The following is a 115343-nucleotide window of genomic DNA, read 5'->3' as shown; positions in this document are numbered from 1 at the left end:
TATAGTGTCGCTAAAATATCTTTTAAAGTTTGACGAGGATTTTCAGATTTGGTAATTGGGCGGCCAATCACCAAGTGTGTTGCGCCATCTAACATTGCCTGTTTTGGCGTTACGATACGCTTTTGATCATCTGCACTTGAACCCTCAGGGCGAATACCCGGCGTCACCAATGCAAACTCTGAACCTAAAGCCTCGCGCAGCATTTTTGCTTCTTGCGCAGAACACACCACCCCATCCAAACCGCTGTCTTTAGTCAGTTTTGCCAAGCGCTTAACTTGTTCAAATGGCTCAATATCCAGACCAATGTCGGCTAAATCTTCACGGCCCATCGAAGTTAACACCGTTACTGCAATCAGCTGAGTGTTATAGTTGCCCGCCTTTAAACGCTCAACACAGGTTTCCATCATTTTACGGCCGCCTGAAGCATGGACATTCACCATCCACACCCCCATATCCGCAGCAGCACATACCGCTTGCGCAGTCGTATTGGGAATATCATGGAATTTTAGATCTAAAAAAACTTCAAAGCCTTCACCATGTAAAGCTTTAACAATAGAAGAGCCTTCATGGGTAAACAGCTCTTTACCAACTTTTACTCGGCATAATGCAGGGTCTAACTGCTCTGCCATTTTTAACGCGTCAAATTGGCTTTTAGCATCTAATGCAACAATGATACTCAAGAGACTACCCTTTTAAACAGACAAAAAAGAAAGCACATTATAGAGGCTAACCATGTTCACTCAAAGTCCCAATTGCCAAGATCATGCAAATGTGAAAACTTTTATTTAAGCCACAGATTTTATGCCATAAAAAAACACCCTGAATTTTCATCCAGGGTGCTTAAAATTTCAAAAATACTGCAACCATTTTCTTTAAGCTGTTTCAGCTTCAAGAAAAATCAAATTTATAAAGGAGTTGATTTTTGCTCATCCGGCTGAATATCCAAGACTGTCTTCTCATGTCTTGCATATGCCGCAGCTTCCGCAGCAGCCGCTTGCGCAGCTTGAATTTGCTCTTTACGCAAGCGGTCAATATCTTTACGCAAACGCTTAATTTCCCAATTGTTCTGGAATACTCGAAAGATCTGAACACCTATCAGCAAACCCAGCACAATACCCAAGGCCAAAGTCAGCAGAAGCAAAAGCCCTAGACGCATTGCCGGAACCTGAGTGAACAGCAAATCTACAGACAATTCAGTCCCGTTCTGGAGCACTAAAAATAGCGAATACCCAAATAGAACAATCAGTAAGATAACTAAGACGTAACGCATAAACACTCCTGAAAGAATCTAAAATTATACAGCAGACTCATTTACCGCATCACGGAGTGCTTTACCTGGCTTGAAGTGCGGTACTGCTTTCGCTGCAACTTCAACTGATTTGCCAGTTTTCGGGTTACGCCCTACACGCGGTTCACGGTGATGCAAGGCAAAACTGCCAAAGCCGCGAATTTCAATACGGTTATCTGTCGATAAAGCTTCGATCATTTGATCAATCATAATCTTAACAGCTTCTTCAACCAGCGGTTCAGCTAAGTGCGGGTTTTTAAGAGAAATACGCTCTATTAAATCTGACTTATTAAGTGCTTCAGTAGTCATCTGCGACCTCTTTAATTATCAAGCGACTCGGAATCTATTTCCTGATAATAACCTGTTTAAATACAAAACGGTAGCGTAATAATGACTTACTACGCTACCGTTTACAGTAATTGTGTAAAAAGTATTAATTAACTTACATTAACAATACGATTCAAGCACTTACTTAGTGGTTCATTTGAGCTTTGATCAAATCACCAATAGTCTTAGGACCATTGTCTTGAGAAGCAGACGCTTGACGCAAGTTAGCTACAGCTTCTTTCTCTTCAGCTTCGTCTTTCGCTTTGATAGACAAGTTGATAGAGCGTGATTTGCGGTCTACGTTGATGATTTTCGCTTCAACTTCTTGACCAACTTCTAAGAATTTAGTTGCATCTTCAACGCGGTCGCGGTTGATTTCAGATGCTTTCAAAGAAGCTTCAACTTCGTCAGCCAACTTAACAGTAGCGCCTTTAGCGTCAACTGCAGTTACAGTACCTTTAACAAGCGCACCGCGTTCGTTAGCAGCCAAGAAGTCATTGAACGGATCGTTGTTCAATTGTTTGATGCCAAGGCTGATACGGTTGCCTTCAGCGTCTACAGACAGGATAACCGCTTCAACAGTGTCACCTTTCTTGTAACGGCGGATAGCTTCTTCGCCTTGTTCGTTCCAAGAAATATCAGACAAGTGAACTAGGCCATCAATACCGCCTGGCAAACCAATGAAGATACCGAAGTCAGTGATAGACTTGATCGTACCAGAAACTTTTTCGCCTTTGTCGTGGTCTTTAGCAAACTCTTCCCATGGGTTAGCACGAGTTTGTTTGATACCAAGAGAAATACGGCGGCGTTCTTCATCAACTTCAAGAACCATAACATCAACTTCGTCACCAATCTGAACTACTTTAGACGGGTGGATGTTTTTGTTAGTGTGGTCCATTTCAGACACGTGTACTAAACCTTCAACGCCTTCAGCGATTTCTGCGAAACAGCCGTAGTCAGTTAAGTTTGTTACGCGCGCTTTAACGATAGAACCTTTAGGGTAACGGTTCATGATCGCTAACCATGGATCTTCGCCAAGCTGTTTAAGGCCTAGTGAAACACGGTTACGCTCTTTGTCAAATTTAAGTACTTTAACAGTAACTTCTTGACCCACTTCAACAACTTCTGAAGGGTGCTTGATGCGTTTCCAAGCCATGTCAGTGATGTGAAGAAGACCGTCAATACCGCCAAGGTCAACGAATGCGCCGTAGTCAGTAAGATTTTTGATAGTACCAGTAACTGTTTGACCTTCTTCAAGCTGAGCAAGAAGAGCTTCACGGTCAGCTGAAGATTCAGCTTCCATAACAGCGCGGCGAGATACAACAACGTTATTACGTTTAGCATCAAGCTTGATTACTTTAAATTCTAACTCTTTGCCTTCTAAGTGAGTAGTATCACGAATAGGGCGAGTATCAACTAAAGAACCTGGAAGGAACGCACGTACTGGACCGATGTCAACAGTGAAGCCGCCTTTAACTTTACCAGAGATAACACCAGTAACGATTTCGCCGTCTTCAAAGATTTTTTCAAGTTTAGTCCAAGTTTCAGCGCGTTTCGCTTTTTCACGAGACAGAACTGTTTGACCCATACCGTTGTCAAGAGCTTCAACAACAACGTCTACAGTGTCGCCAACTTGAACTTCAAGTTCACGTTGTTCATTTAAGAATTCAGCGCGGTCAACAATACCTTCTGATTTAAGGCCAGTGTCAACTGTTACCCAGTCAGAGTCGATGCTTACTACAACGCCTTGGATGACAGCACCCTTTTCAACGTTGAGGTTTAATTCGCTTTCTTCAAAGAGGGCTGCAAAAGATTCGGTCATGATATACCTGATAAAGTCAGCGGTCTTGGATCAGACAAGGCCGGTTTAATAAAGCGTCTACATAGTCCATATAGAACTGATCAAGCTATGCTTCTGCTGTAAAATTCTTTAATTCGCTAATTGTTTGTCGATATATGCTGTCATCAGACTGAATACCTCATCAATGCTCAATGCTGAGCTGTCAATGATATAAGCGTCTTCTGCCGGCTTGAGCGGAGCAATGGTACGCTCCATATCTCGTTTATCCCGAGCTTCAATATTAGCTAAAATGTCGTTTATTTTAGCATCTAGCCCCATACCCTGCAACTGCTTTACACGGCGCGCTGCCCGTGACTGCGCAGAAGCGGTCAGATAAATCTTGGCTTGAGCATTCGGAAAGATGAATGTAGCCATGTCTCGGCCGTCTGCAACTAAGCCGGGAGCTTGAGCAAAAGCATGCTGACGCGCCAGCAATGCCGTTCTAAGTGCAGGAATTGCAGCCACTTTTGACGCAAACTCGCCAACACGCTCTGTACGGATGGTCTGTGTAACATCTTGGCCATCCAGAAAAACTTGAACGCCCGATTCAGTTGTAATAAATTTTATGTCTAAATTTGCTGCAATTTCGGCGCATTTTGTCAATTCTGAGTCTAGCTTTTCCTGTAAACCCTGATTAAGCAATGATAAACCCAGCAAACGGTACAGCGCGCCCGAATCCAATAGATGGTATTGATAATGCGCTGCCAATTTGGCTGCTAATGTGCCTTTGCCGGAACCGCTCGGCCCATCAATTGTAATAATATTTACTGTCATTGCCTTTTCCGCCATTACTTACACAGTTTTTGCGAGTTTTGAAAAACCCAGTTTAATCGCAGATTTCAGCTGCGCAAGCACTAATTTGCTGACAAAAGGCGCGCGCGCCTGAAATTCGATGGTATAAGTCACTAATGTCTTATTTTCATCCACTGGCTGAAATTCAATAATTCCCAAATGATGTTTCACCAGCGGATTTTTAATAATCTTATATTCAATGCGCTGATTCGGAACCAACACAGTAATTTCTTCCTGAATCGGTTTTACCGGCCCCAAGCCTAAGCGGCGCACTGAGCCTACTCCGTCTGGACGCTGAAGATCTGCGGAATCTTTTACCCGCACCACTTGAACGGGTGCAAAAGCAACATTATAAGTTGCGTGTTTAGACAGTAATTCGAAAACCTTTTCTACTGGTGCATTGAATTCTTTTTTGACTTGCATCGCGTTCATAAAAATAACCCTTTGTTCTTTGACAATTCATATTGTCATTTTATTTTACCTGAATTTATTCAGACTGATCTGTATTTTTCATTCTTTCCAGTAATTTCATCTGTTTTTTTTGCTCACGCCTCATTTTAAAAAAAGCGCTGAGCTGCGCAGAACACTGCTCCTGCAGACAGCCCTGTTCAAATTCAAACACGTGATTATAGTAGCCGCTTTGCAGCAGCTGGCGCACACTGACCAGCGAACCTGCTTTTGGCTCTACCGCGCCAAACACCACACGCTTAATCCGCGCATGCACCAAAGCGCCGACACACATTGTGCACGGTTCTAATGTGACATACAGTGTTGCATCATCCGGCAGGCGGTAGTTTTGAAGGGATTGGCAAGCCTGACGAATGGCTTGAATTTCAGCATGCGCCGTCGGGTCATTTAAACTGATGGGCGCATTAAAACCTGCGCCAATGATTTGATGATTGCTGACAATAATTGCGCCTACAGGAATTTCCCCGATTAACGCAGCAGATGCAGCCTGCTCGCAAGCCTGCTGCATCCAGTATTCATCACTAAATTGTGTTTCTGCACTCATGTATGTATCAGTCAATAATACCGTATTGCTTTAACAGCACATTCCAGCTTTCAATGTTGGTGACTGGGGGATTGTCCGCCAAAATACCTTTCAGTGATAAATCTGCGCCCATTTTCCATTCAGGAGAAAGGTCTTTATCCACCAAACGCGCGCGCACCCCTTCCACAAAATCAGGATGACGGATTTTCCAATCTGAAATTTGGGTTTCAAGTTCAAACACTTCGTTCCATGAATGAACCTTCTTACCCCACTGCCAAAGCAGCCAAGTCAGAGCCGCAGTTGCTGGAGAACCTTTTTGCAAATTTTCGCTGGCTTGACGCAGCCAGTCGCTGCGCGCATCGCTCAAGCCGATGATCGATTCATAGTCATGCTCGAAATGCACACCGCGGCAAACACTCTGAATAACATCTAATGAGTTTTGCAGTGGGCCAGGGCCTACTGGACGGTGCATGCTGTTTAAAGTGTCATCAATAGCACGAAAATCACCTGCTGGATAATGCTCCCAGTCAATATTGATCACTTTTTCTAAAACAGTGTCGCGCTGCGCATCACAAATATGCGTTGCCCAGCCAATGCCGTAAGCGCCAGCAGCCGTCATGATTGAACCGGTTAGCCCTGTGAATAATCCAATTGCGCCGCGGTCTGCCAAGAAACGGGTTGCTCCCACATCTGGATACAGGCCAATGTTAATTTCCGGCATGGCAAGGCGTGAGTATGGCGTCACCAAACGGAATGGCGCCGCCATAAACAGGCCCAATCCACCGCCCATCACATAGCCTTCACCCCAGACTAAGACTGGTTTTGCGTAGTTATGCAACAAAAGATCTAAAGCATATTCCTGTTCAAAGAATTTATTGGCTGTTTCAACTTCATCATTAATCACCAGCTGACGAAGTTTTCGCACATCGCCGCCTGCGCAGAATGCTTTAGGTGTAGTTGAATCCAGCCAAATTGCCTTGACAGCATCATCTGCGTGTAGATCTTGAAATACTTCCAAAAGTGCAGAAGCAATAGACTCATCCAGAGCATGTAAAGATTTAGGACGGTTCAGGCGAACAATGCGCCAGCCGTTTTGTGCTTCTTCTACAATCAAATCCGGATGATAGTGTTTAGAAATGGGAGAATATGTCATGCGTCCAGCTGCCAATCTATAGGCTCAATGCCATGTTGTTTAAGATAATTATTTGATTTTGAAAACACCTTGCAGCCAAAAAAACCGCCTCGGTTGGCAGCCAAAGGTGATGGATGCGCCGCTTTCAGCACCAAGTGCTTACTAGAGTCAATCCGCTGCCCTTTGCGCTGCGCATACGCGCCCCAAAGGATAAAAACAATATGTTCTCGCTGCTCATTCAGCACATCAATAACATAGTCCGTAAAATCTTCCCAACCGCGTTTTTGATGTGACGTCGGCTGACCGGCTTCAACGGTCAAAACAGCATTTAGCAGCAAAACGCCTTGTTCTGCCCAATGCGTTAAGTTGCCGTGCTTAGGAATTTCAATGCCTAAATCATTATGCAGTTCATGAAAAATATTACGTAAAGATGGAGGCAATGCAACCCCCTTCTGCACCGAAAAGCTTAAGCCATGCGCTTGATTTGGGCCATGATAAGGGTCTTGGCCTAAAATCACCACCTTCACATGCGGCATAGGCGTAGTATTCAGCGCATTGAATATCAATGAGCTTGGCGGATAAATTACTTTATCCGCATTTTTTTCCTGAACAAGAAAGTCTTTTAATTCATCCATTTTCGGGCTAAGCAAAAATTCACTTAAACCGTATTTCCAACTCGCCTCAAGCTGCACCTTTTCCAGTTGAGCCTGCTGCTGTTCAGATAAAGACATACTTGCTACCTAATTCCTTTTCTAGCTTAATCATGCAATGCTGCATTAAAGTTTAACTTGCAAATCCACGCTTGGATTTTGAAATTTAATGCCGCGGATTAATTTATCAAACATTTCAGGATCTGCCCACTCCGCTTTCACCTGCTCTGAAAATTCAATCTGGTCTAAATTTAAAAGGCCCATTTGCTTATTAGTAATATCTTCTGCAAAACTTTGCGCATAGCCCGTATCAGTTTCATGCACAATCACAGAATAGACTTCAACATCACCTTCGCCATTTTGGGTTTCGGTCGATGCCAGCACTTGCTGCGCCAAATAAAAGAAAATTCTTGAAAACTGTTCTGCCGATGGAGACACAGGCAAAGACACCCAGCGCGCACTGAAGTTTTTGCACGCCTCAATATAGCCTGCATTGTCTTGCTGCCAAAAACAGATTGCATGATCAAAACTGTCGTAAAGGTCTTTAATGACGCCTTTCAGCAGTCCAAAATCGTAAACCATTTGACCATGATCTAATTTCGAAGCTTTAAGCAATAGCTCAACTTTATAGCTGTGCCCGTGAATTGAACGCTTGCAGCGGTCTGAAGTGCAGTTACGCACAATATGAGCATTTTCAAACTTAAATAACTTACGAATTAACATATGCCGTAATTCAATTAAAACTTGTGAATTTATCGGGATTATAAAGCAAAACTAAAACCTTGAGCATTAATTTTACAGTTCAATGCAATTGGTAAAATGCATGAGGCTTTTGAGGCCTATTTTAGAATGGCGCCATGCTCCGGTAAGCCACATAAACTTCCTTATCTTTTCTCACCAATTCTGAACTGAATTGACGTTTCCGGCCGCTGAGTTCAATTTCGATTTTAGCTGTGAAGTAATTAGACTGCACACCCAGCAAGTCACCGACAATCGCCTTATTTTCTGCCGATACTGATGAAAAAGGCTCGGCTTGCCACAGCTCAGCTGTGTTATTAAATTTTTCCAAGGCTGCATTTTTCTTATCCAAGAGCTGCTGAACAGCATGCGCATCCAGCTTCTCATCCATGCTCGCCAATAAAAATGCAGGCGCAGTATTGATGTTCACCTTGGTTTCATTGCTTGGCAAGGCGCTAATGTAGGCGGCTATTAATTTATATTTGCCATCCTCAAAGCCGCGGATTTGCTTGAGTTCTTCTATACGATGGAATTTCGCATTTGGCGGCATTGGTGCATTTTGTAACCCTCGATAATAGCCTGACTCCGCCCCCATTGAGCCCGTCTGCTCATCGTCTGCATCTTGCCAATCAATCACCGCTTCACTGAGCTGCGCAGGCAATCCCGCTTTTACCAATATTTTTTCAAACCATTTTTTGGCATTTTCATTCACACTGCCATCCGCTTTGAGCAAACTGTTCAGATTGAATTTACCGGATTGATCTTCCAGCACGCCGGAAACATAGCCATCATCCACAGGAAAAGCAGGCATCGGCTTGGCCCAATTCTCCTGCAGAGAATCGACATCGCCAGCATTTTCAGCATCATCTTTCAGCATTTCTGCAAAAAAAACTTCTGCACTTTTCGCATACAGCAGCGATTGATTTTGCCGCATTAAATAAGCCGTCGCTTCTGCTGTATTGCTTTGATGCTTTGCAATGCCGGCCGCCAAAATTGTCGCCAAGGCCACCATGACTAAAATAGTTAACAAGGCAATGCCGCTTTGCTGATGCGGACTGGATGCCTTTCTGCAGCCGAGCTTCATTGCGCAGACACTCCTTGAGTATCGCCTGCATGACTTGAATCGCCAGCGCTGCCACTATTGCCACTCTCCTGCCCCACACTGCTTTTCTGAAGGAAATCCGTATTCAGCAGGCTAAATAGCCACTCATATTCCACATTATTCACCTTGAGCTTAATTTTTAAGCCCCGCGGAAAATGCTGCTGTGCGCTGGCTTGCGACAAATTTGCCAATGGATCAGGCCAATTATTAAGTTCATTCGGGTTCAGCACGGTTATTTCAAACTGCTCTGCATCTGCCAAAAGCACACTGGAATCTGGCTGATCATGCCCTGTCTGATTTAAATTGCTGTACTTGAGCCGATAGAGTTTTTTTTCTTCTGCGCGGTATGCATATTCAATGCGTTCATCAGGTGCAATACCTTGATTCAAAGGATCAGTCACCCCAGTTTTACTAAAACTCAAACGGCCATTTTGCAGTACCAGCGCTGGCTGAATATTGCCATTAATATTGGCCGTTAGCGGCACAGCCTGTACGGTATCCCGCAAAATCTGCTGATAAGCTTCCTGCAGCTGCGACAGCTGCACCTCATGCATTGTATTGCGCTCTTTGACTTTGGCAATATAGTCAAAAACTTTCCAGCCCAATGCAGACAGCACCGCAAAAATCGCAACCGCCACCAGCAGCTCAACCAATGTAAAACCTGAAGATAGGGTTTGATTTATTTTATTTTTCGGCTGCATCAAGCTTTGGCCTTCTGATTAAAGAACACCAAAGTGGTAATACCTGACTCAACTTTGTTCGTTTCTGCATTCATTAAACTGATTTGCACATCAATGCGCTGCACATTAGGGCTAACGGTCGCCTGTGCAGATTTATCAATTTGCCACTTTTCTCCCTGCTGTGTGACTTGCTTGGAAGATGTTCCAGTCATCCAGTCGCGGTTTATTTCCATATTTGCAATTTCATTGAGTACAACAAACTGCGCCTTTGTTCTTAAAACAGCATTTGCAGTGGCTTGCGTGTATTGCATTGCGACATTGGTTAAAGCCATAGCCGCAGTTGCAAAAATTGCCAGCGCGACCATCACTTCCAGCAGTGTAAAGCCTGTACAGCTTCTCGCACTGCGCTGCTGTACCGCGGCACAGGTCAAAGAATCTTGCTTTGCACATTCAGCTTTCATTTATTTTTCCCAGATGGTCAATCTCAATTTCATTGCCCACAGGACGCTCTTCAAAATAAAACTGAATGCGTACAGGTTTAACCTCTCCATTGCCCAGCCAAATCAGCTTGGGTGCATTCTGATTCAAGAGTTCACTGTTACTGGCATTTTCATAACGGCGTTCTAAAGGCTGAATACTGAAAGTGACATGCTCAGGCAATACCCGCATAGAAAAATCTTTGTAATTTTGCCAATTATTATTCTGATTCAATAAGCTTTCTGTGTTCTGTTTGGGCAGATATTCCATTACATCATATTGAAAATCGGCTACATCTGTTGCCGCTTGCGCATTCAGCGCCAAAATTCGGGACTGATCATTGGATTCACGCAGAATTTTCTGCACGTCCATAAGAAACACTTCACGCGCCTGCATGGCCTTGCGCTGATCTGTACCGCCAATATTCATCATGACCAATGACACCATGATGCCCATAATTACAATAACCACCATCAATTCGACTAAAGTGAAGCCCTGCATTGATGATAGCTGAGTATTCATAGCATGCCTTTAAGCAAATTGAGCTGCGGCGCTGATCTGCTTTGGCAATGCCAAGGCTTGATCGATATAAGCCACTCTTAGGGTATCCCGTGACCCCAGATAGCGCTGATAAAAACTGGAGTTTAAAATAGCCGCAGCGCCATGCGTCAGCGACCAGATCGAAGCCAAATAGTCACGCACCGACATTGAACTGTGAATAGATTCCAAATAGCTTTCTGTCATGCGGATAATCAAACGCAGCCGATGCTTTCGCACTTGATACAGCTCGCTGAACAGCATCTGTATGCCCACACCCGTTGTCGCAAGGCGTTCTTCAATTTGGTGAAACAGCACTGTACGCTCCGGATGATGCAAATGATGCAGCATGAAGAAAGCCAAGTGCTCAGGAAACTGCTTGTCGGTATCTTTAATCATTTCCAGCAGCATGCGTTCATTGCGGATGATCAGCAGCATATACAGCTCATCTTTGCTTTGAAAATGCTTATAGAGAGTTCCTTTAGCCAGATCCAGCTCTGCAGCCAGTGCATCCAGCGTCATTCCAGATTCACCATTTTCTAAAAGAAGCTGCTCTGCAACTTGAAAAATCAACGCTTCTCGTGCTCGAAACTGAGCCTGACGATCCATCTTCACCCTATACTCTCTTCTGCGCTTATATCAATTCAAATGATTCACTTTAAATTGAGAAGGTTTTCAAAGTTTTGCTTTGTGATTAAAGCCATCTCTTCTAGTGACTTATCATATACATCACTTAAGGCTTTGGCTACATAGGGAACATATTTTGGTTCATTAGACTTTCCTCTATAAGGCATGGGCGCCAAATAAGGGCTGTCCGTTTCAATCAGCACACGGTCCAGCGGCACCTGCTTGGCAACATCACGCAAGTCTTGCGCATTTTTAAAGGACACAATGCCTGAAAAAGAAATGTAATAGCCGCAATCCAGCACGGCTTTTGCGGTTTCCCAATCTTCCGTAAAGCAGTGCAAAATGCCGTGGGTCGATTTTTCCGCGCGGATAATATCTACCGTATCCTGCTTCGCTGCGCGGGTATGCACAACGACAGGCTTTTTGACAGTCTGCGAGGCATGAATATGGCGGGCAAAACATTCTTTCTGCTCTTGAATAAAATCCGTGCTGTGAAAATAATCCAGCCCCGTTTCACCCAAAGCCCAAACTTTTTCAGGCTGCGCCAGCTCCACCAAATAATCAGTCGTTGCCCGCGCCATAGTGGCAGGATCTTCACAAGGGTGCACCCCGACAGAATATCCCACATCTGCATGGCGGGCAGCGATCGCCGCCAGCTGGATATGATCATCCAAATCCACTGAGATACTCATAAACCGGGAGACACCCGCTTCGCGAGCCTGCTCCAGCGCCAGATCCAAATCGCCGCCATAAGGCGTTAGATCAAGCAATGTTAAATGACAATGAGTATCTGTAAACACAATAAGTACCTATGCTGAGTAAGGTGTAACTCTACATAGTGTAACTTCTGCGGCCTTCAGTTTTAAGCCCTGCCAGCATGCGTTCTGCTTCAGATTTGAAATAAATGCCTTTTTCGCCGGCAAGCTGAATGCCAAAGCCTTGAGGCTTAATGCCATTTTGCTTTTGAGAGATCCAAATGACTTTGCCTGTCAAAGGAACTTTTTGAGATTGTTCAGGCAGAGTCGTCAGTACAAAGACTTCATCCCCCATTTTTACCGCCTGCTTAGAAGGAACAAAAAGGCCGCCGCCGGCCACATAAGGCATATAGCTGGCAAATAATGTTTCCACATCTGGAATGTTCGCTTGAATGATTCCGCCCATGCGTGGCTGCATTGTCGTTCCCCTTATTTTTAAAGATTCATCAATTTAATGCACAGCTGATCCAGAACTAAGTTAGTTTGTACGTTTTGTTCGATAAACTTTTTGGATTGCTGCAGCTCGGCATAAATGCCAAATAATGATTCTAAATCATACTGATCTGGCAGATCATTAAAATTCAAATCAATATTTTTTATTGCCTGATTTAGCTTGACACAAATCAAATCAGACAACAAGTATTCAAACATTTGACTGAAATCACTAAAGTTCAGCGCTTTATTCCACTTGGTCGCAATCGCCACCGGCATATTTTTCTGCCGCACCAGCTTAAGCCAGTCATTCACAAAATCCTGCCGCAAATTGAGCCATTCACTTTGCGCCAATTCTACCGCCTGCAGCGGCATTTGATTCGACAGGTTCATCAGCAGCTGATGCATTTGCAAATCACTGTCCGGCAAATTTTCATGCAAATAAGCTTCTGCATGGCCGGCGCTGATCCGGTCTAAAGCAAAGTGCTGCAGGCGGCTGCGGATGGTTGCAGGCAATTTCAAATAATGATCCGCCAGCAGAATAATGACAGTGCGGTCACCCGGCTCTTCCAGCGTCTTCAGCAGCGCATTGGCGGAAGCGGTATTTAATGCTTCTGCAGGCTCAATCACCACCACACGCCAGCCATCTACCGTCTGCTGCACAAAAGGCAGCAAATCGCGGATTTTCTCAATTTTTATTTTAGCATTCTGCTTTTTGTTGTCTTCATCTGTCGTAATATGCACATAATTCGGATGCGTATCTGATTTCAGCCACAGACAGCTGCCGCAGACGCCGCAAGGCTGATTTTTTTCATGACGGTTTAAACACAGCACCCAGGCCAAAAAATAATGCGCAAACGCATGCTTGCCGCAGCCTTTTTTGCCATAAAACAGCAAGCCATGACCCAATTTAGGGAAACGGCCGGTCAGTGTATCCCAGACCGTTTGCTGCCAAGGGTAGACTTGCGCTTTAATTTCATTTGCCATGGATGGAAGCCGCCCTTTATTCGAAGTTAGAAACATCCATTTGATTCAACCGGTCTAAATCAGCCTGCGTATCTACGCCCGGCGGCAAATTCGCTTCAGCCACAGCAATGGCAATTTGATGGCCATTTTCTAAAACACGCAGCTGTTCCAGACTCTCCAATTTTTCCAGCAGCCCCATATCCCAAGTGACATATTCCTGCAGAAGCTTCACGCGGTAGGCATATAAACCGAGATGGCGGTACGCGTGATTATGCAGCTTACGCTCCGTTAACTTTGCGCCATCGCGGTCATAAGGAATGGTTGCGCGGCTAAAATACAACGCTTGATTGTGCTTGGACATCACCACTTTGACGATGCTGTCACGCAAAAACTCATCTAAGCTATGTATGGGCTCAGATAAAGTCGACATCGATGAAGCCGGCTGATCTTCAAGCAATTGGGCAACCTGCTTCACCAATAATGAAGGCAGCAAAGGCTCATCACCCTGTACATTGACAATAATGTCGTCAGCATCCCAGCCTTTAATTCGGGCAACTTCGCTTAAGCGGTCTGTGCCTGATGGATGGTCAGCCGATGTCAAGACAACATCGATGCCTTCTGCACGGCAAACCTCAGCAATACGCTCATCATCTGTCGCTACACAAAGATCATCAAAACCCTGCACTTTCTTCGCCTGATCGACGACACGCAAAATCATCGGGCGTCCATGAATTTCCAGCAAAGGCTTACCTGGCAAGCGGGAACTGGAAAAACGCGCTGGAATAACAATATGTTTCATCAATTTAAGCCTTCATCAAATTGGATGCCCAACTGTTTCAGCTGCTGATGCAATGTTTCATAACATGCTGATGACAGCACTGCATCAACAGGAACAACCCAAATTTCACGCTGAAAGTCTGGATTCTGCTTGAGCAGCGGTAAAATTTTTACCGCATCTTTTTCTGTGGTAATAATCGGATTGCTGTCTTCAAACAGCAAGTCTTCAATTTCGTATTCAAAATGATCTGGAAATTCATGACATTGAAAATGCTGAATCCCCATTTTTTCTAATGTATTGTAAAACCGCTGCGGAAAGCCGATGCCCGCAACGGCATAAAAATCTGAGTTTACATCAAAGTCTTTGACCATGCCTTCATTCAGCAAATACGGCGCCGACGCAGTCAAATGCATATTTAATGGCATCTTCGGCTGCGCGGCATGCTCAATCACCGTACTGCCTTGCAGGCGGGTTTTCGGTTCACGCAAATAACCTTCAGGCAGTATTTTTTCATTGCCCAAGCCCCGGTTATTGTCCAGCACGATCCACTCCAGCTGACGCTCAAGCGCCCAATGCTGCAAGCCGTCATCGCAGATGATTAAATCCAAAGCATGCTTAGACAGCAGGAGCTCTATGCTTTTTTGCCGATTTGGCCCAACAGCCATAGGCACGCCTGTAGATTGAACAATCAGCACAGGCTCATCGCCTGCCGTGTCTGCATCCGAATCCAAGCCAACGTAAGCTGGAAACGGGCCTTTGCCGCCGTAGCCCCGGCTGATCACTCCCACACGCACATTGCGGTTTTGCAGATATCTGACCAGATGAATCAGCAGCGGCGTTTTACCGCTGCCGCCCACGGTGATATTGCCTATTACCATGACCGGCACAGGGGCGGTATAGCTTTGCTTTAAACCGGCCTTATAAAGGCTTTTATTCAAGATAAACCCGCCGCGGTACAGCCATGATAACGGACGAAGCACAATTAACCACTTAGCCTGATTATTCCAAGCATTTTGAATTAATTGCGCCGCAGACATTTACTGTTCCTCAAAATTGCGCTGATGCAGCTGATAATAGGCGCCGCGATTTTCCATCAGCTCTGCATGCGAGCCTTGCTCTACGATTCTGCCTTTATCCATCACCACAATGCGGTCTGCATTTTCAATCGTTGACAAGCGGTGCGCAATCACAACCGTAGTGCGATTTCGCATTGCCGCATCAAAAGCCTGCTGAATATAGTATTCAGATTCATTATCCAGCGCACTGGTGGCTTCATCCAAAATTAAAATTGGCGCATCTTTTAAAATTGCCCGCGCAATAGCGATACGCTGGCGCTGGCCGCCCGACAAATTCAACCCTTGCGCACCCAGCGGCGTATCATACCCCTGAGGAAGATTCATAATAAATTCATGCGCATAAGCAGATTTTGCCGCCGCAACAATCTGTTCATCAGTGGCATTTTCCAGCTGACCGTAAGCGATATTTTCGCGGACTGTCCGGTTGAACAGCACAACCTGCTGGTTCACCATCGAAATTTGCTGACGCAGATTATTGATTTCAATATCATAAATATCAATATTGTCCAGTGTCAGCTGGCCGCTGCTGATGTCCTGATAGCGCAGCAGCAAATTCACCAAAGAAGTTTTGCCTGCGCCGGAGCGTCCAACCAAGGCCACGGTTTCGCCCGCATTCACGATCAAATTAAAATCATGCAATGCGTGATAGCCATCTGCATAAACCAGATTGACAGCCTTAAATTCAATATTGCCTTTCAGCACAGGCGTCAATGTCCCTGAATTTTTCTCTTCAGGCATATCCAGCAGCTCAAACACGGAATGCGCTGCGGCCATGCCGCGCTGAATCTTTTCATTCACATCGGTCAAGGCCTTAATCGGCTTGCTCAGCATGCCTGCAGCCGTAATATATGCCACAAACTGCCCTGCCGAAGTATCCTGCATAATTTCAGGACGCAGCGCGATGTACATGACAATTGCCAATGGAATGGACATAATCAGCTGCACAATCGGGCTATTCAGCTGCTGCACCACCACCATTTTCATGCCGCGGCGTAAATTTTCCATTGAACTGTCATAGAAGCGCTTTTGCTCATAATCCTGTCCCGAAAAACCCTTAACGACGACATTGCCATTGACAGTTTCCTGCACCACATGGTTGACATCCCCCATGGTGTCCTGCACTTGGCTCGACAGCTTGCGCATGCGCTTAGACGCTTTGCGAATCAGCAAACCAATCAAAGGCGCAAAAATTAGAATAATTAAAGTTAAGCGCCAATTGCTGTAAATCAGATAACCCACCAAACCGCAGGTAATTAAACCCTGCTGAACAATGGTCCGCAGCGATTCGGTTGAAGCTGCCGTCAGCTGCTCGACGTTGTACATTATCTTCGCGGTAATGTGGCCGCTGGAATTATCAAGATAATATTGAGAAGGCAGGCGCATCAGCTTAGCAAAGACTTCTTGACGGATATTAAAAATCAAATTCCGTGAAATCACCGCTGTATAATAACCGCCAATGAATGTTCCCAGCCCGCGGAAGAACATTAAGAGAATAACCAATATAGGAAATAACGATGTAAAACCCTGATCACGGTGCTGAATCGCGTTAATAATCTTTTCAAGCAGCTTAGCGACGGATACTTCTGTTGCCGCATTGATTGCAAAACCAATTACAACAAATATCGCCAAGCCCCAAAAAGGTTTTAAATAACCCAGCAGGCGCAGATAAACTTTTACATCGTGCTTCACTAATAACCTCGAGTCGGTACTTTCGTACTGATATTTACATTCACAAAGCCCAGCTGGCCTGCTACATCCATAACGCGGATCACATCCTGATGGGTTGCTTTCGCATCAGCCGCAATAATAAACATTAAATCACGGCGATCATTGGAAATCTGTTTAATTGCCGTATTTAAATCGGATGCCTCTTTACTGGAAAGCGACTGGCCATTTACAGAATAATGCCCAGAAGAATCGACAACAACCTCTATTTTCTGATCAAACTGCTTTGGCGGCACACCTTGTGCATCCGGCAGTGTCAGGTTCATTCGGCTCATTTGGCTAAAAGTGGTCGAAAGAAGCAAAAACACCAAGATAAACAATAAGCAGTCGATCATTGGCGTTAAGTTAATATGTATATCTTCAACCTGCCTGCGCTTAAATTTCATTCGACCGCCTCAGCTTGCTTTTTGCAAATCTTGTAATGCTTCATCAGTCTTGTTTTGGTAATACAGCGCAGCATGAAACAGTGTCGCCTGCTGTTCCAATTCTGCAACATACTCTTGCACCAAACGCTGAAAATAGCGGTGAGCAAACAGGGCTGGAATCGCAATAAACATCCCTGCAGCTGTTGTAATCAGCGCTTTAGAAATACCCGGCATCATCAATACCGGATCGCTGTTCGTCCCGACATCAATCATTAAAAATGATTCGATAATGCCCATAACCGTACCCAGCAAGCCCAGCAGCGGCGCGGCTGCACTTAGCGTACCTAAGAAATTGATATTCTTTTCCAAATAGCCAATCTCTTGCGATGCTGTGACTTCCATTTGCGCACGGGCAAACTGCTCAGGCTGATTTTTACTGCGGTAACCGGCGGCGAAAACACGCCCCAAAGTACTGCGCTGCAAGGTTTGATCTTGCTTCAGCTTTTCTACAACCTGCTCTGCTGTTTGATTTTGATTCATCAGCAAAGCGGCTGGCAGCACCATCGATTTTTTCAAGCGGATAAAACGCTCAATTGAAATCGCGATGGTAAAGATTGAACATAAAACCAGCGGCAGCATAAGCCATCCGCCAGCCTTGACTAATTCCCACATTTGATTTTCCCCAATAAATCGAAATTTAAAATTAATCAGCTAAGCAAATATTTAAAATACCATCCAGCTCTTCCAAAGAATGGTAATTAATCACCAATTTGCCTTTGCCTTGCTTGTTATGGTCTATTTTGACATCTGCACCGAAACGGTCAGACAGGCGCTGTGACAATTGCTGAATATCTGCAGATGCTGCTTGTTTTTCTTTAGTTTGCTTGGGCGCATTCAAATCACGCACCAGCTGTTCTGTTTGACGCACTGACAGGCTTTTTTCGATGACATGCTCAGCAACTTTCAGCTGATCTTTCGCCTTGAGCGTCAAAATTGCCCGGGCATGCCCCATATCCAGCAAACTCTGCTGCATAAAATCTTTAACTGGCTCAGCCAAGGATAATAAGCGCAATAAGTTGCTGATGGTGGTGCGCGCTTTTCCAACGGTATCGGCAATTTCCTGATGGCTCAAGCCAAATTCTTCATGAAAACGCTGCAGCGCCATCGCCTGATCTATTGGATTCAGATCTTGACGCTGAATATTTTCAATCAACGCCAATGCAATGGCGACCTGATCGCTCAAATCGCGGACTATGGCTGGAACTTCGGTTAAGCCCGCCAATTGCGCAGCGCGCCAGCGGCGTTCACCGGCAATGATTTCATAGGGATGCTTTTCATCATCGATTGGGCGGATGACAATGGGCTGCATCACGCCATGCTTTTCAATCGATGCCGCCAATTCCTGTAAATCTTGCTCATGAATAAAGCGGCGCGGCTGATATTCACCGCGCTGCAGTAAATGCACATCAATTTGCTTCAGCTGACCATGATCTAAAGCTTGCGCTTCCAATTGTAATTTTTCTTTTTGGATGGAACCAAGTAAGGCATCCAAACCACGGCCTTTTGCTAATCCGCGTTTTTTTGTGGTCATGCGTTACTTCCTTTCTTTCCTTTGCTTTTTTTTAACATCTCAGCCGCTAAATTTAGATAGGCAACTGCACCCTTTGAACTTTTTTCAAAATAAATCACTGGCAAGCCATGCGCAGGCGCCTCCGCCAGCCGCACATTGCGCGGAATGACGGCGTCGTACAATTTTTTGCCAAAGTATTGTTCAAGCTCTGAAGACACATCGCGCGTTAACGCATTGCGCGCATCAAACATCGTTCTCAGCACGCCCATAATCTGCAAATCTGGATTCAGCGCTTGCTGAATGCGGTCAATGGTTTGGGTTAAATCCGCCAAGCCTTCCAGCGCATAATACTCACATTGCATTGGAATCAGCACACTGTCTACAGCAGCCAAGGCATTGACTGTAATCAAGCTTAAGCTCGGCGCGCAGTCCACAATAATATAATCAAACTTATCTTCAATCTGCTGCAGCGCTTCACGCAGAATGAACTCGCGGCCTTCCTGCTCTGCAATCGCCAATTCAACGCCCGCCAGTTCGCGGTTGGCGCCTAAAACTTTATAGCCAACTTCCGCACGGGTAATGGCTGTTTCAATCGGCATCTCGCCCAATAGTACATCTGTGACGGAGTACAGCAGCTCATTCTTCTGAATGCCTGAACCCATCGTGGCATTGCCTTGTGAATCCATATCCACAAGCAACACGCGTTTTTTCAGCACAGCTAAAGATGCAGCCAAATTTACTGCGGTTGTAGTTTTACCGACACCACCTTTCTGGTTCGCAATCGCAATAATTTGTGCCATGGTAAACCCCAATCCTTAGAAATAATTAAATACGTTTCAACAAAAGCAAATGACGCTGTTCATCTAAGCGCGGAACGCTCAGCTCGATAATATCGCAGCTGAATTGATCTTTAAATGCATCGACTTCTTCACTTGGAATCAGCCCTTTCATTGATGCAATAATGCTCTGATCATGCATGAATGGAATGGATGCGTTGATAAAGTCCGTCAAAGAGGCGAAAGCGCGGCTGGTAATGACATCAAACTTGCCCAGCTCATTAATGCTGTCTTCATTTTCGACACGCGTTTGCACAGCAACAACATTTTCTAATTTTAAGTCAGCAATAAACTGCTTCAAAAACCGGATCTTTTTGCCGTTCGAATCCAGCAAAACACATTGGCGTTCCGGCTGGCATAGCGCAATGATCATGCCTGGCATGCCGCCGCCTGTGCCAATATCTAAAAGACGGCCTGGCGGCAAGTCTTTTAAAATACTCAAGCTGTCCAAAAGGTGCTTCACCAGCATTTCTTTCGGATCACGGATTGCTGTCAAATTATAGGCTTTATTCCACAGCACCAAAGCATCTTGATACTTGAGCAATAAATTTAAAACATCATCACTGAGTTCTAAACCTAACGCTTGACTGCCTTGCTTAAGTTCTTTAAAAAACGTGTGCATACAATAACGTCTCGAAAAAGTTAGATGGAAGTATACCGATTTATCCTGCCTGTCACAGCAGGATGTGTTTAGCGAATATGCACTTAAGCGTACATCCCTTCACGAATCTGGAGATCCAGCGCACTTAATCGCTCAGGAGTGCCAACATCCACCCAGGCAGCCTGCATTTTTTCCGCTGAAATTTTCCCATCCAGCATGCCTTGCTTTAAAAGCGGCGCCAATGGACGCTTGCCCTGTTCCAGCCCGTCAAACATTTTTGGATGTATCACTGCAACGCCGCTGTAAGTTAAAGGCTCGCCTGCATGCGCTTGATCAAAGGTATAAGCGCGCCCCGAAGCTAAAATGAAATCGCCTTTTTCATGCTGCGGCGGATTCTTAACAAAAACCAAGTGCGCTAGATCCTGCTCCAGCCGCACATCCAGCAGCGAGGCGAAATCAAACGTTGTCCATACATCGCCATTGACCAAAATAAAAGGCTCAGTTCCCAGCAGCGGCAATGCATTAATAATGCCGCCAGCCGTTTCCAAGCCTTCCGCTTCACGCGTCCAGCGGATATTCACGCCAAACTGAGAGCCATCGCCTAATGCGCCAATTAGCACATCCGCCAGCCAAGCCGAATTAATCACAATTTCAGTCACGCCAATGTCTTTCAGCTTTTCGATATGCCAGACAATCAGCGGCTTTCCGCCCACTTCCAATAAAGGCTTCGGTTTATACAATGTTAGCGGACGCATGCGATTGCCCAATCCCGCCGCTAAAATCATCGCTTTCATTATGCTGCAACCTCATAAGCGCCATATTTGGCTTCAAATTTTGGCAATACTTTAGCTTGGATAAACTGCATAAACGGTTGTAATTCTGCATACGGCTTGCTTTCTTCCAGCAGATACCACATCACGCGCGGCAAATCTTTCAAATAGCCCGACTTGCCGTCACGCTCAAACAGACGCACAAAAATGCCTAAAATTTTAATATGGCGCTGAATCGCCATAAAGTCTGCATCTTTTTTGAATTGCTTAAAATCACGGCCTTCTTTGGCAGATGCAGGCAACAAATTATAGAAGGTCTGGAACCAGCTGTAGACGCGTTCAGGATTCCACTGCACATAAGCATCTCGGGTAATGGAAATCAGGTCATAAGTATCTGCGCCAATCACGGCATCCTGAAAATCGATGACACCCTGCTCTTTTTCATCTGCCAGCGCCATTAAATTGCGGCTGTGGAAGTCACGGTGCACAATCACTTGCGGCTGCGCCAATGCAGCATTCGCAAGAATGGCAAAAGTACGCTTAATTAAAGCGCTTTCCTCATCCGATGGCTTGATCTGTAACGATGGCAGCATCCAGTCGGTCAGCAGCGCCATTTCAGACATCAGCTTTTCATAGGAATATTCAGGAAAATGATTTAGCCCATCAATTGACTGCAATTGAATCAACTGCGCAAAACTTTGCGCATAATAGCCGTCTACAGTTTCATCAGTTAACAGCGCAGAGAGCAAAACATCGCCAAAATCTTCCAGCAAAAGAAAGCCTTGCTCTAAATCTTTGGCCACGATATGCGGCACGCGCACGCCATGGGCATCAAAAAATTCGTCAATCGTCACAAAAGGCACACAATCTTCTTTTTCTGGTGGTGCATCCATGAGCATAAATGTTTTATTATTCAATTTGATTCGTGCATAACGACGGAAGCTTGCATCGCCTGCTAAAAAATGAGTTTCAAATTGATCTGAACCAAGTACAGACGCAATCCATGATTGTATCGATTGTTCACGTTGTGTATTCATTTGCAATAAATTCTAATACAGGCTGAGTTTTTAAAGTGCTAAGTGTAGCTACTTATCAACTTTTTCTCTATGATGCGACAATAATTAATTGCGATAAAGCATTCTTGGTTAATGAGACAAATGAAGCATCAGTTTAAATTTAATCCTTTAGCGACTGCGATCTTAACCCTTCTTTGCGGCAGCTCAGTATCAAGCTATGCGGCATCGCCAGCGTCTGCGGAAAATGACGCAGAGCAATTAAAACAAACGATTTCGGAAGCTTATCCAGGTCAAAGCTTTTTTGAACAATATTATGTAGACAAATCCTCACCCGAAGCGCAGCAGCGTGCAGGACATCAGCTCAGTTCAGCGTATTGCCAAGGCGCATGGGTCACGCCCATTGCACCGGATGTTAAAGCCGTGCCTTCAGATCAGGCGACGTCCACCGTCACTGCCGATTATGGCCACTTCGACCCCAACGGCGACTCTATTCTTGAAGGCAATGTCATTATTGATCAAGAAGGCCGTCAAATCCGCGCTGACCAAATTAAAATTGATAAGACCCAAACTTATGCCAATGCATCAGGCCATGTTCAAATGGCGCAAGCCGGCCTGCTCTCACAAAGCGACTCGATTAATTACAATCTAAAAACACAGCAAGGCGATTTAAGCAACAGCCTGTACATTGCTGAACAAACCCATGCACATGGCAGCGCAGAAAAAATTTCACGCACATCCGCACAGACGGTCGAGCTGAAAAATGCCACTTACAGCACCTGCCCCCCGGATGAAAAGCCGACTTGGAAAATTCAAGCCAACACCATTAAGCTTAATCAGGAAACCGGCCGCGGTGAAACCACGGGAACAAAACTGTATGTAAAAGATGTTCCTGTGATGGCTGTGCCGTATTTCAACTTCCCTATTGATGACCGCCGGACTACAGGCATTTTAACGCCAAGCTTCGGCTTCACCAATGACGGCGGTATCGAACTTGGCGTACCGGTGTATCTGAATCTTGCGCCGAATTATGATGCCACCCTTACACCGCGCTATATCAGTGCCCGCGGCCCAATGCTGGAAGGCGAATTCCGCTACTTAACGGAAAACTACGGTGAAGGCATGATCTGGGGCGGCTACCTGCCTTCAGATAAAAAATATGACGACCAAGACCGTAAAGATTTGCACATTTTGCATAAATGGGATCTTAACCAGCAGTTCAGCACCAACGTAGATTTCAACTACGCATCGGATAAAGATTATTTTACCGACTTAAACAATAACCCGAATTCAAAAACCGACTTGAACCTGCGCCGTGCGTGGGAACTCAATTATAAAAATGGCATCCCCGGCCTTAAAGCGCAGCTGAAAGTTGAAAATTTTCAAACGCTGGATAATACGGTCAAAGACGAAGACCGCCCTTATGCCCGTTTGCCGCAATTCCTGCTGAACTATAAGCACGGCAGCCCTTTAGGCCTGCAGTACGAGTTTAATCACGATACTGCTTATTTTAAGAAAGACATTTCCGACTTCAACAGCACAAGCGCTGAACCTAGCGGCACGCGCATCTACAATGATTTCGCAGTGCGCTACAATTACCTGACGCCATGGTCTTTTGTCATTCCTGAAGTCTCTGTCCGCAGTATCAACACCTTCTATGATCAGGACACCATTAATGCGCAGAACATCAACTCTTCAAATGAGCGCAAATCCACGATTGTGCCGCAGTTCACGCTGGATACCGGCCTGACATTTGAAAAAGATGGAAAATTCCTGCAGACCTTAACCCCCCGGCTGTTCTACGCCTATGCGCCTTATAAAAATCAGGACAGCAGCCCAAACTTTGACACAACCACAGCGTCCATCAACTATGACCAGCTGTTCAGCCCGAACCGTTTCTACGGCCATGACCGCTTAGAAGACAACAACTTTGCATCTCTAGGCCTCAGCTACAGCCTATTTGACAGCATTGGACTGGAACGCCTGAAAGCCAGCGTGGGGCAAAGCTTCTACTTTGAAGACCGCCGCGTAACACTCAATAATACGTCCGATGAATTTGACCGCGAGCGCCGCACAGGCCCTGTGGTTAACGTATCCAGCCAGCTGTCAGAACGCTTCAGAGTCAGTGCAAATGGCGCATGGATGTCCAACGGCGATAATGCGCAGCGTGATGTACAGCTGTACTACACAGGCGATAAGGGCAACCTCTACAATATCGGCTATTTTAACCGCCGGTACTTGCCAAACCGCCAAGACAGCTACGATCAAGCGGTTGCATCCTTCATTCAGCCCGTACACAACAATTGGCGGCTGGTGGGTCATGCACAGTACGACCTGGACAACAATGTCGCCCGTGAATACCTGCTTGGCGTCAACTATGAATCGTGCTGCTGGGGCGTATCAGTCTATGGACGCTCTTATTATAATGATTTGGACAATGTCAACGATGACAGCGTAAAGCCAAAACGCGCGATCATGGCAGAATTTACTCTGAAGGGCTTAGGCGGTTTCAACAATAAACTTGCATCTTTATTGGAAACCCGAGTATTAGGCTTTAATAATATCAATCAAAATTGGACAGAACGTTAATGAACACACTACAGTTAAAACGCGTTTTTAAAGCGACAGCACTTGCTCTTTGCCTTTCTGCATCATTGCCAGCCTTTACTGCTCAACCTAAAGATGAAGTTATTGCTGTTGTGGACAATAGCGTAATTCTGCGCAGTGATTTAGAACAGAGCATTGCCGAACTTAAACACCAGCTTGAAGCGCAAAAGAAAACTGTACCGCCAGAACAGTATTTGCAGCAGCAAGCGCTAGAACAGCTCATTATCCGCCAGGCGCAGCTCGAACAAGTCAAGCGCTACAACATTAAGCCCGATGAAAAAAGCTTAAATGAGGCGGTATTAAAAGTTGCAAAAGACTCGGGCTCACCAAGCCTGGAAGCTTTCCAGCAAAAACTGGATAAAATTGCGCCCAATACTTATGCATCATTACGCAGCCAGATTGCCGAAGATTTAGCCATCAAACGCCTGCGCCAGCAAATCGTAACATCACGCATTCAAATCAGTGATGCAGATGTCAAAAACTTCTTAAATTCACCGCAAGGCCAAGCAGCGATTGGCAATCAAGCGCATGTTCTGCACGTCCGCATTTCAGGTAATGAAGCCGCCGCTCAGAAAGTGGCAAAAGAGGTAAAAGCTGAGCTTGCGAACAGCAATGATGTCGCGGCAATCGGCAAAAAATTTTCTACTGGCACTATCAAAGTTGAAGGTGCAGACATGGGATTCCGCAGCTTATCTGACATTCCTGCCGAGCTGGCTGCCCGTGTAAGCCCGCTGCAGGATGGTCAAACGACTGAGCTGATTCCTGTGCGTGACGGCATTCATATCTTAAAACTGGTAGAGCGTAAAGGCGGTGACCAGAAAGCCATCGTTCCGCAATATCAAACGCGCCATATCCTGATTCAGCCCTCTGAAGTTGTTAGCCCTGAAAATGCGAAGCAAATGATTGACAGCCTGTACAGCCGCCTGCAAAAAGGTGAAGATTTTGCTGTATTGGCATCGACATATTCAAATGATCCCGGCTCTGCCCGTGATGGCGGCAGCTTGGGCTGGGTTACACCGGGCATGATGGTTCCAGAGTTTGATGATAAAATGAAAAATACACCGAAAGGTCAAATCAGTGAACCGTTCCAATCACAGTTTGGCTGGCACATTCTTCAAGTGACCGATACCCGCCAGCAGGATATGACCAAAGAATATCAAGAGCGCATGGCGCGGCAACTGCTGGGTGAACGTCAATTTGATGCGGAATTGGACAGCTGGCTGCGGGAAATCCGCAACAATGCATTTGTAGACATTAAAGATGCCAGCCTAGACCGCAAAAAGAATAAGCCTTAAGGTGATTGATAAAAAACCAGCTGATCAGCTGGTTTTTTATCATCTTCTGAAAAGCAAAAAAAAAGCCTCTTTATAAAGAGGCTTTTTTAAAATTCTTAATTAACGATTATTTTCGTCATCTTGAGAATCTTCAAATTTAGTTTCGCCGTCAAAACCAGAAGTTTGGCCGCCGAAGCCGCCTTGACCGCCGAAGCCGCCTTGACCGCCGAAGCCGCCGCCTTGACCGCCGAAGCCGCCTTGACCGCCAAAGCCGCCGCCTTGACCGCCAAAGCCGCCTTGACCGCCGAAGCCGCCTTGACCGCCGAAGCCGCCTTGACCGCCGAAGCCGCCGCCTTGACCGCCGAAGCCGCCGCCTTGACCGCCGCCGAAGCCGCTGCCTTGACCTTGAGCACCGCCGAAGCCGCCTGCACCTTGTGCACCAGCAGGAGCGCCAGCAGGACGCGGATTACGCGCTGGAACAACAGTAGAAATGGCGTGTTTATAAACCATTTGACTTACAGTGTTTTTCAGTAAAACCACATATTGGTCAAAAGATTCAATGTGACCTTGTAATTTAATACCGTTCACAAGGAAAATAGAAACTGGAATACGTTCTTTACGGAGAGAATTTAAGAACGGATCTTGTAAAGTTTGACCTTTAGACATGTTATAACTCCAAAAAAAAAATTAAAAAATCAGCGCAAAACTACCTTTATTTTTCAATTAAAAATTATAAAAAAGGCAGTAGCTAAATTTTGCTTTATCCGTGGCAGTTTCGCAAGTCTTCTTGAGCCTGCTCGATAGTAAAATATGTAGTAAATTTATGCTTTTCTTGCAAAGATCTTAACCAAGTATATTGACGTTTAGCAAGTTGTCGTGTTGCAAAGAGCGCTCTATCCTCCATTTCCCGCTGTTTTTCACCAGTTTGATCACTTTTTTTCAAAAAATCGAGTGCTTGCCGATAGCCAACGGAGCGCATGGAAGGAAGATTTTCATCTAAATCGTATTTTTTCATCAAGCCTTTCACTTCATTTAAAAATCCGATTTCCCACATAATTTCTAATCGTTTTTCTATGCGCTTGTGCAATTCTAATCGATCAGGCATCAAAGCATAATTATGAAAATTGTACTTATATGGTAAATTTTTAGGCTGCTCTGCCTGCAGTTTTGTAATTGGTTCGCCTGTGAGCTTAAATACCTCTAAAGCACGAGTGATCCGCTGCTTATCACTCATCTTAAACCTTTGGCCAGCCAAAGGATCGACTTGACAAAGTTCAGCATACACAGCCTCCCAGCCTTCCCGCGCCGCTTTTTCCTCAATTTCGGCCCGTACCGCGTAATCTGTGCCAGGCAAATTGGAAGACAATCCTTCCAGCAATGCCTTGAAATACAGCATTGTTCCGCCGACTAAAATAGGGGTTTTGCCGCGCGAATGCATATCCTCAATCAGCGCACTGGCGTCATCGACAAACTGTGAAGCTGAATACACCTCCAATGGACTGATAAGATCAATCAGATGATGCGGGTAACGCGCCTGTTCCTCTTGCGTGGGCTTTGCTGTGCCAATATCCATATCTTTGAATACCAGCGCAGAATCGACGGAAATCAGTTCAAAATTGCCCTGTTCATAAAGTTGACATGCCAAAGCGGTTTTCCCGCTTGCAGTAGGCCCCATTAAATTGATGACCGGCAGTTGATTTGACATGTAACGCTACTCTCCCCGAGCAAATAATTTATCAAGCTGTGCCAATGGAAAGGCGCGCCATGTTGGGCGCCCATGATTGCATTGGCTGGCAAATTCGGTTTGCTCCATTTGGCGGAGCAAAGCATTCATTTCTGAAAGGCTTAAAATGCGGTGCGCGCGTACAGCGCCATGGCAGGCCATGCCTGCCAAAATCTGGTCGCGTTTTTGCAGCAAGCCCTGCGCCTGATCATTCGGATCTAAATCATGCAGCAATTCAGGAATCAAGGCATCAAAATCCGCCTTATGCAGAATGGCGGGCACTCCTCGCACGATCGCCTGCTCATCGCCATACTGATCTATGTCCAGCCCTAAGCGCGCCAGCTGCTCTTTTAAATCGTCAATGCGCGCAGCCTGCATGCGGCTGATCGGCACCACTTTCGGAATCAGCAATTGCTGCGAAGTCCAGAATTCCGGCTTATCCCATGCCGCTTTCATCTGCTGCAGAACAATCCGCTCATGCGCTGCATGCATATCGACAATAATCAAGCCTTCAGTGTTTTGCGCCAATATATAAATGCCATGCAGCTGAGCGATCGCGATGCCTAAGGGATGCTCATCCACTTTCGCTGCAATGTGGCTTTCTAATGACTCAGTTTGAAGGCTATCGGCCGAGGCATCGCGCAGCGGCGCCAAGTAGCTTTGCAGCGCATTATTCAGTTTTTGCGAACCGGCATACTGTGAAGAATAGCCGGATGCATAGCCAGCCGCATGAATTGAAGCGGAAGGCTGCAGATAAGACACAGATTGCGGCTGCACCGAATTAAAATCACTTAGGCCATCCGGTAGAACTGTTTCTTGAGCTGGCGCTGCGGCAGATTCTGCGGCTTTATGCAGCGGGAACTGCTCCTGATAACGCGGCTGCGGCTGAAAAGCGTCTTGTACAGGCGCTTGATCATCCTGCTTCATTGCAGATGCCAATTCAGCCGAGGCAGTCTGGAACTGTGATAAAGTCGCTTTCGCATAATGGCGTACAAATTCATGTACTTCCCGCTGATTCAAAAAGCGGATTTCATGTTTGGTCGGATGCACATTGACATCAATATTTTCTGGGTCAACTTCCAAAAACAGCAAATAGCCAGCATGCTGATGGCCGTGCAAAATCCCCTCATAAGCCATCCTGAGCGCATGCGAAATCGTTTTATCTTTAACAATCCGGCCATTCACATAAACATACTGCAAATCGGCCTGCGCGCGCGCATCTGAAGGATGTCCCAGCCAGCCGCTTAAGCGCATATTGATGCTGTCTGCATCGATCCAATAGGCATTTTGAGTGAATTGGCGGCCCAGCATCTGCTGAACACGCTGAAACCGCAGCTCACCGCTGTCAGCAACAGGCAAATTCAGCTTGATGCTGCTGTTATGCTCTAAAACAAAGCGGATATCAAAATGCGTCAGCGCCAGACGGCGGACGATTTCTTCAATATGGCCAAATTCGGTGCCGGGCTTCTTTAAAAATTTACGGCGCGCCGGGACATTAAAAAATAAATCCTGAACCCGAATCTGCGTGCCTTTGGCAGAAGCAACGGCTTGAATTTCCTGATGATCAAATGCAGTACCGTTAACTTCGACCTGATAACCCACGCCGTCTTCATCCTGACTACTGATTAAAGTCAGGCGCGATACAGCGGCGATGGATGCCAAAGCTTCACCGCGGAAACCTAAGCTGACAATGGCCTGCAGATCATCAGCTGTTTGTATTTTGCTGGTGGCATGGCGCATCACTGCCAAGGGCAAATCTTCTGAATGTATCCCCCGGCCATTATCAATGATTTCAATCAGCGTGCTGCCGCCTTGCTCAACCCGAATAATCAGCTCGGTTGCACCTGCATCAATGGCATTTTCCAGCAGCTCTTTTACCACAGAAGCTGGGCGCTCAATCACTTCACCGGCAGCAATCTGGTTGGCTAAGGCAGGATCGAGCGTTCGGATGCGGCGGGCGCTGACATCATTCATCATACAAAATGCTTCTCTAAAGCCTGCTGTAAAGACTCAGAAGATGAATTTAATGTTGCAATACGGATTAAATCGTCTTCAGATTTTTCAATATTAATCACTAAATCGGCCTGCGGTATTTCTTCACCGCCTTTGGATGGCCATTCAAATAAAAACAGCGCATCGGCAGTTTCCAGATAATCACGGATGCCCATCAATTCCAACTCATAAGGATCATTGAGGCGGTATAAATCGAAATGAAAAATATCTTTGCCTTGAATATTATACGGCTCTACCAAGGTATAGGTTGGGCTTTTTACCGCGCCCTTGTGGCCCATAGCCTGCAGCCAATAACGCGTGAGCGTGGTTTTTCCTGCACCTAAATCGCCAATTAAATAAATGACACCCGCTGTGAAATTCTTTGACAAAATTTCAGCCAGGTTTTTGGTATCTTCTTCATTATTTAAAGTCAGATTAAATGAGTGCTGCATACTGCTCACGACATGTACTTAAAGAGCAAATATGATAGCATCGCACAGCTTGAAAAGCCTATTTCTTGGCGTTAGATTGTGTATTTTTTACAATCTGGCGGCTTCAATTCATCCAGTCAAAGTGATCCAATGCCTGCTATGCACCCTGCCGACTTTACACCGCCCATGCTGCATGGCGTCAGCGCCAGTAAAGTTTTCTTAAAGCCTTCCCCGTCATCCATTCAGACAGTTTTCGCTTACATGTGCCTGCAGTTCCCGCATATTGAAGCGGCCGAATGGCAGCAGCGTTTTATGGATGGCTTGATCTATGATGCCAAAGGGCAACAGCTGCGGATAGACAGCGCATTTCAGGCTGGCAGCCACGTATTTTATTACCGTTTTCTGAAGCGCGAAATTCATGTGCCCTTCGAACATGCCATTTTATTTGAAAATGATGATTTGCTGGTGATTGATAAACCGCATTTTTTGACCATCAGTCCGACCGGGCAATATGTGCAAGAAACCCTTCTGGTCAGGCTGAAAAACCAAATGGGCAATGAGCAGCTTAGCCCAATTCACCGCCTAGACCGTGAAACTGCTGGAGTGGTCTTATTTTCCAAGCGGCCTGAAACGCGCGGCATTTACCAGCAAATGTTCGCAGACCGGCAAGTGCAAAAAACCTACCATGCGGTTGCGCCCTACGATTCGGGTCTTCAATTTCCGCAAACAGTTCGGCTGAATATGGACAAGGGGCAGCCGTTTTACACCATGCAGGTATGTGAAGGCACCCCCAACAGTGAAACAGAAATACAGCTGCTGGAGCACAATCAGCTGTGGGCCAAATACCTGCTAAAACCGCATACAGGCAAGCAGCATCAGCTGAGGGTCCATCTCAGCCATTTGGGCTTGCCAATCAAAAATGATCCGTTTTATCCAAAAATCGCACATAAAGCGGGTGATGATTTCACATCACCATTGCAGTTATTGGCCAAACATCTTGAATTTAAAGATCCTGTCACTTTCGAAGGAATGCAATTCAGCTCAAAAATGGAATTGGCCCTCTAAATTACACTGTAATATGGATGTCATTACATTTTTTTAGATTTTCTGCGTTTAGCTATTGAAATTCGATGATTTTTGATTAGAATAAATGCGAAAAGTTAAGTAATTTAAAGCTTTCTAAAATTATGAGAAAAACCGAAGTTTATCAAATCCGTCTGGACTCCCAAGAGAAAAAACAAGCTTTTGCTGTATTTAAGCAATTAGGGATTACTCCTGCCCAAGCGGTTCGCCTTTTTTTTAAACAAGTTGTACTGACAAAGTCTATTCCCTTCTCGATCGAAAATCAGAACATTAATTTAGAACAGCTGATTCGGCTGCGAAAACTGAAGCAGCAGGATGCCAAATCTGTACAGCCCGATCTGATTGATACTGAACAGGCAGATGCATCAGAAACTGACCTGCTGCTGGATGATGAACATATCGATTTGTTTGAAGAGCTGAATGCCATTTTGGGTGAAAGTGACAAAAGTTAACACTGTCGCATTTACAAACAATTTAAAAATCATCGACTTCTGAATTTTGGTTATGCTTCATGCAAAGAGATAATAAAATGCATGGAGACAACAATGATTGTAAGACGCGCATCAGAACAGGATTTGACCCAGCTAGCCGTATTATTTGATGAATACCGTCAATTTTACGGCGCATCTTCCAATCTGGATTTATCCTATAAATTTTTAAAACAGCGCTTCGACAATCAGCAAAGTGTGTTTTTCATCCATATCAAAGATGATGTATTTACCGGCTTTATCCTTCTTTACCTTGGCTTTTCTTCTGTCGCCTGTTCAACTTACTATATTTTAGATGATGTTTATGTGCGGCCGGTTTACCGCCGCCAAGGCTCCGCCAAACAGCTGATTGATACCGCGATTTTATTTGCGCGCCATGAAAATGCGCTGCGCATTACCTTAGAAACCCAAAAAAGCAATTATCAATCGCATCAGTTATATGAATCCATGGGCTTTGTGAAAGATGATGAATTTCAAACTTACCACTGCTTTTTAAAGTAAACCGGCTCCTTCCGCCTGCTATGAACAGCTCAGCTGAAAATGCAGCTGCGCTTTTCATGTTTGAATCAGTTTTCTCGGATTTTAGCCAACACAATTTGTTCTGAGGACAGATACACCCATTCGCCTTGCGGCAAATTGTCCAAATGACTCAAACTCAGCTGACCAACTTGCGCACGGTGCAGCTGTTCAACTTTATTGCCTACCGCCGCCAGCATGCGCTTAACTTGATGATAAACACCTTGATGAACGGTCATTTGCAGCTGCCTCTCAGCCAGGCTCTGCACATCTGTCGCAGCAAATACACCCGCTTCATTACGCAGTTCTACGCCCTGTTCCAGCTGCGCGATTTGCGCTGCTGTGACTGGATCTGCAGTATGCATCTGATAAACCTTTGCCACATGCTTTTTGGGATGCGTCAGCGCCTGTAAAAACTGCCCGTCATCCGTCAGCAGCAGCAGGCCTGTTGTATCCTGATCTAATCGGCCTACACACTGCAAGCCACGGTTCATCAGCACTTCATCAAACAATTCAAATACGCTGAAATGGTGTGTGGCCTGATGTGAGCATTCATAGCCTTGCGGTTTATTTAAGGCGATATAAATTTTTTCACGGTATTCAAAGCTTTCGCCATATACCGAAAATTCCAGCTGCTTCAGATCAGCTTTATATTTCAGATTATCGACCACCTCGCCATGGATTTGAACTGCGCCGCTCTTAATCAGCTGCTGGCAATATTTCCGTGAACCCAAACCTTGCGATTGCAGCATTTTTTCCAACAACATAAAAGCACATCTCAAAAAATCACAGCTCATTCTAATGTATCGTGATCAGAAACCCAATCTTGGGCCGTATTTATCTATGCTGTGAATAAGCTTGGAAACGGCTGGCGAACCCTTAATCTGCGTAATAGAAAATATATTAAGCATAATTTGGATTCATGCATAGCCTGATCACCGTACACCTGAACTTCTGGCCCGGCTCGCCAATGCATCGGCTTAAAGCGGTGAAATCCGCTATAATCCCATCAATAATGCAAAATTTAGTACGCGTGATGAACCTGTCCAGCCTGGATTTAAACCTGATTGTTCTATTGATTTTATTGGCCTGCGGGATATTCAGCCATAATTCTGCCGTATCCATTGCCGCGGGGGTGCTGATCGTGTTCCGCATCACCCCTTTAAATGAATTTTTCCCTTATCTGCAGCAGCATGGCTTAAATATTGGCATCATTATTTTAACCATTGGCGTGCTCACCCCCATTGCCAGCGGCAAAATCCCAGGTGACGCCATATTGAAATCCTTTCTCAGCTGGAAGTCGCTGCTGGCTATTGCTATTGGCTTATTGGTGGCTTGGCTGGGCGGACGCGGCGTGAAGCTGATGTCAAATCAGCCTGATATTGTGGCGGGCTTGCTGATTGGCACAGTGGCTGGCGTAGCCGTATTGCGCGGCGTACCTGTCGGCCCTTTGATTGCTGCCGGAATATTATCTCTACTGATTGGTTCAGGGCAATAATAAAGCCGTAAAGCACACCGATCACAACTTATTTTTCGACCACAAAATGAGCAGTTCCTGAAAATTTAATTGAATTGGCCATGATGGCTAAGAACGGCTTAATAACGTTGCTAAAGCCTGCCTTAGAAGCATTAGAAATACAGCGCGCTCTATCAGAATATTTTTTCGCACGCTGTATGCTGAAGCAGGATTTCTCGCAATGACGCCTGCACAATGCCTCAAGCTTATGGCAATAATGATAAATGAACCACTTTACTGTGCGCAAAGCGCCAATCTGCTTTTACAGGCGGCTAAACTTGGCGCTAAGGCTGTTCTCCCTTAGGGTTATTGCTTCTATACGCTCACCGTCAGCACGCCTTGAAAGATAAAGTAGCAGCCGACTGCAGTTAATAAACCCGCAAAACATTTTTTCAGCATTTGCGGTGATAGCGCATGTGCCGCTTTAGCGCCTAACTTTGCCGTAAAGAAACTCATGCTGCTAATCCCTAAGAACGCATAAATATGAACATAGCCAATACTGTTTGCGATCTCAACTTTCTCTTGCGCGCCAAAAAACATAAAGCCCGCTGCTCCGGCAATTGCTATGGATAAGCCGCATGCGGCTGATGTGCCAACAGCTTTTTGCATGCGCACGCCATAATGATTGAGATAAGGCACCGTTAAACTGCCGCCGCCGATGCCAAAAATGGCAGATGCAATGCCAATTCCTGTACCGGCACAGACTTGCTTCGCTGCTGAAGGCAGGACTCGAATCTGCTCGACCATTTTTTTGGCACCCATGAACATGCCATATGCCACCCAAAGGGCGAATATGCCGATAATTAGCTGCAGCTTCGCACTCGACAGCAATCCTGCAATACCCGCTCCTAAAAATGAACCCACCGCCAAACCCGGCGTTAAATTTTTGAATACCGGCCAAAGTACGGCGCCGTTTTTATTATGTGCCATCAATGAACTGATCGAGGTCACGATAATCGTTGCGAGCGAAGTGCCTAAAGCTAAATGCATCACAATTTCGGGACCATAGCCCATCTGTGTAAACACCACATACAAAAGCGGCACGATGATCAGTCCGCCGCCCACACCAAAGAGCCCAGCAGCAAATCCCGCCAATGCCCCTATTGCTAAAAAAATAATTAATTCCACGGCATACTTACTTATTAAAGAATTTGATATTGAACAAAATGCGTTTAGGCGATTTCCACTTGACCTACCGAATGGTAAGCGCGATTGAAATACACCAAACTTTCATCCTGTTGACTTTGCTGAATTGCGACCACACGGCACATAAAAACACTATGTGTGCCGACTGCTTGAATTTGCTCAATCTGACAGTCAAAACTCACCAAAGCATCCTTTAAAATAGGCGCACCTGTTTCTAATTCAGTCCAAGCGGCATGGTTAAAGCGCTCTTCAGCCGTCATTTTCGATGAAAATGCTTTGGACAGGTCTTCATGCTGTGCACCCAAAACATTCACGGTGAGAATTTTATTTTCAATAAAATGTGCATGGGAACTCGATGCTTGATTCATACAGACCAGCAAGGTCGGCGGCGTATCGGTAACACTGCACACAGCAGAGGCAGTGAATCCATAGCGGCCAGACATTCCTGCTGTCGTCACAACATTGACTGCGCTGGTGAGCAAAGACATTGCGTTTTTAAAGTCTGTTGATTGAATCATGATGCTGTTCCAAAATTAAAGCGTCGTTTTTTGTGATATCACCTGATTATGCAAGTTCATCACACAGGCATATCACCTGAATGTGTTCCGAGTAGAAAATGAGGCAACTTCAAGTTTGAAGTCAGGGTTACTGTGAAATTTAATCAAATCCAATATAACCCTGCGCATTTTAAGGATGATGCGTACTCAGCATAAAGTTAGGCGGTCAGTTCTTGACGAATAATTTCTGCGCCCGCACTCAAGGCATTCAGTTTGCCTCTCGCCACTTCGCGTGACAATGGCGCCATACCGCAGTTGGTCGAAGGATAAAGCTTATCGGCATCGACAAACTGAAGCGCTTTGCGCAATGTATTGGCCACTTCTTCCGCAGTTTCAATCTGATTAGTTGCAACGTCAATTGCACCGACCATAACTTTTTTACCGCGAATCAGTTCAATCAAATCCATAGGCACACGTGAATTTTGACATTCAAGTGAAATGATATCAATCTTGGATTGCTGCAGTTTAGGGAAGGCTTCTTCGTATTGGCGCCATTCTGAACCTAAGGTCTTTTTCCAGTCTGTATTGGCTTTGATGCCGTAGCCATAGCAGATATGCACCGCAGTTTCACATTTCAGACCTTCAAGCGCCCGCTCCAAAGTTGCAACGCCCCAGTCATTCACTTCATCAAAAAACACATTAAAGGCAGGCTCATCAAACTGGATAATGTCTACACCGGCGGCTTCTAATTCCAAGGCTTCCTGATTAAGAATTTTGGCAAATTCCCACGCCAGTTTTTCACGGCTTTTGTAATGACCGTCATACAAAGTATCAATCATGGTCATTGGGCCAGGCAAAGCCCATTTAATCGGCTGTGTAGTCTGGCTGCGTAAAAACTTGGCATCTTCAACAAAGACAGGCTTTTGACGGCTGACTGCACCCACCACACTCGGCACACTCGCATCATAACGGTTACGGATACGCACCGTTTCACGCTTTTCGAAATCAACACCATCCAAATGCTCAATGAATGTTGTTACGAAATGCTGGCGGGTTTGTTCACCGTCACTGACGATATCGATGCCCGCATGCTGCTGTTCTTGCAAAGATAAACGCAAAGCATCTTGCTTCGCTTCAAGCAATTGCTCACCTTCCAGTTTCCAAGGTGACCAAAGTTTTTCCGGTTCTGCCAACCAAGATGGTTTCGGTAAGCTGCCTGCTGTTGATGTTGGGAGTAAAATGGCCATGTCTAATCTTCTATCTCAATCTTTTGTAAAACGATATGCTTTAAAACGGTGTTCTTTAATCTATTCGGTGAATCAAGCAGCGTGTTCTTGCTTTGTATTTTCAGCAGCAAAATTTGCAGCCCATTGTTCAAGGATGTCTTTGTACGGCTTGATAAAGTTTTCTTCCGTCCATTTGCCTTGTTTTACCGCCAATTGACTGCGTTCTACACGGTCATAAACAATGCGGGTCAATGAAAAATCCTGAAAGTTCAAGCTTGGCTGATAAACCAAACCTGCAACTGAATTGGTATTGTAAATTTCAGGACGGTAAATTTTTTGGAAACTTTCCATGGTGCTGATCGCACTGATCAACTCAAAGTCGGTATAGTCCGTCAGTAAGTTGTTTGCTGAATAGAATGCCAATGGCGCTGTTGCATTTTCAGGTTTGAAATAGCGGACGCTTAGACCCATTTTTTTGAAATAGTCATCGGTACGTGAATATTCATCATTTTTATATTCCACACCAAGCACCGGGTGAATATTCGCTGTGCGGTAATAGGTTTTTGAAGTCGAAACGCTCAGGCAAATCACAGGTTGTTTTTTAAATTCTGCTTTAAAAACGTCTGAGTTGACTAAATGCTGATAGAGCTTGCCATGTAAATCACCAAAGTTTTCAGGCTTTTCATTGGTTTTAAAACCAAGCTCTGGCAATACCACACTGAAATCATAATCACGCACATAAGATGAAAAACTGTTGCCGATCATGCCTTCTATGCGTTCATTAGTTTTGTGATCAATGATGGTACTTTTCAAGGTTTCAATAAAAGGAAAGGTCTTGCCATTTCCTTCAACATCAAGCTCTGCTGAAATGATGTCAATTTCAAGTGAATAGCGGTCAGCATTTGGATTGTCACAACTCGCCAACGTGTTAAAGCGGTTGTTAATCATCGCCAAAGTTCTGCGTAAATTTTCTTGGCGATGTTCACCACGTGCCAAATTGGCAAAGTTTGTTGTAAGGCGTGTGTTGTCAGCAGGTTGATAGTTTTCATCGAAACGTACGCTTTTAATCGAACAAATAAATTCCTGACTCATTGTGATGCACCCTAAATTTTTTGAGAGAAGTTAAAATTTCTGAATGCATATATTTATAGCCGAACAACTAGATGAATAAAAATGATTTAATCTAACGTGAAGATGAATTAAATTCATCAATTGGATTTCATCGCATCAACGCGGGATGTTCATTAGGAAAGCTGGCTAGCAGATCTTTGATACATTAATTCTGATAACCCTAAAGAAAATTATTGAGAATGCTGTTCTAATTTTCATTAATATTAATTAAATACAACAGCTTATAAAAATAAAACTGAACAATGACTAAATAATTCCTCTAGAAATTTGACAGTTAAGCGCCTCAATCAAATTCTATATTTGGCTTAAAAATTCATCGCCAAGGCATTTTATTTTGCTATTGAGGCAAGAACAGCAGTTATTTTATAAAACCTGTAAAATACGCAATTAAAACCTGTAAAATACGCAATAGTGAATGAAACTCATTTTAAACTTAGAAAATCTCAAGATATTCATCCTTATCCATTTTATCTAAATGGTGAAAGCATGAGAGATCTAAGGCTAATATTTACTGATAGATGCCCATCCTAACTAAACCGTTGAGAATCCTAGCTAAAAATTTCTAAGCTGCCTACATGGCAGTGAACTTCTTGGAAACAATTGCGTTTATAATGCTTTGTATTCTAATTCGGTGGCCTCCCGAAATTATCACAGAGATTCGATGGTACTTAGCAATGCAGATTTACCCTTTTCTCATGGGTATTCTTAATGGCTGTGTTTCTATCAGTATTTTTTATATTGTATAGGTTGAAAGCTCTAAAACGAGCTTTCAACTCACAGTCGCTTACCCTTCTAAAACTTTTACAAAATCATCTTCAGTTAAAATTCTAATTCGTTCGCCTTCTTTCTGCCATTTCAATGCTTGTTCAAACTTCCGACCATAGCTCATATGCGCCCAATGTGGATTTCCTTTATTGCAAATAACAAGATAATTCACTTTCTTTGTTAAGCTATCAGTAAAATAGCCATTATTGGCTTCAATGGCTTCCTTCCACTCAGCTTTCGTATTACGCGTAGATGCTCCAGTCAAACAGAAAGTAAAGCCGTCTAAAACAAATCGGCCATGATAAAAGTCAGGATTCTGATCTTCTACACAGCTGGATACGGCCAACTTTGGGATTCCAAAATTATCATAATTCACATAACGGTTAATTGTTGAAAGTACCAAGTTAATCGTTTTGTCATCGACGGCGTTGTTTACTCTAACAGGTTTCAGTTTTGAGTAAATTTCAGTATAAATTGGGTCTTCTTCTAAATGGTCGTTGTCTTTTAACCATTGATTTAGCGCGAAGATTTCATCTTGATTTAAAGTCTGATCACAAACAATACCTGCAATAAGACCATGTAATCGTTGAATGTCACACGTGTTCTTGATGAAGTAATCTGAACACTTGAACTTGTCCATTATTTCAGAAATTTCTTTCTGCTTTTGAAGTAAAAATTCAGGGTCTTCAATTGCTTTTAGCAGTAAGTTGTATAGCGTTTCAAAATGAGGCAAATCTACAGATTGAGGATAGTGTTCTACCCATTTGATTAGTGCTTCAATTTCCTTGATATGTACACGACCATCTATAAAAAGCCCTTCGAAAAAGCCTAGAAATAGATTGCCTAATTTATTTTGATTCGCTTTTGCATTAAACACATCTAAGCTCATCCATCCCCTCATTCTTATTATTAAATATTGATTAATAGTATCTAAGCTACTTATTTTTATCTACAAAAATACAAATTATTTAACTCTCTTTAATCTAAACCCTAGTTAGTTAATGTTAATTTTTACACTATCACAATTTTTTATAAAATTTTGCTTCTACGCATTCGCGCATTTCAAAAAAGTAAAAGTATATTCTCCTATCACTTTCCATCGAACATAATTTCAATTCGATAAGTATCACTTTTTTTCTGGGCGTTAGGTAATTTCATCGTAGCTGTCTTGGCGTATTTTCACCAAAAAGTGCAACAAATTACGGGCAAAAAAAAAAGACTTACAAGTTATTGATTTTAACTGTAAGTCTTTGAAATATCTTGGTAGGTATATCCAGACTCGAACTGGAGACCTCTACGATGTCAACGTAGCGCTCTAACCAACTGAGCTATACACCTAGGATGGGTAGAATCATATTCAATTATGTTTGCTTAAACAAGAAGTTTTATAACTTCTTAAGCGCATTTGCACAAGATTTAAGCAAGCGCTTTATTTCTTTGAGCTCAACATTTCGCTGTCCATGCGGCATATACCGATATTGCTCAAATTTTTGTCGCAAGCGTTGAAAATGAACCTGCTCATCACTTGAAGCCAGCCGCGACAACCTGCTCATCCAAAGCGAAAAAGTTTCAGCATTTTGCTTTTTTAAAGCCAACGGCAGTTTAGAATTAAATTGGCCGATTGCACGCTCCAACTCAGGTTTATTCCTTTTCACCTGCCAATAAATATAAGTAAAATAAAGTAAAATCAAACATAATGTGGCAACAATTAAGCTGATCACCCCTGAATATATAGAATTTAAACCTATTTTTTGAAACCAATTCTGCTGTGATTCCGCATTATAGCCCACAACTTTACTCTGCCATTGATAGCTTGCATAATCACTCCAAATCCGAAGTTTAGTCAGCATGACATATTGCCGATATGACAACTCTGAGTGAGCGCCATTATAAATACTCTGATCTTCTTCCATATAACTTTGCATCCCGATATCTATGCGGTTTGGCGCAATAATCGCGGTCGGATCAAATCGCTGCCAGCGATCATTGATCCACACTTCTGTCCATGCGTGCGCGTCCAGCTGCCTCACCTCCCAGCTTTTGCCATCTGGCGCAGGCTGCCCGCCTTGATAGCCTGTCACTACACGGGCAGGTATTCCTGCGTAGCGCATCAGCATCACGAAACTGGATGCATAATGCTCGCAAAAACCTTTACGGGTACCAAATAAGAAATCATCTACACGGTTTTTACCCAAAAATCCAGGGTTTAAGGTATAAGCAAAGCCATTGCGCTTATACCAAGCCAGCACATGCTGAATATAGCGTTCCGGGTTATAGCCGCTTTGTGCATACAACTGCTTTGCCAATTGCTGCGCTTTCAAATCATAATTTTCGGCAATTTGCGTATTGCGCTTATTCAGCCATTGCCGCTGTATTTCATTTTCAATATGAAGATCTGCAGCGCCTATCCACATCAGCTGAATGAGGTCATTTTTAATATTTTGCCGCTGCGGCGTGATGCGCCAATCTTGTCCCAGCTGATATTGACTCTCTAACGGCAGCGATTTTTCAAGCCCCATGATCCAGTTTACACGCGGGTCTGATGCTAAATACCGGTATTCAAATCGCCCCGCTTTATCCTGATGTTTTTTTTTGCTCCCTGCTTTTTTTTGCTGGATATCTGACGGCTCAATCAGCTGCTGATTGCTATAGCTGCTGGTCCAGCGCAGCCCATCATACTCATCCAGAACCAAAGCGCGCCAATACAATTCTGAGCGGGCAGGAAGCCGGGTGAGATCAGCCACCACACGAAAAGCCAATGCGCTGGACTGTGAAAGCTGCGCAATATCTCCAGGAGACATGCTGTCACTGATCCCCGTCACCGCTCTATTCTGCGGAATTGCAATATGCCACAGCGGCGGCAGACGCGGAAAAAACATAAACAGCAAAACAAAAAATGGCAGCGCATAAGCAATAAATTTGCCGACATGGCTCAGGTCTTGTTTCAAATTCTGCAAAGAGGCTTTTTGATCAGGTTCAAACGCGCTAGTTTGCAAACGGTAAAGACCCGTAAAATTGCTCATTAAGCTCAGCAAGACCACTGCAGCCATAGCAAAAGACTGACTGAATAAAAAAGAACTGGCACTGACAAATAGAGCAAAATTAAACAGAATAACAGCATCACGCCGCGTCTTTGTTTCAAGCGCTTTTGCAAATAAAAAAGTAGTTAAAACTGAAACACCCGGCTCAATTCCAACAAAGGTCTGATAGCTGAAATAAATACTGGCCAATGCAGTCAACGTCAGCAGCAAGGTCCATATTTTTTTGATTTGCGGCTTTTTATTGATTGCCGCGTAAAACAGATAAATCCAAACGATTCCCAGCACCGCCGTTAAGGGTGCAGGGATATACAGCATTTGCGCTGATAACAGCAGCGCCAGGCTGATAAGTATCGAAATTCGAACTGAATATGCAATCATTGCTACGCCTGCGCTAAAAGAAGTTTGGCCTGCATCAGCTGTTTCTCACCGGTGCCGCTTGGCAATTGTGCATTGGGCAAAAAAATAGAATATGCGCAATGCATCTGTTCGCATTGTTCTGCCAGCCCCATCATTAAACTTAGTTTTTCTTCATGTGATGGGCTCGGCATGTGATCATAATGAATTTCGACCAGGCGCTGATCCTGATACTGTTCAAATACCTTCACATATAAGCCCTGCCCGCGCGCCGCATGCTTCCATGCAACCGCCTGCAAGGACTCGCCATCCCTATAGTCCTTAAGCTCTCGAAACTCATCTACATCTTGTTCAAAACGCGGGTGCATGTTTTTATTTTCTGCAGCGCTCACTGCAGCTTTCGGCGCAATCCAGCTCACTTGCTGCAAATATAAATACGTCCATGCGCGGACCAATCCAAATGGGTAGACTGACCAAATCCGAATCACCGGATAATGAAACTGGCCGCGCTCTGCAGGCAAAAACCTCAGCCTGAAAAGTTTTTTCAATTCATTGATCTGCAGTTGATGCAGCTGCCCTTCCACACTGATCCATAGATATCTGGCCTGCTTTTGTTCCTGACTGAAAAACAGGTCTAAATGCAGTGCTTCACCCACTTGCCCAACTTCATAGCAGTGTATTTCAATCTTTAAAGCATGCAGCTGCTTAAAAGTCAGATAAAAGCTCACGCACAATACAGCACTGATTAAAAAGCAAAATCCTAAAATTAAATTATTGGCGTAATTTACTCCGGCAATAAAAGTAATCAAAATCAATACTAAAAATAAATAACCCTGCTGATAAATAAATACCAGTACATCACTTTGCTTCAGCTGCTTTTCATAATCAATTTTAAAGCGCTTTGACAGCCAATTTTGCCATGCCGATGCCAATGCAATTCCCCCTAAATACAGGCCGCTTAAGCCACACTGACTTGCTGCATGATTTTGGCAGTTTCCGCTTCACTCAGACCAATGCGGTGAGCTGCAACTGCTTGAAATACGGCCTGCACATCATCAGGCGTAACGAAACTGCGCTGTTCGATCAAGGCATACGCCTGTGCCGCTTTCTTTAAAGCAAGCACCCCGCGGGTGGACAGCCCTTGCCTGCCTTTACGGGTTTCTTCAGCCAAGTCTAAAATATATTCCAGCACGGCATCTGATGTATAAATCTGCAGAACAACCTGCTGCAAATCCAAAATATCCTGCTCATGAAATACATGCTGCAATTGTGCAATCAGTTCATGCCTTGAACCCTGCTGCAGCAAGGTTTTTTCAGCCTGACGCGATGGGTAGCCCAGTGTCAGGCGCATTAAAAACCGGTCCAGCTGCGATTCCGGCAAGGCGTACGTGCCGCTTTGAAATAACGGGTTCTGCGTTGCAATTACCCAAAACGGCTGCGGCAAAGCATAACTTACGCCGTCTACCGTCGTGACGCCCTCTTCCATAGCTTCCAGCAAAGCGCTTTGCGTTTTGGGACTGCTGCGGTTAATTTCATCGGCCAGCAAAATTTGGGTAAAAATAGGCCCTTGCTTAAATTCAAAGGCATGCTCTTTCTGATTAAACATATTGATGCCAATGACATCACTGGCCAGCATATCGTTCGTAAATTGAATCCGCTGAAATTTTAAGCCTGCCAAATGCGCTAAGCTGCTGGCTAAGGTGGTTTTGCCTAATCCAGGCAAGTCTTCAAACAGCACATGCCCGCCTGCAAAAAGGCTGCATAAAGCCAGTTTGGTCTGCTGATTTTTATCCAAAATAATCAGATTGATCTGCTCTAAAAATTCATTAATTTTGGGATAAAACGACGCCAGTTTCTGCTGATCAATTTCATCTGCAAGCGGCGCTTCTTTTACTCTTTCTTTTTCCCAAAACAATTTTATTCCCCAATAAAAAGTTGAAATCTATGATTAACATACAGGGTTTTCAATCAGACTCAAAATTTTAAACGCGGCGCTTTATCAGCAAAACGTTAAACACCTGATGAACACCTATTGCACTCAGTCTCTTTCATCAAGTTTCCGGCCAAAAAAAGCGCCCCGAAGGGCGCATTTTCATTAAATATTGCTCAGCAAGGGCATTTTTTCATGCCGCCGCCTGCGGATGGGTAACGCGCATCCACGCAGTAGCGGTAAAAAGTTTTGGCATCCATCGCTTCTAAATCCGGATGATGCTTTTTCATGTGCTCCAAATAATTTTGATAATCTGGAACACCCACCATCAGACGGAAACTCTGCTGCAGCCGCTGCCACAAAGTGGCAATACGTGACCAGTTTTTCGGATTCAGGATTAAATCCTTTTGCGACATGATGGTCATTTTGATGATGTTGTAAATCACCGTTTTTCCACTTTTTGCAAATTTTAGATTCATCACCATCTCCTGCTTAATGCTGATTTGATGCAACAATATCTTCAGGATCGCGGTAAACCGCTTCTGACTCATGCACCGTTGGCACTGGGCTAGCCAAAGCTCTGCGGATCACGCCAATCGCCGCAATCACCATCACGACCGCAACAATCATAAAGAAGCCGCACAATACGGCGTTAATTTGATTAGAGAATGCAACCGTATGCATTTCAGCCATGGTTTTTGCCGGAGCCAAAAGTTCATTTTTAGCAATCGCTGCATTGAAACGGTCTGCCTGCGCCAAGAAACCAATTTTCGGGTTTGAATGGAAGATTTTTTGCCAGCCCGCCGTCATACAGGTAATGAATAAGAAAATAGTCGGAATAATCGTGATCCAGACATATTTTTCTTTCTTCATTTTAAACAGAATGACCGTACCTAAAATCAATGCCATGGCAGCCAGCATTTGGTTGCCGATACCAAACAGCGGCCATAAACTGTTAATGCCGCCCAGCGGATCAACAACGCCCTGATAAACGAAGAAACCCCAGCCAGCAACTGCAACTGCCGTCCCCAGCAAATTGCCAAAGAAGTTGTGAGAGTTTTTCACTGCTGGAATCACAATGCCGACCGTATCCTGCACCATGAAACGGCAAGCACGTGTACCGGCATCTACTGCCGTTAAAATGAACAATGCTTCAAATAAAATGGCAAAGTGATACCAGAACGCCATCATTGAACGGTCATTGAAAATTTCCGTAATGATATGCGCCATCCCAATGGCAAAAGTCGGCGCGCCGCCTGTACGCGACAGAATTGAGTGTTCACCCACTTCTTTGGCCAGCAAGCTAAGCGTTTCTGGAGTAACCACAAATCCTAAATTTCGCACCGCCTCTGAGGCGGATTCCACAGTTGTGCCCAATACTGCTGCCGGTGCATTAATGGCAAAATATACACCCGGCTCAAGCACAGTTGCACAGACCATCGCCATAATCGCAACAAATGACTCCATCAGCATGCCGCCGTAGCCAATCATGCGGATATCAGCCTCATTGTTGACCAGTTTAGGCGTTGTTCCTGAAGACACCAAAGCATGGAAGCCAGAAATGGCGCCGCAGGCAATGGTAATAAACAGGAATGGGAACATCGAACCGGCAAATACAGGGCCAGTGCCATCCACAAAATGCGTCACTGACGGCATTTTCAGCATTGGCATTGCAACCATAATGCCGACCGCCAAACCGGCAATCACACCAATCTTCAAGAACGTAGATAAATAATCACGCGGCGCAAGCAGCAGCCAAACCGGCAATACAGAAGCAATAAAGCCATAGCCAATCAGCCACCAGGTCAGCTCTGTACCGCTCAGTGTAAAGAATGGACCCCAGTATGGATGCTGTGAAACGTCACCGCCATAGATAATGCCAGCCATCATCAGTACAAAACCGATAATGGAAACCTCTGCAATTTTACCAGGGCGCAAATAACGCATGTAAATGCCCATGAAAATGGCAATCGGCACCGTTGCAGCAATACTGAATACACCCCAAGGACTGTTGGTTAAGGCCTTCACAACCACCAACGCCAGCACGGCAAGGATGATAATCATTACGCCCAATGCGCCCAGCATGACAATAATGCCGGCAAATGAACCCAGCTCCTGCTTGGCCATTTCGCCCAGCGAGCGTCCGTCACGGCGCGTTGAAATAAACAGTACTAAAAAGTCTTGGACAGCGCCTGCCAGCACCACACCAATTAATAGCCAGAGCGTGCCCGGCAAGTAGCCCATTTGCGCAGCGAGAATAGGGCCAACCAATGGCCCTGCGCCGGCAATCGCAGCAAAGTGATGCCCAAACAGCACACTTTTGTTGGTCGGCACATAATCTAAGCCGTCATTTAAGCGGTGTGCAGGCGTTAAACGCCGCGGATTCAGTTCAAAAACTTTTTCGGCAATAAATAAGCTGTAAAAGCGGTATGCAATGCTGTATACACAGATTGCGGCCAAGATGAGCCACACGGCATTCACATGCTCTCCGCGGCTGACTGCGAGTATCCCAAAGGAAACTGCACCTACAATTGCGACAAGAATCCAAAGCAGTTTTGACACTGGCCCGGACTTCTGTTGAATAGATTCCATTTCAATCCCTCATATCTGTTTGCATAAATCAGCTTTAATTTTTTCTTGTTCGAGGTACTGCTGTTTCTTCCCTTGCGACTCTACTCCTCATATTTTACTTTTCATCTAATACTTTGGCATAAAAAAAGGGATGATTTTCATCATCCCTTTCGATAATAGTCTATTTCTAAACCATTATGCACGTTCTAAATAATCACCGGTACGGGTATCTACACGAACGCTTTCTTCTTGCTGTACGAATAATGGAACACGCACTACAGCGCCAGTTTCCAATTTCGCCGGTTTGCCGCCGCCGCCAGAAGTATCGCCGCGAACACCTGGATCAGTTTCAACAATTTTTAATACCACGAAGTTTGGCGCGCTTACATTCAATGGAACGCCATTGAATAACATAATTGTGCAAAGTTCGTTAGAATCGTCTTTTAACCATTTAGCAGCATCACCCATTGCTGTTTTATCAGCGGTAATCTGTTCAAATGATTCTGGATCCATGAAGTTCCACATTTCACCATCATTGTACAAGTAGTTCATTTCTACTTCTTGGATGTCTGCAGCTTCTAAAGATTCGCCAGATTTAAACGTTTTTTCCAGCACTTTGCCAGAACGAAGGTTGCGCAATTTTACGCGGTTGAACGCTTGACCCTTACCAGGTTTTACGTATTCATTTTCCATGATTGAACATGGGTTTCCGTCAAGCATAACCTTAAGGCCTGACTTGAAATCATTTGTAGAATAATAGGCCATGACTGGCACACTCCAAACTTACTAGTTTAATCTATGAATGCGAAGGAATTCTGCTAATTCGTTAGCTTTGCAGCAGTTGGCTTTTAACTGTAAGCAATGCGCGTATTGTGATGTTTAGTATTCTAAATGAGCAACACGCAGCGAAGCAACGTAAAAAATACCCCTGCGCCTTCGGCTTGCAGGTAAACTATCTATGTAAAAGCGGAAATCTTGACAATGGCAAGGCCATTCACTAATTTCACGCCTCCATCGAGACAATTTAGCCTAATAACGCGTTATTAGGTGTTACGAATTGCCTGCAATCCCTAACCTAGCATTATTTAACACGTGGCATGATAAACTATTTGTATCAAGAGCAAAACTGGCAATCTCAACTCAGCGACTTAATTACTGACCCTTTAGAACTGCTGGAGACGCTAAAGCTGTCACCTGATCAATTATTGTCAGGCGCTATTCTCGCATCTGAACAGTTCAAACTGCGTGTTCCCCGCGCTTTCGCCGCAAAAATGCAGGCTGGCAATCCGCAAGATCCGCTGCTGCTTCAAGTTCTGCCACATCATTTAGAACTGGAAGATCATGCAGGCTATGTGACAGACCCGCTGGGCGAAGAGCAGGCTAACCAACAGCCTGGTGTGCTGCATAAATATCAATCGCGTTTCTTACTGACACTAACTGGCGCATGTGCAGTCCATTGCCGCTATTGTTTCAGACGCCATTTCCCCTATCAGGAAAATCTGCCAAAAAGTGAAGATTGGCTAAACATTCAGCAATACATTTTAAGCCAGCCCGACATTAATGAGGTCATTTTAAGCGGCGGTGACCCCTTAACTTTGTCAAATCGGAAATTAAAACTCTGGATTGACCGCCTAGAGACACTGCCTCAAATAAAATTTTTGAGAATTCATTCACGGGTTCCTATCGTAATCCCCAACCGTGTCGACGAAGAGCTGATTTCCATATTAAAAAACAGTAGGCTGCGCATTATTCTAGTGGTACACTCAAATCACGCATCTGAGTTAGATGATTTTACCTGCAGCAAATTATCCCAATTAGCCAAGGAACAAATCACTGTACTGAATCAGGCAGTGTTGTTGAAAGGGGTAAACGATACTGCTGATGTATTGGTCAATTTAAGCTACCGCTTATTTGATGCTGGCGTTATGCCATATTATTTACATGTTCTTGATAAAGTTAAAGGCGCTCATCATTTTGATCGTACGCCAGAGGACATCAGCCAAATTTATGCAGAAGTTTTAGCCAGACTTCCGGGTTATTTGGTACCTAAGCTAGTGCGGGAAATTGCGGGCGAAAAAAACAAAACACCGCTTTTTGGGGTTTCAACTTTTTGAGTTAAATAATAAAGATGACTAAGCATACTTCAGATATTTTTCAGAATCCGACAGAACTCAAGCTGGATAAACTGAGTTTTTGTCCGACCCATGCTAAAGGCTTGCAAGAATGGCTTACTGGCGTATCTATTTTACAGCTGGGAACTTCATCTAAATCTCTATTCAATGCGCTGCTGGAAATTTCTGAATTGAAATGCCAGGAAATGCTCCGTTTTGACCTCATTCAAATTCTGCATCCCACGCTTGAAAATATTTTAACCAGCTTAGAAAAGCATTTTGCCAATCAGGGCTTAATCACCACCGACCGCAATGATCAGATTATTGAGCTGGCCATGCTGCTGCGCAGCCATTTTGCGAAAATTTATATTGATATCGCAAAACGATGTGAACAGCAGCTGAACCAACAAAAATTTTCAATTTTCTCTTTTGGCCATAAAAAAAGCCTTCAGACTGCTCGAATGGCGTCCATCTATTACGCTATTCAACAGCTCACCATGCTGCTGTATCAACAGCAAATGCTTTATACAACCCCTATGCCAGGGCAATGGCTGGCAACACATCAACTGATTGACTGCGCGATTCAGCACAATTTCTACCAAAGCAATCTCAATCAAATTTTAGGTACACAGCACCAAATTTCAACAATTGCACAAGCCTATTCACAGCTGATTTTGCTGGATATTTTTAATACCAATCAAATCCGCCCCGCTGAAATTCAAGGCTTGTTCCTGTGCAGCGCTGACTGGGCCAAATTAATCCAAATTTTACCGAAAGAAACCACGCTTTCACGGTATGCCGTGGATACAACGAAAGATCATCCGCCTGTGTTTAATACACATCAGCCAGGCCATTATCAGCCAAATATTTATATTTCAACACAGAATTTGCTGGATCATTTAACAGAAACCCAAACAAAAACTGGACAGTATTTATCTAAAAATGAAAAGCTGTTCTTAACACCCGCGCTGCATTTCCATATTCACAACTTACTGACCAATAATACTGAACGCCGCCATGAGCGTTATGAATACTCAGCGCAAATCAATATCTGTTTTGGCCTATCTGTAGCTCACTTCTATTTATCCAAAGGCAAAAACCTGCATGAAACTTTGGATTTGGAAGCAAACTACAATATTCACAATGAATCCAGTTTTGTAAATTCCATGGACAGCAATATGCAGGCGTCTCTGTCCAATGCCAAAGCATTGGACAGAGAAGCAAAGCAGATTCACTCCGCTGAAGTCTTGGATATCAGTGTCAATGGCTACCGCATTAAATGGACAGGCGAAACCCCCGCGCAGCTTAAAACCGGTGAATTTATTCTGGTGCAGGAAAATGCGCAAAGCCAATGGCGCGGCGGTGTGATCCGCTGGATCAAACAATCTACAGATAAAAGTCTGGAGATTGGCTTAGAAGTCTTAACACAAGATATGTACCCTTGCGCTGCGCACATTCGTACAGACCGGAATACGCATAATTATCAGCCTGCACTGCTGGTGCAGACGTCTCAGCTGGATCAAGTTGCCACTACCTTAATTTTACCGGGTTCTCACCTATTTAGAGAAAAACAAACCATTCATTTGCGCCTAGGCAATGAAGAATTGAAAGTTTATTTAACGAAAGCGCAGCTGATCACGCAAAGCTTTATCCGCTTTGAATACGAATTATTAAATGATCAGCAGGAAAGTACTGTGAAAGACTTTATTAATAAACAAGTCAATGAAGTCAAGAATCATGATTTATGGGAAGCATTGAAGTGAGAAATCCATTACTGTCTAAAAAGTTAAAACGCACGGAAACACGTTTACTGATTATCGATGATAATCAGATACGTTATAACCAAATCCGTGACCTTTTGACTGCCAGTGAGCATCAAATTCAAGCCACCCTGCTGGATGACCTTCAAAATTTTGAAAAACAACTGAATTTACCATGGGACTTGGTTATTTTCGGACGCGCTTATGATTTGAAATACGATCAAGCGATGAGTTTAATCCGTTTGTCCAAACAGCCTGCTTTGCCGCTGATCCTCATTCAACCTGACGATTACAGCGAAGCCCAGTACGCCAATTATGTGCATAAGGGAATCTACGATATTCTGAGTTTAGAAAATCCGGATCACTTCTATATTGGCTTTATCCGTGCGCTTTCCTTCAGCCGCCTAGTGCAAACCCAGCAGCATTTAATGGATGAATTGGAAACAGCGCAAATCCAAGCTCAGTCATTTGTAGAAGACAGCAATAAAGCTGTTGCGGTTATCCAAGAAGGCATACATCTTGAAGCGAATGATGAATATTTGAAACTCTTTGGCTTCAAATCAAATGACGACATCATTGGTCTGCCGCTGCTGGATCTCCTTCAGCCTAAGGATCTTAATGATTTCAAAACACGCTTTAAAAAAATTAATCAAGGCCAATTTGATTTTGGCCGTTTTGAACTCCACTCCCTCAACAGCCGCAGCACTGTAAAAAACCCGCTTAAAATTGAGTTTATTCCAGCGGCTGAAGATGATGCCCTGCAAATTACAATTGATATCGGCCATGAAAGCTCAGCTCAATCCTCTGGGGATAAAGTGCCGGCCAAAGCCAATGCCTATCAGTTGCTGAACCGTACAATGACCAAACAGCCATCGGATATCAATGCATTAGTCACCTTCTCCCTGGCTTCATGTGATGAAAGCATTCTGCAGGCCGACTGGAATACGTTCTCAGCCTATTTTAAAGGGATCAATAGCTTTCTCAAAGAGCAGACTAATGCGCCGTTATTCAAACTAGACAGCGGCATCCATGCAGGTTTATTCCAAGCAGAATCCAAAGCTAAACTTGACTCAAAACTCATTGGCTTAAACTCATTAACCAAACCGCAGCTGATTACGGTAAATAATGACAGTTATCCGCTGAATCTTCGTATTGGCTATACCGTTTTAGAGGGCGACATACGGGATGAAGCGCAATTAGACCAATATATTGCCAAAGCATTTTCTACAGCCTTGCCAAAAAATCAGCCGGCGCCGGAATTAGACCTGTCTTTACCTGATCTGCAATTTTCAATTCAGGAACCTGAAATTGAGCCTAAAGCAGAAGCAGACATACCGCTCAATATTAATTTCACGAAACCGGAAGTTGAAGCGCCTGCAGTGATTCTGAATGAACCCGCAGTCATAAAAGCCTTGCGCACTTGTTTGGAACGCGGGGAAATCCATCTCAAATATCAGCAGCTGTATGACAAAGAAGACGTAAATCTTTACACATATGAAGTCACCAGCGGTTTTATCTTTGAAAATAAATGGAAAGATATCGCCACGCTGCGTGAGCTGGCTGAAGATACAGAACTATCAATTAAATTAGACCGCTGGATCCTTGTAGAGTCTTGCAAGCAGCTGCATAATTTCATCACCCAATATCCAGATGCCAAATTAATTATTAATTTGAATAAGGAAGTTTTGCTGCAAGACCGCACCTTCCCTGAATTTATCTCTAAACTCATTACAATTATCAGAAGCAAATTACAGTACCCGCTGATTTTGCAATTTTCCGAATTGGATATAGATCAAAATATTGCAGATGCACAAAAAGCCATTAAGGAATTGCGCAAAAATGGCGCTGAAATTTCACTGCGTGACTTTGGCCATTCAATGTTCAGCGAGGCTTTACTGCGCCAAGTAGACATCCATCACCTAACGCTGCATCAAAGCCTGACGCAAATGCTCAATTCAGATAAGCAATGTGAAGAGCTGAAAACAAAAATTGCGGCCTATCAGGAAATTCGGCCGTCACAGATTATGCTGCGTGAATTGAATGACATGACATTGTTTGCCAACGCATGGAATGTCGATGCCCGCTTTATTCAAGGGGATTACTTCCAGAAAAAACTCGATCATCTTATTGATGTGCAGGATCAATAATCGCAGATCTAGTCAAACTTTATTCACATTAAATAAATCAACTAAAGCAAAAGGCTGAATGATTCATCATTCAGCCTTTTCACTTACTGCCTTAAATTCAGGTATAAAAAAACGGGCAAAAGCCCGTTTTTTTTCATTTTGAGGATTAGTCGCGTTTGATAGAACGAGACATACCAGCAAAACGCTGTTTGAATTTGTCGATACGGCCGCCAGTGTCCACATTCTTTTGTTTACCAGTATAGAATGGGTGGCAAGCTGAACATACGTCAAGGTAAACAGTTTCTTTACCAAGCGCTGAACGAGTTTCGATTACGTTACCGCATGAACATGTAGCAACTAGTTTTTCGTATTTTGGGTGAATATCGGCGCGCATCGTCGATTACTCCATAAAGTTTAAGAAGGTTTTGCTGTCATCGCAATTGACCACTCTCCTATGAAAGGAGGAAGTGCCGTTAAAACAGCAGATCAACACCATAACAGACCATTCTTTTGGCCCACCGAGACGGATGCCGTCAGAGCTAAGCACAACAAGTGGACAATATTATACGAAATAAATCTGGATAAAGCGAACTATTCTTACAGTTCGCCCGAAGATTGCTTCGCCCAATAATTGGCAATGACTCCGCAAACCATCAACTGAATCTGATGGAAAATCATAATTGGCAGCACAATCATTCCCAGCGGCTGGCCAATGAATAAAATTTGCGCCATAGGCACACCGCTCGCCAAAGTTTTCTTTGAGCCGCAAAAGAAAACTGCTTTTTGATCTGCACGGTTAAAGCCCAGCCAGCGCGGAATATACAGCGCCAGCAGCATAATAATAGTTAAAAACACAGAACACGCCAGAATTAAAAGCGCCAGTGTTGTGCCGCTGACTTGCTGCCATAGCCCCGCAACTACCGCGCTGCTGAACGCTCCATACACCACCATCAAAATTGAGCCCTGATCAAAAGCTTTCACAAGTTTAGGCATAGCCTTCAGATAAGGAAAAATATAGGGACGTAAAATCTGACCCAGCACAAATGGAACCAGCAGCAGCAGCGTAATTTGAATAATAGATGCTGTGGGGTCAAAGTCATGCTTGGATTCACCTAAAATAAACAGGCTGACCAAAACTGGAGTAATAAACATCCCCACTAAGTTTGAAAAAGAGGCACTGCAGATTGCACTGGCCACATTGCCCTGTGCAACTGAAGTAAATGCGATTGATGATTGCACTGTGGATGGCAAGAAGCACATAAACAGAAAGCCCCAGTACAGCTCCTGCCCCAGCATCGGCACCAGCACTGGTCTGGCCGCCAGCCCTAAAATGGGAAATATGGCAAAGGTGAAAGCAAAGACAAGTGCATGCAGCTTCCAATGCATCAACCCTTCAACAACGGCTTCACGGGATAATTTAGCGCCATGCAGGAAAAACAGGATTGCAATCGCGGCCGTAGTAATCACCCCAAAAATATCTGCGGCATGCCCGGAAACAGGGACAAAGGTGGCCAAAATCACCATCACGAATAAAAGGATTGTAAAGCGGTCAAGCGCCAGCATTTTAAGCATGTCTACGTCCTGTATCTTTTTTAAATAAACCAGTCATCTTCAAACAAGAAAAAACCCAGTAAGATAAATTTACCATTTGGTAGGTTCTATCTTACTGGGCTGCGGCAATAAAGCTACTTTTCAGGGTCAATGTTCAATATTTAGCAAAACTATAATGGACCCAATCTGATCTACTGATCAGTTATTGCGCGCTTGCTCATCCTGCTGAATCAGTTCAATTTTGTAACCATCAGGATCTTCCACAAATGCGATGACCGTGGTTCCACCTTTCATTGGCCCAGCTTCTCGCACTACATTGCCGCCGCGCGCTTTAATTTCCTCACAGGCTTTATAGGCATCATCGACCGCAATGGCAATATGACCATAGGCATTGCCCAGCTCATAATGGTCTGTGTCCCAGTTGTGCGTTAATTCCAAAACCGTATGGCTGTCTTCATCGCCATAACCGACAAATGCCAAGGTAAACCGGCCTTCTTCATAATCACGCTTACGAAGTAAAGCCATACCGAGTACTTCAGTATAGAACTGCAACGAACGCTCTAAATTGCCTACACGTAACATGGTATGCAGCATGCGCATAATTATTCACCTTTTCCGTTCAATTGTGCGTTGTGATCACGCAATAATTTTCCTACCCAAATCACCAGCAATAAAATTGGAATGCCAATTAAAGTGGTCATCAGAAAGAATTTGGGATAACCGATATTGCTGACGATAGTACCCGAATAACCGCCTAAAATCTTAGGGGTTAAAGTCATTAAAGAACTGAAAATTGCATATTGCACCGCAGTAAATGACACACTGGTTAAGCTGGATAAGAAAGCAATAAAGGCAGCGCCGGCCAAACCGGAAGCCAAGTTATCGACAATGATGGCAAAATACAGCCAAAGCGAACTGTAAGATTTAATTACCTTGCCTTTCAGTTCAATTTGACCTTGATCAGCCGCCGCTAAATTAATGGGCTGAATATCAATATCCAGCACACCTGCCATATTAGCCGAAGTATTTACATTATAAGATCGATCTATGCTCGCTTGCACTTGCTGGCCATTTAGAAGCTGCGCCGTCACTTTTTGGGTTGCGGAAGATGCAAGATCTTTTCCTGGAATCGCGGCGCTGAAAATACCGTCTTTATCCAGTACTGCCTCAAAAGGCTTGCCGTCCAGCAGCACTTGCAGCTTTTGATTGTCTTGCAGCGTTTGCGCAAACTGTCCGCGCACAACAATGCTGTTATGGCTCTCATTGGCATTGATAACGTTATCGGCAGTCACAGGCAGCAGCAAAATTTGATTGGCATCTGCGCCATTTAAATATGGCATTGCCACCGTTACAGGCGCGGCATTGTCTTGCTGAAAGCTGGCCTTGGCCTGAATCGTTTGCGCCGTTTTTAAACTGTCGACAGGCACTTTAATTTTCCATGCACCTGTTTCGTCTGGATGAACGGTATAACTTTGCCCGCCGGCACTAATTTCAACATCATTTAAAGGCTGACCCGACTTCACCAAACCAATAAAAATCAGGTTCGTAGAACTCGCCAGCACTGCGCCTACAAACATCAGCTTCATAATATTCATGCGCTGCGCCAGCAAGCCGCCTAAGAACCCGCCCACCAGGCTGAATATCACACCGTAGACTTTAACCGCTTCTGCAATCTGCTCTTTACTAAAGTTTAAGTCTTGATAAAAAACGTTAGAAATCACACCCGCAATAATGTCCGAAATACGGTAAAAACCGATCAGCAATAAAAGCACCAATGCCAGCTTTATGCCGTAGCGTTTAAAGAAATCTGCAATAGGATTGACCCATGTTTCATAAGCCATGTGCTGGTTGACCGCACCCATTTTCACCAGGGATGCGCCGACAGCTAAAGCCACCGCGCCTGAGCCAATAAAGCGAACTGCCTCAAAACAGAACAGCAGAAATGAGTCCTGTATGCCCAGCTGTTCTTTCAGCGCATCTACAGCTGTACCTGAATAAATATAGCTCAATACAAAACTGATCACGGCGGCAAAGAACACAGCAACCAAGCGGTAATAATCCACCCGCTTATAATCTTTATGAATGCGTTCTACTTTCGGTTCGCGAATGATCAGCGTCGTAAAAATACCGACCAGCATGACCCCAGCCATGGCTAAATACGTCGTTTTCCATGCTTCATAAATGTAATTGCCTTTGGCTGTTCCTAAATAAGCCGCTAGAAATAACGCGCCTGCACCTGCAACAATCATGCCGATCCGGTAGCCCGCATTATAGGTCGATGCTAAAACCGTCTGCATTTCGGTTTCCGCCAATTCAATACGGTAAGCATCTATCACAATATCTTGTGTTGCTGCAGAAAAGCCTAATAACACGGCGCCAGCAGCCATTTGATACAAGTAGTTTTGCCCTAAAGACGGGTCTGAAAACGCCATAATGCAAATGGCGCAAATAATTAAACACTGCGCAATCAGCAGCCAAGAGCGCCTACGGCCTAAAGTTTTAGTCAAAAATGGGACCGGCAGCTCATCAATTAAAGGCGCCCAAACAAACTTAAAGGAATAGCCCAGTGCAGCCCAGCTGAAAAAAGTCACGGCGCTCTTATCAATACCGGCTTCGCCGAGCCAAAGCGATAAGCTGGAGAAAATCAGCAGAATCGGAATACCTGCAGAAAAACCCAAAAAGAGCATAATTAATGCGCGGCGGTCTAAAAATGCTGTAAATGCCGATTTCCATCCGGAAGATTGCGTTGTCATCACATTATTTTTGTCTAAATACAATTGCTGCTATTCAAACGCTTAATAGCATTTGTTTCAACTAAATTTACGCAATCATCGTTTTATTTATCGAGAAAAGCATTGCGCTTGCTTGATCTTTCGGATGAATCCAGTATACCTTTAAATTCTGCCGTCATTTATTTGTTTTGGATTTAACAGTGCCGCAAAAACTCGAAAATATTCAATCTTCACTATCCACCCAACCTTCAGAACAAAACAACAGCGAAACTCATGTTCAATCGGCGCCAATCTTGCACAGTGTGTTTGATTGCCCTGAAATTCAAACGACTTTAAGCAAAACAAAACTGAATGCCGAACAGCTGACGCATCCGACAAACTTAAAAAAAATTCCAACATCCACTAAGCGCATTAAGCCTTTAAATGATTTTCTAGGTCAGGACCGCGCCCGCGCCTCTGTTGAAGCAGGCATTGCTTTACCTTATTCAGGCTACAATATTTTTGCAGTCGGCACAGCGGGCTTAGGCAAGCGCACCATGGTCAAGCGCCTGCTGCAGCAGCATGCAAAAAATATGAAAACGCCGAATGACTGGGTGTACGTTTATAATTTTAAATTTCCGCGCCAGCCCATTGCCCTACAGCTTCCTACTGGCCAAGCACCGAAATTTCAGGCGGCTCTGCATCAAACGTGGCAAATTATTTTAAAGCAGCTGGAACGCCGATTTACGGCAGAAACCTATCATAACCGTATCGAGTTAATCCGCCAGCAGACTGGGGATGTACAGCAGCAAGCTCTGGTAGAGCTGACCAAAGAAGGTGAAGAACTGGATTTAAAGCTGATTTCACAAGATGATGAGCATTGCTTTGTTCCTGTGCATCTAAAAGACAATAAAATTCAAGAAATGTCTAAAGATGAAATCAACGCCTTAAACAACAAAGACCGTGCGGCCATCGCATCCAATATCCGCTACATGAACAAAAAGCTGGAACGGCTTGGCTTGCATTTAGGCGATCTGGAAGATGACGCCCGCGATCAGGTGCAGCTATTGAATCGCGATATCGCCAAACAGGTTGTTTTACCGCGCATTGATTTAATGCAAAACAAATATAATGATGTCGAGGGCCTGGAAAATTATCTGAAATATTATGCAGAAGACATTATTAATAACGTGGAAATTGTCTTAGAGCAGGAAGAAGATGATTTTACCCCAGGTGTATTCAGCCGTGTGCCTTCACGCTACCAAGCCAATATTGTCGTTACACACAAGCCGAATGCAGGCGCACCTGTAATCTTTGATGATTTTCCAACACATTACAACCTGCTGGGCCATGTTGAACAGTTAACGCAAAATGGCACCATCACCACAGACTTTACCTTAATCCGCCCCGGCGCGCTGCACAAAGCCAATGGCGGCTTTTTAATGCTGGAGGCTGAACAGCTGCTGGAACAGCCTTATGCATGGCAAGGCTTAAAACGCGCCCTGAAATCAGGTCAGCTGAAATTATCATCTTTAGAGCATATGCTGACTTTAACCGGCAGTATTTCCATTGAACCGGCAGCCATCCCTTTAGATATCAAAGTTGTCTTATTAGCAGAGCCTGAAATTTATTATGAGATTTTAGAGCTTGAACCTGAGCTGGGCAGTGTTTTTAAAATCCGCGCCGATTTCACCGATACGCTGCAGCGCAATGAAAATAATGAACAAGCCTATATGCAGCTGATTGCCGACTATGTGCAGGCGGATAAACTGCTGCCTTTCGACCGTTCTGCATTGGCAGCGCTTTTAACCGACTCCAGCCGTCAAGCGGAAGATCAAAGTTCGTTGTCATTACATGCCCTCACCTTAGGTGACTTGATCCGTGAAGCACATCATCATGCAGCCAAGGCGGGCGACAGCATGGTTACTGAACAGCACATCAATACGGCGCTGGATCACCGCAAATACCGCTTAGGCTATTTGCGTGAACTGTACTGGCAGGACTTATCCCGCGGTACGCAATTGATTGAAACCAAAGGCCACCGTCTTGGCCAAATCAATGCCCTTTCAGTGATTCATTATGCTGATGTCGAATTCGGCCTGCCTTCCCGCCTAACCGCCTCTGTATATCAAGGCGGCGGTGACATTTTAGATATTGAACGCAGTGTAGAACTGGGCGGCTCTTTGCATGCCAAAGGCGTACTGCTGATGTCCAGCTTCCTCAAAGCGCATTTTGGCCGCGAACAGATTTTGCATTTCTCAGCAGCGCTTGCCTTTGAGCAAAGCTATGGTCAGGTTGATGGCGACAGTGCCACCGTCGCTGAACTTTCCGCATTGATTTCTGCCATCAGCCAATTGCCCATTGACCAGTCATGGGCCATTACCGGCTCTATGAACCAGCTGGGACAAGTCCAGCCGATTGGCGGCGTGAATGCTAAAATTGAAGGCTTTTACGATGCCTGTAAGCTGCAGGGCTTAACCGGCAAACAAGGTGTGATCATTCCGCGTCAAAATATGCAGCATCTCATGCTGCGCAAAGATGTGATCGAAGCTGTAAAAAATGGTCAGTTCCATATTCATGCCATTGACACCATCGACCAAGCGTTAGAGATTTTAATGGCGCGCGCTGTCGGCAGTTTGGACAAAAAAGGCCGGTACAGCAAAAATTCTATTTTCGCGGCTGTTATGGCGCAGCTGGAATACTGGCAAGCGATTGAAGATGGCGCGGAACTAGAAGAAGCGCCAAAGAAAAAAAGCAAAAAGAAGAAAAAAGCGAAAAAAAAGGCCAAAGCTGAAAAAGAAGCGCTAGAGCTGGCTAAGGCCGCTGCGGAAGCATTGCAAGCAGAACAGTCTGCTCAAAATTGATGCCTTAAAATATCTGCCCGTAAAAAAAGCGCCTTTAAAAGGCGCTTTTTTTATATTCGGTCTGAATTAAGCTTCAGGCGCTGGGCTATACTGTTCTACCAAAGTTTTCAATTCACCTTTTTGGAACATATCAAGCATAATGTCGCTTCCGCCGATCAATTCGCCATTGATCCACAATTGCGGGAAAGTCGGCCAATTTGCAATTTGCGGCAAAGTCGCGCGGATATCCGGATTTTCCAAGATGTTTACATATGCAAATGGACGGCCAATTTGACTGAGTGCTTCTACTGCACGAGCAGAGAAACCGCACTGCGGAAATTGTGGAGTGCCTTTCATGTAAAGCAGAACTGCATGTTTAGCAATTTGGTCACGAATTAACGCTTCTGTATCGCGTGCTTGTTCAGTCATTGATATATCCTCAATAAATCTGCATCGCATTATACCCAAAACTGAGCAAAACAGTATGACTAAAGCAATAAATCCAATTTTATTTACGATCGGGCTTTAAATCTCGGGGAGTTTTTGCTTATATAGAACGTCTTGGCGCATCAAGATATATTGTGCCAACCGCATTACTTTTCAATCCACCTAACAGATAAGAGTTAGTCATGAACAACATTACCCTTGCCCCTGTGCAAACTGATCAACCATCTCATTTGATGCCTGTATTTGGCCGTCAGCCGATCAGCTTTGTCCGAGGCCGAGGTTCTTATCTTTATACAGAAGACGGCACAGAATACTTTGATGCATTAACAGGGATTGCTGTTTGCGGCTTAGGCCACGCGCATCCTGCAATTACTGAAGCGATTGCAGATCAGGCGGCAACACTCATTCATACCAGCAACATTTTTGAAGTGCCTTGGCAAACAGCGGCTGCGCAAAAATTAGCAGAAGCCGCCGGCATGGAAGAAGTATTTTTCTCAAACTCTGGTGCAGAATCCAACGAAGGCGCAATTAAAATTGCGCGCAAGTTTGGTCATATGCAAGGTGTAGCCACCCCTAAAATTATTGTTGCAGATCACTCCTTCCATGGCCGCACACTGGCAACTTTGTCTGCAACAGGCAATAAAAAAGTTCAAGAAGGTTTTGCGCCGCTTGTTGAAGGTTTCATCCGCGTGCCATTTGGCGATATTGAAGCCATTGAAGAAGCAGCAATTAACCACCCAGATATTGTGGCAATTTTAGTAGAGCCGATTCAAGGTGAAGGTGGCGTAAACACTGCTCCTCAAGGTTTCAGCTATTTAGAAGAAATCCGCCAAATCTGCAATCAGCACAACTGGCTGATGATGCTGGATGAAGTGCAAACAGGCAACGGCCGTACCGGAAAATACTTTGCATATCAGCACACCAGCATTGTTCCGGATGTTTTAACGACAGCAAAAGGCTTAGGCAATGGCTTCCCAATTGGCGCAGTCATGACCCAAGGCCGCGGTGTTGGCGTTTTAACTGCAGGCAACCATGGTTCCACCTATAGCGGCACCCCGCTGGGCTCTCGTGTCGTTTATACCGTGATTGACACCATTCAAAAAGAAAATTTGGTGGCCAATGCTGCTGAAAAAGGCGCCTATATTGTGCAGCAGCTGTCTGAAAAACTCGCCGAACAAAATGTAACGGTTCGCGGTTTTGGCCTAATGATTGGTATTGAACTGCCTAAGGCATGCGGTGAATTGGTTGACATTGCCCGTGATCAATATCACTTGATTATCAATGTTACGGCGGGTTCAGTGATCCGTTTATTGCCTGCCTTGAATATTACTCAAGAACAGGCCGATCAGCTGATTGAACGTATTGTCACAATGGTTAAAGCGTATTTAGCCTAATCTAAAAGAATAAAAAAAAGCCGCTGATGCGGCTTTTTTTATTCACACATTAAAATTTATTTAAGCAGTCATGGTTAAAACACTTTTTAAATAAACTTTCTGTTTTTAAGATGCTTCTTGGTAGATACGCCCACCCGGCAACTGGCTGAAATATTTCTTTAATGCATCTAGGCAACGCTGGATTTTAGCGGGCTGCTGCTCTTGTTTAGCAACCACGGCATAAAGTGTAAATGCCGGCAATTTCCACTCAGGCAATACTTCAATGAGAGAACCGTTCATTAAATCCTTTTGCACATCTAAAAATAGAATTCGAGCAATGCCTTGCCCTTGCATGCACATGGATTTTGCAACCAGCACATTGTTGGTTGACAGCCTTGAAGGCATTTCAATATTGACTTTTTCACCGGTCACACTATTTTCAAATACCAAAGAATGATGGTTCTTCATAATATTCAGCGCGACGAGATCATGATTAGCCAAATCTTCAGGCCTTGAAATCAAAGCTGAATGATTAATAAAACTTGGCGATGCAACCAAAATCTGCTCAACCCGGGCCAAAGGCACAGCGTGAAGATTTTGATCATAAATTTGAGAACTCATGCGCAACGCAATATCAATGCGCCCATCAATAAGATCAATATACTGATTGTCAGCCTCAAAATTCACTGAAAGGCCGCGATGCGTAGCTATCCATTGCGAAAGCGCTGGAATGATATGATTCGCGCAAAGTTCAGGCGTCGTCGCGATACGAAGTTCCCCAACCAAATCATCGCGCAATTCATTAATTCGGACTTTACCGCGTTCTGCAGCAGACAGCATTTCTTGACAGCTGTAAAAAAATGCCTGTCCAGCTTCGGTCAAGCTTAATTTGCGTGTTGAACGGTGCAGTAAAACCACTTCCATATCCAGCTCTAAAGAACGGATCTGCTGGCTGACTGCACTGGTCGTAATGCCCAGTTCCCGCGCTGCGCCACTAAAAGAATTTTTCTCTACAACGCAAGCAAAGACACCCATTGCCCGTAATTGATCTAACATAAATTCCCCTCAAATTTATGAAATGCTCATAGTTTAATAAAAGCAATTTCTTGCATTATACGAGGATATTCAGGTTTTGCATTACTTAAATTCAGTTAAGCGGAAGAACCGTCTCAGGATTCACTGGCTTGCCGTCTAAACGGACCTGAAACTCAAGCATCGTGCTGGATGCTCCAGTTGATCCCATTTCAGCAATTTTCTGCCCGGCTTGAACATTGTCGCCGCTTTTCACGATCATTTTGCTATTATGCGCATAAGCGGTGATATAGCCGTTAATATGTTTCAAAAGAATCAGATTGCCATACTCTTTTAATCCATCAGCGGCATAAACAACCTGGCCATCTGCTGCAGCATAAATTGGATCGCCTGCTTTGCCGCCAAAGCGGACGCCTTTCACATTGGATGCCAAGTTAAATTTCGCAATTACAGATCCATTTGAGGGTTTAACCCAGCGCAAAGAAGAGCTTTGCGCGCTCACGGCTGGTGCTGTCTGGTTTTGCGCAGAGACGGCTGGCGCTGCTGGCACAGTATTTTGCGGCAGTGGAACTGTTTGACGCTGAATTGGCGCTGACTGTGTCATTGCCTGTGTAGATGCCGCACGGCGCGAAGCAGAATTTTTTAAGCGAATCGACTGTCCGACATAAATTCTGTATGGAGGCGCAATATCATTCATTTCAGCTACACTGATATAGCTTAAGCCATAGCGTCCAGCGATGCCGCTCAGCGTATCCCCTGAACGCACGGTATAAAAATCCGGCGCTGCCGCATAGCGTGTTGCATTGCTGACTTGCGGCTTAGATGCACAACCACTCAATATAACGGTCGAAACAGCCGCCAAGGAAAAAACCAATGACTTGATGAAAACTGCTGGAGCTGCTTTTAAGCGATATTGTGACACCAGGGACATTATCTTCCTCTCTACACGATAAATGGAATGCTGTAATTTCGCTAAGATTAGCAAAATTTGCCAGCAAAAAAGCTGCATCATCAGCATTTTCACAAAGTTATAACACTACTTACGCATTTTTAGTCAATTGTATGTGCAAGTTATTCAAAATTTCATAATTTGTTGCATCCATTTGGATTGGCGTAATGCTGACGTAACCATTTGCAACCGCAAAGAAATCAGATTCAATATCGGTTAAGCCTTTTAGGGGTTCAGCAACAGCTTCACCGGACAGGCCTATCCAGTACACTTGGCGGCCACGCGGATCAACATGACTGGTAATGGGTTTTGACTGGCGGCGGCGGCCCTGATACGTAATTTTTGCGCCTCTTAATTCGCGGCTATCTGGAATATTAATGTTTAGAATATGGCGTGCGGGCAGTGCAGGCAAGCCCGCGGCAATAAAGTCATGCACCCACTTTGCTGCCACTGCAAAACCTTCAGGCGTTTCATATGAACGGACATTTGGCCCTGCAAGAGATACCGCAATGGCCGGCTGTTTCATTAAGCGCCCTTCAAAAGCAGCTCCAACAGTTCCTGAATACAGGACATCATCTCCTAGATTCGCGCCGCTGTTAATGCCGCTGACCACAAGATCAAATTCAAAATCAAATAAGCCGTTCATGGATAAATACACGCAGTCCGCCGGCGTGCCATTCACAGCCCAAGTATCTGTGGCAATTTGGATAGGACGCAGTGGACGGTCTAAAGTTAATGCGCTGGAAAAACCGCTGCGCTCTGCTTCCGGCGCAACAATGACAACGCGGCCTAAAGGGCGCAGCGCACTGGCTAAAGCTTGGATACCTGGCGCAAAAACACCATCATCGTTGGCAATTAAAATATTCACTTCATAAATCTCATGACTAAAAAAATGACTGATCAGAACTTTTCGTTGAAAAATATCAGGAATTATATATATTCAACGTTCAATATCCATCATAAATGTGTGATTTTAAAATGATTAAAACTATATCATTTCGCAGCTTATTAGGTTTAGGTTTTGCTGCAGTTTTTTCTCAGGCTGTCATTGCCGATGAGGGGTTAACGCAAGCTGAAGCAAACACAATCGTGAAGGAAGATGTTGCTTCTGCTCAAGTCATGGCGGAAGTCTGCCCTGCTGTGATTGGCAAAAATGCTAAATTTGATGGCAACATCAAATTGCTGGTTCAAAGCTATTTAGCTGATTATTCAGATAAATCTATGACATATGAAAGCATTCAATCCGACAGCGAATATAAAGCGGTCTTAAACGAAGCGCGCGAAACGGCCAAAGAAACTACTGCAGATGAGCAAAAATCTGTCTGCGATGACGTTTTAAATTATCAAGCTTAAATTCATCGCCAGTAAAAAGAGGATAATGTTGCACACATTGTCCTTTTTTATTTCACAATTGCCTCGTTTTTCAACAGCTTCAATACAAATAGGGACTTTCATTTATAAAAAATAGATTTAATCTAAGCCTATTGCTTCATTGTATTGAAATATTCAGGTTGTTTTTAAATGAAAAAAGTCTTGCTTAAAACCCTTTCAGCATTCTCTCTTTCTGCCTTTGCTTTTACTGCGGGCGCGGCTTTTGCCGCCGATGAAAAAATTGAAGTCACACCTACACCGCAAGTGACCAATCAAGAACTTGCTGCAATTTATGTTTTATCCGAAATTTGCCCTAAACTTGTCAATGATCAGGATAAATTTAATCAAGGCTATGCCAAACTTGCTAAAGAGTATTTGCCAAATGAGAAATCGCCTGTTGCCGCTTTAGAAAAGCTCAGCAAGCAGAAAAGTTTTGGCAAAATTTTAGATGAAGCGCAAAATGACGCCAAGAAAGCAGGCAAAGCAAAAAATACAGAAATTTGCCAAGAGCTCAGCACTTACGCAAATTAATTTCACTTGGTTACAATACTTTTAAAATAAGCCATTTTCACCCATAGAAGTCGGCCTAGCTTTGGCCTAAAATGCTAGGTTCTTCGCGCTTATAACAAGTTATTGGAACCACCCAGAATGACCCAAAAAACCGCTCTTGCCGCATTACTGCTCGTCCCTAGTTTTTCTTTCGCGGCAACTGTCTTATCTGCACCCCCAGAATTGAATAATAAATCTTATGTGCTGATGGACTATGAAACAGGGCAAATCCTTGCTTCAAAAAATGAAAATGAAAAATTGGCGCCGGCTTCAATGACGAAGATGATGACCAGTTACATCATTGAACAAAAGCTATTAAGCGGTGATTTAACCGAAAATGAAAAAGTGCGCATGAATGAATCTGCTTGGTGCCGCGGCAGCAGCACAGAGTCATGCATGTATGTGCCATTGAACGGTACAGCAACAGCGCTTGAAATGCTTCGCGGCATTATCATTCAGTCAGGCAACGATGCATCTAAAGCCATGGCGGAACACATTGCCGGTAATGAAGGCACCTTTGCCCACATGATGAATCAGGAAGCTAAGCGTATTGGCATGGTGAATACTCAATTCATCAACTCTACAGGCATGCCTGCGGAAGGACACTACTCTACTGCAAAAGACATGGCAACGCTTGCACAGCACATCATCCATGACAGCTCTAAATACTACCCAATCTACTCTGAAAAAGAATTTGCGTTTAACGGTATTAAACAAGGCAACCGTAATGCCCTGCTTTATACAGATCCAAGTGTTGACGGCTTAAAAACCGGCCATACCGATGAAGCAGGCTACTGCTTGACGACTTCTGCCAAACGCGGCCCATTGCGCTTGATTTCAGTGATCTTTGGTGCGCCAAGCATGAACGAGCGCGCATCTCAAACGCGTGAAATTTTAGCTTGGGGTTACGCAAACTTTGAAACGGTAAAAGTGCAGCCAGCGAATCAAGTATTAGCAAAAGCAAAAGTTTGGTACGGTAAAGAAAGCGATGTGCAAATTGGCTTGCCTGAAAACTTCAACGTAACCATGCCTAAAGGCGATGCGAACGCCATCAAAACTCAATTGGTTGTTCAGCCTAAATTGACTGCACCTTTAAAACAAGGTCAAGTGGTGGGTAAATACGTTGCGACATTAAACGGCAAAGTGATTGCAGAAAAACCGCTTGTAGCGCTTAAACCTGTAGAAGAAGCGGGTTTCTTTGCAAAAATGATTGATCACATCAAACAATTCTTTGCGAACTTGTTCTAAAATTTTCGAGCGCCGATTTTTTTCGGCTTAGACTAAAGCATCCCTGCCTCGGTTCGGATGCTTTTTTATTTTATACTTTCCCTATTTAAAGTTTTACGATGGACCGTCATGAAAAAGAATATCCGCCCCTATTTAAAACATCATCCTAAAATTGATTCAACTTGCTATATCGATGAAATGTCTGTGGTGATTGGTGAAGTGGCTTTGGCGGAAAATGTTTCAGTCTGGCCTTTTGCAGTGATCCGCGGTGACGTCAATCATATTCATATTGGCCGCAATTCCAATGTGCAAGATCACGCCATGCTGCATGTCAGCCATAAAAAAGCCGATAAGCCTGAAGGCTCGCCGCTGATTATTGGTGAAGATGTGACAATTGGCCATCATGTCAAACTGCACGGCTGCACCATTGGCAACCGCGTGCTTGTCGGCATCAGTACGATTATTCTGGATGATGCCATTATTGAAGATGATGTGATGATTGGCGCAGGCTCACTGGTTCCGCCGCGCAAGCGCCTAGAAAGCGGTTATTTATATGTGGGCACTCCTGTACAAAAAGTTCGTCCGCTCACAGATAAAGAAAAAGAATTTTTACCATATTCGGCACGGCATTATGTGAAGGTGGCGAATAATTATTTAGATCAAAATTAATCATTCACACTTTTCTTATTTTCATACTTTTATAAGCTCATTTAATACGTCTTGTCTATATAGAAAAATATGGACTCAAATTCCGAGTAATTTTTAATGCTGCATAAATTTAATACGTCACAATTTATAAAAATTCTTTTCACAGGAATGATTTTATCTTCAACCACTGCTTTTGCTGATGAAACTCGATGCACAAAAGATTATGGCAGCGTTATTTCTAAAGAAATGACACAAATGAGCACCGCTTTAAATAGTGGCAATTATCAATATATTGCAGACAAGTCAGATTCATCCATTATTGAGCTTGCAGGCGGCCAGGAAAACTATAATGCCATGCTCGTACTCGCAGCTGACTCCTTAAAAAAAGGCAATATCCACGTTGAAAAAGTCGATATTCAGCCGCCGCAAAATAGCTATATTTTTGGAAAAAAAGAATTTTGTGTGATTCCCAAACAACTGACTATCTTAATGAATGGCAAAGCCATGACGGGAGAGAAGTCCTTTATGCTCGCAGTGCGCCCTCTTGAATCTCAAGAGTGGAAGTATATAGATGGCACTGGCTTTAAGAAAAATCCAGATCTGCTATACACTCTATTTCCTGAAATCCCTCATGATAAACATATAATCCCTGAATAGTTTCATTTTAAATAAGCTGTATCTGTGGTCTTCTTGCAATTCACCTCATGTACAGCTTATCAATTATTCTTATTGCTCAGGCTATTTTGTATTGTAAATACTGGATTAGCCTTGAGAACTATTAAAGTTATTTAGGCATTGATTCCTAAATAACTTTAATCACCTGTTAAATCTAAAAGCGCGGCAATGCCTCACAGTGAATGAGCTTTAAACTTATCTCTATTCCTGACTCAGCTAAAGAAATGACATTTCATCCTCGTTCAACATAGCCACACACCCCAAAATTTTATACAATAGCCCATCCCTTACCATGGTGCTGGTCATGACCTCTTGGACTCCTCACGTTACTGTCGCTACAGTTGTAGAAAAAGACGGAAAATTCCTGTTTGTAGAAGAACATACAGAAGCCGTGACGCATACTGTGTTTAACCAGCCTGCTGGGCATGTCGAATGCGGCGAATCCATCATTCAGGCTGCCATTCGTGAAACCATGGAGGAAACTGGCCATGCGGTAGAAGTTGATGCCCTCCTTGGCATTTATACCTATACCCCGCCAATGTTCCCAGACCGCACTTATTTCAGATTCTGCTTTTTAGCGCATGTGCTGGAATATTTTCCAGAAGCTGAACTGGATAAAGGCATTGTCGGTCCAAAATGGATGACTTTAGACGAACTGCTGGAGTCTGCCCGCGCGCGCAGCCCATTGGTCATTAAAGCTGTGCAAGATGCCTTGTCAGGGCAAAAATATCCTTTATCGCTCGTTTATGAGCACCAAAACTCTCCCTTAATTTCAAATTTGGATGCTTAATCCTATGCAACAACGTGTCATCGTCGGTATGTCTGGTGGTGTAGATTCTTCTGTCTCTGCAGCGCTGCTTCTTCAACAAGGCTATCAGGTCGAAGGCCTGTTCATGAAAAACTGGGAAGAAGATGACGGCACGGAATACTGTACGGCGATGGAAGACCTTGCCGATGCGCAAGCGGTCTGCGACAAAATTGGCATCAAACTGCATACAGCGAATTTTGCCATGGAATACTGGGACCGCGTATTCGAGCATTTTTTAGCAGAATATGCCGCTGGCCGTACCCCCAACCCAGACATTTTATGCAACAAAGAAATTAAGTTCCGCGCTTTCTTAGACCACGCAGTCAATTTAGGCGCAGACTTTATTGCGACAGGCCATTACTGCCGCCGCGGTGAAACTGCAACCAACTCACGCGGTGAAGAATATGCGCCCTTACTGCGCGGTCTAGACCAAAATAAAGATCAGACCTATTTCCTGCATGCTGTGCATGGCCGTGAAATTAACAAAACCTTGTTCCCTGTCGGTGAAATTGAAAAGCCTCAAGTGCGGAAAATTGCTGAAGAACTGGGATTAGCCACCGCCAAGAAAAAAGATTCTACCGGCATTTGCTTTATTGGCGAACGCCGCTTTAATGACTTCTTAAAGCAGTACCTGCCTGCTCAGCCCGGAAAAATTTTGCTGGATAACGGCAAAGAGGTTGGTGAACATCACGGCTTAATGTACTATACGCTCGGTCAGCGCGGCGGCATTGGCATTGGCGGCTTAAAAGGCGCGGAAGAAGGCGCTTGGTTTGTGCTGCACAAAGACATTGAAGGCAACCGTCTGATTGTTGGCCAAGGCCATGAACATCCGCTGATGCAAAGTACTATACTTTGGAGTGAAGCGATTGACTGGGTTGCCGGTGAGCAGGAAATTCCTGAATCAGGTTTCCGCTGCACAGCTAAAACCCGCTACCGCCAATCAGATCAGGCATGCACTTTGTATAAAGACCCAGATGCCCCGAAGGGTGTCCGTGTTGAATTTGATGAACAGCAGCGTGCTGTCACACCTGGTCAAAGCGTGGTGTTCTACGCAGGTGAAGTTTGCTTAGGCGGCGGTGTGATCCATCATACCAATGCTCCTAAACCGGATTTTATTTAAAAGGATTGTTTCGGCATGACAGAGTTACCGTTTCAACAGCCTCAAACTCTGAATGTTCGCCAAAACCGTACATTGGCGTTAGCGGGCGTTTTTCAAGCGGCCCAGCTGACGCATATGACCGCATTGACCGGACAAAAGAGCATTGGCGAAAGCGGTAACTTTTATTTAGAACAAATGGTGAAAGCCAGTTTAAATATCCGGCCAAGCGGAAAATGCAGCTGTCAGACGCTGGATTTTTTTAATCAGCTGGCCGATATTTCCCTCGGTTTAAAAACCTTAGAAAGCAGTATAAATCAGCCGTTCAATACCTCTCCTACGTCCAGATTACCTAAACTCTCCAGTGCCAAGCTCCCAATGAGCTATGCCATGGCCCTGCTGCAATTAGAAAAAAAAGTCTACAGCAATCCTAAATTTGTTGAAATTATCGAACACTCCCAGCAAAAAATTCTCCGTCAGCTGTCTTTCTTTGACAATAATTATCTGCATCCCAGCGTACTCGCCAGCCTTGCGCAAACTTATGTAGATACTGCTGGACAGATTAATCCGCGCATTATGGTGCGCGGCAATGCAGAAGCATTCAAAGACTCTTCACATACTGACCGCATTCGCGCATCGCTCTTTACTGGCCTGCAGATGGCGCATTTATGGCGTCAGCTGGGCGGCAGTTCATGGGGCATGATTTTCAGCAAACGCAAGCTGCTTAAAGATATTCAAGATCTTGCCCGGCTGCAGTATCAGGTGATTTAACTTGAACCGCATCAGGCTCTTTGTTTTACGTTTAATTCCAAAGTTTAAGGAATCGCTATGAACGCTTTAACCGCACTTTCACCATTAGATGGTCGCTACGCTAGCAAATGTGATGCTTTGCGCCCTTTCCTCTCTGAGTTTGGCTTAATCCATGCTCGTGTGACTGTTGAAGTGCGCTGGTTGCAAGCGCTTGCAAACCGTCCTGAAATTACAGAAGTTCCTCCATTTTCAGCGGCAACCAATGCAGCTTTAGATGCGATTGTTGCGAACTTTTCTGAAGACAATGCAAACCGTATTAAAGAAATTGAACGTACCACCAATCACGATGTAAAAGCAGTTGAATACTTTCTGAAAGAACAAATTGCACATATCGATGAACTTAAAAATGCAGGTGAATTCATTCACTTTGCATGTACTTCTGAAGACATCAACAACCTTTCTCATGCCTTAATGCTGAAAAATGGCCGTGCGGTTCTGGTTGAATCTATGCAGCAAATCGTAGATGCCATTGCAGCCTTGGCTGAAACGCATGCAGAACAGCCAATGCTGTCCCGTACGCATGGTCAAACTGCAAGCCCAACAACTTTGGGTAAAGAAATGGCGAACGTGGCATACCGCCTTGCGCGTCAAATCAAACAATTCAACAATGTTGAATTGCTTGGCAAAATCAACGGCGCAGTCGGCAACTACAATGCGCACTACTCGGCTTACCCAGACATCAACTGGCCTGCGCATTCTCAAGCTTTTGTCGAATCTTTAGGCTTAACCTTCAACCCATACACCACGCAAATTGAACCGCACGATTACATCGCAGAAATGTTCGATGCACTTCGCCGTTTCAATACAGTATTGATCGACTTTAACCGTGACGTTTGGGGCTATATCTCTTTAGGTTTCTTCAAACAGCGTTTGAAAGAAGGCGAAGTGGGTTCTTCAACCATGCCGCATAAAGTCAACCCGATTGACTTTGAAAACTCTGAAGGCAACTTGGGTATTGCCAATGCAGTGCTTGCGCACTTAGGCGAAAAACTTCCAATTTCCCGCTGGCAACGTGACTTAACGGACTCTACTGTTCTGCGCAACATGGGCGTTGGTATGGCGCAAAGCTTGATCGCTTTTGAAGCATGCTTAAAAGGTGTGGGCAAACTTGAATTGAATGCTGCGCGTATTCTTGAAGACTTAGACCACGCTCAAGAAGTGCTTGCTGAACCAATTCAAACGGTTATGCGTCGTTATAATGTTGAAAAACCATACGAAAAATTAAAAGCATTGACTCGCGGTCAAGCAATGACGCGTGAAATGATGGTTGATTTCGTCAACGGCAATGAATTAGAAGCCGTTCCTGCTGCTGACCGTGCGCGTTTGGCTGAAATGACGCCTGCAACCTATACAGGTAATGCCGCTGAACAAGCAAAACAAGTTAAAGCTTTAATTGCAAAAATATAATTTAGCTTAAGTATAAAAAACGAGGCTTTATGCCTCGTTTTTTATACTTCATGATTCTGGTAAAGGACAATATCTAGACCAATCCGCTTGCATTTTTACCAATTCATTACCCATTAAAATATCGCTGTAGTAAATATAATAAGTCGCGTCTGGATATTGAATCTCATGTCTATACAGCATGCCGCGCAAAGACACAGGCAGCTCTTCTGGAAAATCATCCGCCAGATATAATTCCTCAAAATCATAATTAAAATAGCAATTCTGTTTTGCTTCAAATGCTTCTACAATAGCCATGTTTGCAGCCTGGAACATGATAAAAATATAAATGCAGTTTACCGAATTCATTGATGAAAAGCTTTAAATGCAGCCACAGCATGATTCACAATCATTAAAATCGGTTCAAAATATAACAATGAATTTCAAGCGATTTTAACCTGCAATTCCGCTGAGCGGGCAGTCATGCAACCTCACATCGCAATTACATTATTTCAAATCAGCAGATAAAAGATGGCATTGCTTAAATCTCATTGACCATTACACTTAAAAACAGCGAAACTTAAGCCTCGCCTTTTATGCCTTATTGATATTTAGATTGAACATAATAAATGATTGAAACACAGCTTAGCGGCAAACATTGGATTTGCCTTGCAATACTCTTACTGGCTGTCGCAATCGCCAGCATCCACCCGCTCGAATTTGATTCATATTTGCTGCATCAGGCCGGAACAGCCTTTATGCTGGCTGCGCTGCTGTATTGCCAAAAAAAGATTGGATTCACCTTTTACAGTTTTGCCCTCTATATAGCTTTCCTGCTGATACATATCTTAGGCGCGCATTATTTATATTCTTATGTGCCTTATAACGAATGGCTGATTCAATATCTCAATTTTGATTTAAATCAAGCCATGGGCTGGTCACGCAATATGTACGACCGCTTAGTGCACCTTGCATCAGGCTTATTGCTCTACCCCGTATTTTACCGGCTATTTCAAGTCTGGCTGCCGAATCTTAAGCCCTTCACTTTATTCTTGCTGGTCATTCAATTTATTATGGCCACCAGTTTAATATATGAATGGATAGAATGGATCATTGCGATTCGACTCTCGCCGGAAGAAGCTGAAAATTATAATGGTCAGCAAGGCGATATTTGGGATGCGCATAAAGACATGCTGCTGGCGACCGTTGGCGGCATGATAACCGGCGTGATGTGTTTACTGAAGCCGCCAAAAGCATAATCGGAATTGGGCTTTATTCACGCCATTTGATGACGATCGAATCCTGCATATGCGGATTCAGCTTGCGGTCATAAAATTCGAAACAGGCGCGGCCTCCTGCGCCTTTTTTCAAAAGGCCTCCATCAATTCGTAAATGCCGTAAATATTTTGCATCATCCATCAGAATTTCTATGCGCTCGAAGGGTTTCCTTTGATGACTGTTTCCTGCTGTCATATATGTTTGATAGCCTTGCACCACACCGCAAGCTTGGGAGCGGATTTCAGCTGGCGGCTCAGTATAGAAAAAATAGCCGGCCAACAGCACCAGCGCTGGACCGAACAGCATGGCATATTGCTTCAAAGCCTGTGTTTCCGCTATGCGGTAACGCAGCAAATACACCCACGGCCAAACTAAAATGCAAAAAACGCCAACAAAAACAAACAGGAGTTTAAGCATTATCGAATACATCCAGGATAATGCCAGTGACAGAACCTCATTCATCAATCCATTTTAAAATTTTAGATTCAGCCAAATCTGGATGCTCAAACTTGTCTAAATATTCAAAGCAAACATCATCACCTTTATTTTTCCGCTGCATTTTTTTATCAAAACGCAAATGCCGATTATATTGGCTGCCTTCAAATAAAATCGCAATCCGTTCAAAATGATCATGCTTTATTGAATATGTCTTATAAAACTGCACCACTCCGCACGCTTTTGAAGGCAAAATCGTTCTTTCCTCTTTTAAGCAAGCCGCGGCAATCAGGATGAAAAAGCCCGGCAATAACGCATAAAAAGGATAAGTATCACGATGATTTTTATTACTTAGCTTTGGAACAATAAAAATCAAAGTTAAAAATGGAATCATCACTAAACTTATGATCCCGATAAAAACCATAAAGCTAAACATCATTCAGCATCCGCAACATATCCCCTGTATTACATCACTCAAGGCGCTAACCACTGAGTAATATTTGAACTTTTCAAGTGTGAATATTGATTACGGTCATAAAAGCTAAAACAAACCCTGTCATTGATATTTTTTCGAGCTATATGCGTATCAAAACGCATGGCGCGTGAATACTCTGAACCATCCAATTTCAGCAGAATTTTCTCGTAAGGCTGACAGCGCGTTCCGCCTCTCCCCGCGCAGTTTTCATAATGCTGATATCCCAAGACCACTGCGCATGCTGTCGATAACGCCATGGGCTGTTCTTTTTTCATTTTCATGCCAAAGTGATACGAAATGAGCCCTGCTGCCAGCATTGACCCCATAACCACAAAAGGCAGTACAGCCCATTTCTCATCCTCTTTTTCCGCCTTAGGCAAATACACCGCTAAAGCAGCGGCAAAGCCTAAGAAACTAAAGAAAAAGAGAATTAACCCCAGAATAATCAAAAAATTAGACATTAAAAATAGGTTCAAAATATCAATCTGGCATGATGGCATTTTTCCATAAAAAAGCTCACCGAAGTGAGCTTTAACATTGTTTAGCTTCAGGATTTAAAGCTTAGGATCACGTAGCTGAACTAAATCTGCATTCACCTTACTCAATGAGTCCATCACTTTAGACATCACTACTGGAATCAATGAATCTGCGATTTGAGCCGCCTGTAAACCCAGTTTTTCACCTAATGTCGGCTTCTTCCGGGTTTCAATCACATAGACATCATGCTGCTGCAGCAAGCCTAGTAGATATTCATCCGAAGTTTGCAGCTTATCCACCAAGTTTAAATCCAGAGCATCGTTTCCATACCAATGCTCGCCTGTCGCTACTTTTTCAACATTCAATTTTGGACGGTATTTTTCCACAAAGTGCTTGAACAGCTCATGGGTTTGCTGCAGCTCTTCTTCAAATTTCGCTTTGCCTTCTTCTGTATTTTCACCAAACATAGTGACTGTACGTTTGAATTGGCCAGCCGTATACAGTTCAAAATCAATATGCTTTTCTTTCAGCAAGCGGTTAAAGTTGGGCACTTGCGCAACCACGCCAATGGAACCGACGACAGCAAAAGGTGCAGAAATAATATCGGAACCAATACAAGCCATCATATAGCCGCCGCTGGCTGCCACTTTATCGACACAAATCGTTAAATGGAAGCCTGCATCACGCAAGCGCACCAATTGTGCAGCCGCCAAGCCATAACCATGCACCATGCCGCCCGGGCTTTCCAAACGCACAACCACACGGTCGCGGCCGGCCTTTGCAGTTGCCAGAATCAGCGTAATTTCTTCACGCAATTGCTCAACGGCAGAGGCCGCTGTATCACCTTTAAAATCCAGTACATAAACTTTTTGATTGTTTTTCTTACGCGCGCGGGCTTCTTTAGCCAACTGCTGTGACAGCTGCAAAAGTTCTAATTTTGACCCTGCTGATTGAGCCATTTTTTTCCGCTGTTCATTAATCCGCGCATTCAAATGGTGAATGCGGATTTCAGCAGGAAGTTTAGTTGTATGAAATAGCATAATGATTTCTTTTCTCAAATAAAGCTTGGCTTGCTTCTTAGATTAGGTCAATGCCCGTATTTTTCAATAGCCTTTAATCACCTTATTATGGGTACTTTTGTCTTTCGCTAACAATGACTCATCTTTGCCAGCAATAATATTTACGGCCAATACGGCCCGTAATCCGCATAACAAAAAACAGAGCGCTAAGGCTCTGTTTTATAGAATGCTAAATACTTGAATTAACCAAAACGGCCAGTAATATACGCTTCAGTCAATTGATGATCCGGCTGAGTGAAGACCTTCTCTGTAGAATTGACTTCAATCAAATCCCCCAAATGGAAGTAAGCTGTACGGTCAGACACGCGCGCCGCCTGCTGCATAGAGTGCGTCACAATGGCAATTGTATATTGATTCGACAATTCTGAAATCAATTCTTCAATTTTTGCCGTGGCAATCGGGTCCAGCGCCGAACATGGCTCATCCATCAGAATCACTTCTGGACTGACGGCAATGGTGCGCGCAATGCATAAGCGCTGCTGCTGACCGCCAGAAAGACCTGTACCCGGCTGGCTTAAACGGTCTTTCACTTCGTCCCACAGACCTGCTTTACGTAAACTGTTTTCAACAATTTCTTCCATGTCATATTTATCACGCGCTAGACCGTGTAATTTCGGGCCATAGGCAACGTTGTCAAAAATAGACTTTGGAAACGGGTTGGGTTTTTGGAATACCATGCCCACTTGAGCGCGAAGCAACACCACATCCAGATTCGGATCATAAATGTCTTGATTATCCAGCATGACTTTGCCTGTAACACGGCAAGAGTCAATGGTGTCATTCATGCGGTTCAATGTCCGCAAAAAGGTCGATTTGCCGCAGCCCGATGGACCAATAAAGGCAATCACTTCATTTTCATAAACTTGTAAATCGATGCCTTTGATTGCTTCCGCTTCGCCATAGTAAACATGAACATCGGATGTGCTCAGTTTTACATTCTTGGCTTTTTCATCTTTTTTAGAATGCTGCTGCGTATCAAACTGCGATACAAATGACGTCGAAGTCTGTTTTTGAGCATCCGAAGAAGCTGTAAAGTTTTTTTGCTCTGGATTCACTGATTTATCCTGATCTAAGGAATTCGTTTTAGAGGTTGCCGTTGCAGTATTCATATCATGCTCTCACTTACCAGCGGACTTCAAATTTCTTTCGTAACCAGATGGCTAAACTGTTTAAGCCAATCATCAGCGCTAAAAGAACAATAATGGCAGCCGCGGTACGGCCCTCAAAGAAGTTGCGCAGTTCATTGCCTTGCCATAGGAAAATCTGTACCGGCAGCGCAGTTGATTGATCTAGCGGTGATGTCGGCACACTTGCGACAAAAGCGCTCATGCCGATTAACAGCAATGGCGCAGTTTCACCCAACGCCTGCGCAACACCAATAATGGCGCCTGTTAAAATACCTGGCAAAGCCAAAGGCAATACGTGATGGAATACCGTTTGCAGGCGTGATGCACCTAAGCCTAAAGCTGCTTGACGAATCGATGGCGGCACGGCTTTTAATGATGCCCGGGTAGTAATAATCACGGTCGGCAACGTCATCAAACTGAGTACCAGACCGCCCACAAGCGGAGCTGACAGCGGCAAATGCATCCAGCCAATAAAGATTGATGCGCCCAGCAAACCAAACACAATTGATGGAACAGCCGCCAAGTTGTTGATGTTTACTTCAACTACATCAGTAATCCAGTTTTTTGGCGCAAATTCTTCCAAATAGATTGCGGATGCAACACCAATCGGAATCGAGATGATGATCACAATCAGCATCATGAACAGCGAACCCATGAACGCGCCTGCCAAGCCAGAAGTTGCTGGCGAGCTGCGCGAGTCTGGATTGGTAAAAATACTGGTATTGAAGCTGTTGGTGATAATGCCTTGCGCCTTTAACTGATCGGCCAATTGACGGACTTCGGGGCTCAGCTGCTGCTGATCATCCGGTAAAGAGCGGTCAATATTGCCCGCCAGCCAAACATCCACATTGGCATCGGCCAGCAGTTTTATATCTTGCTTTTTGCCAATTAAAGCCGGGTCAGCTAAAACCATATCACGCAGGCGGTAGGCTTCTGAACTGGTGTACAGTGAAGTTAAATCATCACGCTTTGCTTCCAATGCCTTATCTTCAGCAATGAGGCCGTTGACAATCAATGCATCCCAATCCACCATGCCCATTTCTGTTTGCCAAGCAACGTAACGCTCTTGATATTGCGCTGGAGATTCACCTGCTTTTTCCACAGGCTTAGGCCCAGCGTTGATAATCGATGGATCAAAATACACAGGAACGGTCATGCTGCTTTGCCAAAAAGACGGCAAGCCTTTAATCAGAATACTGCCAAACAGCAGCGCCACAAAGAACAGCCCTGTGAGCACCGCAGAAAAACCGAAAAATTTAAAAATTTTTTCTTTGCGGTGGCGTTTTCCCAAAGTTTTTTCAATGGTTTTCTTACGTTTTTCGCGCAATTCAGCCGCAGCCCGCGGATCTAAAACCTGATCCATAGATGTTGTGTTTGAAGTACTCATTATTCGTATTGCTCACGGTATTTGCGCACGATGTACAGCGCTACAATATTTAAACCCAAGGTAATTACAAACAAGGTCAAACCAAGTGCAAATGCCACCAGCGCCTGCGGGCTGGCAAAGTCAGTATCGCCCGTTAATTGGTTCACAATGGTAATGGTAACGGTAGAAACAGCTTCCAGCGGATTCACATGCAGCAGCGGACTGTTGCCTGCTGCCAAAACCACAATCATTGTTTCACCGATAGCGCGTGAAGCAGCCAGCAAAAATGCGCCAATAATCCCCGGAAGCGCGGCCGGTACAATCACTTGACGGATTGTTTCTGATTTTGTTGCGCCAAGCCCCAATGAACCGTCACGCAATGATCTCGGCACCTGCGTAATAATGTCATCAGACAAGGACGACACAAATGGAATGATCATAATCCCCATGACAAAACCGGCAGTTAAAGCACTCGTTGCATTGATCTCTAAGCCAATATAAGCCCCCATCTGCTTGATGAATGGGCCGATAATCATTAAGGCAAATACACCGTAAACAATGGTTGGAATACCCGCTAATACTTCAATCGCCGGCTTGGCCCATGAACGGAAACCAGATGACGCATATTCAGCTAAATAGATAGCGATCATCAGGCCCACAGGCACAGCAACCAGCAGCGCAATACCGCTGACCATCAGCGTGCCCCATAACAATGGCAGCAAACCGTAACTGCCTTCAGCATTGCCCGATGTACTGAACCCTGGGTTCCATTCGGTGCCAAAGAAGAAGTCCAGCGGGCTGACAAAGCTGAAAAAGCGCATGGCTTCACTGAACATCGACATCACAATGCCGATCGTCGTTAAAATAGCAACGCCTGAACACAGCGCCAGCGCGACATTAATGACTTTCTCAACTTGGTTGCGGGCGCGGTAGCGTTTTTCTACACGGCGTTTGGCCCAAACCAAGCCAATTAAGGCTGAACAAATCACCACTGCCAATTTAGCGAAAGACGCAATATTTTCGAACTTCGCCAACTGCTGCGCTGCAGCAACTTCATAGGCTGCAGGCTGATCGCTGACACCAAAGCCCGAAGCAATCGCCTGTACCCGATCAATCAGCACGCTGACACTTGCAGGGTCCATAGTCGCCTTAATTTGTGCAGGAACGTTGTCCAATACAACATGCTTGAGAATGCTCGGCTCGACAATATTCCAAACAATCAAAATTAAAAAAGCAGGGATACCGCACCAAAGAGCAACCAAAGCGCCATAATATCCAGGGCGCGAATGCAGCATCGCAGAATTATTTCCCTTGCCTGCCATATTGCGGCTTTTGGTTAAGCCTATTTGATAGGCGATGGCAATAATAGCCAGCAGTACACCTATAAGCAGCAGATTCATGTATTCTCCACCGTTTTTTCAATTTTCATTCTTTGAAAAAACATATTCTTTGCAAAAACCAATGGCAGGTTCACCCTGCCATCTGTTCTTGTGCCATTCTTATTTAACTGCTTTGCCTGCTTTAAAGTCCGCTAGAACTTTTGCACGCTCTTTGTCAGACATTGAAATCAAGCCTGCTTTTTCCAATTTAGAGCCTTTGCCTGACACTTTCTTGCTCAGGAAAAATTCTGAGTACTGTGATAAGCCTTTGATTGATTTTAAGTGTTCGCCTTTCACATAGAAGAACAATGGGCGGGAAACTGGGTATGAACCGTTCAAAATTGTCTTCTCTGAAGGCGCTACGTTATTCACTGTCGCTACGCGCAATTTGTCGCGGTTTTGGTCATAGAAACCTAAGCCGAATACTCCGACTGCGCTTGGAGATGTCTTTAAGCGAGCCAAAGTTTCTGTGTAGTCGCCAGAAATTTCAATCACACGGCCATCTTTACGGAAAGTTGAACATGCTTTCTTCTGAGCATCTTTATCTAATTTTGCGAAAGCTTCATAAGTTTCACAGCCTGCATCAACCATTTTCTCCTGGAACACTTCACGTGTACCGTGGTTAGAAGCAGGAATCACTAAAGTGATTGGCTCATTTGGCAAAGTTTTGTCAATTTGATTCCAGCGGGTATATGGGTTAGGCACCATTTTACCGTTTGATGGAAGCTCTGCAGCTAAAGCAGCAAATACATGCTGCGGGCGCAATTTAAATGCAGCTTTATGCGAGTTTGACGCAAATACAATGCCGTCATAACCGATTTTAATTTCTAAAACTTGATTCACGCCAGCTTTTTTACATGCCGCCAATTCGGTATCTTTAATTTTACGAGATGCATTTGCGATATCAATCGTGTTGTCGCCGACACCGTTACAGAACTGTTTCAAACCGCCTGATGTACCGCCAGAACCTACAACCGGCGCTTTAAATTGCGGGAAAGTATTGCCAAATTCTTCAGCGACAATACTTGCATAAGGCAAAACTGTTGAAGAACCAGCGATTTGAATAGTGTCACGTGCTGCGTTTGCAGCTGTTGCCGCAGCAGCACCAGTTAGTGCCAATGCAATTGCGATGTTGTTAAAGCGCATTCTCATCTCTCTTATTTGATGCAGTTTAGGAGTACGCCACTTTTTATTAAGTTTTGTACTTATTTCGATAACTGCATTTTGATTTTAGAATATGACAGATAAGTTACATCTTTATGACGATTTAGTGATAATTGCCAGCGAGCCTTTGATTTAAATTAATTTCCTTAATTTTCAATATGTAATAATTTTTTTCAAGCTTCTGTATTAATGCATTTATTGATTATTAAAAGTAAATTTTCATTGCAATGTAACTTTGTACCTTATGCAAATAGCCTGCAATCGCTAAAATCAGGGCATTTTCCCTGATTCAGGTTAAATTAAAATATGCATTCAGGTGTTCTAATTTTTAAACCATTTTATTCCAATAATTGAAATTTATTAGAACAATACATTGCCCTATATTGATGTTAAGACATCATGAAAATAGCAGCATGAACAGCAAAATAAATACTTATAATCCAGACCTCCCTGTTCACATGACTTTTGAAGAGCATGACTGGCATCTGCTGGCAGAATATTGGTATCCCGTTGCCTTAGCGCGTGATATCAGTGAACAGCCTTATGGTACCATGCTTTTAGATATGCCCTTGGTAATCTATAAAGCAGGAGATGAATTGATTGTCGCGAAAGATGCCTGCCCGCACCGCGGCGTACCGCTGAGTTTAGGCAAAAATGATGGTCAAGGCGTGGTTTGTCGCTATCATGGCCTGCGCTTTGGCAAACAAGGTCATTGCAACCGTATTCCAGCCCATCCTGAACAAAAAATTTCACCTCGCTTTAATTTGCGTACTTATGCTGCCGTTGAACGCTATGGCTTAATTTGGTGCAGCTTAAGCACGGACAAAGAAGCAACACCCAATATTCCTGTTCTGCCCTTTTGGGAGGATGCTGAGTACCAGCAGCTGGTTTGCCCAGCGGTAGATTTTCAATGTTTTGCAGGCCGGCAGCTGGAAGGCTTTATCGATGTGGCCCATTTTGCCTGGGTGCATCCAGATACTTTTGGCGACCCTGAAAATGCAGAAGTGCCTGACTATAAAACTTTCGAGACCAAAACAGGATTTAATGCAGATTATTGGAGCAGTGTTGGACGCTACCCGATTGGCTTGGATCAACGAGGCAAAGACGGTTTCCAATGGCTGCGGCATTTTGAAATTCACCTGCCTTTTACCGCAACGCTGACCATTCATTTCCCAAACAATACAAAGCAAGTCATTATGAATGCCGCATCCCCTATGACGGCCCGTTCTACACGTTTGTTTGCACCCATTTGCCGCAATTATGACAAAGACTTGCCTGTAGAGGATGCTTACGACTTTAACCTGAAAATATTTGAAGAAGACCGCTTAGTCTCTGAATCGCAAAAGCCCGAATATTTGCCACTAGATTTAAGTATCGAAGCGCATTTCCCTGCGGACCGCAGCTCGAGCATGTACCGTAAATTATTACGCAAGAAAGGCTTTAGTCCGTTGTTTGCGGCATAAAAAAGAGGTCCTAAGACCTCTTTTCACTGCATTGGTTTAATGAATAAGTTCTGTACGGCCAACTGCTTGCGCTGAATTTTTATTACTGCCTTTAATGAGTAAAATACATATAAAAGCTGCAATTAAAGGCACGCCTAGGGCAAAGAAATAACCTGAAATGCCAAATTTATTTAAGATGACACCGCCAATTGCCGAACCAATAATAGCACCGAAGCGCCCCATGCCTATTGCCCAGCCTGTCGCCGTCGCTCTAATTTGGGAAGGGTATGATTGGACAACCAAATAGTTCAGCGCCAATTGCTGGCCGCCAATTCCAAAACCAGCCAAAGCAATTAAGATAAAAATATACATCCATTGCTGCGAATGGATCAGTGAGCCTAGGCCTAAAACCACGCCCAAACCAACAATCAGCATAAAGGATAGAATTTTAGCGGTATTCAATTTTGGCAGATAATAAGCCAGCGGCAATGCAAACAGAATAAATGCCGCATTCACTGTAACCGACGCATAAGGCGCTTGTTCGGGCGCCAATCCTGCCTGTTTTAAAATAGTTGGCAGCCACGATAGCAGCATAAACCATGCAATCCAATTAAAGAAGTAGACGCCCCACACTCCAGCTGTCGTTTTTGCCAGCCCATTCTGAAACAGCAAAGAAAAATGCATTTTCTCGTTACGCGCTGGACTTAAATCCGCCAAATCTTGATCAGAAATATCTGCCTTTTCCGCATTAATCCGTTCAAGAATGGCCGCAATTTTTTGCTTTGTTTCAGCACCTTTCTGCTGCGCCAAATATTCCAATGACTCTGGCAGCATAAAATACAATGCCACTAAAAAAACCAATGGCCATGCCCCGCCAATGACATAAATGCCCTGCCAGCCCCAAATGGGTAAAATCTTTGCCGCGAGCAGACCACCTATCATTGCACCTGCTGGCAATGCCAAAAGCACACAGGTCGTTACTGTACCTTTATATTTCTGAGGAGAATATTCAGCTGCCAAGGCCAACAAAACAGGCGTTGCTCCGCCCATTCCCAACCCAGCAATAACACGAAGAATCAAAATTTGGTCTACATTGCTGACAAATGCCGTGAGCAGTGTTGAAATTGAAAAAACAGCCACACAAAACAGCAGTGTTTTTCTGCGTCCCAGCTTATCGCCTAAAATGCCTAACAGCATCGCACCTACCGTCATCCCGACAATGCCAGCGGTTAAAATTGGCGCCAAAGCACCTGCTTCCAAACCAAAATGCTCAAGCAACGCAGGCGCAGTAAATGCCACTGCTTGCGTATCAAAACCGTCAAATAAAGCAATAATAAAACATAGAATAATCACCCGCCATTGAAAGCCCGAAATGCCTTTATTTAAGGTGGCTTTTATCACAGAGGCATCTTTTAAAACGTGATCCATACACTGTCTTCAATCATCCATAAACATCTTTACTGTAGAAATGCTTTTGCTGACGGTCAAAGATCAATTAAGTATAAAAATATACTTTTAACGAAATGACGCTAAGTTTAAATAGTGCTGAATCAAAAACAAAAAAAGGAGCTCAATTGAGCTCCTTCTTCTGCACAGACAATTGATTAGTCAATTGCAGGTGTATATGTACCGTCTGCGATTGAATCTTTGATACGGTCCGCTTCTGCAAGCACAAGCGCAAGCAAGTTCTTCACGTTATCTAAAGTCGCCACTGGACTTAAAGTGGTCATTTTAAGAGATTGAACCTGACCCACTTTAGTTACACCAATATTCGCTTCACCGCGTGCAAACAATTCGTCTGCTACGTTTTGGTTCAATGTATCTAACAATTCAGCTGGATAGCCTGCTGGAACCACACGGAACAATACCGAAGCGAATTGCGGATCAACCAGCATCTCTAAACCATCGGTTGCATTGATATAGTCAGCCACTTCACGCGTCAACTTCACCCCATGGTCAATCATTGAACCATAAAGCTCTTCACCCAATGCTTCAACCGTCATCCACAATTTCAACGCGTCAAAACGGCGGGTCGTTTGCAGTGACTTAGACACCAGGTTAGGAACGCCGTGCTCTTCGTCATAAGCCGAGTTTAAGTACTCAGCTTCATAGTGCATGAAACGGTAGTTTGCTTCATCTTTCAGCAAGAACGCGCCGCATGAAATCGTTTGGAAATAATGCTTATGGAAATCAAGCGTGATTGAGTCAGAAAGCTCGATACCATCCAGCATAGAACGATAGTCATTTGAAAGAATCAGCGCGCCGCCCCATGCTGCGTCGATATGCATCCATGCGCCATATTTGTTGGTGATTTCACGGATTTCTTTCAATGGATCAATCGCGCCAGCATCAGTTGTACCTGCAGTCGCAACGACACATGCCACAATCTTGCCTTCAGACTGAAGGTGAGCCATGGTTTTCTCAAGTGCGTCCACATCCATCTGCGCGTTCTCGTTCACAGGAACGGTTACGACAGATTGGAAACCCATCCCCATCATCGCCATGTTCTTTTGCACAGAGAAATGCGCATTTTCAGAACAGATGACTTTGACATTGCGCATTGCATCAGCCGGAATGCCGTCTCGCTGTACAGACCACGGATTGCCGTTTTCGTCTTTCCAGTTTTTTGAGATGCATGCATCACGCGCCAGCAGCACGCCCATCAAGTTAGACTGTGTACCGCCAGAGGTGAATACGCCCGCCTGACCTGCACCATAGCCTACTTTTTGACGAAGCCAGTCAATCAGCTGAACTTCCATCAATGAACCTGCAGGGCTTTGATCCCATGAGTCCATCGATTGGTTTGTCGCGTTAATCAGCACTTCTGCGATTTGGCTGGTCACCATCGTAGGACAATGCAAGTGCGCTAGCGAGTGCGGATGATGCACTTTTAAGCTCTTGTTGAGGAAAAGCTCAACCATACGCTCTAATGATTTGTGTACGCCCATCCCCTCTTTCGAAGGATTGAATGCGATGGCACTGCGGAGCTCTTTAATGCTGCCGCCAGTGTACATTTTGTCATTTTGCAACCATGCAGAAACGGCTTGAACCGCTTCGTCCATTGCTGACTGATAGTCAGCAATGGATTGTGCATCATTGCAGAATAACGCTTTACGGTGTTCTGCAAAATCTACCATGATTACGCGCCTCGGGTAGCAACTAGGGCTTCAGCAAGTGCTTTCTTGAAGCGAACAATCACTTCTTCACATTCAGCTTGATTGATGATCAATGGGCAAAGCAGGCGAATGACAGTACCGTTACGGCCGCCTTTTTCTAACAGCAGTTTGTTGTTGAAACATGCAGTTTGAATTGCTGCTGCCAATTGTGAATCACCAGGTAAAGATCCCATGTGATCCGCTTTTTGACGTTCGTCAACAATTTCAACACCAATCATCAAGCCGCGGCCGCGCACGTTGCCGATGCATGGGAATTCAACTGCTAACTTTTTAAATTCAGCCTGTAAGAAATCACCGCGCTCCTGCGCATTTTGCGCAAGATTTTGCTCTTTGATGGTTTTGATCGTTGCAAGACCTGTACCCATCGCCAATTGGTTACCGCGGAAAGTACCGGTGTGACCTGCTGGCTGCCAAGCATCAAACTTACGTTTAATACCTAACACAGCAAGCGGCAAGCTACCGCCAACGGCTTTAGACATGACCACTACGTCTGGCTCAATACCTGCATGTTCAAATGCAAACATTTTACCTGAACGCCCAAAGCCTGCTTGAACTTCGTCAAGAATCAACACAATGTTGTGTTTTTCAGTCACTTCACGGATTTTTTTCAACCATTTGGTTGGCGCTGTTACCACACCGCCTTCACCTTGAATAGCTTCAAGAATGACAGCTGCAGGCTTGGTTACGCCGCTTTCTACATCTTCAATGAAATTTTCAAAGAAGTATGTCAAAGCGTCCACACCCGCTTCACCGCCTAAGCCTAATGGGCAGCGGTATTCATGCGGATAAGGCATAAATTGAACGCCTGGCATCAAGCCATTTACAGCATTTTTCGCAGACAGGTTGCCTGTCATTGCTAGTGAGCCGTGCGTCATGCCGTGATAGCCGCCAGAGAAACTAATCACTGAACTGCGGCCTGTATACGTTTTCGCTAATTTAATTGCTGCTTCCGTGCCATCTGCACCAGACGGGCCACAGAACTGCAGGCAATACTCTTCCTTACCGCCTGGTAATTGTTCAAGTAATGCTTCAGTAAATGCATCTTTTAAAGGTGTCGTTAAATCTAAAGTATGTAATGGCAAACCACTCGCAAGAGTGTCTTGAATACTTTGAATTACCGCAGGATGATTATGGCCTAAAGCCAATGTGCCTGCCCCAGCTAAACAATCGAGGTACTCTGTACCTTCAACATCAGTAACCCAGCAGCCTAAAGCTTTTGCTATCGCCAGCGGAAGTTTGCGCGGATAGCTACGAACATTGGATTCCATCTGACTTTGGCGAGTCAGGTAGTATTCGTTAGTAGAATTAGGGGCAGAATTTACAGAAGAAACGCTCATATCGAATTACCATCTCTGATATGGGTTGAAAGAAATAAGTCGGGTGACTTGCGGTCCTTTGACTCGGTGCTTTATGGATCCAGTTCGACTATTCTGTTAGTCATGACTAGAGGGCGGATGATACAGATTTTTTCAATAAAATAAACAAGTTTTGCATCATAAAATAGCTAAAACTGATTGAAAAAAAGGATCAAGACCAGCCGAAGTTTGAATTATCATATTACAACGTGACAATTCAAAGAAAACCCTTTTATTTTATGCTTTTTGAAATCTTATGCGGGCTTATTTTAATTTTCAATCAATTCAAAAGCTAACCATATATTTTAAAATGGTTTTTTATTTCCCATAAAAATATAAAAGAGCCTGAAATTTTACAATCGCGCCACATATTTTCCTTTAATCCAACATAATCCGCACTTAAGATATATGCAGAGCATAAATCAGTATTTTATTTTTTAAAGACGTTCTTGCAGAAAAATAGGCCTTAAGCATGAAAAAAACGACCTTATCAGCACTGTTGCTGGCTTCCACCCTGAGTGTTCCTGCGTTCGCGCAACAGGCTGAATCCTTGAATTACAATATCGTCAACATTCAAGCGGATGCAGCCCGTCAAGTGTCCAACGATGAAATGAATGCCGTATTGTATATAGAGAAATCAAATAAGCAGCCTGCCGAACTGGCTGCTCAAATTAATCAGCTGATGTCCCAAGCAGTGAATACTGCGCGTAAATACCCAAATGTAAAAATTGAAACCGGCTCGCAAACAACCTATCCGATCTACGACAATGACAGCCGCAAGCTGAAAGAATGGCGCGGCCGTGCGGAGATCCGTTTAGAAAGTACCGATTTTAAAGCGGCCAGCCAGCTGGTCAGCGAACTGCAGCAGAATTTCCAGACTCAATCCATCAACTTTTCTGTATCTGACGCTCAACGCAAAAAGGTAGAAAGTGAATTAATGATTGAAGCTTCAAAAAATTTCCAGCAGCGGGCTCAAACACTTTCGCAGGCATGGAATAAATCTGGCTACAATTTAGTGAACTTAAATTTGAATGCCAGCAATTACGGAGGACAGCCGGTTCCGCGAATGGCGATGATGAAAGCAGCTCCAGCGGATTATGCTATGCCTGAACAGGAAATGGCAGGCGGAGAATCTAAAATTGCAGTAAATGCAAACGGCACGATTCAATTCAAATAAAGTATTAAATTCACATGATAAAAAAGACCGTACCAATGTACGGTCTTTTTTACGCGCCGCAAAAGCCTTTGCCCTGAAGAAATTTCTATTAACCTGCGTCAGACAATAGCAATAACTGATAATAATTATTATTTATATTTTTATCACAAAAGTCTATGATACGGCCCTCTCTCCAATCAGCCGTTCACCACACAATGATGTTTTTAAGCCCTCTCCTGCTGCAAAATCTAAATTTCAAAGCCTCCCAGCTTAGCCTCGCGGTCAGTCTTTGCTTAATGGGCTTATCCGCAGCCCATGCTGAAGAAGACGCTGCGGCCAGCGCCAATGTGCTGCCAACCATTACAATTGAAGCTCAGGGAAACTGGCTTGAAAATGCCAATGCCGAAAAAGTGCAGCAGCATGCAGGTGCGCGAACCATTGTTGACCGCCAGTGCTTAGAGCAAACGGCATCGACTTCTCTGAAAGATGCATTGCGCCAAGTGCCAGGTGTTCAAGTTCAAGAAAGCAATGGTACAGGCGGCAGCGATGTCTCTTTAAATATTGGTGTCCGCGGCCTCGCCTCGCGCCTGTCGCCGCGCTCTACCGTACTGATGGATGGCGTGCCTTTATCCTTTGCGCCTTACGGCCAACCGCAGCTGTCTTTAGCGCCTGTTTCTTTAGGCAATATTGAATCAGTTGATGTGGTGCGCGGTGCAGGCTCTGTACGCTTTGGACCTCAAAACGTCGGCGGCATTATTAACTTTGCGACCCGCAGTATCCCTGAGAATTTTTCGGGTTCTGCCGGCTTGACCACAGAATATGCTTCAGGAACTGATCAAACTAAGCTTAGCCCGAACCTATTTGTCGGCGGCACTTTAGAAAACGGCCTTGGTTTAGCGCTGCTGTATTCAGGCACCAAAGGCAATGGTTACCGTGAAAACAACAATAAAACGGACATAGATGATGTCATGCTGAAATCATCTTATAACTTTACAGAGCAAGATCAGATTGCCTTAAATCTGCATCATTACGAAGGTTTTGGTGAAATGCCTGAAGGCTTGACGGCCGCGGCTTTTGCAGAGAATCCCTATCAGTCGAAAAACCAGCGCAGTTATTTCAGCGGGCGCCGCTCGGATGTTTCTTTACGCTATACGCATAAAGATGATGTCAATAATTTTGAGCTGCTCAGCTATTATATTGACTCCTTCCGCACCAGCAATTTATTGACTGACCAAAAAGATAAAAACGGCAATCCATTCAAGCGTCTGGACGAAGCGCCGCGTGACTATAAAGTATTTGCCATAGAGCCACGCTACTCGCGGACTTACGGCCTGGGCAATACACAGAATGAAGTCACTGTCGGCTACCGCTATATGGATGAGCAAAGTTCAGAACTTGCCGGCCGTGCTGATTATGCGGTAAATGCCCAGCCCGGTGCATTTGCAGCGCGGACTGCCAGTGATGGCGGTACAAAAGCCCATGCGTTTTACATCGATAACCGTTTTGAATTAGGCAAATGGAATATCACACCCGGACTGCGTTTCGAATCAATTGATACCCACAATACCTTCAATGTCTATAAAAATGGCAAAGTCGACTCATCTGTCAGCCCATCCATCCAGTCCGATGAATTCCTGCCGAGCTTCTCTGTTCTGTATAAAGCAAATGATAATTGGAACATCTTTGCCAATGCAGGCGTATCTTTTGGGCCGCAGCAATACAATCAGCTGGCCACCACTAACAGCACAACTGGCGCAGCTGTTTCTACTTTAGACGGCCTCAATCCTGAAAAATCTAAAAACTATGAAATCGGCACCAAATATTTAGGCAATGGCCTCACTGCTGAGCTCACCGCATTCTATTTAGACTTTGATAAAGAACTGCAATTAGAGCGGGACAGTACTGGAAACGGCATTTGGACCAATTTAGGCGCGACCAGCCACAAAGGTGTTGAAACGGGCCTCAGTTATGATTTCGGCACCCTGTATCAAGCATTGGAAGGCTTAAAAGTCTACGGCAATTATACTTACACCAAAGCTGTTGCAGAAGCTGGCGAATTTGAAGGCAAAGATTTGCCATTTTATTCACAGCATGTCGGCAATTTAGGTGTCGGCTATCAGTATGATCAATGGTCGATTAATGCCGATATGTTTGCGCAGTCCAAACAGCATTCGCCAAATAATCCGGATAAATCATTGCCTGCAGGCTTTTATCAAACTGAAGAAACCGCTGATGGCAAATATGGCGATATTGCCGGCTATTCAACTTTTGCTGTACGCGCAGGCTATGACTTCAGCCAGCAGCTGAATGGCTTGAAAGTTGCGGCAGGCATCAAAAATGTCTTTGATAAACAATATTACACCCGCTCAACAGACGGTACTGGCGGAAAATATGTTGGCCAGCCGCGCACATTCTTCCTGCAAACCTCTTTCGATTTTTAAACGGCAATTCTTCGATGTATAAAAAGTCCCGCTTATAAGCGGGACTTTTTATTTCAGTTTTGCTGCATTAAATTACATAGCGCCATTTTTTATTTGATACAGTTTCCCTCGATTTTTCATTAGTATTCATGTTTTTGCCATGTCAATTGACCGCCTGAATTTATATTTTTTCAATATCTTGAACGCGCCTGATCAGGCCTCTTCCTTCATGATGCATTATGCGATTTTTATTGCGCACGATTTAATCTACGTCATGCTGCTGATTTTTGCCGTGCTCTGGCTGCGCGGCGATTACCAAATCAAAAAACAGATTTTAAAAGCGTTTATTTTTACCTGCATCACATTATCCATCAGTGAAATGGCATCTGCTTTCTTCAATACTCCGCGCCCCTTTGTCATGGACGTTGGCCGCACCCTGATTGAACACTCCGCTACAGGCTCCTTTCCAAGCAATCACATGGCTATTTTCAGCAGCATTGCATTTGCTTATTATTTTTCTGAGCAGCGTCAAATCGGGAAGTTTTTAATAATACTGGCCTGGCTGGTCGCATGGTCTCGCGTCTATGTCGGCGTGCATTTTCCGGTGGATATGATTGGCGCATTCCTCTTGGCCTTTGCGGTCAATGCTTCCGGACAAAGCCTGTGGAATAAATATAAAGAACAGCTGATGGCTTGGGTCATGGCGGTTTATCAAAAGCTGCTGCATCCATTGATTGAAAAAGGCTTGATTAAATAGACCATTAAAAAATCCCGCTCGAAAGCGGGATTTTTTATATACATCAGCTGAATCGAGAATGCTTAGTAAATCGCCATATGATTGCGGTGAATCATTTCCAGCGAACGCGCCTCGCCCAACACCTGATGCACTTTATCGGATGCCAAGCCTTTCACGATTTCTGCAGAACGGGAACTGAAATTGACACGGCCCACTGCTACACGTCCGCCTTGCGTATCTACGCATTCTACAACATCGCCGCGTTCAAAATGCCCTTCAACGGCGCGCACGCCAACGGGCAGCAAGCTGCGGTGGTTTTCTTTAATCGCTTTAACAGCGCCATCATCAATCACCAAACGGCCAGCAGTCTGCAAATGCGCCGCCAGCCATTGCTGGTGCGCAGTCATACGGTCATTGTCAGTAATAAACAAGGTGCCAAGCAATTCACCGCCCATTAAACGCGACAGCACATTATCACTTTCACCGCTGGCAATCAGAGTAGGACAGCCTGATTTCGCCGCTAAACGCGCAGCGCGGACTTTGGTCAGCATGCCGCCGCGGCCAAACTTTCCGCCGCCGCCAGCCATATCAAACAGGCTTTCATCCAAGGCGCGTACCGTATGGAACAGCTTTGCATTTGGATTAGAGCGCGGATCCGAATCAAACATGCCCTGCTGATCTGTCAAAATAATCAACAAATCGGCATGCACTTGACCTGCAACCATCGCAGCCAAAGTATCGTTATCGCCAAAACGGATTTCGTCGGTCGAAACTGTGTCATTTTCATTAATGACAGGAATCACCCGCCAGTCAATTAAATGCTGCAAGGCGTCGCATGAGTTCAGATAACGGCGGCGGTCAGCCAAATCATCATGGGTAAGAAGCACTTGAGCAGTACGGATGCCATGGTTTTCCAAAACACTCGACCACGTCTGAATCAAACCCATTTGACCAATGGCTGCGCACGCTTGAAGACTGGGTAGATCTGCGGGCCGATTTTCCAGCTTCATGCGGACCATGCCTTCCGCCACAGCGCCAGAAGATACAAGGATAATTTCATGCCCTGCATCATGCAGATTTGCAATCTGTTTCGCCCAATGCGAAATAGCGTCCAAATCCAAACCTTTGCCGTTTGCTGTGAGTAAAGATGATCCGATCTTAACTACAATCCGCTTACAATCATCAAGCTGCCGCTTCCCATCTACCGCTTCTATCATCTTGTCCTCAGTTACTCTTGAATAAGAGCTTAACGTACGTAGTACACTTCCGCTTCACCATCTTCACCATCGTCGTCTTCGTCATCATCTTCAGCCAATAGGCCTGCAAGACGCTGCTGACGGCGCAATTCACGATACGCTTCTTTCGCTGCGATGGTTTGTTCACGTGTTTCCGCTTCAAGCTGGTCACGGAACGCTTTCATTTGCGCTGCGTATTCAGGATCTTCAACTTCACGCTCACGCTGCAGTTCAATTTGATCCATCAAGTAATACACAACGTCTTTGGTGCCTTCCGACATTAAGCCCGAAGTTTTGAATACAGGGCCTTTCCAGTCCATTTCTGAAAGAAGGTGAGCGCACCATTCTTCACGGCTTTCTTCCGGCAATTGATCAAGTTTGTTCAAGACCAATACAATTGGCAGCTTAGACAATGTCGGAGAGAATTTTTCCAATTCAGCCAAAATTGCTTTGGCATTATACGCAGGGTCTGAACCGTCAATCGGCTGCACATCCACAATGTGCAATAAAATGCGAGTACGCGCCAAATGCTTCAAGAAACGGATACCTAAACCCGCACCTTCAGAAGCGCCTTCAATCAGCCCTGGAATATCCGCCATAACAAATGAACGGTGACGATCTGCATCTACAACCCCTAGATTAGGCACCATCGTAGTAAATGGATAGTCCGCAACTTTCGGTTTAGCCGCGGATACAGCACGGATAAATGTTGATTTGCCTGCATTTGGCATGCCCAGCAAGCCAACATCCGCCAGTACTTTCAATTCTAGGCGAATTTCACGGTATTCGCCTTTAGCGCCATGCGTACACTTACGCGGTGAACGGTTGGTCGATGACTTGAAGTGCGTATTGCCCAAGCCGCCATCACCGCCCGCGGCAACCAGCACGCGCTGCCCATCGGCAACCAAATCTCCAATAATGTCACCAGATTCCATATCAACAATGGTTGTTCCAACAGGAACAAATAATACGGTGTCTTCACCGCCACGGCCCGAACAGTTTGCGCCGCGGCCATTTTTAGCGCGTTCTGCACGGAATCTGCGGGTGTAACGGTAATCTACAAGCGTGCTTGTATCATTATCAGCCTGAACATAAACACTGCCGCCACGGCCGCCATCGCCACCATCGGGACCGCCAAACGGTACGAATTTCTCTCGGCGAAAACTGGCTACGCCATTGCCACCGTCGCCAGCCTCTACGGTAATGACTGCTTCATCAACAAAGCGCATGCTGCCAATCCTCTAAATACTTTAAAACCGCCTATTCTGCCATATTTTACAAAATTTCTCGAATAGAATTATTCATGTTGCATAGATATTTCTTCATTTTTGCCAGACATACCGCGCATGCATGAAAACTGGATACTAAAATGCATCCATTTTCAATCCAGCGGCTGCTGTTTCTAGCGCTATCAGGTGAAAGGCAGATATGATCCGTTTGCAGAAATACCTATATTTAATATTCATTTAAAGGCTGCTAAATCATGCAGATGAAGTCTTTTGCAAGTGATTTAGCAGCATGCCACATTATTCAGCGGCAGCTTTAGGCCATTCATCAATATTTTGCAAATTGTCATGGCGATGACCAGCCTTCATCCTGCAGCCGCAATCTGTTTTTGATGCTGATTCAGCGGAACTGACACTTGATTGAAAGCCGCAAAGACCCGCTCTGTTATTAAACAGCATTCATTTTTAGCGGTATTGCTAACGGCGGCATAAAGTCTTCAACACTGCGGCGAATAGGCAAATGTTCAGCACATGATTATTCTTTTAATATTCCAGCCTGATGCTTCAGCGCTTGATCCCTGCAACAATGACCGTACTCATGATTAATTTGCTTAAAATCACGCTATTAATGGCATTAATAATGGCCAGAATCCATGCCGCCAGCGGCATAGCAATTGCGTTGTCACTTACACATAGATGAATATCAAAATACGAAACCGGTGATGCCTTTTCTATAAAAATGGAATAAAAACAAAATACTGCTTATCTGTATATCCTGATCTGCGGCTTTCCATAGACAGCTTTGAAAGACTCGATATCCGCTCATGGCTGCGCTATGCCTTTCAATGGCCTATGCCGCAAATCCTAAATCAATGCCTACAGAAAATGCCTAATCCATTGACTCTTAGAAAATGCGCTGATAATCCTTTGCACCAGACTATTCTGCGCATTCAACGCATCTTTGCCTTGTTCTCCAGCAGCTGTTCAGCACAGCGCCATCATTAAATTTAAGCGCTTTTGCTGCTGATTTTATTGCTTAATATGTCCGGTATATTCTGCTCAATCCAGCTGATTAAATACATCACTTTTTCCGCAGCTTGTGAACCTGTAATCGTCAGCTGATATTCTACTTTTGGCGGAACCACCGGATATACGGTGCGCAAAATCAAGCCATCCTGCTCCAGTGTCTTTAAGGTTTGTGACAGCATCTTTTCACTGATGCCCTCTATACGCTGTTTTAATTCGCTGAAACGATGCACCCCTTCGCTCAGGCAGCGCAATACTAAAACAGCCCATTTACTGGTGATGTGCTCTAAGATTTCCCGTGAAGGACAGTTTGCGGATAAAACTTGACCTAATAATTTGCTCGAAGCATATGTGCTCACTAAATCTCTCCAATTCGTAACAAACTAACTTTTTGGTACGTACTTACATTTCGTAAGTTATCAGATTATGATTCAATCATCAAGTATATTTTATAGACACGTCATAAAGACATATCCAGAGGAAAGACGATGAAAATTGCAATTACTGGCGCAACAGGCCAACTCGGTCAATTGGTGATTCAAGCACTGTTAAAGGACGTTCCGGCTTCGCAAATTATTGCCTTAGTCCGCAGTGAAGCCAAAGCCGCTCCACTTAAACAGCAAGGCATTGAACTGCGCCACTTTGATTACGACGCGCCCGAAACGCTTGCTCCCGCTCTGCAAGGCGTAGACAAACTGCTGCTGATTTCAGCCAATGAAATTGGCCGCCGCACACCGCAGCATAAAGCTGTGATTGAAGCAGCCAAACAGGCTGGCGTACCTTATATTGCCTATACCAGCTTACTGCGTGCAGACACATCCCCACTCGGCTTAGCGCAAGAACACCGTGAAACCGAAGCGCTGATTCAAGACAGTGGCCTTGCTTATACCTTCTTACGCAACAACTGGTATAGCGATAATTATTTAGCTACTGTGCAGCAGATTGCTGAATCTGGCGTGCTGTATGGCGCATCGCAAGACGGCAAGATCAGCTCGGCTTCCCGCGAAGACTATGCAGAAGCGGCTGCCAAAGTTTTAGCCAGCGCTGGACATGAAAACAAAACCTATGAATTGGCAGGTTCAGAAAGTTTTACTAAAGCGGATTTGGCTCAATTCATCGGTCAAGCGGCGCATAAGTCCGTCACTTATCAAAACCTGTCTGCCGATGACCTGCATCAAGGCTTAACTCAAGCCGGCCTCCCTACACACTTGATCGATGTGATTGTGGATGCCGATGTGCAAACCGCCAAAGGCGCGATGTACAGCGACAGCAAAGACTTAGAACAGTTAATTGGCCGTAAGACCACCCGCATCCAAGACGCGATTAAAGCTGCGCTTTAAGCCGCCCATTTAATCTTCAGATTCAAACACCGCCAATGATTGGCGGTGTTTTTTTCATGGATGAATATTCCTCACGGGCAAAGTCATATTCATCTCCAAATTTGCAGTCGTGCTTCGCTCTGTGTTGTACATGGTGGCATTGAAGCTTGCTATTTTGCGCATAGTCATTGGGTCATTTAAATTTAACTGCGGCGTAAACTGATGCAGCATATGCAGACGCACTTGCTCATCAAACTCAAAATAGACCAAGCCATTAAACATAATTTTGATTGGAACCTGATAGTCTTGCTTTAAATGAAATGGCACAGCCAGCTTAATCGGAATATCTAAAGTGAGTGGAAACTTAGGCAACAGTTTATTTTGATAAATTAAATCCGTAGTTGTCTCCAGCGGCATGTTTTGATCAATCAGCACCTCGGTTTGATAATCAACAGATACTGAAACCGGCACTTCTACTTCAAACTCTAAATTTGCCAAATATTTCCCAGTCAAAGGCAGATTGATTTTTTGATCAATTTTCAGCTGTGTATCTAGAGTCCCAACGGATTGGGTTTCTAAATAATTACCCACTTGGATTTTTGTCGGTAAGGAGTCTGACAGTTGAATTTTTGCTTCACTCGCAGACACTTGCATACTGGCTTGAATATTCAGGTACAGCCAAAACAGCACACCCACCAAAATCACAACACACACAAAACTCAATACAAGCCGCTTCGCCGACTGGAATATCCACATACTCCCTCCTATGGCTTCACGTGTTCTTGAGGTAGAGGTTTTTCACGCAGTAATTGCAAGCTATTGAGTGGAATTTTCAACTCCCCCTGCTTAATTTCAATTGGCAATGTATTTTGTACATCCACCGACGCTTTCAATGCCGTTTTAATTGGAACATTTAAATGCCCCTGTATGGGAATATTAGTTTTAACCACTGTATTTACTGGAATATGCAGGTTTTCTTTCAGCACTGTTTTCACAGGCGCATCAAATTTGAGGTGCACCTGCTGCTCAAGTGGCACATCAATATGAATCGGCACATCCAGCTGAATGGGAATATTGCCTTTTAAAGGCAAAGTCACATCCCGCCCCATGACTTTCACCTGCACCTTGGTATCCACAGGCATGCTCTGATTAATTTTCAAGGTTTCACGCACTGGAATGGTGGTTTTAATCGGAACCTGATTATCAAAATATACCCGTGGCGTCAGGGTTTGGGTCAGTGGAATATTCAGGTTTTCACGGATCGGAATTTCCGCATTTACGCGCCCTGTAACATCAACATCCAAGGCATCATGAATTTTAACCTCAGCTTGTAAAGGTTCTTGCAGATCAATGCTGACTTTTTGATTTTCTAAGGGAATATAAATATTAAAGTGTTTAAACATCCAAATAGCGATAAGTACACCGCATACAGATGCCAACACAATGAATGCCAATCCGCTTAGCATATGCTTCACTTGCAAATCCAAATTCCTTTTGTTCTATTCTCTTTTGAGCTGACAAATATCATCCTTTTGTCAGCCTATAAAGTCATTGTCGGCGGTATAGCAACCAGACACTGTTATTTTTTATCACCCTATTTTACACAATATTTTAATTATTCTAAGTAAATTAGTAGGGATTAAACATTGGCAACGCTGAGTGCTCAAGCCAATATTGATGTCATTCCCACGTATCTAATCAGCTTGGATACATGCAGCTGCGCAAAAAAAAAAGAGCCTCAATTGAGGCTCTTTTTAGTCGCTATGACAAATTATGCATTTGTTTCAGCTGGAATTTTTGGATAGCTTACGCCGCCCATTTGCTCTGCAATACGTAATACTTGGCAGCTATAGCCGACTTCGTTATCGTACCAAACATATGCAGTTAAACGGTTGCCCGAAGTGATTGTTGCTTGCGCATCAAATACACCTGCTGTACGCGAACCGATAAAGTCAGATGATACAACTTCAGTCGAGTTGGTATAACCGATCTGACCTTGAAGGCTAGAGCTGATTGAAATTTTACGAATGTATTCGTTCACTTCGTCGCGATCAACTTCTTTATCTAAAGTTAAGTTCAAAATCGCAAGAGAAACGTTTGGTGTTGGAACACGTACAGAGTTACCTGTCAGTTTACCTTGAAGTGCTGGAAGTGCTTTAGCAACCGCTTTAGCCGCACCTGTTTCAGTAATCACCATGTTCAACGTTGCAGCACGACCACGACGGTCTGCTTTATGGTAGTTGTCGATTAAGTTCTGGTCGTTTGTAAACGAGTGAACTGTTTCAACATGACCATTCAACACTGTGTATTTGTCATGCAAAACTTTAAGTGTTGGTGTAATTGCATTGGTTGTACAGCTTGCAGCCGAGATAATGGTATCTTCATCAAGAATGTCTGCTTGGTTCACACCAAACACCACGTTCTTCATGTCACCTTTACCTGGTGCAGTCAAGATCACACGTGCAGCGCCTGGGCACTTAAGGTGTTGAGCAAGACCTTCCGCATCACGCCATTTACCCGTGTTGTCGATCACTAACGCATTGCTAATACCATAATCAGTATAATCAACTTCAGTTGGATTCGACGCATAAATCACTTTGATGAATTGACCGTTGGCAATGATTGCTTCGTTTTCTTCATCAACAGAAATCGTACCAGAGAATGGACCATGGATTGAGTCACGGCGTAGTAAAGACGCACGTTTTTCCAAATCACCATCAGATGACTTACGAACTACAATCGCTTTTAGGTTCAAGCCACGGCCAAGACCAGACTGACCAATCATTAAACGTGCAAGAATACGACCGATACGACCAAAACCGTAAAGGACAACGTCACGACCTTCAACTGAAGTCGCACGACCTTCAACTGATTTCACAGCGGCTGCAACAAATGCGTCAACATCGCCACCTTGCTCTTTAAATGCAACGGCTAATTTGCCTAGATCAATTTCAGCAGTACCAATATTTTCAATTTTAGCCAACGCTTCAAGAATTGGGAACGTGTGTACAACTGAAAGCTCAACGTCCATCATACGAGTGAAACGGTGCGCTTTTAAAATTTGGATAACTGAACGGTTAACTAAAGAACGTCCAAACACTGAAACCACAATATTTTTTTCACGGTAAAGCTGACCGATCAAAGCGATCATTTGTTCCGCGATTTCTTCACGGTTTTTCCAGCGACCTTGGTGTTCTGCGTGTAGGGCGATGATAGTCTCTTTGCTCACAGATACGTCCTCTAATTAATTTAATCTAAGCATAAATTTTAAAACCCAACAATTGTAAAGGATTTAGCGCCAAGTTTGAATCGAAAGCTGTAAATGCATGATGTTTTTGTCATATATTCATTATAAATTTATAAAATAGTTGCAATTACTATTATGATTTTGCTTTTAAAAAGAATTTAATACGCAATTTAAAAGATTTTTTATATTTTTGTTTATTTGCTTCTTTATCAAACAAATTGATAAATACTGCAATTAATGATCAGCATAGATTAGTGAAATTGATTTTAAACTTTGCATGACGCTGCTTTAAATTGCATGAAAGATTTGACCATTCACACCGCCCTTTATTTTTTCAAACGTTCAAAACATTGGTCTTTAAAAAATATCTTTGAAGAGAAATCACGCGCCGCATTATTCCATGTCCAAACGTTCCTGCACCTTGCCGCGGTTGCGGGCCAATATGTTTGCATTGCGCTTCTGCTTTGCAAGATGAAGACAGCCTTCAATCACCAGCAGCACCACCGCCAGCCAGATTGGAATATAAGTCAGCCATTCTGTTGCTTCGACCCGCTCCCCCAGCATAATTGATGCAAAAGCCAATAAAACGGGTTCTAAATAGCTCAATAGGCCAAAAACCACAAAAGGCAAATAACGGCTGGCCAAGATATAACTGCCTAAACCAAATGCACTTAAAAAACCTAAGCCAATAACGGCCCAAATCAGGTGAGTGGCATTCAGCATTAATGAAATGCTGTCGCTGTAGAAAAATGCTAAATACACAGCAACGGGCAAAATCAAGAACAAATCCCACCAGAACCCGCCCAAATGATCGGTTTTACAAACACGGCGCAGGAAGAAATACAAAGGATAAGCCAAAGCAATATAGGCGGTTTCCCATGCAATATTGCCGATACGCCAAAGTTCATGGCCGACACCCAGCACAGCGAGCACAACGGCAGCCAGCTGCCAGCGGCTTAATTTTTCTTTATAAAGCACACAGCCGACCAGCACCATCACCAAAGGCAATAGGAAATAGCCAAGTGAAACCTGTAAGCCCCGGCCGTTAATGGGCCCCCATAAAAACAGCCACAGCTGCGTGGTGCATAGAACCGAACTGAAAATCAGCCACGGCAGCATCCACGGCTGCTTGAAAATCCGCTTAAAAATTTCACCGATTTGCTTTAAATCGCCCGTCCACCACATAAACAGCGTCAAAAACGGCAAGGTTGCCAGCATGCGCCAAGCAAACGTCTGCTCACTGTCTAAAGGCTGCAAAAAATGCGTATAAAAATATAAAATGCCAAAAGTGACAGATGCCAATACAGACAATGTAACGCCCTTATACATCCCTCACCTCAACAAAGTCTTGCAAATTTTTCGCTGATAATACTTGAATTTTCAAGCAGATTGAAGACTGGCATGCCCGCAAAGAAAAAACCATGCCTGAGCATGGTTTTTGAGTACGCTGTATTTCAATATTTACTTGACGGTCTGCTTGGTATGAATCAAATCACCCAAGTCATAACCGACCGACTTGGCATAGTCTAAATATTCATTAATCACGCTTTGCTCAGGATGCTGCGTCCGCGACAATACCCACATATAATTGCGCCGCGGCTCACCGACCAGAACGGTCTGATAGTCATCATCAATTTTCAAAATCCAATAATCCCCCCGCGCCACAGGCAGCCAGCGCACAGCTTCAGGCAAAAAACTCACTTTCAGCTTGCTGTTAAAAGGCGGGTTTTGTACAAATGCTTCGCCAATCGACTGCATCAGTTTGCCGTCTTGGGTATAACAGCGGTTATCTACAGTGACATTGCCGTTTTCGTTCAAGGTATAAGTAGCCGAGACATTGCTTCCGCATTTATTTTGAAAGTACATGGGCTTGCGCGCAATTTCGTACCACACCCCCAAATAGCGGTCTAATTCAATCTTATCCACTACAGCTAAGGGCTTGCTTTGCGCATAAGCCATGGTTGCCATGCCTAAGCCCACTAAAATAGCCCCGCCTACCGCAATTTTAGCTAAGGTAAAGCCAGCTTTCGGAATATTTTTTTTCATCATTATGAATACCTTTACTGTCAAACTTTGCTTTTTTAACAAGCAGATTTCTTAAAAGATACTGCTTTAAAAGCATCCTAACTGTCTATGTTCTGTAATGATTTTCAATAAGTTTTACATCTTCCGCTGGCTTTTCTGCAACTTTAGCTTATTGAAGCATTTGCGCTTTTAAACGCAAAATTTCATCCCGCAGGCGTGCGGCCTGCTCAAACTGCAAGTCTTTTGACGCTTTCAGCATTTCTTTTTCAAGCTTGCCGAGATGTTTCGAAAACAGCTTCGGATCAGACAGCAAATGCTGTTCATCCGCGCTCAGCGCCTTGCTTTGATCGCTGATACCGGCTTCAATTTCATCATCATTCAGTACTTCGCCATCATCCAAATCTTTCGCGACTTGACGCACGGCGCTGCGCGGCACAATGCCATGCAATTCATTAAACTCCAGCTGCTTATTACGGCGGCGGTCTGTTTCATCAATGGCTTTTTGCATGGAGTCCGTAATACGGTCTGCGTACAAAATCGCTTTGCCGTTTAAATTACGCGCTGCCCGGCCAATTGTCTGAATCAGTGACCGCTCTGACCGCAAAAAGCCTTCCTTGTCTGCATCCAAGATCGCAACCAAAGACACCTCTGGCATGTCTAGGCCTTCGCGCAGCAAGTTAATGCCGATCAATGCATCATGAACGCCTGAACGCAGTTCATGAATAATTTTAGTCCGTTCTACGGTATCAATGTCAGAATGCAGATAAGCCACTTTCACACCATATTCTTTTAAATATGAGGTCAGGTCTTCCGCCATGCGCTTGGTGAGCGTCGTCACCAGCACCCGCTCATTCAATTCTTTCCGGTTGTTAATTTCCGACAGCACATCATCGACCTGTGTCAGGACTGGGCGGATTTCAATTTCAGGATCGACCAAGCCTGTTGGGCGCACCACCTGTTCAACAATCTGTTCAGATTTTTCCAATTCGTATTTGGCAGGCGTCGCACTGACATAAATAGTCGAAGGAACAATGCGCTCCCATTCTTCAAATTTCATCGGGCGGTTGTCCAGCGCGCTAGGCAGGCGGAAACCGTAATTCACCAGATTCTCTTTACGCGAACGGTCGCCTTTATACATTGCGCCAATTTGCGGAACTGTGACATGCGATTCATCAATAATCAGCAAGGCATCATCCGGCACATAATCAAATAAAGTCGGCGGCGCTTCCCCAGCAGGACGGCCGGAAAGATGGCGTGAATAGTTTTCAATGCCGTTGGTATAGCCCAGCTGCTGCATCATTTCTAAATCATAGCGGGTGCGCTGTTCAATCCGCTGCGCTTCCAGCAGTTTGTCATTGGCGCGGAAAAAGCCTAAACGGTCTTTCAGTTCATCCCGAATGGTGTCTATGGCACGGGTCAAATTATCTTTAGGCGTCACATAATGGCTTTTAGGATAGATGGTCACCCGCGGCACTTTACGGATCATTTTGCCCGTTAAGGGATCAAACCAGCGGATTGAATCCACTTCATCATCAAACAATTCAATGCGGATGGCATGCTGATCCGATTCAGCGGGGAAGATATCAATGATTTCGCCGCGGATGCGGTATGTGCCGCGCAAGAATTCCAGTTCATTGCGGCTGTATTGCATCTCGACGAGCCGGCGGATAATGTCATCACGGTTCAGCACATCGCCCTGCACAATATGCAGCAGCATGCTCATATAGGCATTCGGATCACCTAAGCCGTAAATTGCCGATACAGAAGCGATAATAATGGCATCGCGGCGTTCCAACAGGGCGCGGGTTGCTGACAAACGCATCTGATCGATGTGATCATTAATGGATGAGTCTTTTTCAATAAAGGTGTCTGAAGACGGCACATACGCTTCGGGCTGATAATAATCATAATAGCTGACGAAATATTCCACGGCATTGTTTGGAAAAAATGCCTTAAATTCGCCATACAGCTGGGCCGCCAGCGTCTTATTGTGTGCCATGACAATCGTGGGCCGCTGTGTCTGAGCAATCACATTAGCCATGGTATAGGTCTTGCCCGAACCCGTTACCCCCAGCAGCAGCTGATCGTGATATCCCTGTTCTATACCGCGCACCAGCTTTTCAATCGCCTGCGGCTGATCGCCTGCGGGCTGATAATGGGTGACTAATTCGAAAGGTTGATGCTCACTCATAAAACGTATGGTCCAATGCGCTGCTGAAATTGACTGTTTCAATTATGAGGGCTAATTAAGATTACTCAAGAGTGAAATGCCGTCAGAACACTGCAAACGCTCTGATCGTTCCCATCACGGCGCCTAAAGCAAATGCGAGGCAGTTTGCATTCAGGCCAAATCGAAAAAACTTTGCAGAAACAGTTTCAGCGGCTCATGGAATAAATGCCCTCCGGTTCATCAAACCCCAATTGATCTCATCATTTTTCATAAATGAAGCATGCTTTTTCCTTGACCCGATACGCGTTCAAAGGCAACATGAAACCAAAGGATTATGACAGCAGCGCAGCCTATGACTTATCATTATCATGACGAGAGCATCGTTAAAAGCTTACCTGAAGATACAATTTTTGTATTCGGCAGCAACATGGCAGGCACACATGCAGGAGGCGCTGCAAAAACTGCGCTGCTGCATTTTGGCGCAATGAAAGGCGTTGGACGCGGCTGGGCAGGCCAAAGCTTTGCGATTCCCACCATGAATGAGCATTTGCAGCAAATGCCGCTGTCGCAAATTCAGCACTATATTGATGACTTTAAAATCTATACCAAGAATCATCCTAAATCTAAATATTTTATTACCTCTGTGGGCTGCGGTGTTGCTGGCTATAAAGTTGAAGAAATTGCTCCAATGTTTAAAGGTATTTCCCATAATGTTATTTTTCCAGTGTCCTTCCGCCCCTTTGTCGAAAAAGCCCTGCCCAAGCTGACACAGCATTTTTTACAGGCCATTTTCTCGGACAGTGTAATTTTTGCAGCGAATGCTGAAGAAACGGTTGATACGCTGGATTTAACCGAGAATGAAAAAAGCGCAGCAAAAATCATCCTCAATACGCAAATTTACCCGACTGACAGCAATGGCCGCGACCGTACTTTTGAAATACAGGATATTATGCATGTGCTGCAAGGCAAAGTATTTGAGTTCGAGCATTCAGCAGAAGACGCCCTGATGTTTGGCGGTGCCATTCTGGCATTGCTTGAACTCTACAATATCAATGAAAAGGATTTTGCCGATGTTTGGTTAGGACAGCGGGAAATCAGCCCGCCTAGAGCAGCCAATAGATCGAAAAAATAATCTTCAAGTTCTACTATTTTTTCATTTAAGGCCAAATCCGTGCGGATTGGCTTTTTTTTATAAATTTATATTCTATTTTTTAATTTTTTCAGTTACTTTTTGAGACATAAATCACAGTAAACAAACAATATCTTAATTGTACAATGACGAAACCGCTCCTAACAGGCCGAGACATGATACCTCATAATAATTCTATATTTCATATATCCCCGATCCCGTTATGGCTTGAAGATTTTAGCGAAATAAAACAGCAATTGGATCTGTGGCGAAAACAAGGGATTGAGGACTTACGTCAATATTTATTAAACAACACCGCAAAAGTCGCAGAAAGCGCCAGTAAAATTAAAATACTGCAGGTCAATACCCGCACTTTGGAACTATACGAAGCCGAACACCTTGAGCATTTATGTGAAAATTTACCGACCATTTTCCAGCAGGATATGCTTCAAACGCATATCGAAGAGCTGGTGCAGCTGTGGGAAGGCAAAACCCATTTCATCAATACTTCTGTAAATTATACGATTTCAGGCAGCCGTTTAGATATCCAGCTGCGCTGTACCATTTTGCCGGGATATGAGCATGACTGGTCAAAAGTCCTAATCAGCACAGAAAATATTACGCCTTATCAAAATGCCCGCCGGCAGGAAGAAAAAAACCGCCAAATTGCCGAGGCGCGCTTCAATTATTCCCCAACCTCACTATGGGTCGAAGATTTCAGCCTAGTAAAGGCCAAACTGGATTATTTGCGCTCCATCGGCATCGAAGACTTCTCTACTTTTTTAGATGTCCACCCAGATTTTGTGCAGCAGTGCATTAAAGAAATCATCATTGTGGATGTGAATCAGGCAACATTAACCCTGTTTGGCGCCCCAGACAAAAATACACTGCTGAAAAATATTCATAAAGTCTTCAGTCAGGAAATGAATCATACTTTCCGTAAACAGCTGCAGGATTTATGGGAAGGGAAAATTCATCATCAGCATGAAGCGGTCAATTATGCGCTGGACGGCAGCATCCGCCATGTCATTCTGCAATTTACCGTTTTTCCAGGCTATGAAGAAACTTGGAGCACCGTTCAAGTTGCATTGATTGACATTACTGCACGTAAAAAAGCGGAAAACTATTTAGAATATTTAGGCAAGCACGATGTCTTAACCAAATTGTATAACCGCACCTTTTATACCGAAGAAATTAACCGTCTGGAGCGCAGCATTCAGCGCCCTGTCTCCTGTATTTTCATTGACTTAAATGGATTAAAGGACATTAATGACAACTACGGCCATGATGCCGGCGATGAACAGCTGCGGCGAATTGGCAATCTGCTGAATCAGCTGATTCAGCATACGCAATATTCTGCGTCACGCATTGGCGGTGATGAATTTGTCGTCCTGCTTCCCAATGCTGATGAGGCTTCACTGCAAACCAGTCTAAACAGCCTTCAGGAACTCATGCATGTCGACAATCAGTATCATTCATTACACCCCATGAGCCTGTCTATTGGTTCTGCCAGCACACTGCCGAATGAACGCATTGAGGATTTACTGAAACGTGCCGATGCGCTGATGTATGAACAAAAGAAAAAATACTATGCCTGCTAGCGCGCTATTCTTCGAATAAAGCATAAAAAAAACCTGCATTTCTGCAGGTTTTTTATTAACGCTTGCCCATAGATCGGCGCGTACCGCGAGGCGGCATCCAAGTCCGGTCCGCATAGTTTTCCGGCTTTGGTCGGACTTGATTATGCACGGAATCTTGCTGCGCCTGCTCAGCTGAAACAACCGGAAACGGAAGTTTCACAGTAGCTTTTTTCTTGGGAGAATTTGGGGTGCTCATGTGATTTACTCAATTCATTCTGCCCATATTGTACAAAAAACTCAGGCTTTGGGGAAATCCATTGCTTAGAGGCTTCCAAAAATGCGCAAAGACTGTAAGAAGCATTGGCACTGCTCAGATTGAAAAATTTCAGTTTTATTCATGGCTCAGCTGTAAATGGATTGATCAGTTCATTGATTTGATCGCTTAATCCTCAAATGATATTCCGCTTTTAAATACGGCCGTATAAAATTTCTGAATAAAAATTAAGGCATACATTATTTCAAATACAGCCACTTATAACACTTTAATAAAACAAAAAATGGAGTTCCCTAAATGCATCAATCAGCATTCTTATGTATTGCCGCAAGTTTCGCGTCTATTTCTGCCACGGCTCAAGCCGCAGATTTTTCAAAATATTTCAGCATGGAAGCCAAAGGCTTTAAGCGCTTTTCCGTTTCAGCTGGCGCTTTGCATGTCATGCCGCAAGGCAAAGCGCAGCCATTTACTGTGCAAACGGCTGTCCCGGACGGCACTGTAGCCAAAAACGGCGCAATTAAAGTTGATACGGTACTCAACAACCTGAATAAAAATGTTGATCAGGCTGGTTTAGCCGCGGCCCTGAAAAGTTTAGGCTATTTAACCGGAGGCACCTTGCCTGCAAACTTAAGCGGCAGCTCAAAAATTAGTGGACTGCAAAGCTGGGACAATCCAGGCACGGGACTTGAAGCGGATGATGTCACGACCCTTGGCCTGATGACCAGCTACTTTTTTACCGATAATGTGTCTATTGAAATGAAAGCCGGCATTCCGCCTAAAGTGGACTTGCAAGGCCAAGGGAAAATTTATGCGCCATTTGCAGCCATTGCAACGCCAGAACTTCTGGGCCTGCCATTAAAGTTCATGAATATTGATCTTCAAAACAATATCTTCATCACAGACCTGGGCGCTTATGGGCCAGCAGCGTCCGCCCGCGCTTGGACACCTGCTTTTGAGTTCCAGTATCACTTTGGCAAAACCGGCATCAATAAATTCCGTCCTTATGTCGGCGCAGGCATGATGTATGCCTATTTTAATGAGCTTGAAATCAATCCGCGCACTGAGCAGGATTTAATTGCAGCCGGCCATATGATTGCCAATATCAAACAAGGGCAAGCTGGCGCATCACTTGAAAGAAAAACCAGCAGCGCCAATCCGCAAGTCGATTTAGAAGCGACCGATGCATTTGCGCCCATCGTGACCGCTGGCTTTACCTACGACTTCAATGATAAATGGTTTGTAGCGGCATCCATCAGCTATGCACAGCTTAAAAATGAAACCACCATCACGGTCACTGATGCAAAATTGGGAGAGCTGATCCGCTCCAAAGCAGACATTGAAATAAACCCATTGATGATCTACGCAGGTGTCGGAATCCGATTTTAATTTTAAATAAGTTGACTAAAAGCAGGCACTTAAGGCCTGCTTTTCATAACTTTTTATAATGTTTTTTTACATAATTACTAAAATAAAGTCATCATTCTTAAACAAATCGCATTACTTTTAACATGAAACCTACCGGTATATCCGATTTCAATAACATTCATTCCCGTTTTTCATTCGCATAATTGGCCTGCTAAAAAAAATTCCAATAGCTGTTTTGGACATGGAGTCCTTTGAATGAAAAAAACTTTACTGTGCATGGCAACGTCCATGCTTGCCGTACCAATGATCAGCCATGCTGACTCACCCTATTTCAGCCTGCATGATGGCGATGGCTTCAAGCGCTTCTCCGTCTCTGTCGGCGCTTTGCATGTCATGCCGCAAGGCAAAGCGCAGCCGTTTAAGGTCAATACATCCGTAAAAAATGGTGAAAAAGCGGCCGTTGGAGATATTTCTATTGATGCGGTAAAAGCCAATCTAGATCCTGAGATGAGTCCCAATATTTCAACTTGGTTTGTTGGCGTTTTAGATAAGTTAGGCTCTGACACGCTGCCTGCAGCGTTAAGCGGCACAGCAGAAATTAATGGACTTGAAAGCTGGGACAATCAAGGAACGGGCTTAGAAGCAGACGATGTTACAACTCTTGGCATCATGACCAACTACTTTTTCACAGACCATGTATCCTTTGAGATGAAAGCCGGCATACCGCCTAAAGTGGACTTGATGGGCAAAGGCAAAATTTATGCCCCGTTTGCAGCCATTGCTACACCGGAACTGGGAATTATAGATTTACCGCAAATTGCAATGAAAAACAGTCTACTGATTACTGACTTAGAAGCCTATGGCCCTGCCGCCTCTGCCCGCGCATGGACTCCCGCAGCAGAGTTCCAATACCATTTTGGCAAAACCGGCATCAATAAATTCCGCCCTTATGTCGGATTGGGCATGATGTATGCCTATTTCAATGAAGTGGAAATCAACCCGCGCACTGAGCAGGATTTAATTGCAGCTGGCCATATGATTGCCAATATTAAAGACGGTAAAGCTGGAGCGGCCTTAGACGGCAAGCCAAGCAACGCCAATACAAAAGTCGATGTAGACGCTTCAGATGCTTTTGCACCGATCGCAACCCTTGGCTTTACCTACGACTTTAATGATAAATGGTTTGCTGTCGGGTCTGTGTCCTATGCACATTTATCCGGCGATACCACCATTACTGTTTCGGACGATACGCATGGTGAGCTGATCCGCTCCAAAGCAGATATCGAAATCAATCCGATTCTTGCCTATGCAGGCGTTGGCATGCGCTTCTAAAAATACACGAACATTCATCTAAAAGACGGTTTTCGCCGTCTTTTTTGTTGCCCTTTTACATAACTAAAGTTTATTACTTGGTGAAAATTAATTGATCGTATTCATGTAATGAATCGAATAATATAGGCATACTGCACCGCATACAGAAAGCCAAATGACTGACACGCAATTTTCAAAGCCTCTCATTTATATGCTGATCGGCAGCGCCATTATTTTGGCGCTATCACTGGGTATACGGCATGGCTTTGGCCTGTATCTGGTACCCATGAGTGATGAGTTTGGCTGGGGACATAATGTATTCAGTTTAGCGATTGCAATGCAGAACCTCATCTGGGGTGCCGTACAGCCCATTACAGGCGCATTTGCAGACAAATACGGTAGTAAAATAGTTGTTGCTGTCGGCGGGCTGCTGTACGCCTTAGGCCTGCTGATGATGGCGTTCAGCTCTACAGGGCTGATGCTGAATTTAAGCGCCGGCTTAATATTAGGCCTTGCGCTTTCCGCAACCTCATTTCCAGTTTTACTGTCCGCAGTTGGCCGTGCCGCGCATCCGGAAAAACGTAGTTTAGCGATGGGGATTGCCAGCGCTGCAGGATCGTTTGGGCAATTCATTATGCTGCCATCTACCCTGCTGCTGCTGCAAAATATTGGCTGGTCAGCCGCTTTAATGGTCAGCGCTATTTTGGCTGCGCTGATCATTCCCTTGGCATGGATGCTGAAAGCGCCGATGTATAGCGCGCCCTCTGCACAGTCCTTAGAAAATAAGCCCAGTTTAGGCTTTAAAGATATTTTAATCATTGCCAAAAATCACAAACCTTTCTGGTTCTTGGCCTTAGGTTTCTTAGTCTGCGGCTTTCAAGTGGTCTTCATTGGCATCCATTTGCCTGGTTATCTGATAGATCATGGCTTCAGCGCAGCAACGGGAACCATTTTCCTTGCATTAGTAGGACTTTTTAATATTTTTGGCACATACGGTGCGGGCTGGCTGGGCGGAAAATTTTCTAAGCCGCATTTGCTGATGTGGCTGTATGGATTGCGCGGCATCGCCATCATCGCCTTTTTGATGCTGCCGCTAAGTGCATGGACAATCTATGCCTTTGGCGCCATTATGGGACTCTTATGGCTCTCTACCGTGCCCTTAACCAATGGCATTGTGGCAAACATGTTTGGCGTGAAATACCTGTCCATGCTCAGCGGCATTGTATTTTTTACTCACCAGGTCGGTTCATTCTTTGGCGGCTGGCTCGGCGGCTTGAACCATGATATGACAGGCAACTATAATATGGTTTGGGCGCTTTCACTGGTATTGAGCATCTTAGGGGTGCTGATGCATTTCTTTGTCACAGAGGAGCATGTCATACATGACTGATTCAATGCTTGGATTAAAACTCACCATTCTTGCAATAGCCGTGGCTTTTTTGGCGCTGGCTATTGCGCTCTGGATGAAAACGCCTCAACTGTTTGAATATTTCAATCATGCTTTTTGCGCGCATTAACAATGCCAGTCTAAAACGCATCAATTGGCGTTACTGGCTTTTATCCGCACAAAGACAGCGTGAACAGTGTCAAAAAATTGACATTTTCCAGCAGTTTTCCTGCTGAGATTTTCCAAAATAACTAAAAGCCAATAAATCAGCAATTTAATCTATTTTCTTTATTTATTCATAAGTTTAGCAATTCTTATGATTTCTCTTGCGCATGCATCTTTCTTAAATTCAGTGCATGCAAAATACTTTAGAGAAATAACAATGACGGCTTTAACCCAACTTTCACAAGCGATACATGATGCGCCCCGCTGGCATCAGGAAGATCAGTTTCAAAACCCGCAAGAAATCAAAATTGTCCCTTTAGCTGGAGAAGCCTTAGGCGCAGCTGTTTTTGGACTGGATGCAAAAAAAGCGCAATCTGGAGAAACCATTCTGCGCCTGAAACAGGCGCTGGCTGAACATTTAATTTTAATTTTCAAGCAGCAAAGCATAGATGATTTTCAGTATTTAGCCTTTGCCAGCTATTTTGGCTCTATTTTCCGCCCCAGTTCTGACACCCCGGTATTAGCCACCCAAAGCGATACTGGCACACCGCCAGACGTGGTGCCTGTATCCAACGCAGTGGGCCAAGGCGATTATACAGGCTATGGTGAACTCGCACCGCATGCCGACCATCAATGGACCCCCCTGCCTTCTTTTGGTTCTCTGCTCTACGCGATTGAACTGCCTAAAGACGGCGGTCAGACCTCTTGGTACAATACAATTAAAGCCTATGATGCCTTAGATGATGAAACGAAACAGCATTTGGACACGCTGCAGCTGATTACCTACAATCCTTTTGTACGCTTCCAAAGCAATAAAGGCGCGCCCAAAGATGGCGGTTACGGCACATTTCCTAAATACCGTTTTAAAGACCAGCCTGTTATTGGCCATGCTTATCCTCACCCGCTGGTGCGCACACATCCTGAAAGCGGCCGCAAAGCACTGTGGCTGAATACACATAATGAAGTCGAATTGGTCAATTATGACGATCAGGCTGGAAGTGAATTGATTGCCAAACTGCGCGACCATATTTTAAAACCTGAATTTCATTATGAACATCATTGGGAACAAGGCGATATTGTGTTTTGGGACAACCAAGCCACTTTACACTCGCGCCGCCCTTTCCCTGCCGATCAGCGCCGTTTGCTTAAGCGCATCAGTCTTGCAGGCGGGCGCCCATACTAAAATTGTTTAAGTTCTTTATCCAGCCTAGACACTAATACAGCAAACCGTCCGCTAAGAAGACCGCAAACACGCATCTTCTAATAGCGGACATTTTTACTTGAGACTTGCATGTTGATGCCGTATAACCGCCATTGTGTTAAATAGGAAAAATTGGTGAATAGATTTTTATATTATTTATAGGGGGGATTACCGAACCACAATGTATATGATGATGCAAATGCAATTGGATTTCCGGTATTTAAATTTGATACAGATAAAAAAGCAATTATTGAAATTAAGCAACTTGCATTAGAGTTTTCAGGTGATTTTTAGCCGCCCTCAAAGGTTTAACTAAATCAGCTCAAGAATCTAAATCAGCAGATCAAAAAATTGAGGATTTTATTCACGGCTCTGCCAAACGTATAAAAAGCTTAGAATTCTGCCAACAAGAATATCGTCAATTTACCCTTCGCTATCTGAGTAAATAAATCCAGAAATTAATGATTTACCAATATATACTAAAATGAAAAAAGCAAAGCGCTCAATCATCTTGAACGCCGCTTTGCATCACAGGATTTAGATTAACCTGTATGAACGGAAGTTAAATAAGTTATGTAATTTACATAATGATATATTTATCTAAACCTAATGATCCATCATTATTATTTAATCAAGGTGATTAAAGTAGTGAAACATTGATTAAATACAACTGCCGCTTAAAAATCTTACTTCCCAAATAATTGTTTCGTTGCTTTAGGCTCTACTGCGCTGCGCTTGTTTTTGCCGTCAAAATAGCGATCAACATGACAAAGTTTCGTTTTGCTGTCACAGAACACACCATTGGCAAACGTAAACGCAGAAGTATCAAATTCACCTTGAGAAAAAACCTTCTTAGCCTGACGTTTTCCAAGATATTTTTCAGTTAGTTTTTTTGAAACGCCTGTCTTATCGGCACAAATATATTTGTCGCACAGCACACCAGCAGCCGGATTTTTTAATACCTGTGTTGTTTTCGCAAAACTTACTGTACTAAAAATAAAAAGAGGGACAATTAAAGCAAGGGAAACTATTTTCATGAGATCAACACACTAAAATTTAAAAGATATTCAGCTCATATTACTGCAGTTTAAACTTCAAATATCGAAAACAAAAAAATATTTCTTCTAAATATAAAATTTTTTACATAAATTATATTATTGTTAACTTTAAGACAAATAAAAACTCATTTTTATCCAATTAATTTCTTAACAATCACGATTAAGTCAATAAGAACCGAGCAAGTGACTAAGCTTTATTAAAATTTCGCCCCATTTTTTAATGATGGCAAACTGTTTTTAAATTCTAAACGAGATTATAAGGGTTACTCATTCAGTTTCAGCTTTCTTGTCTGAATTTATATAGCGAGGCTTAAGATTATTTGTACCGTATGCGGATTATTTTTGGTGTAGATAACTTCAACAATCATCATCTCCAATGGTTAATGAACTAAATAAAGCAAGTTCATTAAACCTGCAAAAGGATAACCCCATCACGGGATGGGGTTATCCTTTATTTTAATTTAGAGAATTAACTGAAACACTTACTCTTTAATTAAAATCTGAAACTATATAAGCTTTACCAGCTAATATTCACACGCCGATTTGGTGTTAAGCACGGTACCATATCCGCCCGTACAGTTACTGCACAGCTTTGATATTCTTCAGTTACGCCCTTTGCTTCAATACGAATACGTTCAGAGGGTATACCGGATTTAACCAAATAATCAGCAACCGTTGAGGCGCGTTTTTGTGACAGTTTCTGGTTATAGCCCACATTACCTAAACGGTCAGTAAAACCCGTAATGACCACAGGATCTTGAGATGCTGCAGCTTTAATATTTGCAGCTATCCCATCCAGAATTTGAGAACCTCCGATAATGGCTTGCTCATCAAAACGGTCAAAGTTAAAAAGGACATTAGCATTTCGCTGTGAAACTGCCTCATCAATAACTGGAGCCTCAGGAACAGGCGTTATATTTTCCGAACGCAGCATAAGCTCTTCACACGCTTCACCTTTCCAGCTTAAACGTTCAGATAAGCTTTTTTTGTCAAAATCGATACGCAATTGGCAGCGCTTATACTCTTGTGTGTTCGGCTTGCGGATATCCAAAACATAATTCCATTTTTTAACAAAGAAAACACCTTCACTAAAATGCGGATTTCCTAAAATATGGCGGAATTGTTCCTTGGTCAAACCAGTGCTTAAACGTGCTACATCAGCATACTCATAACGCTGAACTTGTTCCAAATAACTATTTTCAATTTTTGGAAAGACCACTTCTTGCTGGGTTTGTACGGGTTCAATCTCAGCATAAATTGACATTGTGGTTACAAGCAATACACCACCGATGATGCTTTTAACAATTTTTTTCATAAGTCATTGAATCTCTAAAGTTAAATATGTAAGGAAGACTGAAACCAGCCTTCCTTAGTTTTCATCGATTGCGTATTAATCAATTACACCGCTGATACCGATACGGAAACTTGGATCGCCTTCAGAAGCAGCAGCAATACCGCCGGTTAATGACCAACGTCCATTATCCGCAGTTTTTCTTAAAGTCACACCGACTGCATTTTCACCAGCATGATGTGCTGCAGCCGCTGCATAGGTCCATTTGCCAGCAACATAAGGTGCTGTTTCTAATGCCATTGCAGCTGCAATACCCGCATTAGCACGTCTTTCTACACCATCAATGCGCTCATTGGCACTATAAAATGCTTGCTCTAGCTGATCGCCAAGATTGGTAATTTTTTGATCAAGCTGATTATCGCGGTTATCCAATGCACTTAAAGCATCGCCCACATTATTATGAGACCCTCCACCGACGTTATAAGTCGGACCGGTATTGGTTTCATAGTTTGCGCCACCACCTAAATGATTATAAATATTAGTATTGCTTGTATGAAGTTGAGATCCATTGATGGCATCTTTGGAGTCTTTGCTAATAGCCCCATCAGCAACACCGCTGACCTTGTGATTACCCGCATTGATGCCTGAATCCTTGTCGATCACCACATCACCAACCGTGACCTTATTCGAATTCACAGTGTCAAAATTGACATCTTTTTTGGTCGCAACATTATAGTTGGTACTGCCATCTTTATTGGTGGTCTGACTCACTACGATGTTTTCGCCTTCTGAAACAGTGGTTTTGGCTTTAGTCACATTGCTATTTACGTTGTTAATCGCTTCATGCAACTGACCGCCGTTGACTGCATCTTTTGAGCCTTTGGCAATTTCACCATCTTCAACACCGGTTACTTTCTTGCCGCCAGCATCGATACCATTTTTGGTCACACTCGGGCCGCCTGCGATGGTCAAGCCATTATCATCAACGGTGGTATCACCGGTTTTAATGCTGCCATCTTTACCTAGATTAAGATCTTTCGCTAAATCGACCTTAATTTGATTGCCATTTTTGCTCACCTGAATGTTGCCATCCGTATTTGCAAAATCAACCGTGTCACCAGGTTTCACAGTACTTTGGTCTTGACCATTTGCAGTTAAGTTCCAACCTTTGTTGGCGTTATTCGCCACATTATTGATTGAATCAATTGCATCGTGAATGGTGTTTTTACCCGTATTGCCGATATTCGATGTCGTCAGGCTGCTATCTTTATTGATAACCGTTCCACCGCCGATACTGTTATAAATGCTATTAGCAACAGCATGCAGCTGGCTGCCATTGATGGCATCTTTCGAAGACGCGCTGATATCGCCATTCGCCACATTGGTGATTTTCTTTTTGCCCGCATCAATGCCCTGAGCCGTAATGCTTGGACCGTCTTT

General features: G+C 44.1%; 110 protein-coding genes and 1 tRNA gene (1 of these 111 running past the window's edge). 33 read left to right on the top strand and 78 right to left on the bottom strand.

Annotated features, from left to right (window positions below; translation table 11 throughout):
- From pyrF to F941_RS06125, 28 genes are all read right to left on the bottom strand, one after another.
- A protein-coding gene (pyrF, locus tag F941_RS06260; protein ID WP_005009045.1) for an orotidine-5'-phosphate decarboxylase crosses the window boundary here: on the bottom strand, window positions 1-680 show its 5' portion. 1 nt of this gene lie to the left of the window's left edge; the window shows 680 of its 681 coding nt (coding positions 1-680); the start codon lies at window positions 678-680; the stop codon is cut by the window's left edge — 2 of its three bases fall inside, at window positions 1-2.
- A 224-nt stretch (window positions 681-904) separates the two neighbouring features.
- Complete coding sequence (locus tag F941_RS06255) at window positions 905-1270, bottom strand: lipopolysaccharide assembly protein LapA domain-containing protein (protein ID WP_005009043.1); 366 nt, start codon at window positions 1268-1270, stop codon at window positions 905-907.
- A gap of 24 nt (window positions 1271-1294) precedes the next feature.
- Window positions 1295-1597: an integration host factor subunit beta gene (locus F941_RS06250; protein WP_005009041.1), complete on the bottom strand. Its 303-nt coding sequence runs from the start codon at window positions 1595-1597 to the stop codon at window positions 1295-1297.
- A gap of 163 nt (window positions 1598-1760) precedes the next feature.
- Window positions 1761-3437, bottom strand: a complete 1677-nt coding sequence (gene rpsA / locus F941_RS06245; protein WP_005009040.1) for a 30S ribosomal protein S1 — start codon at window positions 3435-3437, stop codon at window positions 1761-1763.
- Between the two features lie 108 nt (window positions 3438-3545).
- Window positions 3546-4229: a (d)CMP kinase gene (gene cmk, locus F941_RS06240; RefSeq protein ID WP_005009036.1), complete on the bottom strand. Its 684-nt coding sequence runs from the start codon at window positions 4227-4229 to the stop codon at window positions 3546-3548.
- 18 nt (window positions 4230-4247) lie between these two features.
- A complete protein-coding gene (locus F941_RS06235; RefSeq protein ID WP_005009034.1) occupies window positions 4248-4679 on the bottom strand; it encodes an SRPBCC family protein in 432 nt (143 codons plus the stop codon).
- Window positions 4680-4734: 55 nt separating this feature from the next.
- The gene (tadA, locus tag F941_RS06230; RefSeq protein WP_005009031.1) at window positions 4735-5259 is read right to left on the bottom strand and encodes a tRNA adenosine(34) deaminase TadA; all 525 of its coding nucleotides are present in this window, start codon (window positions 5257-5259) and stop codon (window positions 4735-4737) included.
- Window positions 5260-5266: 7 nt separating this feature from the next.
- On the bottom strand, window positions 5267-6391 hold the full coding sequence (locus F941_RS06225) for an enoyl-CoA hydratase/isomerase family protein (protein ID WP_005009029.1): 1125 nt from the start codon (window positions 6389-6391) through the stop codon (window positions 5267-5269).
- Entirely contained in the window at window positions 6388-7101 is a 714-nt protein-coding gene (gene ung / locus F941_RS06220; RefSeq protein WP_005009026.1) for a uracil-DNA glycosylase, read from the bottom strand. The genes F941_RS06225 and ung overlap by 4 nt, the downstream gene beginning before the upstream one ends.
- Before the next feature lie 45 nt (window positions 7102-7146).
- Complete coding sequence (locus tag F941_RS06215; RefSeq protein WP_005009024.1) at window positions 7147-7743, bottom strand: 6-pyruvoyl trahydropterin synthase family protein; 597 nt, start codon at window positions 7741-7743, stop codon at window positions 7147-7149.
- Between the two features lie 121 nt (window positions 7744-7864).
- The gene (gene gspK, locus F941_RS06210) at window positions 7865-8842 is read right to left on the bottom strand and encodes a type II secretion system minor pseudopilin GspK (protein ID WP_005009022.1); all 978 of its coding nucleotides are present in this window, start codon (window positions 8840-8842) and stop codon (window positions 7865-7867) included.
- A complete protein-coding gene (locus F941_RS06205; RefSeq protein WP_005009020.1) occupies window positions 8839-9561 on the bottom strand; it encodes a type II secretion system protein GspJ in 723 nt (240 codons plus the stop codon). The genes gspK and F941_RS06205 overlap by 4 nt, the downstream gene beginning before the upstream one ends.
- Window positions 9561-10001 (bottom strand): type II secretion system minor pseudopilin GspI, encoded by a 441-nt coding sequence (gene gspI / locus F941_RS06200; protein WP_005009019.1) that lies wholly within the window; start codon window positions 9999-10001, stop codon window positions 9561-9563. Before gspI ends, F941_RS06205 begins: the two co-directional genes overlap by 1 nt.
- Window positions 9991-10539, bottom strand: coding sequence for a pilus assembly FimT family protein (locus F941_RS06195; protein WP_005009018.1), 549 nt, complete (start codon window positions 10537-10539; stop codon window positions 9991-9993). The genes gspI and F941_RS06195 overlap by 11 nt, the downstream gene beginning before the upstream one ends.
- Before the next feature lie 9 nt (window positions 10540-10548).
- Window positions 10549-11163, bottom strand: a complete 615-nt coding sequence (locus F941_RS06190) for a TetR/AcrR family transcriptional regulator (protein ID WP_005009016.1) — start codon at window positions 11161-11163, stop codon at window positions 10549-10551.
- 44 nt (window positions 11164-11207) lie between these two features.
- A complete protein-coding gene (locus tag F941_RS06185; RefSeq protein WP_005009014.1) occupies window positions 11208-11981 on the bottom strand; it encodes a TatD family hydrolase in 774 nt (257 codons plus the stop codon).
- 31 nt (window positions 11982-12012) lie between these two features.
- Window positions 12013-12354 carry a PilZ domain-containing protein gene (locus tag F941_RS06180; protein ID WP_005009011.1) on the bottom strand — a complete coding sequence of 114 codons (342 nt, stop codon included), beginning with the start codon at window positions 12352-12354 and terminating at the stop codon, window positions 12013-12015.
- Window positions 12355-12371: 17 nt separating this feature from the next.
- Window positions 12372-13355: a DNA polymerase III, delta' subunit gene (locus tag F941_RS06175; protein WP_005009009.1), complete on the bottom strand. Its 984-nt coding sequence runs from the start codon at window positions 13353-13355 to the stop codon at window positions 12372-12374.
- Window positions 13356-13371: 16 nt separating this feature from the next.
- Window positions 13372-14133, bottom strand: a complete 762-nt coding sequence (kdsB, locus tag F941_RS06170) for a 3-deoxy-manno-octulosonate cytidylyltransferase (RefSeq protein WP_005009008.1) — start codon at window positions 14131-14133, stop codon at window positions 13372-13374.
- Window positions 14133-15149 carry a tetraacyldisaccharide 4'-kinase gene (gene lpxK / locus F941_RS06165; RefSeq protein WP_005009005.1) on the bottom strand — a complete coding sequence of 339 codons (1017 nt, stop codon included), beginning with the start codon at window positions 15147-15149 and terminating at the stop codon, window positions 14133-14135. Before lpxK ends, kdsB begins: the two co-directional genes overlap by 1 nt.
- Window positions 15150-16877 (bottom strand): lipid A export permease/ATP-binding protein MsbA, encoded by a 1728-nt coding sequence (gene msbA, locus F941_RS06160; protein ID WP_005009003.1) that lies wholly within the window; start codon window positions 16875-16877, stop codon window positions 15150-15152. It abuts the gene before it with no gap.
- Window positions 16877-17299, bottom strand: coding sequence for an ExbD/TolR family protein (locus F941_RS06155; RefSeq protein ID WP_005009001.1), 423 nt, complete (start codon window positions 17297-17299; stop codon window positions 16877-16879). Before F941_RS06155 ends, msbA begins: the two co-directional genes overlap by 1 nt.
- Before the next feature lie 9 nt (window positions 17300-17308).
- On the bottom strand, window positions 17309-17950 hold the full coding sequence (locus F941_RS06150) for a MotA/TolQ/ExbB proton channel family protein (protein ID WP_005008996.1): 642 nt from the start codon (window positions 17948-17950) through the stop codon (window positions 17309-17311).
- Between the two features lie 31 nt (window positions 17951-17981).
- Window positions 17982-18869 carry a ParB/RepB/Spo0J family partition protein gene (locus tag F941_RS06145; RefSeq protein ID WP_005008995.1) on the bottom strand — a complete coding sequence of 296 codons (888 nt, stop codon included), beginning with the start codon at window positions 18867-18869 and terminating at the stop codon, window positions 17982-17984.
- The gene (locus F941_RS06140) at window positions 18866-19648 is read right to left on the bottom strand and encodes a ParA family protein (RefSeq protein ID WP_005008993.1); all 783 of its coding nucleotides are present in this window, start codon (window positions 19646-19648) and stop codon (window positions 18866-18868) included. Before F941_RS06140 ends, F941_RS06145 begins: the two co-directional genes overlap by 4 nt.
- Before the next feature lie 25 nt (window positions 19649-19673).
- Window positions 19674-20306, bottom strand: a complete 633-nt coding sequence (gene rsmG / locus F941_RS06135) for a 16S rRNA (guanine(527)-N(7))-methyltransferase RsmG (protein WP_005008991.1) — start codon at window positions 20304-20306, stop codon at window positions 19674-19676.
- A gap of 83 nt (window positions 20307-20389) precedes the next feature.
- Window positions 20390-21079: an N-acetylmuramate alpha-1-phosphate uridylyltransferase MurU gene (gene murU / locus F941_RS06130; RefSeq protein WP_005008989.1), complete on the bottom strand. Its 690-nt coding sequence runs from the start codon at window positions 21077-21079 to the stop codon at window positions 20390-20392.
- Window positions 21079-22092, bottom strand: a complete 1014-nt coding sequence (locus F941_RS06125) for an aminoglycoside phosphotransferase family protein (RefSeq protein WP_005008987.1) — start codon at window positions 22090-22092, stop codon at window positions 21079-21081. The genes murU and F941_RS06125 overlap by 1 nt, the downstream gene beginning before the upstream one ends.
- 120 nt (window positions 22093-22212) lie before the next feature.
- Between F941_RS06125 and F941_RS06120 the strand changes: the two genes are divergently transcribed.
- Entirely contained in the window at window positions 22213-24657 is a 2445-nt protein-coding gene (locus F941_RS06120) for an LPS-assembly protein LptD (protein ID WP_005008980.1), read from the top strand.
- Window positions 24657-25970, top strand: a complete 1314-nt coding sequence (locus F941_RS06115) for a peptidylprolyl isomerase (protein ID WP_005008978.1) — start codon at window positions 24657-24659, stop codon at window positions 25968-25970. The genes F941_RS06120 and F941_RS06115 overlap by 1 nt, the downstream gene beginning before the upstream one ends.
- Before the next feature lie 99 nt (window positions 25971-26069).
- Here F941_RS06115 and hfq read toward each other — a convergent pair whose 3' ends face one another.
- The 4 genes from hfq to tsaE form a co-directional block, all read right to left on the bottom strand.
- The gene (hfq, locus tag F941_RS06110; protein ID WP_005008977.1) at window positions 26070-26615 is read right to left on the bottom strand and encodes an RNA chaperone Hfq; all 546 of its coding nucleotides are present in this window, start codon (window positions 26613-26615) and stop codon (window positions 26070-26072) included.
- Window positions 26616-26709: 94 nt separating this feature from the next.
- Window positions 26710-27654: a tRNA (adenosine(37)-N6)-dimethylallyltransferase MiaA gene (gene miaA / locus F941_RS06105; protein ID WP_005008976.1), complete on the bottom strand. Its 945-nt coding sequence runs from the start codon at window positions 27652-27654 to the stop codon at window positions 26710-26712.
- A gap of 6 nt (window positions 27655-27660) precedes the next feature.
- Window positions 27661-29649 carry a DNA mismatch repair endonuclease MutL gene (gene mutL, locus F941_RS06100; protein WP_005008974.1) on the bottom strand — a complete coding sequence of 663 codons (1989 nt, stop codon included), beginning with the start codon at window positions 29647-29649 and terminating at the stop codon, window positions 27661-27663.
- On the bottom strand, window positions 29646-30116 hold the full coding sequence (tsaE, locus tag F941_RS06095) for a tRNA (adenosine(37)-N6)-threonylcarbamoyltransferase complex ATPase subunit type 1 TsaE (protein WP_005008970.1): 471 nt from the start codon (window positions 30114-30116) through the stop codon (window positions 29646-29648). The genes mutL and tsaE overlap by 4 nt, the downstream gene beginning before the upstream one ends.
- Window positions 30117-30254: 138 nt before the next feature.
- On the opposite strand from tsaE, the gene F941_RS06090 reads away from it, so the two are divergent.
- The 3 genes from F941_RS06090 (at window position 30255) to F941_RS06080 (ending at window position 32167) form a co-directional block, all read left to right on the top strand.
- Window positions 30255-31160: an RluA family pseudouridine synthase gene (locus F941_RS06090; RefSeq protein WP_026253419.1), complete on the top strand. Its 906-nt coding sequence runs from the start codon at window positions 30255-30257 to the stop codon at window positions 31158-31160.
- A gap of 122 nt (window positions 31161-31282) precedes the next feature.
- Complete coding sequence (locus F941_RS06085) at window positions 31283-31630, top strand: type II toxin-antitoxin system RelB/DinJ family antitoxin (RefSeq protein WP_005008965.1); 348 nt, start codon at window positions 31283-31285, stop codon at window positions 31628-31630.
- A gap of 93 nt (window positions 31631-31723) precedes the next feature.
- Complete coding sequence (locus F941_RS06080) at window positions 31724-32167, top strand: GNAT family N-acetyltransferase (RefSeq protein WP_005008963.1); 444 nt, start codon at window positions 31724-31726, stop codon at window positions 32165-32167.
- A 65-nt stretch (window positions 32168-32232) separates the two neighbouring features.
- Here the strand turns inward: F941_RS06080 and F941_RS06075 are convergent, their stop codons facing one another.
- Window positions 32233-32949: a pseudouridine synthase gene (locus F941_RS06075; RefSeq protein WP_005008962.1), complete on the bottom strand. Its 717-nt coding sequence runs from the start codon at window positions 32947-32949 to the stop codon at window positions 32233-32235.
- Window positions 32950-33218: 269 nt separating this feature from the next.
- Here F941_RS06075 and F941_RS06070 point away from each other — a divergent pair, with 269 nt between their 5' ends.
- Window positions 33219-33680 carry a DUF441 domain-containing protein gene (locus tag F941_RS06070; RefSeq protein ID WP_035361800.1) on the top strand — a complete coding sequence of 154 codons (462 nt, stop codon included), beginning with the start codon at window positions 33219-33221 and terminating at the stop codon, window positions 33678-33680.
- 333 nt (window positions 33681-34013) lie between these two features.
- Here the strand turns inward: F941_RS06070 and F941_RS06065 are convergent, their stop codons facing one another.
- The 12 genes from F941_RS06065 to efp form a co-directional block, all read right to left on the bottom strand.
- On the bottom strand, window positions 34014-34826 hold the full coding sequence (locus tag F941_RS06065) for a sulfite exporter TauE/SafE family protein (RefSeq protein ID WP_005008957.1): 813 nt from the start codon (window positions 34824-34826) through the stop codon (window positions 34014-34016).
- Window positions 34827-34870: 44 nt separating this feature from the next.
- Complete coding sequence (locus F941_RS06060; protein WP_005008955.1) at window positions 34871-35362, bottom strand: flavin reductase; 492 nt, start codon at window positions 35360-35362, stop codon at window positions 34871-34873.
- A gap of 197 nt (window positions 35363-35559) precedes the next feature.
- Complete coding sequence (locus F941_RS06055) at window positions 35560-36588, bottom strand: methionine synthase (protein ID WP_005008954.1); 1029 nt, start codon at window positions 36586-36588, stop codon at window positions 35560-35562.
- A 72-nt stretch (window positions 36589-36660) separates the two neighbouring features.
- Window positions 36661-37659 (bottom strand): putative oxygenase MesX, encoded by a 999-nt coding sequence (locus tag F941_RS06050; protein ID WP_005008953.1) that lies wholly within the window; start codon window positions 37657-37659, stop codon window positions 36661-36663.
- A gap of 823 nt (window positions 37660-38482) precedes the next feature.
- Window positions 38483-39352 (bottom strand): BRCT domain-containing protein, encoded by an 870-nt coding sequence (locus F941_RS06045; RefSeq protein WP_005008951.1) that lies wholly within the window; start codon window positions 39350-39352, stop codon window positions 38483-38485.
- 372 nt (window positions 39353-39724) lie between these two features.
- Window positions 39725-39801, bottom strand: a tRNA-Val gene (locus F941_RS06040).
- 47 nt (window positions 39802-39848) lie between these two features.
- Window positions 39849-41882, bottom strand: a complete 2034-nt coding sequence (locus tag F941_RS06035; RefSeq protein WP_005008950.1) for a transglutaminase TgpA family protein — start codon at window positions 41880-41882, stop codon at window positions 39849-39851.
- 2 nt (window positions 41883-41884) lie between these two features.
- Window positions 41885-42790, bottom strand: coding sequence for a DUF58 domain-containing protein (locus F941_RS06030; RefSeq protein WP_005008948.1), 906 nt, complete (start codon window positions 42788-42790; stop codon window positions 41885-41887).
- Window positions 42791-42816: 26 nt separating this feature from the next.
- Window positions 42817-43773: an AAA family ATPase gene (locus tag F941_RS06025; protein ID WP_005008947.1), complete on the bottom strand. Its 957-nt coding sequence runs from the start codon at window positions 43771-43773 to the stop codon at window positions 42817-42819.
- Window positions 43774-43964: 191 nt separating this feature from the next.
- Complete coding sequence (locus F941_RS06020; RefSeq protein ID WP_171065497.1) at window positions 43965-44270, bottom strand: YbdD/YjiX family protein; 306 nt, start codon at window positions 44268-44270, stop codon at window positions 43965-43967.
- A 10-nt stretch (window positions 44271-44280) separates the two neighbouring features.
- The gene (locus tag F941_RS06015; RefSeq protein ID WP_005008942.1) at window positions 44281-46380 is read right to left on the bottom strand and encodes a carbon starvation CstA family protein; all 2100 of its coding nucleotides are present in this window, start codon (window positions 46378-46380) and stop codon (window positions 44281-44283) included.
- Window positions 46381-46554: 174 nt separating this feature from the next.
- Window positions 46555-47124, bottom strand: coding sequence for an elongation factor P (gene efp, locus F941_RS06010; RefSeq protein WP_005008939.1), 570 nt, complete (start codon window positions 47122-47124; stop codon window positions 46555-46557).
- 332 nt (window positions 47125-47456) lie between these two features.
- Here efp and epmB point away from each other — a divergent pair, with 332 nt between their 5' ends.
- The 3 genes from epmB to F941_RS05995 are packed head-to-tail and all read left to right on the top strand — an operon-like array spanning window position 47457 to window position 52377.
- A complete protein-coding gene (gene epmB, locus F941_RS06005; RefSeq protein ID WP_005008936.1) occupies window positions 47457-48473 on the top strand; it encodes an EF-P beta-lysylation protein EpmB in 1017 nt (338 codons plus the stop codon).
- A gap of 14 nt (window positions 48474-48487) precedes the next feature.
- Window positions 48488-50233, top strand: a complete 1746-nt coding sequence (locus F941_RS06000) for a hypothetical protein (protein WP_005008934.1) — start codon at window positions 48488-48490, stop codon at window positions 50231-50233.
- Complete coding sequence (locus F941_RS05995; protein WP_005008933.1) at window positions 50215-52377, top strand: sensor domain-containing phosphodiesterase; 2163 nt, start codon at window positions 50215-50217, stop codon at window positions 52375-52377. Before F941_RS06000 ends, F941_RS05995 begins: the two co-directional genes overlap by 19 nt.
- A 145-nt stretch (window positions 52378-52522) precedes the next feature.
- On the opposite strand, the gene rpmE is transcribed toward F941_RS05995, so the two are convergent.
- From rpmE to F941_RS05975, 4 genes are all read right to left on the bottom strand, one after another.
- A complete protein-coding gene (gene rpmE, locus F941_RS05990) occupies window positions 52523-52750 on the bottom strand; it encodes a 50S ribosomal protein L31 (protein WP_005008932.1) in 228 nt (75 codons plus the stop codon).
- Window positions 52751-52953: 203 nt separating this feature from the next.
- Window positions 52954-53928, bottom strand: a complete 975-nt coding sequence (locus tag F941_RS05985) for a bile acid:sodium symporter family protein (protein ID WP_005008931.1) — start codon at window positions 53926-53928, stop codon at window positions 52954-52956.
- Between the two features lie 177 nt (window positions 53929-54105).
- Window positions 54106-54507 carry a lactoylglutathione lyase gene (gene gloA, locus F941_RS05980; protein WP_005008928.1) on the bottom strand — a complete coding sequence of 134 codons (402 nt, stop codon included), beginning with the start codon at window positions 54505-54507 and terminating at the stop codon, window positions 54106-54108.
- Window positions 54508-54509: 2 nt separating this feature from the next.
- On the bottom strand, window positions 54510-56660 hold the full coding sequence (locus F941_RS05975; RefSeq protein WP_005008926.1) for an AmpG family muropeptide MFS transporter: 2151 nt from the start codon (window positions 56658-56660) through the stop codon (window positions 54510-54512).
- Between the two features lie 179 nt (window positions 56661-56839).
- On the opposite strand from F941_RS05975, the gene F941_RS05970 reads away from it, so the two are divergent.
- On the top strand, window positions 56840-59482 hold the full coding sequence (locus F941_RS05970) for a Lon protease family protein (protein ID WP_005008924.1): 2643 nt from the start codon (window positions 56840-56842) through the stop codon (window positions 59480-59482).
- A gap of 66 nt (window positions 59483-59548) precedes the next feature.
- Here F941_RS05970 and grxD read toward each other — a convergent pair whose 3' ends face one another.
- Complete coding sequence (gene grxD / locus F941_RS05965) at window positions 59549-59890, bottom strand: Grx4 family monothiol glutaredoxin (RefSeq protein ID WP_005008922.1); 342 nt, start codon at window positions 59888-59890, stop codon at window positions 59549-59551.
- A 200-nt stretch (window positions 59891-60090) separates the two neighbouring features.
- Between grxD and F941_RS05960 the strand changes: the two genes are divergently transcribed.
- Window positions 60091-61302: an aspartate aminotransferase family protein gene (locus F941_RS05960; RefSeq protein WP_005008918.1), complete on the top strand. Its 1212-nt coding sequence runs from the start codon at window positions 60091-60093 to the stop codon at window positions 61300-61302.
- A 105-nt stretch (window positions 61303-61407) separates the two neighbouring features.
- On the opposite strand, the gene F941_RS05955 is transcribed toward F941_RS05960, so the two are convergent.
- The 3 genes from F941_RS05955 to surE all read right to left on the bottom strand — a co-directional run bounded on the left by F941_RS05955 (window position 61408) and on the right by surE (window position 64130).
- Entirely contained in the window at window positions 61408-62337 is a 930-nt protein-coding gene (locus F941_RS05955; RefSeq protein WP_005008917.1) for a LysR family transcriptional regulator, read from the bottom strand.
- Window positions 62338-62428: 91 nt separating this feature from the next.
- A complete protein-coding gene (locus tag F941_RS05950) occupies window positions 62429-63244 on the bottom strand; it encodes a peptidoglycan DD-metalloendopeptidase family protein (protein ID WP_005008915.1) in 816 nt (271 codons plus the stop codon).
- 109 nt (window positions 63245-63353) lie between these two features.
- Window positions 63354-64130, bottom strand: coding sequence for a 5'/3'-nucleotidase SurE (surE, locus tag F941_RS05945; RefSeq protein WP_005008914.1), 777 nt, complete (start codon window positions 64128-64130; stop codon window positions 63354-63356).
- Window positions 64131-64240: 110 nt separating this feature from the next.
- Here surE and F941_RS05940 point away from each other — a divergent pair, with 110 nt between their 5' ends.
- From F941_RS05940 to purB, 9 genes are all read left to right on the top strand, one after another.
- Window positions 64241-64615: an MCR_0457 family protein gene (locus F941_RS05940; protein ID WP_005008913.1), complete on the top strand. Its 375-nt coding sequence runs from the start codon at window positions 64241-64243 to the stop codon at window positions 64613-64615.
- A gap of 168 nt (window positions 64616-64783) precedes the next feature.
- On the top strand, window positions 64784-65164 hold the full coding sequence (locus F941_RS05935) for an MCR_0457 family protein (RefSeq protein ID WP_005008911.1): 381 nt from the start codon (window positions 64784-64786) through the stop codon (window positions 65162-65164).
- Between the two features lie 117 nt (window positions 65165-65281).
- Window positions 65282-66430, top strand: coding sequence for a D-alanyl-D-alanine carboxypeptidase PBP5/6 (dacC, locus tag F941_RS05930; RefSeq protein WP_005008909.1), 1149 nt, complete (start codon window positions 65282-65284; stop codon window positions 66428-66430).
- Window positions 66431-66538: 108 nt separating this feature from the next.
- Entirely contained in the window at window positions 66539-67078 is a 540-nt protein-coding gene (locus F941_RS05925) for a gamma carbonic anhydrase family protein (protein ID WP_005008899.1), read from the top strand.
- Window positions 67079-67174: 96 nt separating this feature from the next.
- Entirely contained in the window at window positions 67175-67714 is a 540-nt protein-coding gene (locus F941_RS05920) for a VCBS domain-containing protein (protein WP_005008896.1), read from the top strand.
- A gap of 322 nt (window positions 67715-68036) precedes the next feature.
- On the top strand, window positions 68037-68522 hold the full coding sequence (locus F941_RS05915) for an NUDIX hydrolase (protein WP_026253421.1): 486 nt from the start codon (window positions 68037-68039) through the stop codon (window positions 68520-68522).
- A gap of 4 nt (window positions 68523-68526) precedes the next feature.
- Window positions 68527-69660 carry a tRNA 2-thiouridine(34) synthase MnmA gene (mnmA, locus tag F941_RS05910; RefSeq protein WP_005008892.1) on the top strand — a complete coding sequence of 378 codons (1134 nt, stop codon included), beginning with the start codon at window positions 68527-68529 and terminating at the stop codon, window positions 69658-69660.
- Between the two features lie 15 nt (window positions 69661-69675).
- Window positions 69676-70407, top strand: a complete 732-nt coding sequence (gene hflD / locus F941_RS05905; protein WP_005008890.1) for a high frequency lysogenization protein HflD — start codon at window positions 69676-69678, stop codon at window positions 70405-70407.
- A gap of 57 nt (window positions 70408-70464) precedes the next feature.
- Window positions 70465-71853, top strand: a complete 1389-nt coding sequence (gene purB / locus F941_RS05900) for an adenylosuccinate lyase (protein ID WP_005008888.1) — start codon at window positions 70465-70467, stop codon at window positions 71851-71853.
- 48 nt (window positions 71854-71901) lie between these two features.
- Here the strand turns inward: purB and F941_RS05895 are convergent, their stop codons facing one another.
- Window positions 71902-72147: a hypothetical protein gene (locus F941_RS05895; RefSeq protein WP_005008885.1), complete on the bottom strand. Its 246-nt coding sequence runs from the start codon at window positions 72145-72147 to the stop codon at window positions 71902-71904.
- A 311-nt stretch (window positions 72148-72458) separates the two neighbouring features.
- Here F941_RS05895 and F941_RS05890 point away from each other — a divergent pair, with 311 nt between their 5' ends.
- A complete protein-coding gene (locus tag F941_RS05890; protein ID WP_005008883.1) occupies window positions 72459-73088 on the top strand; it encodes a DUF2238 domain-containing protein in 630 nt (209 codons plus the stop codon).
- A 13-nt stretch (window positions 73089-73101) separates the two neighbouring features.
- On the opposite strand, the gene F941_RS16065 is transcribed toward F941_RS05890, so the two are convergent.
- From F941_RS16065 to F941_RS05850, 8 genes are all read right to left on the bottom strand, one after another.
- Complete coding sequence (locus F941_RS16065) at window positions 73102-73524, bottom strand: hypothetical protein (protein WP_005008882.1); 423 nt, start codon at window positions 73522-73524, stop codon at window positions 73102-73104.
- Window positions 73525-73561: 37 nt separating this feature from the next.
- Window positions 73562-73981, bottom strand: coding sequence for a hypothetical protein (locus F941_RS05880; protein ID WP_228128341.1), 420 nt, complete (start codon window positions 73979-73981; stop codon window positions 73562-73564).
- Window positions 73982-74016: 35 nt separating this feature from the next.
- The gene (locus F941_RS05875) at window positions 74017-74478 is read right to left on the bottom strand and encodes a hypothetical protein (protein ID WP_005008879.1); all 462 of its coding nucleotides are present in this window, start codon (window positions 74476-74478) and stop codon (window positions 74017-74019) included.
- A gap of 93 nt (window positions 74479-74571) precedes the next feature.
- Window positions 74572-75534, bottom strand: a complete 963-nt coding sequence (gene sohB / locus F941_RS05870) for a protease SohB (RefSeq protein ID WP_005008877.1) — start codon at window positions 75532-75534, stop codon at window positions 74572-74574.
- A 221-nt stretch (window positions 75535-75755) separates the two neighbouring features.
- Window positions 75756-76682, bottom strand: coding sequence for a phosphate ABC transporter ATP-binding protein PstB (gene pstB / locus F941_RS05865; RefSeq protein ID WP_005008872.1), 927 nt, complete (start codon window positions 76680-76682; stop codon window positions 75756-75758).
- 13 nt (window positions 76683-76695) lie between these two features.
- Window positions 76696-78087, bottom strand: a complete 1392-nt coding sequence (pstA, locus tag F941_RS05860; RefSeq protein WP_005008870.1) for a phosphate ABC transporter permease PstA — start codon at window positions 78085-78087, stop codon at window positions 76696-76698.
- Window positions 78087-79466 (bottom strand): phosphate ABC transporter permease subunit PstC, encoded by a 1380-nt coding sequence (gene pstC / locus F941_RS05855; protein WP_005008867.1) that lies wholly within the window; start codon window positions 79464-79466, stop codon window positions 78087-78089. The genes pstA and pstC overlap by 1 nt, the downstream gene beginning before the upstream one ends.
- 99 nt (window positions 79467-79565) lie before the next feature.
- Window positions 79566-80591 (bottom strand): substrate-binding domain-containing protein, encoded by a 1026-nt coding sequence (locus tag F941_RS05850; RefSeq protein WP_005008864.1) that lies wholly within the window; start codon window positions 80589-80591, stop codon window positions 79566-79568.
- Between the two features lie 431 nt (window positions 80592-81022).
- Between F941_RS05850 and F941_RS05845 the strand changes: the two genes are divergently transcribed.
- Window positions 81023-82072, top strand: coding sequence for a Rieske 2Fe-2S domain-containing protein (locus tag F941_RS05845; RefSeq protein ID WP_026253422.1), 1050 nt, complete (start codon window positions 81023-81025; stop codon window positions 82070-82072).
- 36 nt (window positions 82073-82108) lie between these two features.
- Here F941_RS05845 and F941_RS05840 read toward each other — a convergent pair whose 3' ends face one another.
- From F941_RS05840 to F941_RS05830, 3 genes are all read right to left on the bottom strand, one after another.
- On the bottom strand, window positions 82109-83479 hold the full coding sequence (locus tag F941_RS05840) for an MFS transporter (protein WP_005008860.1): 1371 nt from the start codon (window positions 83477-83479) through the stop codon (window positions 82109-82111).
- A gap of 176 nt (window positions 83480-83655) precedes the next feature.
- Complete coding sequence (locus F941_RS05835) at window positions 83656-85188, bottom strand: pyridoxal phosphate-dependent decarboxylase family protein (protein WP_005008859.1); 1533 nt, start codon at window positions 85186-85188, stop codon at window positions 83656-83658.
- 2 nt (window positions 85189-85190) lie between these two features.
- A complete protein-coding gene (locus tag F941_RS05830; protein ID WP_005008858.1) occupies window positions 85191-86564 on the bottom strand; it encodes a diaminobutyrate--2-oxoglutarate transaminase in 1374 nt (457 codons plus the stop codon).
- 490 nt (window positions 86565-87054) lie between these two features.
- Here F941_RS05830 and F941_RS05825 point away from each other — a divergent pair, with 490 nt between their 5' ends.
- From F941_RS05825 to F941_RS05815, 3 genes are all read left to right on the top strand, one after another.
- Complete coding sequence (locus F941_RS05825; RefSeq protein ID WP_005008857.1) at window positions 87055-87759, top strand: SIMPL domain-containing protein; 705 nt, start codon at window positions 87055-87057, stop codon at window positions 87757-87759.
- Between the two features lie 194 nt (window positions 87760-87953).
- Window positions 87954-90179, top strand: a complete 2226-nt coding sequence (locus F941_RS05820; protein WP_026253423.1) for a TonB-dependent receptor family protein — start codon at window positions 87954-87956, stop codon at window positions 90177-90179.
- Window positions 90180-90318: 139 nt separating this feature from the next.
- Window positions 90319-90915: an undecaprenyl-diphosphatase gene (locus F941_RS05815; protein WP_005008852.1), complete on the top strand. Its 597-nt coding sequence runs from the start codon at window positions 90319-90321 to the stop codon at window positions 90913-90915.
- 62 nt (window positions 90916-90977) lie between these two features.
- Here the strand turns inward: F941_RS05815 and proB are convergent, their stop codons facing one another.
- The 3 genes from proB to F941_RS05800 all read right to left on the bottom strand — a co-directional run bounded on the left by proB (window position 90978) and on the right by F941_RS05800 (window position 94740).
- On the bottom strand, window positions 90978-92111 hold the full coding sequence (gene proB / locus F941_RS05810) for a glutamate 5-kinase (protein ID WP_005008849.1): 1134 nt from the start codon (window positions 92109-92111) through the stop codon (window positions 90978-90980).
- A 29-nt stretch (window positions 92112-92140) separates the two neighbouring features.
- The gene (gene cgtA, locus F941_RS05805) at window positions 92141-93358 is read right to left on the bottom strand and encodes an Obg family GTPase CgtA (protein WP_005008848.1); all 1218 of its coding nucleotides are present in this window, start codon (window positions 93356-93358) and stop codon (window positions 92141-92143) included.
- Window positions 93359-94362: 1004 nt separating this feature from the next.
- Window positions 94363-94740 (bottom strand): winged helix-turn-helix transcriptional regulator, encoded by a 378-nt coding sequence (locus F941_RS05800; RefSeq protein ID WP_005008845.1) that lies wholly within the window; start codon window positions 94738-94740, stop codon window positions 94363-94365.
- A 129-nt stretch (window positions 94741-94869) separates the two neighbouring features.
- On the opposite strand from F941_RS05800, the gene F941_RS05795 reads away from it, so the two are divergent.
- Complete coding sequence (locus F941_RS05795; RefSeq protein ID WP_005008841.1) at window positions 94870-95721, top strand: SDR family oxidoreductase; 852 nt, start codon at window positions 94870-94872, stop codon at window positions 95719-95721.
- Between the two features lie 54 nt (window positions 95722-95775).
- Here the strand turns inward: F941_RS05795 and F941_RS05790 are convergent, their stop codons facing one another.
- From F941_RS05790 to uvrB, 6 genes are all read right to left on the bottom strand, one after another.
- The gene (locus tag F941_RS05790; RefSeq protein ID WP_005008838.1) at window positions 95776-96456 is read right to left on the bottom strand and encodes a hypothetical protein; all 681 of its coding nucleotides are present in this window, start codon (window positions 96454-96456) and stop codon (window positions 95776-95778) included.
- 8 nt (window positions 96457-96464) lie between these two features.
- Window positions 96465-97166, bottom strand: a complete 702-nt coding sequence (locus F941_RS05785) for an MFS transporter (protein WP_171065506.1) — start codon at window positions 97164-97166, stop codon at window positions 96465-96467.
- 305 nt (window positions 97167-97471) lie between these two features.
- Window positions 97472-98929, bottom strand: a complete 1458-nt coding sequence (locus F941_RS05780; RefSeq protein ID WP_004980374.1) for a glyceraldehyde-3-phosphate dehydrogenase — start codon at window positions 98927-98929, stop codon at window positions 97472-97474.
- Between the two features lie 411 nt (window positions 98930-99340).
- Complete coding sequence (gene rarD / locus F941_RS05775; RefSeq protein ID WP_005008833.1) at window positions 99341-100276, bottom strand: EamA family transporter RarD; 936 nt, start codon at window positions 100274-100276, stop codon at window positions 99341-99343.
- A 132-nt stretch (window positions 100277-100408) separates the two neighbouring features.
- A complete protein-coding gene (locus F941_RS05770) occupies window positions 100409-100993 on the bottom strand; it encodes a lipocalin family protein (protein WP_026253424.1) in 585 nt (194 codons plus the stop codon).
- Window positions 100994-101141: 148 nt separating this feature from the next.
- The gene (gene uvrB, locus F941_RS05765; RefSeq protein WP_005008827.1) at window positions 101142-103163 is read right to left on the bottom strand and encodes an excinuclease ABC subunit UvrB; all 2022 of its coding nucleotides are present in this window, start codon (window positions 103161-103163) and stop codon (window positions 101142-101144) included.
- 331 nt (window positions 103164-103494) lie between these two features.
- On the opposite strand from uvrB, the gene F941_RS05760 reads away from it, so the two are divergent.
- Both F941_RS05760 and F941_RS05755 read left to right on the top strand, forming a co-directional pair.
- Window positions 103495-104274, top strand: a complete 780-nt coding sequence (locus tag F941_RS05760) for an A1S_2505 family phage non-structural protein (protein ID WP_005008826.1) — start codon at window positions 103495-103497, stop codon at window positions 104272-104274.
- 173 nt (window positions 104275-104447) lie between these two features.
- On the top strand, window positions 104448-105872 hold the full coding sequence (locus tag F941_RS05755) for a sensor domain-containing diguanylate cyclase (RefSeq protein WP_005008823.1): 1425 nt from the start codon (window positions 104448-104450) through the stop codon (window positions 105870-105872).
- Window positions 105873-105927: 55 nt separating this feature from the next.
- Here the strand turns inward: F941_RS05755 and F941_RS05750 are convergent, their stop codons facing one another.
- The gene (locus tag F941_RS05750; protein ID WP_005008822.1) at window positions 105928-106107 is read right to left on the bottom strand and encodes a hypothetical protein; all 180 of its coding nucleotides are present in this window, start codon (window positions 106105-106107) and stop codon (window positions 105928-105930) included.
- 315 nt (window positions 106108-106422) lie between these two features.
- Here F941_RS05750 and F941_RS05745 point away from each other — a divergent pair, with 315 nt between their 5' ends.
- The 5 genes from F941_RS05745 (at window position 106423) to F941_RS05725 (ending at window position 111536) form a co-directional block, all read left to right on the top strand.
- Window positions 106423-107511, top strand: a complete 1089-nt coding sequence (locus tag F941_RS05745) for an OmpW/AlkL family protein (protein ID WP_005008820.1) — start codon at window positions 106423-106425, stop codon at window positions 107509-107511.
- 234 nt (window positions 107512-107745) lie between these two features.
- Window positions 107746-108822 carry an OmpW/AlkL family protein gene (locus F941_RS05740; RefSeq protein ID WP_005008819.1) on the top strand — a complete coding sequence of 359 codons (1077 nt, stop codon included), beginning with the start codon at window positions 107746-107748 and terminating at the stop codon, window positions 108820-108822.
- A gap of 154 nt (window positions 108823-108976) precedes the next feature.
- Window positions 108977-110191: an MFS transporter gene (locus F941_RS05735; RefSeq protein ID WP_005008818.1), complete on the top strand. Its 1215-nt coding sequence runs from the start codon at window positions 108977-108979 to the stop codon at window positions 110189-110191.
- Entirely contained in the window at window positions 110184-110318 is a 135-nt protein-coding gene (locus tag F941_RS16820) for a hypothetical protein (RefSeq protein WP_005008817.1), read from the top strand. The genes F941_RS05735 and F941_RS16820 overlap by 8 nt, the downstream gene beginning before the upstream one ends.
- Window positions 110319-110570: 252 nt before the next feature.
- Window positions 110571-111536: a TauD/TfdA dioxygenase family protein gene (locus F941_RS05725; protein WP_005008816.1), complete on the top strand. Its 966-nt coding sequence runs from the start codon at window positions 110571-110573 to the stop codon at window positions 111534-111536.
- Window positions 111537-112240: 704 nt separating this feature from the next.
- On the opposite strand, the gene F941_RS05720 is transcribed toward F941_RS05725, so the two are convergent.
- From F941_RS05720 to F941_RS05710, 3 genes are all read right to left on the bottom strand, one after another.
- A complete protein-coding gene (locus tag F941_RS05720; RefSeq protein WP_005008814.1) occupies window positions 112241-112591 on the bottom strand; it encodes a YcgJ family protein in 351 nt (116 codons plus the stop codon).
- Between the two features lie 538 nt (window positions 112592-113129).
- Window positions 113130-113927, bottom strand: a complete 798-nt coding sequence (gene tpgA, locus F941_RS05715) for a trimeric autotransporter adhesin/peptidogylcan-associated protein TpgA (RefSeq protein ID WP_005008811.1) — start codon at window positions 113925-113927, stop codon at window positions 113130-113132.
- A gap of 75 nt (window positions 113928-114002) precedes the next feature.
- Window positions 114003-115343: YadA-like family protein (locus tag F941_RS05710; protein ID WP_005008810.1), on the bottom strand; the 1341-nt coding region annotated here is incomplete at its 5' end.

Origin of the sequence: Acinetobacter bouvetii DSM 14964 = CIP 107468, assembly GCF_000368865.1 — a bacterium.
GTDB classification, from domain to species: Bacteria; Pseudomonadota; Gammaproteobacteria; order Pseudomonadales; family Moraxellaceae; genus Acinetobacter; species Acinetobacter bouvetii.
This window is presented reverse-complemented; position numbering and strand designations above follow the sequence as displayed.

Excerpts from the sequence above, each read along its gene's own strand:
- F941_RS06255 (WP_005009043.1), bottom strand. The coding sequence starts at position 1,270 with ATGCGTTACGTCTTAGTTATCTTACTGATTGTTCTATTTGGGTATTCG.
- F941_RS06250 (WP_005009041.1), bottom strand. The coding sequence starts at position 1,597 with ATGACTACTGAAGCACTTAATAAGTCAGATTTAATAGAGCGTATTTCT.
- rpsA (WP_005009040.1), bottom strand. The coding sequence starts at position 3,437 with ATGACCGAATCTTTTGCAGCCCTCTTTGAAGAAAGCGAATTAAACCTC.
- cmk (WP_005009036.1), bottom strand. The coding sequence starts at position 4,229 with ATGACAGTAAATATTATTACAATTGATGGGCCGAGCGGTTCCGGCAAA.
- F941_RS06235 (WP_005009034.1), bottom strand. The coding sequence starts at position 4,679 with ATGAACGCGATGCAAGTCAAAAAAGAATTCAATGCACCAGTAGAAAAG.
- tadA (WP_005009031.1), bottom strand. The coding sequence starts at position 5,259 with ATGAGTGCAGAAACACAATTTAGTGATGAATACTGGATGCAGCAGGCT.
- F941_RS06225 (WP_005009029.1), bottom strand. The coding sequence starts at position 6,391 with ATGACATATTCTCCCATTTCTAAACACTATCATCCGGATTTGATTGTA.
- ung (WP_005009026.1), bottom strand. The coding sequence starts at position 7,101 with ATGTCTTTATCTGAACAGCAGCAGGCTCAACTGGAAAAGGTGCAGCTT.
- F941_RS06215 (WP_005009024.1), bottom strand. The coding sequence starts at position 7,743 with ATGTTAATTCGTAAGTTATTTAAGTTTGAAAATGCTCATATTGTGCGT.
- gspK (WP_005009022.1), bottom strand. The coding sequence starts at position 8,842 with ATGAAGCTCGGCTGCAGAAAGGCATCCAGTCCGCATCAGCAAAGCGGC.
- F941_RS06205 (WP_005009020.1), bottom strand. The coding sequence starts at position 9,561 with ATGCAGCCGAAAAATAAAATAAATCAAACCCTATCTTCAGGTTTTACA.
- gspI (WP_005009019.1), bottom strand. The coding sequence starts at position 10,001 with ATGAAAGCTGAATGTGCAAAGCAAGATTCTTTGACCTGTGCCGCGGTA.
- F941_RS06195 (WP_005009018.1), bottom strand. The coding sequence starts at position 10,539 with ATGAATACTCAGCTATCATCAATGCAGGGCTTCACTTTAGTCGAATTG.
- F941_RS06190 (WP_005009016.1), bottom strand. The coding sequence starts at position 11,163 with ATGGATCGTCAGGCTCAGTTTCGAGCACGAGAAGCGTTGATTTTTCAA.
- F941_RS06180 (WP_005009011.1), bottom strand. The coding sequence starts at position 12,354 with ATGCAGCCACGCATGGGCGGAATCATTCAAGCGAACATTCCAGATGTG.
- F941_RS06175 (WP_005009009.1), bottom strand. The coding sequence starts at position 13,355 with ATGGCAAATGAAATTAAAGCGCAAGTCTACCCTTGGCAGCAAACGGTC.
- kdsB (WP_005009008.1), bottom strand. The coding sequence starts at position 14,133 with ATGAAACATATTGTTATTCCAGCGCGTTTTTCCAGTTCCCGCTTGCCA.
- lpxK (WP_005009005.1), bottom strand. The coding sequence starts at position 15,149 with ATGTCTGCGGCGCAATTAATTCAAAATGCTTGGAATAATCAGGCTAAG.
- F941_RS06155 (WP_005009001.1), bottom strand. The coding sequence starts at position 17,299 with ATGAAATTTAAGCGCAGGCAGGTTGAAGATATACATATTAACTTAACG.
- F941_RS06150 (WP_005008996.1), bottom strand. The coding sequence starts at position 17,950 with ATGTGGGAATTAGTCAAGGCTGGCGGATGGCTTATGCTGCCGCTGGTT.
- F941_RS06145 (WP_005008995.1), bottom strand. The coding sequence starts at position 18,869 with ATGACCACAAAAAAACGCGGATTAGCAAAAGGCCGTGGTTTGGATGCC.
- F941_RS06140 (WP_005008993.1), bottom strand. The coding sequence starts at position 19,648 with ATGGCACAAATTATTGCGATTGCGAACCAGAAAGGTGGTGTCGGTAAA.
- rsmG (WP_005008991.1), bottom strand. The coding sequence starts at position 20,306 with ATGCACACGTTTTTTAAAGAACTTAAGCAAGGCAGTCAAGCGTTAGGT.
- murU (WP_005008989.1), bottom strand. The coding sequence starts at position 21,079 with ATGAAAGCGATGATTTTAGCGGCGGGATTGGGCAATCGCATGCGTCCG.
- F941_RS06125 (WP_005008987.1), bottom strand. The coding sequence starts at position 22,092 with ATGAATACACAACGTGAACAATCGATACAATCATGGATTGCGTCTGTA.
- F941_RS06120 (WP_005008980.1), top strand. The coding sequence starts at position 22,213 with ATGAAGCATCAGTTTAAATTTAATCCTTTAGCGACTGCGATCTTAACC.
- F941_RS06115 (WP_005008978.1), top strand. The coding sequence starts at position 24,657 with ATGAACACACTACAGTTAAAACGCGTTTTTAAAGCGACAGCACTTGCT.
- hfq (WP_005008977.1), bottom strand. The coding sequence starts at position 26,615 with ATGTCTAAAGGTCAAACTTTACAAGATCCGTTCTTAAATTCTCTCCGT.
- miaA (WP_005008976.1), bottom strand. The coding sequence starts at position 27,654 with ATGTCAAATCAACTGCCGGTCATCAATTTAATGGGGCCTACTGCAAGC.
- mutL (WP_005008974.1), bottom strand. The coding sequence starts at position 29,649 with ATGATGAATGATGTCAGCGCCCGCCGCATCCGAACGCTCGATCCTGCC.
- tsaE (WP_005008970.1), bottom strand. The coding sequence starts at position 30,116 with ATGCAGCACTCATTTAATCTGACTTTAAATAATGAAGAAGATACCAAA.
- F941_RS06090 (WP_026253419.1), top strand. The coding sequence starts at position 30,255 with ATGCACCCTGCCGACTTTACACCGCCCATGCTGCATGGCGTCAGCGCC.
- F941_RS06085 (WP_005008965.1), top strand. The coding sequence starts at position 31,283 with ATGAGAAAAACCGAAGTTTATCAAATCCGTCTGGACTCCCAAGAGAAA.
- F941_RS06080 (WP_005008963.1), top strand. The coding sequence starts at position 31,724 with ATGATTGTAAGACGCGCATCAGAACAGGATTTGACCCAGCTAGCCGTA.
- F941_RS06075 (WP_005008962.1), bottom strand. The coding sequence starts at position 32,949 with ATGTTGTTGGAAAAAATGCTGCAATCGCAAGGTTTGGGTTCACGGAAA.
- F941_RS06070 (WP_035361800.1), top strand. The coding sequence starts at position 33,219 with ATGAACCTGTCCAGCCTGGATTTAAACCTGATTGTTCTATTGATTTTA.
- F941_RS06060 (WP_005008955.1), bottom strand. The coding sequence starts at position 35,362 with ATGATTCAATCAACAGACTTTAAAAACGCAATGTCTTTGCTCACCAGC.
- F941_RS06055 (WP_005008954.1), bottom strand. The coding sequence starts at position 36,588 with ATGGCCATTTTACTCCCAACATCAACAGCAGGCAGCTTACCGAAACCA.
- F941_RS06050 (WP_005008953.1), bottom strand. The coding sequence starts at position 37,659 with ATGAGTCAGGAATTTATTTGTTCGATTAAAAGCGTACGTTTCGATGAA.
- F941_RS06045 (WP_005008951.1), bottom strand. The coding sequence starts at position 39,352 with ATGAGCTTAGATGTGTTTAATGCAAAAGCGAATCAAAATAAATTAGGC.
- F941_RS06035 (WP_005008950.1), bottom strand. The coding sequence starts at position 41,882 with ATGATTGCATATTCAGTTCGAATTTCGATACTTATCAGCCTGGCGCTG.
- F941_RS06015 (WP_005008942.1), bottom strand. The coding sequence starts at position 46,380 with ATGGAATCTATTCAACAGAAGTCCGGGCCAGTGTCAAAACTGCTTTGG.
- efp (WP_005008939.1), bottom strand. The coding sequence starts at position 47,124 with ATGGCCTATTATTCTACAAATGATTTCAAGTCAGGCCTTAAGGTTATG.
- epmB (WP_005008936.1), top strand. The coding sequence starts at position 47,457 with ATGATAAACTATTTGTATCAAGAGCAAAACTGGCAATCTCAACTCAGC.
- F941_RS06000 (WP_005008934.1), top strand. The coding sequence starts at position 48,488 with ATGACTAAGCATACTTCAGATATTTTTCAGAATCCGACAGAACTCAAG.
- F941_RS05995 (WP_005008933.1), top strand. The coding sequence starts at position 50,215 with ATGGGAAGCATTGAAGTGAGAAATCCATTACTGTCTAAAAAGTTAAAA.
- rpmE (WP_005008932.1), bottom strand. The coding sequence starts at position 52,750 with ATGCGCGCCGATATTCACCCAAAATACGAAAAACTAGTTGCTACATGT.
- F941_RS05985 (WP_005008931.1), bottom strand. The coding sequence starts at position 53,928 with ATGCTTAAAATGCTGGCGCTTGACCGCTTTACAATCCTTTTATTCGTG.
- gloA (WP_005008928.1), bottom strand. The coding sequence starts at position 54,507 with ATGCGCATGCTGCATACCATGTTACGTGTAGGCAATTTAGAGCGTTCG.
- F941_RS05975 (WP_005008926.1), bottom strand. The coding sequence starts at position 56,660 with ATGACAACGCAATCTTCCGGATGGAAATCGGCATTTACAGCATTTTTA.
- grxD (WP_005008922.1), bottom strand. The coding sequence starts at position 59,890 with ATGACTGAACAAGCACGCGATACAGAAGCGTTAATTCGTGACCAAATT.
- F941_RS05960 (WP_005008918.1), top strand. The coding sequence starts at position 60,091 with ATGAACAACATTACCCTTGCCCCTGTGCAAACTGATCAACCATCTCAT.
- F941_RS05955 (WP_005008917.1), bottom strand. The coding sequence starts at position 62,337 with ATGTTAGATCAATTACGGGCAATGGGTGTCTTTGCTTGCGTTGTAGAG.
- F941_RS05950 (WP_005008915.1), bottom strand. The coding sequence starts at position 63,244 with ATGTCCCTGGTGTCACAATATCGCTTAAAAGCAGCTCCAGCAGTTTTC.
- F941_RS05940 (WP_005008913.1), top strand. The coding sequence starts at position 64,241 with ATGATTAAAACTATATCATTTCGCAGCTTATTAGGTTTAGGTTTTGCT.
- F941_RS05935 (WP_005008911.1), top strand. The coding sequence starts at position 64,784 with ATGAAAAAAGTCTTGCTTAAAACCCTTTCAGCATTCTCTCTTTCTGCC.
- dacC (WP_005008909.1), top strand. The coding sequence starts at position 65,282 with ATGACCCAAAAAACCGCTCTTGCCGCATTACTGCTCGTCCCTAGTTTT.
- F941_RS05925 (WP_005008899.1), top strand. The coding sequence starts at position 66,539 with ATGAAAAAGAATATCCGCCCCTATTTAAAACATCATCCTAAAATTGAT.
- F941_RS05920 (WP_005008896.1), top strand. The coding sequence starts at position 67,175 with ATGCTGCATAAATTTAATACGTCACAATTTATAAAAATTCTTTTCACA.
- F941_RS05915 (WP_026253421.1), top strand. The coding sequence starts at position 68,037 with ATGACCTCTTGGACTCCTCACGTTACTGTCGCTACAGTTGTAGAAAAA.
- mnmA (WP_005008892.1), top strand. The coding sequence starts at position 68,527 with ATGCAACAACGTGTCATCGTCGGTATGTCTGGTGGTGTAGATTCTTCT.
- hflD (WP_005008890.1), top strand. The coding sequence starts at position 69,676 with ATGACAGAGTTACCGTTTCAACAGCCTCAAACTCTGAATGTTCGCCAA.
- purB (WP_005008888.1), top strand. The coding sequence starts at position 70,465 with ATGAACGCTTTAACCGCACTTTCACCATTAGATGGTCGCTACGCTAGC.
- F941_RS05895 (WP_005008885.1), bottom strand. The coding sequence starts at position 72,147 with ATGGCTATTGTAGAAGCATTTGAAGCAAAACAGAATTGCTATTTTAAT.
- F941_RS05890 (WP_005008883.1), top strand. The coding sequence starts at position 72,459 with ATGATTGAAACACAGCTTAGCGGCAAACATTGGATTTGCCTTGCAATA.
- F941_RS16065 (WP_005008882.1), bottom strand. The coding sequence starts at position 73,524 with ATGCTTAAACTCCTGTTTGTTTTTGTTGGCGTTTTTTGCATTTTAGTT.
- F941_RS05880 (WP_228128341.1), bottom strand. The coding sequence starts at position 73,981 with ATGATGTTTAGCTTTATGGTTTTTATCGGGATCATAAGTTTAGTGATG.
- F941_RS05875 (WP_005008879.1), bottom strand. The coding sequence starts at position 74,478 with ATGTCTAATTTTTTGATTATTCTGGGGTTAATTCTCTTTTTCTTTAGT.
- sohB (WP_005008877.1), bottom strand. The coding sequence starts at position 75,534 with ATGCTATTTCATACAACTAAACTTCCTGCTGAAATCCGCATTCACCAT.
- pstB (WP_005008872.1), bottom strand. The coding sequence starts at position 76,682 with ATGAATACTGCAACGGCAACCTCTAAAACGAATTCCTTAGATCAGGAT.
- pstA (WP_005008870.1), bottom strand. The coding sequence starts at position 78,087 with ATGAGTACTTCAAACACAACATCTATGGATCAGGTTTTAGATCCGCGG.
- pstC (WP_005008867.1), bottom strand. The coding sequence starts at position 79,466 with ATGAATCTGCTGCTTATAGGTGTACTGCTGGCTATTATTGCCATCGCC.
- F941_RS05850 (WP_005008864.1), bottom strand. The coding sequence starts at position 80,591 with ATGCGCTTTAACAACATCGCAATTGCATTGGCACTAACTGGTGCTGCT.
- F941_RS05845 (WP_026253422.1), top strand. The coding sequence starts at position 81,023 with ATGAACAGCAAAATAAATACTTATAATCCAGACCTCCCTGTTCACATG.
- F941_RS05840 (WP_005008860.1), bottom strand. The coding sequence starts at position 83,479 with ATGGATCACGTTTTAAAAGATGCCTCTGTGATAAAAGCCACCTTAAAT.
- F941_RS05835 (WP_005008859.1), bottom strand. The coding sequence starts at position 85,188 with ATGGTAGATTTTGCAGAACACCGTAAAGCGTTATTCTGCAATGATGCA.
- F941_RS05830 (WP_005008858.1), bottom strand. The coding sequence starts at position 86,564 with ATGAGCGTTTCTTCTGTAAATTCTGCCCCTAATTCTACTAACGAATAC.
- F941_RS05825 (WP_005008857.1), top strand. The coding sequence starts at position 87,055 with ATGAAAAAAACGACCTTATCAGCACTGTTGCTGGCTTCCACCCTGAGT.
- F941_RS05820 (WP_026253423.1), top strand. The coding sequence starts at position 87,954 with ATGATGTTTTTAAGCCCTCTCCTGCTGCAAAATCTAAATTTCAAAGCC.
- F941_RS05815 (WP_005008852.1), top strand. The coding sequence starts at position 90,319 with ATGTCAATTGACCGCCTGAATTTATATTTTTTCAATATCTTGAACGCG.
- proB (WP_005008849.1), bottom strand. The coding sequence starts at position 92,111 with ATGATAGAAGCGGTAGATGGGAAGCGGCAGCTTGATGATTGTAAGCGG.
- cgtA (WP_005008848.1), bottom strand. The coding sequence starts at position 93,358 with ATGCGCTTTGTTGATGAAGCAGTCATTACCGTAGAGGCTGGCGACGGT.
- F941_RS05795 (WP_005008841.1), top strand. The coding sequence starts at position 94,870 with ATGAAAATTGCAATTACTGGCGCAACAGGCCAACTCGGTCAATTGGTG.
- F941_RS05790 (WP_005008838.1), bottom strand. The coding sequence starts at position 96,456 with ATGTGGATATTCCAGTCGGCGAAGCGGCTTGTATTGAGTTTTGTGTGT.
- F941_RS05785 (WP_171065506.1), bottom strand. The coding sequence starts at position 97,166 with ATGCTAAGCGGATTGGCATTCATTGTGTTGGCATCTGTATGCGGTGTA.
- rarD (WP_005008833.1), bottom strand. The coding sequence starts at position 100,276 with ATGTATAAGGGCGTTACATTGTCTGTATTGGCATCTGTCACTTTTGGC.
- F941_RS05770 (WP_026253424.1), bottom strand. The coding sequence starts at position 100,993 with ATGAAAAAAAATATTCCGAAAGCTGGCTTTACCTTAGCTAAAATTGCG.
- uvrB (WP_005008827.1), bottom strand. The coding sequence starts at position 103,163 with ATGAGTGAGCATCAACCTTTCGAATTAGTCACCCATTATCAGCCCGCA.
- F941_RS05760 (WP_005008826.1), top strand. The coding sequence starts at position 103,495 with ATGACTTATCATTATCATGACGAGAGCATCGTTAAAAGCTTACCTGAA.
- F941_RS05755 (WP_005008823.1), top strand. The coding sequence starts at position 104,448 with ATGATACCTCATAATAATTCTATATTTCATATATCCCCGATCCCGTTA.
- F941_RS05750 (WP_005008822.1), bottom strand. The coding sequence starts at position 106,107 with ATGAGCACCCCAAATTCTCCCAAGAAAAAAGCTACTGTGAAACTTCCG.
- F941_RS05745 (WP_005008820.1), top strand. The coding sequence starts at position 106,423 with ATGCATCAATCAGCATTCTTATGTATTGCCGCAAGTTTCGCGTCTATT.
- F941_RS05740 (WP_005008819.1), top strand. The coding sequence starts at position 107,746 with ATGAAAAAAACTTTACTGTGCATGGCAACGTCCATGCTTGCCGTACCA.
- F941_RS05735 (WP_005008818.1), top strand. The coding sequence starts at position 108,977 with ATGACTGACACGCAATTTTCAAAGCCTCTCATTTATATGCTGATCGGC.
- F941_RS16820 (WP_005008817.1), top strand. The coding sequence starts at position 110,184 with ATGACTGATTCAATGCTTGGATTAAAACTCACCATTCTTGCAATAGCC.
- F941_RS05725 (WP_005008816.1), top strand. The coding sequence starts at position 110,571 with ATGACGGCTTTAACCCAACTTTCACAAGCGATACATGATGCGCCCCGC.
- F941_RS05720 (WP_005008814.1), bottom strand. The coding sequence starts at position 112,591 with ATGAAAATAGTTTCCCTTGCTTTAATTGTCCCTCTTTTTATTTTTAGT.
- tpgA (WP_005008811.1), bottom strand. The coding sequence starts at position 113,927 with ATGAAAAAAATTGTTAAAAGCATCATCGGTGGTGTATTGCTTGTAACC.